Raw genomic sequence first — 115,343 nt, forward strand, 5'->3', positions numbered from 1 at the left:
GTGATGAGTCAGTCTCGGCTGCTGAGGCCATGCGGCAGTTCTCCCGCCTGGTGGCGGCATTGCTTGCCGTAGTGTTTGAGGCTGCCGATACCGCTGTTGACCCGCGTGTCACCCGTGCTCTGGTTGCTTTGTTCAACTTCATGCAGGGCAAGGAGCTGGCTGGGCAGGAGCGCGCGACAGGCGTAGCGGGCTTTATGGCGGGCTACTTCGACCAGGCCCTGCAGGATCGGCTGCACTTTTTGCAGGACGGCCAGAAGCGGTGTTTCGACAGCTTTGTCGCGTCTGCGGATGATGCGGCGCGCACCGAGTGGGAGCAACTGTGCAAGGCTGAACTGGTCGAGCAGATTGAGCGGTTGCGGCAAGTCGCCGTGCGCACCACCTCCACTCAGCGGGTGCAGGGCGAGCTGGGTGACCTGTGGTTCGACCTGACCAGCGAGCGCATGGACACTATGAAGCTGATCGAGGATCACCTGGCCGATAGCCTGCAGCAGCTATGCGCGCATAAAACCTGCAAGGCCCAGGCCGACCTGGACAATCAGCGTCGGCTGTTGCGTCAGCTTGACCAGCTTGATCGTTACGACGAACAGGGCGCACCGCGCCTGTACAACGTGCAGGCGACCGAGCTGCAGGTGCTGCCGGGCGAGGCGCCGGGTGGAGAGGTAAATCGCTCGCTACTGCAGGCATTGCATGAGCAAACGGTGCGTTTGCAGCAATTGCAGGATGAGCTGGAACAGGCACGTGAGACATTGAGCGAGCGCCGGTTGGTGGAGCGTGCCAAAGGGCTGCTGATGAGTCGTCACGGGCTAAGTGAGGAGTCGGCTTATCGTACCTTGCAGAGCGCGGCGATGGAGCGTGGCCAGCGCCTCGGTGAGGTGGCTCAAACCGTGCTCAACTACAGTGACCTGCTCAAGCAATAACCTTGCTTGTGGCCTGCATTGTTTTGGTGCGACGGAGCCTCTACTGCGCCTCATATTGGGCCGCGGGGAACTTGTGGCCAAGACGGTCATCTGACTGTAATGCCAGCGCGCTAGCGTTGGCAGGACAACCCACCGCTGTAACGACAGGAGCGTCGTATGAACGACTACGCAGAAGAACTGATCGAACTGCAATCCCAACAATGGGATGATGCTGATGTAGAAGACGCCGAAGAGATGTGATTGCTCTTCGTGCGTACTGTAAGAAGTATGTGCTATCCCTCTGTTTTAAAATCAATTTCCTTCCCAACTCTTTTCGCCTCCAGCAGCTGTTTGCGGTAGCTGCCGGGCGGTGATCCAGTCCAGCGTCGAAATGCGCGCTGCAGCGCCTCCGGTGATGAAAACCCCAGTAGATAGGCTATTTCACCCAGTGCCAGCTCGGTGTCACGCACATAGCTGACGGCCAGGTCGCGGCGCATATCATCAAGAATTTGCTGATAAGTGGTGTGGGCTTCCTGTTGCAGGCGGCGGCGCAGGGTCCAGGCTGCCAACCCAAGTTGCTGCGCCACCTCCGGCAGGGCGGGTGGCTGGCCGTCGAGCTTGGGGGCAACCAGGCTTTCCACCCGCTCACGCAGGCCACGGTGCCGGGTCAGCTCGCCCAGGCGCTGCTGGCAAAGCTCGCGTAGATGTACGTAGGTCGGGGTGGCGCTCTGCAGTAGTGGCAGGTCGAGGCTGCGCGCCTCCCACAGCAACTGGTTGTGCTGCTGTTCAAAGTAGACCGGGCAACCAAATACCTCCTCGTAGCGGCTAGCGTAGGGCGGTGGCGGAAACTCGATGTGCACCTCGCGCAAGCGTGCTTGCCCGCCTGTCAGCGCACGACCTACATGGGCTCGCGCTGACAATGCTGAATCCACCACAAACAGGTTGAACATGTTGTAAGGGCTGATCGAGTAAAAGCGCAGCGCTGGCGCCTCGAAGCTGGAATGGCCGCGGTAGTTCTGGCTGGACAGCAGTTCAAACTCGATCAGGGTGGCGAAGGCCTCGCGCAGGGTAGGCGCGCATTGGGCGGCCATGCCGGCCAAACCCAGATGGCTGAGCTGGCTGCAACTGCCCATCAACAAGCCGATGCCCGGGTTGCGTGTGTAGCGGATAGCGGCGTTGCCCAGGCGCATAAAGCGGGCAATGCTGATGCGCGCATGGGGTTCGGCCAGCAGCGCGTCGTCAATGCGAAAGCGCGCCAGCAACGGCGTCGGGTCAAGCCCAGAGCGGTGTATCGCCTCGCGCAGGGCCAGCAGATAGCCAACAGAAATATCACCCAGTTTCATGGCAATGCCCGCAACAGTGGTGGCTGAACAAAGCACTGATTAAGTCCGCATTCCCTTTGCCTAACAGTGCCCCATTGGGTGGATAGCGCGCCCTGGACCTGCACGTTTGAGCGTTCGCAGAGGGTGTGCGGAAATGGTTCGCGCGTCCTGTAGTGTAATTTGCTGTTATTAAAGTGTCACCTTGGGTTATTGAGCGCTCTCGCAAGCGGACCTATTGTTTTGCTCACTAACAGGCGCCGGGCACGTATTCGAGCGCCGTTCCTGATGATGACGCCGGAGTAACCGATGAGCGAACAAACCCTCTATCCGCACCTGTTGGCCCCGCTGGACCTGGGCTTCACCACCCTGCGCAACCGTACCCTGATGGGCTCCATGCACACTGGCCTGGAGGAGCGCCCCAATGGTTTCAACCGCCAGGCCGCCTACTTTGCCGAGCGCGCACGCGGCGGCGTGGGCCTGATCGTCACCGGCGGCATTGGCCCGAACGAGGAGGGCAGCGTTGCGCACGGTGCGGCCATGATGACCACGCCGGAAGAGGCAGCACAGCATCGCGTCATTACGGACGCGGTACACGCCGAGGGCGGCAAGATCTGCATGCAGATTCTGCATGCGGGTCGTTACGCCTACAGCCCCAAGCAGGTATCCGCCAGCGCGGTACAGGCGCCGATCAACCCGTTCACGCCCAAAGAGCTGGATGAGGACGGCATCGAAAAGCAGATCTCTGACTTCGCCCGTTGCGCCGCGCTGGCCAAGGAAGCGGGTTATGACGGTGTTGAGGTGATGGGCTCGGAAGGTTACTTCATCAACCAGTTCCTGGTTGCTCACGTCAACAAGCGTACTGACCGCTGGGGCGGCAGCTACGAGAATCGCATGCGCCTGCCGGTCGAGATTGTGCGTCGGGTACGCGAGGCGGTAGGCACCGACTTCATCATCATCTATCGCCTGTCGATGCTCGATCTGGTGGAAGGCGGCAGCACCTGGGATGAAGTTGTCATGCTGGCCAAGGCGATCGAAAAAGCGGGTGCCACCATTATCAACACGGGTATCGGTTGGCACGAGGCGCGTATCCCGACCATCGCCACCAAGGTGCCGCGTGGCGCCTTTGCCAAGGTCACTGCCAAGCTCAAGGGCGAAGTGAGCATTCCGCTGGTGACCACGAACCGCATCAATACCCCGGAACTGGCTGACCAGCTGGTAGCTGAAGGCGCCGCCGATATGATTTCGATGGCCCGCCCGTTTCTGGCCGACCCGGACTTCGTCAACAAGGCGGCGGCGGGCCGTGCTGATGAGATCAATACCTGTATTGGTTGCAACCAGGCCTGTCTGGACCACACCTTTGGTGGCAAGCTCACTAGCTGTCTGGTGAACCCGCGTGCCTGCCACGAAACCGAGCTGAACTTTGTGCCGACTACGCAGGTGAAACGCATCGCCGTAGTCGGTGCCGGGCCTGCGGGCCTTGCGGCAGCTACCGCTGCGGCCGAGCGTGGTCACGAGGTCACCCTGTTTGATGCGGCCAGCGAGATTGGTGGTCAGTTCAACGTCGCCAAGCGCGTGCCGGGCAAGGAGGAGTTCTACGAGACCCTGCGTTATTTTGCCAAGCGCATCGAGACAACGGGCGTCACGCTGGAGCTGAATCGCCGCGTAGGCGTGGAGGATCTGACCGGATTTGATGAGGTGATTCTGGCGACCGGTATCGTGCCGCGTACGCCGGAGATCCCGGGTATCGACCATCCCAAGGTGATTGGCTACCTGGACGCCATTCTGGAACGCAAGCCGGTGGGTCAGAAAGTGGCCGTGATCGGTGCCGGCGGTATCGGCTTTGACGTATCCGAGATGATTACGCACCAGGGCACCAGCCCAAGCCAGGATATCGACCTGTTCTGGAAGGAGTGGGGTATCGACCCGAACCTGGAGGCCCGTGGCGGTATTGCCGGCGTCGCGCCGCAACCACACCCGCCGGCCCGCGAGGTCTATCTGCTGCAGCGCAAGACCAGCAAGGTGGGCAACGGCCTGGGCAAGACGACCGGCTGGATTCACCGCGCCGGGCTCAAGACCAAGCAGGTGCAGATGCTCAACTCGGTCAACTACCTCAAGGTGGACGATCAGGGGCTGCACATCAGCATCGGCGAAAACGGCGAACCCAAGGTGTTGCCGGTCGATACCATCATCCTCTGCGCCGGCCAGGAACCGCTGCGCGAGCTGCAAGACGGGTTGCTGGCTGCCGGCAAGAGCGTTCACCTGATCGGCGGCGCCGATGTGGCCGCCGAGCTGGACGCCAAGCGCGCCATCGATCAGGGCTCGCGACTCGCCGCGGTGATCTGATCTGGCGAACGGATGCCCTGCCTGCGGGGCATCCGACGGCAAAAGTGCGACCAATTCGGCCTTTTGCGCGGCATTACGTCCTTGCCCTCCAGTCCCTTGCCAAGTCTGTCACACACAGCGCTTAACCTTTTGCCTACACTGGAAGGCTGATGGGGATAGCGCTCCATGTGGGGCCGCCGCAGGGTGAGGAGACTGAATAATGAGCACGGCAAGCAAGCCGTTACTGACTGAGGCAGTCATGTTCTTTGCGGAACGTGGCATCAGCAAGGAAATGCTGTTCCCCGAATTCGAGGCGCTGCTTGATGGTCTGGTCGCCTCGCCAGACTTTGCCGATGAAACCGTCGAAGCGGTATTTCTGCAAATCAATGTGCGGCTGCAGGTGCGTGCGGCCGTGTTTTTTACCCTGGATTTTGATCTCGATGGCTATGTAAACCGGCTGTGGAACATGCCGCTGCGCCAGATTGCCGAGCGGGGCGAGCGTGGGCCGGACATGGGCGGTGGTCCGATCCGCCTGGTATGCCTGGGTTACAACAAGCAACCGCAGTACCGCCCCATGCTCTGGAAGCCTGGCCAGCGTGCCGGCAGCAACGATCTGGCACTGGTCAAGGAAGCTGTCGCGCGCAACGCGCTGGGTATCCTGGGCGAAGACAAGGAGACCCTGGGGCTACTGGCACCCGAGCGTCTGCATATCGCTGCCGAGGATGCCTGGTACGGCGGTGGCAATACGGTCGGCGGGGCGGCCAGTGAGGCTGCGGCGGCGGAGGAGGCGCAGGCAAAGCAGGAGCAGCACGCTCGTGAAGTGCGCGAGTATCGCCAGCAGATCGAACTGCTCAATAACCGCCTGCGGGCGTTGACCTTGGAAAAGGAACAGGCGCTGGTCGAGTTGCGCGGCACCCATGCCGAGCATCTGGAGATCATTCAGGGCGAGCTGCTGGATATCAAGCAGGAGCTGGCCCAGCAGCAGAAGGTCAATGCCAACCTCAAGCGCGAACTGAGCAAGGCGCAAAGCCGTTCTTCCACCGATATTGACTGACCTGGCCGTTCAGGCTGGCCAGGCGTCATCCATGCAGAGCAGGCGCTCGGCGCTCAGACTGTCACCCCCTGCGGCACAAAACATGCGCGCCCGATGTCGTCCCAGGCGCAGGCAAAGTGCATGCATGTCTGACGGACTCAGTGCCTCGGCAGCGCCCACTGCCGGTGGCATCAACCATTCCTTGTGCGGTAGTTGCAGCCAGCGCGAGTGTTGCGGCAGCGCCTTCAGCGCACGCACCGGGCACCAGTGCAGAGGGCTGGGCGGCGCAAGGCCGCCTGTTGGCAGTGGCATCGGCTGATTCAGCGGGGTAAACAAGCCGCCTTGCAACCAGGCCGCCGAGACCTCCGGTAGCGGCAGGGCGCGATGCGCGGTGACCAGCTCGGGCAGACGCTGGCTAAGGGGTAGCTGGTGCTGGATCAGGCGGCTCAGCTTGTGGGCCAGAGTGTCGCGGGTATCAATGCCCCACCAGTGCTGCGGGTCGCTGCTGGGTTGACGCGGGTCGTGCAGATCGGCGCGGCCCAGGTAAAACTTGACCGCCAGCTCCAGGTGCACGATGGCGCCGTCAGCAGCCTGCATCAGCAGATCAATTTCACCCAACGTGTGCGCGCCACGGCGCAAGGCAATATTGTGCGCCAGAATGCGTGTATCCGGTGCCAGTGTCAGCAGGGCGTGCCAGAGGCGCTCGTAGTGACTGCCAAGGCGTCGGTCGGGCGAATCGCTGAATAGCTCGGCCAGCTGGTGAGGGGCAGCATCCAGGGCGCTTAGTTGATGCCACAGCTGGTCCGGGTCATGGCGCCAGATCGAGTCTTGCAGCGGGTCGCGTATCGGCAGCAACTGGCTGTCGAGCAGTGCCGGGCTGCCGGCTACCCAGGCCAGATCACGGACAATCGGATTGTTAAAACGCGGTGGCATCGCGGCTCCCGTATTTGCCAGCCTTGGCTGGCTGCGGAATAATCGGCGCTTGCCCCAGTCTCGGGCATCTCACAGGCGAACGCAAAGGGGTGGTATGGATCAGTTCCGCAACATCGGTCTCATTGGACGTCTGGGCAGCGGGCGTGTGGTCGATACCCTCAAGCGGCTCAAGCGCTTTCTGCTCGACAGCGGGCATACGGTCATTCTGGAAGATGCAGTGGCTGATCTGCTGCCGGGCCACCAGCAGCAGGTGTGCTCGCGCAAGATGATGGGCGAGATCTGTGATCTGGTGATCGTCGTCGGAGGGGATGGCAGCCTGCTGGGCGCCGCCCGTGCGCTGTGTCGTTACAATATTCCGGTTTTGGGTGTAAACCGCGGAGGTCTGGGCTTTCTGACTGACATTCCGCCGGATGAGCTCGAGGCCCGAGTTGGCGAAGTCCTGGCCGGCAAGTACATGGTTGAAACCCGCTTTCTGCTCGATGCCTTTGTGCGCCGCGGTGAGGAGCAGCTGGGTACCAGCGAGGCGCTCAATGACGTGCTGCTGCACCCGGGCAAATCGGCGCGGATGATCGAGTTTGAGCTGTATGTGGACGGCCAGTTTGTCTACAGCCAGAAGTCCGATGGTCTGATTGTGGCCACGCCAACCGGCTCGACCGCCTATTCACTGTCGGCCGGCGGGCCGATCATGCATCCCAAGCTGGATGCCGTGGTGCTGGTGCCGATGTTCCCGCATACGTTGTCGAGCCGGCCGATCGTGGTGGATGGCAACAGCGAGCTGAAGATCATCATTTCCAAGCAGAGCGGTATCTACCCGCAGGTCAGCTGCGACGGGCAGGTGCACATGTCTTGCGCCCCTGGAGACAGCATTACCATCCGCAAAAAGCCGCAGAAACTGCGACTATTGCACCCGCTTGATCACAACTTCTATGCCATCTGCCGCAGCAAGCTCGGCTGGTCCAGCCGTTTGACGGAGCAGTAAGGTGGACAGCGTCGAGCTTGCCCGCGGCTACGACATCATTGGTGATGTGCACGGTTGTGCGCACACCCTGGAGCGGCTGCTGGAGCAGATGGGCTACCGCCGTTTGAATGGCGTCTGGCAGCACCCACGCCGGCAGGCGCTGTTTCTCGGTGACATTATTGATCGCGGGCCGCGTATTCGTGAGGCTCTGCACTTGGTGCGCGACATGGTCGAGGCGGGGCAGGCCCACTGCATCATGGGTAACCATGAGTTCAACGCCCTGTGCTGGGAAACCCCGGCGCCGGCCGACAGCCAGCGGACTTATCTGCGTGAGCATACCGAGCGGCATCACCGACTGATTGGCGATACCCTGACGCAATTCGACGCCTGGCCGCAGGAGTGGCGCGAGTTTGTCGACTGGTTTGCCGAGCTGCCGTTGTTTCTGGATATGGGGCCGTTTCGGCTGGTGCACGCCTGCTGGGACAGCAGCCTGATTGAGCCGCTGCGGGCGCAGTATCCGGATGGGCGTATCGATCAGGACTTTTTGCTGGCTTCAGCTGATTGGAGCAGTTTTGCCGCTCAGACCTTTGACCGACTGCTGCGTGGCACCGACATGCGCCTGCCGCACGGCATCACCATGACCGGCAAGGACGGCTTCACCCGCGCCTTTTTCCGTACCAAGTTCTGGGAAGAGTCACCCCAAACATACGGTGATGTGGTGTTCCAGCCCGATGCCTTGCCTGAGCCGGTAGCGCAGAAGCCACTGACCGAACAGCAGAAGGAGGCGTTGATGCTCTATCGCCCGCACGACCCGCTGCTGTTCGTTGGACATTATTGGCAGCAGGGACGCCCTCAGCCCATTCGGCCCAATCTGGCCTGTCTGGACTACAGCGCGGTGAAATATGGCAAGTTGGTGGCCTACCGCTGGAGCGGCGAGCGCCAACTGGAACGCGACCATTTTGTCTGGGTCGAAGTCCCGCGAATGAGTTGAATCGAGGAATGTCATGCTGAAGGCCTTGAGTTGCCCGCTGAACGAAGACCTGGCGCCCTTGGCGCAGTTTCTGCGCAGCCGCGGGGTGGTGCACCGGATTGCCGAGGAACGTGGCGAGCAGGTGGTCTGGGTGGTTGATGAGGCCAGCGCGCAGATTGTGCGCAGCCTCTATGAGCAGGGTGTTGATGCCCTGCCACACAGCGCGGGTGCGCCGCGTCCGCCGAGCCCGGCCGCGCAGTTCTGGCGTCAAGCGCACCGCCTGATCCCCGTGACGCTGGCGGTGCTGGCGATCACCGCCGTCGTTGCATTATTGACCGGCTTGGGCAGCGATGTGCGACAGGTGGTGCAGTTTACCTTTACGCCATTGGAGCCCAGTGGCTATCTGGCTGCACAGCCGGATATGAGCCAGTGGTGGCGCCTGATTACCCCGATCTTCCTGCATTTTGGCGTTATGCACCTGGCGTTCAACGCGCTTTGGTACTGGGAGCTGGGGCGGCGTATCGAAATGCGCTCCGGCGGGCTGTGGCTACTCGGCCTGACGCTGCTGATCGGGCTGGTCTCCAATACCGCCCAGTGGTTGTGGAGTGGCAACAGCAGCCTGTTTGGCGGGCTGTCCGGCGTGCTGTATGGCCTGCTTGGTTATTGCTGGCTGTACCAGAAGCTGGCGCCCAACGTGTTTTTTGACCTGCCACGCGGGGTCATCATCATGATGCTGGCCTGGCTGGTGCTGTGCATGACCGGCCTGATTACGCTGCTGGGGTTTGGCGCTATCGCCAATGCCGCGCATGTCAGCGGCTTTGTCACGGGCTGCCTGATCGGCGCTGTGGCAGGTGCGTTGCAGCGTCAGCGGCAGGTACAATAGCCACTTTCACTTATCCAGCGGGAGACCCGATGACTACCTTCGTCGAGATGCTGCGCAACATCAGCCCGGACATTTATCAAAGCCTCAAGCTGGCCGTGGAGATCGGCAAGTGGCCGGACGGGCGTAAGCTGACGCAGGAGCAGAAGGAGCTCTGCCTGCAGGCGATGATTGCCTGGGAGCAGGACAATCTGCCGGAAGAGGAGCGCACCGGGTATATGGGGCCGCAAGGCTGCAAGTCGCAGGAGAAGGACGTCCCCAATATTCTGTTTTCGACCGGCTCGGAGACATTGCATTGAGCCAGCTGCAGTTTCAGGGCGGCGTCAGCAAAATGCGCGGCCAGCTAGAGTCGTCCGAGGCGCCAGTTAGTTACAGCCTGCCCATCGGTGATGAGCACGTGCCACTCAACGCCTTGCTTGGCAAGACGCTGCGTCTGGAAGCACTGGGCGTGATCAACTGTGTACATTGCGGCCGCAAGACCAAGAAGAGCTTCAGCCAAGGCTACTGCTACCCGTGCTTCACCAAGCTGGCGCAGTGCGATGTCTGCATCATGAGCCCGGAGAAGTGCCACTACGATCAGGGCACCTGCCGCGAGCCGGCCTGGGGTGAGCAGTTTTGCATGACCGATCACATTGTCTATCTGGCGAACTCATCAGGGCTGAAGGTGGGGATTACCCGCGCTACCCAGATACCGACCCGCTGGATTGATCAGGGGGCGACTCAGGCGCTGCCCATCCTGCGGGTAGCCACGCGGCAGCAGTCGGGTCTGGTTGAAGATCTGCTGCGCCAGCAGGTAGCCGACAAGACCAACTGGCGCGCACTGCTCAAGGGCGACCCTGAGCCGCTGGACCTGTGCGCTGAGCGTGATCGCCTGCTGGATAACGCCGAGGCGGGCCTTACCGAGCTGCAGGCGCGTTTCGGCTTGCAGGCGGTGCAACTGCTACCGCAGGCCGAGGCGCTGGAGATCCGTTATCCGGTCGAGCAGTACGTCGCCAAGCCGCAATCGGCCAATCTGGACAAGGAGCCGGTGCTCGAAGGCACACTGCTTGGCATCAAGGGGCAGTATCTGTTGCTCGACACCGCAGTTATCAATATTCGCAAATACACCGCCTACCAACTGGCTTTCAGCGCCGGTTGAGCCATAACGGCAGGGCCGCCCTGCAGCGGGGCGGCCGAACACGATTTCACCGGCCGACCCCGGCCGCAGCGGAGCTCTGACATGCGTACCGAACAACCCAAGACGATTTACCTCAAGGACTACAAAGCGCCGGATTACTGGATCGACGAGACCCAGCTGACCTTTGAGCTGTTCGAAGACCACGCGCTGGTGCACAGCCGCCTGGCCCTGCGCCTGAACAGCGACCTGCACGGCGAGGGTGCGCTGCCTGCGCTGACGCTGCACGGCCAGGAGCTGGCGCTGCTCAAGGTGGTGCTGGACGAGCGAGAGCTGGGCGAGGGTGAGTATCAGGTCGATGACGACAGCCTTAGCCTGCAGCCAGCGGCGGCGACTTTCGCGCTGGCCTTGACCACCCGCATCGAGCCGCAGAACAACACCGCACTGGAAGGACTGTACAAGTCCGGCAGCATGTTCTGCACCCAGTGCGAGGCCGAGGGCTTCCGCAAGATTACCTATTACCTCGACCGCCCGGATGTGATGAGCCGCTTCACCACCACCGTGATTGCCGAGCGCGAGCGCTACCCGGTGCTGCTGTCCAATGGCAACCCGATTGCCTCCGGCGAGCATGAGGGTGGTCGCCACTGGGTCAGCTGGGAAGACCCGTTCCCCAAGCCGGCCTACCTGTTCGCCTTGGTCGCTGGTGACCTGTGCCTGCTGCAGGACAGCTTCACCACCATGAGCGGCCGCGAGATTGACCTGCGTATCTACGTCGAGCCGGAGAACCGCACCCAGTGCGATCACGCCATGGACAGCCTCAAGCGCTCCATGCGCTGGGATGAAGAGGTCTATGGCCGCGAGTACGACCTGGATATCTTCATGATCGTTGCGGTTAACGATTTCAACATGGGGGCAATGGAGAACAAGGGCCTCAATATCTTCAACTCCAGCTGCGTACTGGCGCACCAGGACACCGCGACCGACATGGCGTTCCAGCGGGTGGAAGCTGTGGTGGCGCATGAGTACTTCCACAACTGGTCCGGTAACCGGGTTACCTGCCGTGACTGGTTCCAGCTGTCGCTGAAAGAAGGCTTTACCGTGTTCCGCGACGCCGAGTTCTCCGCCGATATGAACTCGCGAACGGTTAAGCGCATCGAGGATGTTACCTTCCTGCGCGCCAATCAGTTTGCCGAAGACGCTGGCCCCATGGCGCACCCGGTACGTCCGGATTCCTTTATCGAAATCTCCAACTTCTACACCCTGACCGTCTATGAGAAGGGGGCAGAAGTGGTGCGCATGCTGCACACGCTGCTGGGCGAGGAGGGCTTTCGCAAGGGCACCGACTTGTACTTCGAGCGTCACGATGGCCAGGCTGTCACCTGCGACGACTTTATCAAGGCGCTGGAAGATGCCAATGGTGCGGACTTTACCCAGTTCAAGCGCTGGTACAGCCAGGCCGGCACGCCGCGTTTGAGCGTCACCAGCGAGTATGACGCCGCGCGCCGCGAATACCGCTTGCACTTCAATCAGGTTTGCCCGCCAACACCGGGCCAGCCCGACAAGCTGCCGCAGGTGATTCCGGTGCGTATGGCGCTGCTGGATCGTGAGGGCAAGGAAATGGCGCTGCAGCTCGGCGGCGAGGCGCTCGGCAACGAGGCCGTCGTATCGATCACCGAAGCTGAACAGACGCTGGTGTTTGAGAATGTCCCGACCTGCCCGCTGCCGTCGTTGCTGCGCGGCTTCTCGGCCCCGGTCAAGCTGAGTTACCCCTACAGCCGGGATGATCGGGTCTTTTTGGCCAAGCACGATCCGGATGGTTTCAACCGCTGGGAGGCGGCCCAGGGCCTTGCGGTAGATGTGCTGCAGGGGCTGGTGGATATTCACCGGGCCGGTCGCCCGCTGAACCTGGACCAGCGCCTGGTGGACGTGATGCGCAGTGTGATTACCGACTCCGAGCTGGACGCTGCCATGGTGGCAGAGATCATTCGCCTGCCGTCTGAGGCCTATCTGGTTGAGCTGGCCGAGGTGGCGGACGTTGATGCCATCCACTTTGCCCGTGAGTGGCTGCGTCGTGCGCTGGCGGTGGCCCTGCGTGACGACATGGCTGCCCGCTATCAGGCGCTCGCAGCGGCCGGGGCAGGGGCGTTCAGTGCCAGCGCAGCGGCGATGGCCGATCGCAGCCTGAAGAACAGCCTGTTGGGTTATCTGATGCTGACCGGCGAGCAGGAGGTGCTGAACTGGTGCGTGCGCCAGTTTGTCGAGGCCACTAACATGACTGACCGTCAGGCGGCCCTGGTGGCGCTGGTCAACTCACCCTTTGAGCAGCAGCGCGAAGCGGCGCTGGCTGACTTTGCCGAGCGCTGGGCCGCCTATCCGCTGGTGATGGATCAGTGGTTCAGTGTGCAGGCTCTGGCCACTCAGCCGGGAGCGCTGGAGCGCGTACAGAAGCTGATGGAGCATCCGCTGTTTACCCTGCGCAACCCCAACAAGGTGCGCGCGCTGATTGGCGCCTTCGTCAATCAGAACCTCGCCAACTTCCATGCCATCGACGGCAGCGGCTACGCCTTCCTGGCTGATCGCATCATTGAGCTGGATCGCAGCAATCCGCAGATTGCCTCGCGGCTGGTGACGCCGCTGAGCCGCTGGCGCAAGTTTGATGACGAGCGTCAGGCGCTGATGCGCGAACAACTCTCGCGCATATTGGCCGAAAAGCTGTCGCCGGATGTCTATGAGGTGGTCAGCAAGTCGCTGGCCTGACAGGCAACGGCGAGTTCATGTCCGCCAGCCGTCTGGTACGCGGCTCTTGAACTCGCCGGCGATAAATGAGTTACTCAGTACGCGCAAGCGTGAAATTTTAATAAAAAATTACCGAGAGGTATTTGTGCCCCGCCTCGCAGGTCTCTAATATGCGATGTCCGCTGGCGGAATGACTGCATGGCTGCGCCTGCGCTGCAGCAGGCGCCATGTGGCGACAACATGCTTCCCGTAGCGGAGCAACACCTATAAAAACAAAGAGGGGTGGTGTTTATGCGTAAGCCGTCTACCTGGCGCGCTTCACTCGCAACCTGCGCAGTTTTCTCACTGCAGGGTTCGTATCTCAAGAAAGCGTTTTCTGTCTCTGCGTTGACCTCTGCCGTTATGTTGTCCGGCTTGGGCGCGCTTGGGTCTGCTGCCGTTCAGGCAAGCGAAACGGTCGGCGAAGCCGTACGACCTGCTATTCAATCTCCATTGGCTGCACATACGCTGCTGATCGACGCTGCCGTTGTCGGTGACCGCCTGGTTGCTGTCGGTAGCCGTGGCCATATCGTCTATTCCGATGATCAGGGTAAAAACTGGAGCCAGGCCGAGGTGCCCGTGCGTCAGTTGTTGACCGCCGTGTACTTTGTTGATGACAAGCGCGGCTGGGCCGTGGGCCATGACTCGCTGATTCTCAATACCACCGATGGCGGCGCCACCTGGGCCGTGCAGTATCGCGACCCGGAACTGGATCAGCCGGTTGACCCGGACGGCCCCAGCCTGCTGGAGCGCCCGCTGATGGATGTCTGGTTCCGCAATGCCAACACCGGCTTTGCCATTGGCGCTTACGGTACCTTCCTGCGTACCGATGACGGTGGCAAAAACTGGGAAGAGCGCACCTACGACATCGACAACCCCGACGGCTTCCATTACAACGCCATGGCCGAGGTCAAGGGCGCTGGTCTGTTTATCGCCGGTGAAATGGGGGCGTTGTATCGCTCGGCTGATTTCGGCGACACCTGGGAAACACTCACCGATCTGCCCTATGACGGCTCCTGGTTCGGCGTTTCCGGCACCGCGCAATCTAACGTGGTTCTGGTATGGGGGTTGCGGGGCAACATGTTCCGTTCCACCGACTTTGGTGACAGCTGGCAGCAAGTCGAGCTGAACACGCCCAACAACGGCCCGCTGGAAGCGACACTGCTCGGTGGTGGTGTGTCTGCTGGTGGTGCGTTAGCGGTCGTGGGCGCCGGTGGCGTGGTCGTCACCAGTGACAATGGTGGCCGCAGCTTTGATGTCATGACCCGTCCGGATCGCGTGGCATTGGCTTCGGCCCGCGTTTTGGCCAACGGCGAACTGCTGCTGGTGGGCCAGCATGGTGTTGTCACCATGCCTGCCGACGCACTGCGCGCGCACTGATAATAATTACAAGCCAGGAGAATCTGGATGTCCTTTGACCAGAAAGATGCGCCCTTCATGGAGCGGTTGGTGTTCAACAACCGCTTCGCAGTGGTGATTCTGTTTACCCTTGTTTCGCTGTTTCTTGGTTATCAGGCGCTGCAGGTACGCCCTGATACCAGCTTCGCCAAGATGATCCCGCTTGAGCACCCGTACATCGTCAACATGCTCGAGCACCAGGACGATCTCGCCAACCTCGGCAACTCCATCCGCATCGCGGTGGCCATCGAGGACGGCGATATTTTCAGCACCGAGTACATGGAAACCCTCAAGCAGATCAACGACGAGGTGTTCTTCCTGCCCGGTGTAGACCGCTCTAACCTGCGCTCGCTGTGGACGCCAAACGTCCGTTGGACCGAGGTGACCGAGTACGGCTTTGATGGCGGCCCGGTAACCAATCACCCGGCCTACACCAACGAGCAGGATCTGGAAGAGCTGCGTGCCAACGTACTCAAGTCCGGTGAAATCGGGCGTCTGGTAGCCAACAACTTCAAATCCAGCATCATCGAGGTGCCGCTGCAGGAGTTCTACCCGAACCCGGAAAACCAGAGCGAGCTGCTGCGTCTGGACTACAAGGAGTTCTCGCATCAGCTGGAAGAGAAGATTCGTGATCGCTTCCAGAATGAAAATCCGAACATCAAGATCCACATCGTTGGTTTCGCCAAGAAGGTCGGTGACCTGATCGACGGCCTGATCGGTGTCGTTGGCTTCTTCGCCATCGCCTTCGTGATTACCTTTGTGGCGCTGTACCTGTTCACCTGGTGTATCCGCAGTACCGTATCGGTACTGGTAACCACGCTGATTGCGGTGGTCTGGCAGCTTGGCCTGATCAACCTGGTCGGCTTTGGGATAGACCCGTACTCAATGTTGGTGCCGTTCCTGATTTTCGCTATCGGCATTTCCCACGGGGTACAGAAAATCAACGGTATCGCGTTGCAGTCCGGTGGTGCTGATAACGCCCTGACGGCTGCGCGACTGACCTTCCGTCAGTTGTTCCTGCCGGGCATGATTGCGATCCTCGCGGACGCGGTTGGCTTTATCACGCTGCTCATCATCGATATCGGCGTGATTCACGAGCTGGCGATTGGCGCCTCCATTGGTGTGGCGGTTATCGTCTTTACCAACCTGATCATGCTGCCGGTGACCATTTCCTATCTGGGTATCAGCAAAAAGGCCATTGAGCGCTCCAAGCGTGATGCCGTGCGTGAACACCCGTTCTGGCGTTTGCTATCCAATGTGGCCCACCCCAACGTGGCGCCCTGGCTGGTGATTATTGCGCTGGTGGGTGGTGTTGGCTGCTTTATGTACCAGAAAGCCAATATCAAGGTGGGTGACCTGGATGCCGGCGCTCCGGAGCTGCACCCGGATTCGCGTTACAACCTGGATAACGACTTCATCATCAGCAATTACACAACCAGCTCGGACATTCTGGTGGTGATGGTCAGCACGCCGCCGGAGAAGTGCTCTGCCTATGACACCATGGAAGCCATCGATCAGCTGCAGTGGAAGATGAGCAACCTCGAAGGCGTGCAATCGGCGGTATCGCTGGTGACCGTCGCCAAGCAGGTGATCATGGGTTCCAACGAAGGCAACCTGAAGTGGCAGGGCCTGTCACGCAACCAGGATGTGTTGAACAACGCCATCAGCCGCGCGCCGTCCGGCATGTTCAACTCGGCCTGCTCGCTGGCTCCGGTGATGATCTTCCTGGATGACCACAAGGCCGACACCCTGACGCGCGCAACCGATGCGGTCAAGGAATTCGCTGCCGAGTACAACACCGATGACATGACCTTCAAGCTGGCTGCGGGTAACGCCGGTATCGAAGCGGCTACCAACGAAATCATCTCCAGCTCGGAGCTGACCATCCTGGTACTGGTGTACATCTGGGTAGGTGTCATGTGTATGATCACCTTCCGCTCGGTGCCTGCGACCATCTGTATCGTGCTGCCGCTGATCCTCACTTCGGTGATGGGTAACGCGCTGATGGCCTTCCTCGGCATTGGCATGAAGGTCGCTACCTTGCCGGTGATTGCGCTGGGTGTCGGTATCGGTGTGGACTACGGTATCTATGTCTACAGCCGCCTGGAGACCTTCCTGCGCCAGGGTATGCCGCTGCAGGAGGCCTACTACGAAACGCTGCGTTCGACTGGTAAGGCGGTTCTGTTTACCGGCCTGTGCCTGGCGATCGGCGTTGCGACCTGGATTTTCTCGGCCATCAAGTTCCAGGCCGATATGGGTCTGATGCTGACCTTCATGTTCCTGGTAAACATGATCGGCGCGATGCTGCTGCTGCCGGCACTGGCGCGCTTCCTGATCAACCCGGAAAAGGTTCGCAAGTCCAAGGGCAGCAAACTGTCTCACTGAGGCGACTGACTGACCTGCAAGGCCCGCCGAATTGGCGGGCCTTGTTGTTTCTGGCGCAGTAAGCGGGGTTCTTGTTGTGGAAAGTTGCGGCGAAAAGTGCTGATTCGGCATCAATGTTGTGATTAACAAAAGATAACCGTGAGCCGTTGGCGCTCGCCCCCTTGCCTCGTTACCATGATCCATTCCGCGTACTGGCGCATAAGCGCAAACGAGCGCAGAAGATTGATAACAATAAGGGAGATTGGTGTATGCGTGAGCCCACTCGTCGGCGCACTCAAACGACTCTGCCGGCCGTGACCGGTTACCGGGCGCAGTTCCGCAAGCTGTTCTGTTCCTCTCGCCTGGCGTCTGCCGTCAGCCTCAGCGCCGCGTTGCTTGCCGCGCCGGCTGTGCTGGCCGATACCGTTGCCGAGGCGCCCAAGCCGGCCATTCAGTCCGAGCTGGCCAGCCATACACTGTTGCTGGATGTCGCCGCTGCTGGCGAGCGTCTGGTTGCCGTGGGTAGTCGTGGGCATATCGTCTATTCCGACGATCAGGGTAGCAGCTGGACTCAGGCCGATGTGCCAGCACGACAATTGCTGACAGCTGTGTACTTTGCCGATGCCAACAACGGCTGGGCGGTAGGACATGACTCGGTCATCCTGCATAGCAGCGACGCCGGCGCCAGCTGGGAGCTGCAATACCGCGATCCCGAGCTGGACATGCCCGAAGACCCGAACGGCCCCGGTCTGCTGGAACGCCCGCTGATGGACGTCTGGTTCCGTGATGCCCGCACCGGGTTTGCCTTTGGCGCCTATGGCATCTATCTGCGCACCGATGACGGCGGCAAGACCTGGGAAGACCTGTCTTTCGACATCGACAACCCCGACGGCTTCCACTACAACGCGGTCACGCCGGTGAAAGGCGCCGGCCTGTTCCTGGCTGGTGAAATGGGCACCCTGTATCGCTCTGCCGATTTTGGTGATACCTGGGAAACCCTGCAGAACTCGCCCTACGATGGCACCTGGTTCGGCGCCGCCGGCACCGGCGAGGCTAATCAGGTACTGGTCTGGGGTCTGCGCGGTAACATGTTCCGCTCTGCCGACTTTGGCGACACCTGGGAGCAGGTTGAGCTGAATACGCCGAATAATGGCCCGCTGGAGTCGACCTTGCTGGGCGGCACCTTGTCTGCAGGCGACAGCCTGGCGGTCGTTGGCGCCGGCGGCGTTGTGCTGACCAGCAACGACAGGGGCGAGAGCTTCGAAGTGGCTGTGCGTCCCGATCGTGTCGCGCTGGCAACGGCCAAGTATCTGCCTGACGGTCAGATGCTGCTGGTGGGTCAGCACGGTGTGGTCAAGGCATCCCCCAAGGGTCTGCCCAACAATCAATAAGAAATAGCTGCCAGGAGAGTCTGGATGTCCAAGCATCATCAGGAGACGAGCGCGCCTTTTGTGGAGCGCCTTATCTTCAATAACCGCATCGTCGTATTGCTGCTGTTCTCGCTGCTGACCCTGTTTTTCGGGTACCAGGCGGCGCAGGTCAAGCCCGACACCAGCTTTGAGAAGATGATTCCTCTCAAGCACCCCTATATCGCCAACATGATTGAGCACCAGAATGATCTGCCGAACCTCGGCAACACCATTCGTATTGCGGTGGCGATCAAGGATGGCGACATCTTCTCCACCGAGTACATGGAAACCCTCAAGCGCATCAACGATGAGGTGTTCTTCCTGCCGGGTGTAGACCGTTCCAACCTGCGCTCGCTGTGGACGCCGAACGTGCGTTGGACCGAGGTAACCGAGTACGGCTTTGACGGTGGCCCGGTAGCCAACCGCCCGGCGTACCTGAGCGAGGCTGATCTGGACGAGCTGCGTGAAAACGTACTCAAATCTGGTGAAATCGGCCGTTTGGTGGCGAACAACTTCAAGTCCACCATCATCGATATCCCGCTGCAGGAAGCCTATCCCAACCCGGAAAACCAGGGTGAGCTGATTCAGCTCGATTACGGTGATTTCTCTCGCCAGCTGGAAGAGAAGATCCGTACCGAGTTTCAGGGTGAAAATCCGAACATCCAGATCCACATTGTTGGTTTTGCCAAAAAGGTCGGTGACCTGATCGACGGCATCATCAAGGTGGTCATGTTCTTCGGCGCTGCGCTGGCGATCACCTTTGTGCTGCTGATGATCTTCACTCGCTGCTTCAAGAGCTCGATCACCACCCTGATCTGTTCGGTGATTGCGGTCGTCTGGCAGCTGGGTCTGCTGCGCACACTGGGCTTTGGTCTGGACCCGTACTCGATTCTGGTGCCGTTCCTGGTGTTCGCCATCGGTATCTCCCATGGTGTACAGATCATCAACGGCATGGCCATTGAGTACACCGGCGCAGACGATGCGCAAACGGCTGCCCGCCGCGCTTTCCGTGCGCTGTACATTCCGGGCATCGTGGCGCTGATCTCCGACGCCGTTGGCTTTGTAACCCTGCTGCTGATCGAGATTGAAGTTATTCGCGAGCTGGGTATCGCTGCGTCTGTTGGTGTCGGTGTGATCATTCTGACCAACCTGATGCTGCTGCCGATCCTGATGTCCTACATCGGTATCAGCCGCAAGGCGGTCGAGCGTAACCGCAACCTGGCCAATCGCCCGCAAAAGCTGTGGCTGGGCATTGCCAAGTTCGCCCATCCGGCGGTGGCGCCCATCTCTGTGGTGCTGGCGATCATTGCCTTTGCCTTCGGTATCTACCACGGCAAGAACGTCGCCATTGGCGACCTCGACCCGGGTGCCCCGGAGCTGCGTGCTGATTCGCGCTACAACCTCGATAACCAGTTCATCATCGAGAACTACTCCACCAGCTCCGATATTCTGGTGGTCATGGTCAAGACGCCGGCAGAGCGCTGCTCGGCCTACGAGACCATGGAAGCCATCGATCAGCTGGAATGGCGCATGAACAACCTGGACGGCGTGCAGTCAGCGGTATCGCTGGTGACCGTTGCCAAGCAGGTGATCATGGGTAACAACGAGGGCAACCTGAAGTGGCAGACCCTGTCGCGTAACCAGGACAACCTGAACAACGCCATCAGCCGTGCGCCGTCTGGCATGTTCAACTCGGCCTGTTCGCTGGCGCCGGTGATGGTCTTCCTGGATGACCACAAGGCCGAAACCCTGCAGCGCGCAACCGCCGCAGTGGAGGAGTTCGCTGCCGAGTACAACACCGACGACCTGCAGTTCCTGCTGGCAGCCGGTAATGCTGGTATCGAAGCGGCCACCAACGTGGTGATCGAGGCCTCTCAGACCAAGATGCTGCTGACCGTATACGCGGTGGTCATCCTGATGTGTCTGATCACCTTCCGCTCGATCCGTGCGGTGCTGTGTATCATCATCCCGCTGGCACTGACCTCGGTTCTGGCCAACGCGTTGATGGCCTTCCTTGGCATTGGTGTGAAGGTAGCAACCCTGCCGGTAATCGCGCTGGGTGTGGGGATTGGTGTTGACTACGGTATCTATATCTACAGCCGCCTGGAGACCTACCTGCGTCAGGGCCTGCCGCTGCAGGAAGCCTATTATGAAACCTTGAAGACCACAGGTAAGGCTGTGACCTTCACCGGCTTCACCCTGGCTATCGGCGTTGCCACCTGGATCTTCTCGGCCATCAAGTTCCAGGCTGACATGGGTATCCTGCTGACCTTCATGTTCCTGTGGAACATGTTCGGCGCCCTGTGGCTGCTGCCTGCACTGGCGCGCTTCCTGATCCGTCCGGACAAGCTGCGTAGCTGAGTGGGTTGATGCACAAAAAAACCGCCTTCGGGCGGTTTTTTTGTGGGCGCGTGCCGGGGGCGGGGCGGGTCAGTCCACTAGCGCACCATTGATAATGGCGCGCAGCTCCTGGCGCACGGCATAGCTGGAGGAGGGAATCAGTTGGGTCATGAAGACCATTAACAGATCTTCTACCGGGTCGATGAAGAAGTTGGTGCTGGCCATGCCGCCCCAGCCGTATTCGCCCGTTGAGCCGTTGGTCTGTGACTTGGCGACGTCAATCTTGACCGAAAACCCCAGGCCAAAGCCGCTGCCGTCGTAGGGCGTTTCGCTGAAGGAGCCGACGGAGACACCCGGCAGGTCCTGATTGTTGGGCAGGTGGTTCATGCGCATGAATTCCAGCGTCTTGCGACCGATGATGCGTGCGCCGTCCAGCTCGCCACCGTTGGCCAGGGCTTGGGCGAAGCGGTAATAGTCGTCGATGGTGGAGACCAGTCCGCCGCCGCCCGACAAAAAGCCGTGCGCTTTGCTGAAATTGGAGTCCTGCGGATCATCCTGCAGGCTGAAACTGCCGCCGGGCTGGAACTGGTAGCAGGCGGCAAAGCGCGCCAGCTTGTCGGCGGGTACGGTGAAGAAGGTGTCAAGCATGCCCAGTGGCGCGAAGATGTGGCGCTGGAAATACTCATCCAGAGTCAGGCCGGATAGTAACTGCACCAGATAGCCGCACACGTCGGTTGCGACAGAGTAGTTCCAGGCGGTGCCGGGTGAAAACTCCAGTGGCAGGCGGCCCAGTTCCTCGATCAGCCGATCCAGCGTCAAGCCGGGGCCGCCGTCGAGCTTGAGGCTGCGGTAGGCGGCGTCGACGTTGGTGCGGTTCATAAAGCCGTAGGTCAGGCCCGACTGATGGGTAAGCAGGTCGCGGATGGTCATCGGCCGTTCGCAGGCGGTGGTCAGTACCTGCGGGTAGACACCGGTCTTGTAGACACGCAGGTTGTTCCAGCTGGGGATGTACTTGTGCACCGGGTCATCGAGCAGAAAGCGGCCCTGCTCGTACAGCTGCATCAGGGCGATGGAGGTAACCGGTTTGGTCATCGAGTAGATGCGAAAGAGAGTGTCGCGCTCAACCGGCAGGCCGCGTTCGACATCCCGCAGGCCCTGCGCATGGCAATACACCAGTTCACCGCGGCGGGCGACCAGCGTCAGGGCGCCGGGCAGCTTGCCCGCGTCGATGTAGGCTGATTGCAGATGGGAGCGGATACGCGAAATCCGTTCCAGATCGACGCCGGCGATGCAGTTTCTGTGTGCCATTTTTAGAGGTATCCGTGCTGTGCGTGAACCCAGAATAGTAGCCTGCCAGGTGTGCTGACAGAAGGCGCTGGCGATGGCAAATGCCAGGTCATGCGGGGAGGTGATAGCCGTTACAAAATAAAGTCGCTTTTACCCCTTGGCAGCTCTTGTGCGGCGGCGCGGCACGGAGTAAAAAGCGCGCACCGTAGCGGCCTGAGGATTGCGATGAAATGAGCGACCATTCGCCCTGTCTGAACTGCGGCGCCTGTTGCGCCACATTCAGGGTGTCTTTTTACTGGGGAGAAACCGACAGTGCCCCAGGGGGTGACGTACCCACCCACCTTACCGAACAGTTAACGCCTTACCGTGCCTGCATGCAGGGCACCAATCAGCCCAAGCCGCGCTGCGTCGGCCTGTTGGGCACGGTTGGGGAGGGCGTGCGTTGCAATATTTATGAGCAGCGCCCCAGTCCGTGCAGGGAGTTTCCCTTCCACGGCGAAAACGGCCAGGACAGTCCGGAATGTCAGCGCGCCAGAGCCGCCCACGGCTTGCCCCCGCTGCCATCCAACCCGACGCGTCCGCGGCTGATTCCGACGATCGCAGCTTGAGCTGTGTGCACGCACGCCGGCTTCGGCGCGCGTGACGTCAGTCGGCGCTAGTGCGAGTGCTGCTATCGGCAATCAGGGCATGCACCAGATACAGCTTGCGCAGGCTGTCGACGTTGAGCACAAAGGGGTAGATGTCGGTTTGCCCCATGCTGCGCGCCAGCACGTTCAGCACGCTGCTGAGCTGCACCCAGCGGTTGCAGAAATCCAGAAAGGCGGCGCGCTCGTCCTGACCAAGTGGCAAGGACGGTAGCTGGCTGCTGTCGAAGGGTTCGACCTGCATGGCCAGGCTGCCGGGTTGGATGCCAAAGTCCAGCGCGGCGTTCAGGGTGTCGGTCATGTGCAGATAGTGCGCCCAGGTTTCGGCCCAGTCCTCCCATGGGTGGGCGCTGGCGTACTGGCTGATGAAATGCTGCTGCCAGTTGCTGACGGGCTGTTGGTAGTGCGTTTTGAGGGCGGCCTGGTAGTCAGCGCGCTCATCGCCGAACAGCTCGCGGTAGGGCGTCAGCCAGTCGCTGTTCTGCACCAGCCGATCCCAGTAGTAGTGGCCGCTCTCATGGCGGAAGTGGCCAAGCAGGGTGCGATAGTGTTCGTGCAGTTGCTGGCGGCGCTGCTCGCGGTTGGCCGGATCGGCTTCGGCCAGATCCAGGGTGATTTCACCGGCCATGTGTCCGGTAGTTACCGGTGGCCCTCCAGGCAACTGGCGCAGCAGGTGAAAGCCCAGGCCATGCTCCGGGTCCAGCCTGCGCGGTACCACAGGCAGCCCAAGCAGCACCAGTTGGGCTACCAGCCGGCGTTTGGCTTGCTCCACCTCCAGCCACAGAGCGCCGCTATCCGGCTGGCTGAGGTCGGGGATGGTCAGGTTGAGGTCACATGCCAGGCATAGGCTGGCGTCGCTTTCAGCCGGAATCATCCAGTTGCATTGGGCGGGGCCTTTGCGGTTGGCGCAGCAGCGCACAGCTCGCGGGTTGTCCCCTTGGGTCTGCCAGTGCTCTGCGTCGGGCTGCAGGGCCAGCAACTGGCCTGTGGCTGGCAGATAGCCCAGCTCGGCACCGCAGCGCAGGCAGTGGGTATTGTCGAAGAATATTGGCTGGCCGCAGCTGCAGCGCTGCAGCAAGCCGTTGGGGTGGTAATCGAACAGCTGTTGTCCGCGACTGCGTTGCAGCAGTTGCTCGAAATAGCTCACTGGGCCTCCTGTGCGCGCTTAACTGCTGCTCTGCAGCTGCTCCTGGCCGGCGAAATAGGTTTGGCTGATCGCTGCGTGCAGCTCGTCAAAGTCGATCTGAATCTCATCGACAAAGGCGTGCAGCTCATCGGGCTCGGCGGCCAGCAGGGTTACATCCGGTTTGCTCAGATTTTGCCGGCAGGTTTCCACCTCCTGCAGTGCCAGTTCGTGCCTGGGCAGGGTCTGCAGGGCGTTGGCCAAGCGTTCCATGCAGCAGGCTACGCTGCGCGGGAACAGCCGATCCTGCAGCAGGAAGCTAAGCACATCCGGGCCACGAATGCGCAACCGAACATGCTGACGGTACATCTGATAGCCGGTCAGTGACTTGAGTACGCTCATCCACTGCAATGTTTCAAAGGGCTTCAGGTCTTCGGCGCTGCGTGGCAACAGGTTGGCCGAGCGCACGTCGATGATGCGCGTGGTCATGTCGGCGCGTTCCAGCTGGCGTCCGAGCATCAGGAAGGAGCGCACCTGGGTGTAACTCAGGGTGCCCTCGATAAGCCCATTGACGGTTTGGCAGCTGCGGATCACCCGGCCGAGAAAGGCGTCTCGCCGGCGCGGTGTGATACCAGAGCCCACCTGGTCCTTGACGCTCAGGTACAGCTGGTTGACCTCTTCCCAGATCTCACGCGGGATTACGTCGCGGGTGGTGCGCAGGTTTTCGCGGGCGGCGGCCAGGGAGCTGAGAATCGAGCCGGAATAGCGGCGGTCACCGCACATGAAAGACAGCACGCTGGCTTCATCGCGGGTGGGGTAGAGCTCATCGAACAGGGCGTCGTTACCGGTGATGGCGATGATCTCGGCCCAGCCAAGCTTGGTCGAGCGGGGCAGGTCGAGCAGCAGATGGCTGTTGACGCTCAGCAGGCGAGCGGTGTCTTCGGCGCGCTCCAGGTAGCGGGCCATCCAGTAAATGTTTTCGGCTACACGTGAAAGCATGAGTCAGTTCCCCGCCAGGTCAACGATCCAGGTGTCCTTGCTGCCGCCGCCCTGCGAGGAGTTGACGACCAGCGAGCCTTTGGTGAGTGCAACCCGGGTCAGGCCGCCGGTCGTAACCCAGGTGGCTTCTCCAGACAGGATGAAGGGCCGCAGGTCCACGTGGCGCGGCTCCATACTGTTGCCGCACAGCGTTGGCGAGGTGGACAGGCTGAGTGTCGGCTGCGCCATGTAGTTGCGTGGGTCGGCTTTGATTAACTCGGCAAAGGTGTCACGTTCCTTTTTGGTCGCATGCGGGCCGATCAACATGCCGTAGCCGCCCGATTCGTTAGCCGGCTTGACCACCAGTTTGTCGAGGTTGTCGAGCACGTACTTGCGGTCATCGTCGAACATGCACAGGTAACTGGGCACATTCGGCAGCAGCGGCTGCTGGCCCAGATAGTATTCGATGATCTTGGGCACAAAGGCGTAGATCACCTTGTCGTCTGCCACGCCGGCACCGGGCGCGTTGGCCAGTGCCACGTTGCCCTTGCGCCAGGCGCGCATCAGGCCGTGTACGCCGAGCATGGAGTCGGGGTTGAATACCTCGGGGTCGATGAACATGTCATCGACGCGGCGGTAAATCACGTCCACCCGCGCCAGCCCGTCGATCTTGCGCATGTAGACGCAGTCGTCGTCACCGACTACCAGGTCCGTGCCCTCGACCAGTTGCACGCCCATCTGCTGGGCCAGATAGGAGTGCTCGTAGTAGGCCGAGTTGTAGATGCCGGGGGTGAGGATAACGATGCTCGGGTCGTCGCCGGGGCGCGGCGACAGCGAGGCGAGCATGTCATACAGCTGGGCGGTGTAGTCATCGACCGGCTGGATCAGCCCGGTGGCAAACAGGTCGGGCATCACGCGCTTGGTGACGTTGCGGTTCTCCAGCATGTAGGACACACCGGAGGGGACGCGCAGATTGTCTTCCAAAACGTAGAGCGTACCGTCCTTGTCACGCACCAGGTCCGAGCCGCAGATGTGGGCCCATACGTTGTGCGGGGTAGAGATGCCGACGCACTGGGGGCGGAAGTTAACCGACTGGGCCAGCACTTCCCTGGGCACCACGCCATCCTTGACGATTTTCTGGTCGTGGTAGAGGTCGTCGATAAACATGTTCAGCGCCTGTACGCGCTGCTTGAGCCCGGCGTCGGTCTTCTGCCACTCGGCCAGCGGGATGATGCGTGGCACGATGTCGAAGGGCCAGGCCCGGTCGATCATGCTGCCTTCGGTGTACACGGTAAAGGTGATACCCATCAGCTGGATGGCCACCTCGGCTGCGGTCTTGTGCTCGTTCAGCTCGCGGGCGTCGAGATCGGCGAGATACTGGCACAACAGCTCGGCCTCCGCGCGGGGCTGTCCCGGTGCCTTGATGAGTTCGTCGTAAAAGCCCTTCGAAGTGTAATCGTCCCAGTTTACTTTACTCATTCAGCTACTCTATTCGCCAGGGAAAGGTCGGTGTGCAACCTGCAATTGCCATACCAGACGCACTGGATCGGGGCACGGTCCTGTTCAGCGCGTTATTACAGGCGGCAGCGAAGATTGTCACCCACCTGTGTTAAGGGTTGAGTATCGCTGTGCCTTGGCACAGCCATTGCTTCTACTGTCGCGGGCACGGCCGCACACTTGATCGGGATCATCTGTCATGACAATCCGCGTAGCACTAAGGCACCAGACCTCCTACGATTTCGACAAGCCGGTTGCGCTGTCGCCGCACCTGGTACGCCTGCGTCCGGCGCCGCATTGCCGCACGCCGGTTGATGCCTATAGCCTCAAGATTAGCGGAGGTGAGTACTTCATCAACTGGCAGCAGGATCCTTTTGGCAACCATGTGGCCCGCCTGGTGTTTCCAGAGAAGATGCGCCACCTGTCTATCGAAGTAGAGCTGGTTGCCCCGATGACGGTAATTAACCCCTTTGATTTCTTTGTCGAGGAGTACGCCGAACAGTTCCCCTTTGATTATCAGGACGGCCTGCGCAAGGAGTTGGCGCCTTACCTTGAAAGCCCCAAGCCAGGGCCCTTGTTGAGCAAATGGCTTACCTCTGTCAGCCGCGAAGAGTGCTCAATCACTGATTTTCTGGTCAGCCTCAATCAGCGGCTGGCCAACGATATTACCTACGGTATTCGCATGGAGCCGGGGGTGCAGACGCCCGAGCAGACCCTGGAATTGGCCAGCGGATCCTGCCGTGACTCAGCTTGGTTGTTGGTACATATCTGCCGACAGCTGGGGCTGGCGGCGCGCTTTGTCTCTGGCTATCTGGTGCAGCTGACCGCCGACGTCAAAGCGCTGGATGGTCCTTCAGGGACCGAAACCGACTTTACCGATCTACACGCCTGGACCGAGGTGTTCGTGCCCGGTGCCGGCTGGATCGGCCTGGACCCGACGTCAGGCCTGTTGGCGGGCGAGGGGCATCTGCCGCTGGCGGCCACCGCTGAGCCGGCTAGTGCCGCGCCCATCACTGGCGCCAGCGACCCCTGTGAAGTGGAGTTTGGCTTTGCCATGAGCGTTACGCGGGTGCACGAAGATCCGCGCGTGACTAAACCCTACAGTGACCGTCAGTGGCAGGACATTCTGGCGCTGGGCGAGGCAGTTGATGTGCGCCTGGATGAGCTGGATGTGCGTCTAACCATGGGCGGCGAGCCGACCTTCGTGTCTATCGACGACATGGATGCACCAGAATGGACCATTGCGGCGCAAGGTCCGACCAAAAGGGGGCTGTCCGAACGCTTGCTACGCCGACTGCGACCCCATTTTGCGCCCCATTCGCTGATCCATTATCAGCAGGGTAAATGGTATCCGGGCGAGCCGCTGCCACGCTGGGCGCTGGCCTGTTACTGGCGTCGTGACGGCAAGCCGATGTGGCAGGACGATCGCTGGCTGGCTGACGTGGACCGCGATTACGGCGTGGACGAACACAGTGCCAAGCGCTTTGCCGAGGCGCTGATGCGCCGCCTCGGTGTGTCGGGCAAGCATTTGCTGCCTTGCTTTGAAGATGCCTATTACTACCTCTGGCTGGAGCGTACCCAGCCGATTGATGTTGACCTGCGCGGTGAGGACCTCAAGGACGACGAAAATCGACTGCGCCTGGCGCGCTTGCTGGAGCGCGGGCTCGACCGCACCGTGGGCTATACCTTGCCGCTGACACGGGCAGAGCAGGGCGCCTGGCTCAGTGGCGATTGGCCGTTGCGGCGCGAGCAGCTCTATCTGGTGCCGGGTGATTCGCCCATGGGGCTGCGCCTGCCGCTTTCGTCTCTGCCCATTGCCCGGCGTGAAGAAGCGCAGCCGCTGTCGCTGTTTGACGACGCAGCACCGCTGCCCGACCTGCACGGTGAGGTGGCCAGCCGCTACAGCGCCCTGCAGAGCTATCGGCTGGACGGCATGCACCATATGGCCGAAGGGCAGGATTGGCAGGAACAGCTGCCCGAGCTGCTGGATAGCGGGGTTATCGGCACCGCGCTGTGCATCGAGCCGCGTGACGGCAAGTTGTTTATCTTCATGCCGCCGCTGACCGACCTTGAGTCCTATCTGGAGCTGCTGGCGTGCATTGAGCACACGGCCGCCGAGCTGGATATGCCGGTGTGCATTGAGGGCTATGCGCCGCCTTCGGATAACCGCATCGAAAAATTCATGATCACCCCGGACCCGGGTGTCATCGAGGTGAACATAATGCCGGCGGCCAGCTGGCCGGAGCTGGTGCGCAACACCGAAATTCTCTACGAAGAGGCGCGCCAGACCCGTCTGGGCACCGAGAAGTTTATGCTCGACGGCCGCCATACCGGCACCGGCGGTGGCAACCACGTCACCCTGGGCGGCCGCACGCCGGCCCAGTCGCCGTTTCTGCGCCGGCCTGATCTGCTGGCCAGCATGCTGACCTACTGGCAGCACCATCCGAGTCTGTCGTATCTGTTTTCCGGCATGTTTATCGGCCCGACCAGTCAGGCGCCGCGGGTGGATGAGGCGCGTTACGAGGCGCTGTATGAGCTGGAAATCGCACTGTCGCAGATGCCGGAAGGTGAAGTGCCGCAACCCTGGCTGGTTGACCGCCTGGTGCGCAACCTGCTGACGGATATCACCGGCAATACCCACCGCGCCGAGTTTTGCGTCGACAAGATGTACTCGCCCGACAGTGCCACCGGGCGCCTTGGGCTGCTGGAGCTGCGGGGTTTTGAAATGCCGCCGCATGCGCGCATGAGCCTGATGCAGCAGCTGCTGATTCGCGCTTTGGTGGCGCGGTTCTTTGCCAACCCGTATCGCCAGCCGCTGGCGCGCTGGGGCACCGCACTGCACGACAAGTGGATGATGCCGCATTACCTCTGGCGTGACCTGTGCGAGGTGCTGGCGGATCTGCGCGAGCACGGCTTTGACTTTGCAGAAGACTGGTTCGCGCCTTTTCTGGAGTTTCGCTTCCCCCACGCCGGCGAGGTGCAATACGGCGACACGCGTATCACCCTGCGTCAGGCCATCGAGCCTTGGCATGTGCTGGGCGAGGAGGTCAGTGGTGGTGGCACGGCGCGTTACGTGGACTCTTCGGTCGAACGGCTTGAGGTCAAGCTGCAGGACTACAACCCGGCGCGTCACGTATTGACCTGCAACGGCTTCCGGGTGCCGCTGCAGGCGACCGGTGTGGCGGGCGAGGCGGTGGCGGCGGTGCGCTACCGCGCCTGGCAGCCGCCGTCAGCGTTGCACCCGACCATCGCCGTGCAGGCGCCGCTGGTGTTTGATCTGGTGGATGCCTGGAATGCGCGCTCGCTGGGCGGCTGCACCTATCATGTGGTGCACCCGGCCGGACGCAACTTCGAGCGCTTTCCGATCAACGCCAATGAAGCCGAGGCACGGCGCATGGCGCGGTTCTGGGACTACGGTCACACCCAGGGGGCGATGGCAGAGATCCAGCAGGCGCCCGGACAAGAGTACCCGCATACCCTCGATCTGCGGCGCGCCGGGGTGCGCACTCCTGGTTTATAATCGACGGCCTCACACATCAGGCTGCTGATTCTCAGCCGTCACCGGGAAGCGTTGCATGCAACAAGCTGTCAATCTGGGGTCTGCCGTCAAGGCCATTCTCGGCGAGTACGCAGGACACGCCGGGCACGACGAGCTGCTGGGCGAAGATCTGCAGCCGCGTGCGCCTTGGCAGGCCTTGCTGGAAGACGTCGCGCGCCTTGGCCCGGACGTGCTGGCCGGGCGCTGGGAAGAAATCCAGAACCTGCTGCACGAGAACGGCGTTACCTTCAACCCCTACGAAGACGATCCGGGCCAGCTGCGCTCCTGGCAGCTGGACTGTCTGCCCTGGGTGGTCGGTACCCAGGAGTGGGATGAACTGGAGGCGGGGCTGCGCCAGCGCAGCCGCCTGCTTGAGCACATTCTGGATGACCTCTACGGCGCGCGGCGCATTATCAGCGAAGGGCTGCTGCCACCCGAGCTGATCTTTACCCACCCCGGGTTTCTGTTTTCCGCAGCGGATGACCCGCCGCAAGTCGAGCGGCCTCTGTTGATCTTCCACGGCACTGACCTGGTGCGCGACAGCCAGGGCGGTTGGCAGGTGCTGGCCGACTGGACCCAGTCTCCCGCCGGCGCCGGCTACGCGTTGGAGAACCGCATTACCCTGGCGCGCGCCTTGCCAAGTATCTACCGCGAGGCGCCAATCAAGCGGCTGGCGGGCTTTCTGCAGGCGCAGCACCGCTGTCTGGCCAGTCTCGCCAATGGGCAGCGCGAGCAACCCAATATCGTGCTGTTGTCGCCGGGCCCGGGTAGCCCCGGCTATTTCGAGCATGCCTGGCTGGCCAACTACATGAACTTCTCGCTGGTTGAGGGCGACGATCTGGTGGTGCGTGACGGTCAGGTTGCCATGCGCACCCTGGGCGGACTCAAGCAGGTGGATGTGATCTTGCGCCAGATCAACGACCCCTGGTGTGACCCGCTGGAGCTGCGCCCGGACTCGTTGCTTGGGGTGCCGGGGCTGCTGCAGGCTGCGCGCTGTGGCAATGTGCACATCGCCAATGCGCTGGGTGCGGGCATCTTGGAGCATCCGGGGCTGTCGGCTTTTTTGCCAGGCTTGTGCCAGGCACTGCTGGGCGAGGAGCTGTTGTTGCCTTGCCGAGAAACCCTCTGGTGTGGCGATCCTCGCTCACTGGAGCAGGTTAAGACAGAGATCGACGGCTGGATTCTGCGTGATATCAGCAAGCCTGGGCGCGTCTACCATGCCGATCAAATGGGCCTTGAGGCGCTGCGCGACCTGCGTATCAGCATGGAGCGGCATCCTTATTTGTTCACCGCCCAACGGCCTGTTGAAGCGGCGGTGACCCCAGGCTTTAACCCGCAAACGGGTACGCTGGAGCGGCAAAATGCGACGCTGCGGTTTTTCAGCCTGGTTGAGCCTGATGATCTGACCAAACCGGTCAATGAGCGAAATTATCGCGTCATGCCGGGTGGTCTGGCCTGGGTCGGTGAGCCAGGTGCGCCGCTGATGAAGAGTCGGCTGGTGAAGGATATCTGGGTGATGGCGCCGGTGCCGCAGCCGCATATCAGCTTGTTGCGGCAGGCGCTGGGGCCGATCGTTGTCACCCGTGACGGCAAAGACCTGCCGTGCCGCGTGGCAGAAAGCCTGTTCTGGATGGGGCGTTATGGCGAGCGCCTGGATACCCGAGGGCGGCTGCTGCGCGAGGCGCTGGCGCGGCTGCTGCAGGATGATCGGCAGGAGGGCGGTTCGCAGTTGATGCCTGACCTGTTGCGTGCCCTGGAGATTCCGCTGGACCTGGCTGAGCGGGAAGGGGAAGCACCTGCCAGCAGCCGGTTCTCGCGTGAGTACATCGCCACCCGTGATCGCCTGCTGCAGCTGTTCGCGGATGATCTGCCCGATGGCCTGCCGGTGCTGTTCGGCCACTTTGTGCGCAATAGTCGCGCTGTGCGCGATCATTTGGGTGACGACACCTGGCGCGCCATCAACAGCCTGCGGCAACACTTCAACAGCATGTCGCGCACGCGGGGCGTGGTGGTTGGGCAGCGTCATCTGGAAGCCATGGTGCTGGATCTGGCTGCCTTCTTCGGTCTGTGCAACGAAACCATGCCGCATCACTATGGCTGGCGCTTTCTCGACATCGGGCGTTTTCTCGAGCGTGCTCTAGGTTCGCTTGAGCTGCTCAAACTGGCTCTGCTGACCGCCGACGAGCCCGGCATTCCGTTGTGGGAAGTGGTGCTGGCGACCACCGACAACCTGACCGTGTACCGCCGTCGCTACCGCTCACAGCTGCACCCGCTGGCGATTCTCGACCTGCTGTTGTTCGATGAGGCCAACCCGCGCTCTATCGGCTATATGCTCAAGCGCCTGGGCTCGCAAATCGCCAAACTGCCCTCGCCAGGCAGCTCACCGTACCGCAATCAGGAGCAACGGCTGATCATTCAGGCCACCAGCGCCTTGCATCTGGTCGATATCGAGACCCTGGCGGACCTGGAGGGCTCGGCATCGGCGCGCGAAGCGCTGAACAACCTGCTTGACCAGTTGATCCAGCCAATGGCCGAGCTGTCCAACGCCATTACCCACAGTCACTTCAGTCATGTTGAGGCGCCACGCCAGTTGGTCAGCATGCACTACAGCGGCCAGGCCTGAGAGGTTTCCGGTGAAGTACCTGTTACGCCACAGTACCCGTTATCAATACAGCGGTCCGGCCAGCCTGAGCCAGAACGAGGCGCGCATCTTGCCTCGGCTGCTGCCCTGGCAGGAGTGCAGCAACAGTCAGCTGACGATCAGCCCACGTCCTGACCGCCAGCGCGAGCGCACTGATTTTTTCGGCAACCGGGTGGTGTATTTTTCCATCGAATCCTTGCATGACAGCCTGGACGTCAGCGTCAGCAGTGAAATTATCACCCATCCCAGACCCTTGGCTGACATCTTCTCGGGCATCGCCTGGGAGCAGGCGGTGCTGGAGCTGCGTCAGGACCCGCGTCGCACCAACCGTGATTGTCTGGATGCGCGGCTGTATGTGCTCAGCTCGCCCTTTGTCTATCAGAGCGCCGAGCTGGCCGAGTTTGCCCGCAGCAGCTTCTCGCCGGGCCGCAACCTGATTGATGCCGTGCTGGAGCTGAACACCCGGATCTTTACCGAGTTCACCTACGACCCTGAGTTCACCACCGTCGCCACTCCGCTGCAGGACGTACTGGCCAGCAAGCGAGGTGTCTGTCAGGACTTCGCCCACCTGGCCATCGGCTGCCTGCGCTCGCTGGGCCTTGCAGCCCGTTATGTCAGCGGCTACATGGAAACCCTGCCGCCGCCGGGCCAGGAGAAGCTCCTCGGCGCAGACGCCACCCACGCCTGGCTGGCGGTCTACGTTCCCGGTTGGGGCTGGCTGGAGATCGACCCGACTAATGGTTGCGTGCCGGATGAGCGCTACATCGTACTCGGCTGGGGGCGCGACTTTGCCGACGTCACCCCGCTCAAGGGCGTGATGACGGGCGGCGGCGAGCATGTGCTTAGTGTGGCGGTGGATGTGTTGCCGCAAAGCGATACTGCGGCGGGGAGGTTGGTTTAGGTGCCCGAGGGACGGCTGAAGGCTGAAGGCTTGAAGCTGCAAGCTTGAAGCAGTCCGTGTTGGTGCGGGTGTTGGCTTTTTGCTTACAGTCCGCAAACCCTGCTTGACTCGCTTTGCGGGGAGCCCACCCTGATTTAGCTTCCAGCCACAAAAAAACCGGCCAATGGCCGGTTTTTTTGCTGTAAGGCGCGAGCGCGTTACATGTTCGGGTAGTTCGGGCCACCCATGCCCTCGGGTGCGATCCAGTTGATGTTCTGGGCCGGGTCCTTGATGTCGCAGGTTTTGCAGTGTACGCAGTTCTGCGCGTTGATCTGGAAGCGCTTCTCGCCGTCGTCCTGAGTCACAACCTCGTATACGCCGGCCGGGCAGTAGCGTTGTGCTGGCTCGTCGTACAGCGGCAGGTTCTTCTCCAGCGGGATGCTCGGATCTTTCAGCGTCAGGTGAATGGGCTGCTCTTCTTCATGGTTGGTGTTGGACATGAAGACAGAAGACAGCTTGTCGAAGCTCAGTACGCCGTCGGGCTTGGGGTAGTCGATCTTGGTCGCTTCAGAGGCCTTTTTCAGGCAGGCGTAATCCGGCTTGGTGTCGTGCAGGGTCACCGGAATCTTGCCGCCAAACCAGTTCTGATCGACGTAGTTGAATGCACCGCCAAGCAGCGGGCCAAACTTGTGGATCGCCGGGCCGAAGTTACGCGCTGCAAACAGCTCGTCGTACAGCCAGCTGGATTTGAAGTTGTCGACGTAACCGGTCAGCTCATCGCCGCCTTCACGGCCGGCCTTGAGGGCTTCAACCACAGCCTGGCCAGCCAGCATGCCGGATTTCATGGCAGTGTGGCTGCCTTTGATCTTGGCGAAGTTCAGGGTGCCCAGATCGCAACCGATCAGTGCGCCGCCCGGGAAAACCATCTTCGGCAGGGAGTTCAGGCCGCCTTTGCAGATCGCGCGAGCGCCGTAGGCAACACGCTTGCCGCCTTCCAGGTACTGCTTGATCACCGGGTGGTGCTTGTAGCGCTGGAACTCATCGAACGGCGACAGGTGCGGGTTGGCGTAGGACAGGTCGATGATCAGACCAACCACAACCTGGTTGTTCTCGATGTGGTACAGGAAGGAGCCACCGGTGTTCTCGGTGCCGACGATATCCAGCGGCCAGCCAGCGGTGTGAACCACCAGGCCCTGGTCGTGCTTGGCCGGGTCGATGTCCCAGATTTCTTTGATGCCGATACCGTAGTGCTGGGCGTCTGCTTCGGAGTCCAGGTTGTAACGCTTGATCAACTGCTTGCCAATGTGGCCACGGCAGCCTTCGGCGAACAGGGTGTACTTGGCGCGCAGCTCCATACCCGGGGTATAAACGCCTTCCTTGGGGTTGCCTTCACGGTCAACGCCCAGGTCGCCAGTGAGAATGCCGCGGACAACGCCTTCTTCGTCGATCAGTGCTTCCTGAGCAGCAAAGCCCGGATACACCTCGACGCCCAGTGCTTCGGCCTGTTCGGCCAGCCAGCGGCACAGGTTGCCCAGAGAGATAATGTAGTTGCCATGGTTGTGCATGGTCTTGGGCACGAAGAGGTCAGGCAGCTTGGTGGCTTTTTCTGCGCTGGTGAGCATATAGATGTCATCGCGCTTGACCTCGGTGTTCAGCGGGGCGCCCATCTCTTTCCAGTCAGGGAAGAGTTCGTCCAGGGCGCGCGGCTCGAATACCGCACCGGAGAGAATGTGGGCGCCGACTTCGGAGCCTTTTTCTACGACACAGACGCTGATTTCCTGTTCGGCTTCAGCGGCCTGCTTTTTGATTTGGCATGCAGCTGCCAGGCCAGAGGGGCCGGCACCTACGATGACAACGTCAAACTCCATGAATTCGCGTTCCACAACTTATCTCCTAACTCTAGGCCCGTCACATGTAATTGGATTCTTTGATGATCTTCCGTGATCCATTAAGCGGCGCAGTATAACAGCCCGTTTTTTGTGCTCCAACGCAAAGATGGCGTTTTGGCCCTTAATTGGACCTTTTGTCGAATTGCTCCTATTGACCGCCTGTGCTTGGAAAGTCATGATAAAGAGCTTTTGAACGACGGGCTCTATTTGGTCTTATTGTGAACGTTTTTTTCTTTCTGGTCACTATTTGTTCGAGCCCTGTTTTGGCTACACATTGAATGAGGCAACCATGAAGGTACTTGTAGCGGTTAAGCGAGTCGTTGATTACAACGTCAAGGTTCGCGTCAAGGCGGACAACTCCGGTGTTGATCTGGCCAACGTCAAAATGTCCATGAACCCCTTCTGCGAGATTGCCGTAGAAGAAGCTGTTCGCCTGAAAGAGAAGGGCGTAGCCACCGAAATCGTCGCTGTCACTGTCGGCCCGACCGCCGCCCAGGAACAACTGCGCACCGCCCTGGCACTGGGCGCCGATCGCGCGGTTCTGGTTGAGTCCGCAGACGATCTGAGCTCCCTGGCCATCGCCAAGGCGCTGAAAGCAGTTGTTGATAAAGAGCAGCCGCAACTGGTTATCCTCGGCAAGCAAGCCATCGACTCCGACAACAACCAGACTGGCCAGATGCTGGCTGCACTGTCTGGCTACGCTCAGGGCACCTTTGCCTCTGAAGTCGCCGTTGAAGGCGACAGCGTCAAGGTCACCCGTGAAATCGACGGCGGTCTGCAGACCGTTGCTCTGAAGCTACCGGCCATTGTTACCACTGACCTGCGTCTGAACGAGCCGCGCTACGCCTCCTTGCCGAACATCATGAAGGCCAAGAAGAAGCCGCTGGAAACCCTCAAGCCGGAAGATCTGGGCGTGAGCACTGCCTCCACCGTCTCCACCCTGAAGGTTGAAGCCCCGGCTGCCCGCAGTGCTGGCATCAAGGTCAAGAGCGTTGACGAGCTGGTCGACAAACTGAAGAACGAAGCCAAGGTGATCTGAACATGAGCATTCTGGTTATTGCTGAACACAACAACGCCGAGCTGAACGCAGCTACCCTGAACACCGTTGCGGCCGCTCAGGCTATCGGTGGCGACATCGACGTACTGGTTGCCGGTGCTGGCTGCGCAGCTGTTGCTGACGCCGCCGCCAAGGTGGCTGGCGTAAGCAAGGTCCTGCTGGCTGATAACGCTGCCTACGCAAACCTGCTGCCGGAAAACGTTTCCCTGCTGATCGCTGAACTGGGCAAGGGTTACAGCCACATCCTGGCTCCGGCCAGCACCAACGGCAAAAACTACCTACCGCGCGTTGCTGCGCTGCTGGACGTTGATCAGATCTCCGAGATCACTGCTGTTGAGAGCGCTGACACCTTCAAGCGCCCGATCTACGCCGGTAACGCGATTGCCACCGTGCAGTCCAGCGCCGCCATCAAGGTTATCACCGTACGTACCACCGGCTTTGACGCTGTTGCAGCCGAAGGCGGCAGCGCTGCCGTTGAAGCCGTTGCCTCTGCCCACGACGCTGGCACCTCCAGCTTTGTTGGTGAAGAGCTGGCCAAGTCTGACCGTCCGGAACTGGCTGGTGCCAAGATCGTCATCTCTGGTGGTCGCGGCATGCAGAACGGCGACAACTTCGAAATGCTGTACAAGGTCGCCGACAAGCTGGGCGCTGCTGTAGGTGCCTCGCGCGCCGCGGTTGACGCAGGCTTTGTACCGAACGACATGCAGGTTGGTCAGACCGGTAAGATCGTTGCGCCGCAGCTGTACGTTGCGGTCGGCATCTCCGGCGCCATCCAGCACTTGGCCGGTATGAAAGACTCCAAGGTGATCGTTGCGATCAACAAGGACGAAGAAGCGCCGATCTTCCAGGTAGCCGATTACGGCCTGGTAGCCGATCTGTTCGAGGCTATCCCTGAGCTGGAAGGTAAGCTCTAAACCACAAGCCGGCCTTCGGCCGGCGGCTGGACGCTAGAAGCTGAAAGCTGGAAGACCGCCGCCGCGTGAGTGGCTGGTTTTTTCGGTTTAAACAACCCCCTGGCGCGCAAGCGTTGGGGGGGGGTGTTTTTGGGGAAAGGGTTGAGGGTTGGCTGGAAGCTGGAAGCCATAATTCTCAGTGAGTGGCTGGGTAAATGGGAAGGACCTCTGCCGTGCACACCCCGTCAAGCGGGAGCTGGGCTAAACCTCGCTACCTGAAACACGTCAGACTGCCTCAAGCTTCAAGCCTTCAGCCTCTGGCCTCCAGCCAAACCCATCTATCGAGGGCGCGCCAAAAAGCTACGCCAGGGCGCGAATCCCCGTCACTCCGCCGATCTAAACCTTCCAGCTTCCAGCCGTAGGTCGGCTCTAGAGCGTGAAAGCTTCGAGGCGCTTGCCGTTTTCGTCGACTTCCAGCGCCCAGCCGGCCTGGTCCCAGTCTCCTAGCACGATACGCTGTGCAGGCTCGCCATCGATCATCAGGTCGTGGGTGGCGGGGCGGTGGGTGTGGCCGTGGATCAGTGTTCTTACGCCTTTCTCACGCATGATGTGGGCGACCGCGCCGAGGTTGACGTCGGTAATGTCGGCGGCTTTCATGCGGGTGCGGTTCTGGCTTTCATCGCGCAGCTTGCGGCCCAGTTTGTAGCGGGTACGTTTGGGCAGGTTGCGCAGCAACAGGCGGCTGGCAGGGTTGCGTAGCCAGCGGCGCATGCGCATATATTCCAGGTCGTCAGTGCAGAGGCTGTCGCCGTGCATCAACAGCACGGGCTCACCGTTTAACTTGACCACTGCTGGGTCGTTCAGCAGCGTGCAGCCGGCGGTGCGGCAGAAGCGTCGGCCGAGCAGAAAGTCCCGATTGCCGTGCATCAGGTAGACGCGAGTGCCTAGCGAGCTCAGATGGGCGAGGGCGCCAACAACCTCGCGGCCCAGGTCGTCGATGGTGTCATCGCCCAGCCACACCTCAAAGAAGTCGCCAAGGATATACAGTTCGTCAAAGTCAGGGGCGCGGGTTTTCAGTAGACGCAAAAACGCCCGGGTGATATCCGGGCGTTTGGTTTCCAGATGCAGATCCGAGATGAACAGATAGCGCATCGGGTAAGAGGCTCAGTCGACCAGTTCGGCGCGCTCGATGATCACGTCCTCGGCCGGCACGTCCTGATGGCCGGAGCGGGAGGTGGTGCGTACCGCCTTGATCTTCTCAACCACGTCCATGCCATCAGTTACCTGGCCGAACACAGCGTAACCCCAGCCGTGCATGGTGGGAGCAGAGAAGTTCAGGAAGTCGTTGTCAGCCACGTTGATGAAGAACTGCGCGCTGGCCGAGTGCGGATCAGGCGTACGGGCCATGGCGACGGTGCCGACCTTGTTGCTGACGCCGTTGTCGGCTTCGTTCTTGATCGGGTCGCGAGTGTCTTTCTGCTGCATGCCGGGTGCAAAGCCGCCGCCCTGAATCATGAAGTTGCTGATAACGCGGTGGAAGATGGTGCCGTCGTAGTGGCCGTCACGCACATACTGTTTGAAGTTCTCGACGGTCACCGGGGCCTTGTCGGCAAAGAGTTCCAGGGTGATGACGCCGTAGTTGGTATGCAGTTTGACCATGGGGTAATCCTCAGACAGTCGGGCAATTGGGGTGAGATGCCCGCTGCATTGCTGCATTCAGGCACCTGCAAGTTTCGGGTATGATACGGGTTTTGGCCATGATGGCCTAGGGATGCGCCGACTATTGCAATGGCGGCGCGGTCCCGAGTGATCCCTGATGCGAAAAACATCACCTGAGCGAGTTTTGCCGACCTTATGAACAAGCCCGACGCTACCCCTCCGAGTCACTTTCTGCGCCAGATCGTTCAAGCCGATCTGGACGGTGGCAAGCACAACAGCATTGTCACGCGTTTTCCGCCGGAGCCCAACGGCTACCTGCACATCGGGCACGCCAAGTCGATCTGTCTGAACTTTGGCCTGGCCAAGGAATTTGGTGGTGTCTGCAACCTGCGTTTTGATGACACCAACCCTGCCAAGGAAGAGCAGGAGTACATCGACGCCATCAAGGCTGACGTGGAGTGGCTGGGCTTTGAGTGGGGTGGTGAGGTGCGCTATGCCTCTGATTACTTCGACCAGCTGCACGCCTGGGCTATCGAGCTGATCAAGGCCGGTAAGGCCTATGTGTGCGATCTGACCCCCGAGCAAGCGCGTGAATACCGCGGCAGCCTGACTGAAGCCGGCAAAAACAGCCCCTTCCGTGAGCGCAGCGTTGACGAGAACCTGGATCAGTTCCAGCGCATGACCGCTGGTGAGTTCGCCGATGGCGCCAAGGTGCTGCGCGCCAAGATCGATATGGCCGCGCCGAACATGAACCTGCGCGACCCAATCATCTACCGCATCCGCCATGCCCATCACCATCAAACCGGTGACAAGTGGTGCGTGTATCCGAGCTATGACTTCACCCACGGTCAGTCCGATGCGCTTGAAGGCATTACCCACTCGATCTGCACGCTGGAGTTTGAAGACCACCGCCCGCTGTACGAGTGGTTCCTGGCTAATCTGCCGGTGCCTGCGCAGCCGCGTCAGTATGAGTTTGCCCGCCTGAACCTGAACTACACCGTCACCAGCAAGCGCAAGCTCAAGCAACTGGTCGATGAAAAGCACGTTGACGGTTGGGACGATCCGCGCATGTCCACCCTTAGTGCCTTCCGTCGTCGCGGTTACACCCCGGCGGCGATTCGCGAATTCTGCGAGCGCATCGGTGTGACCCGTTCCGACGGTGTGGTCGATATGGGCGTGCTTGAGTTCTGTATCCGTGACGATCTGGACGCTAACGCGCCACGCGCCATGTGTGTGCTCAAGCCGCTGAAAGTGACCATCACCAACTACCCGGAAGGTCAGACCGAAGAGCTGCGCCTGCCGCGTCACCCCAAGCAGGACATGGGCGAGCGTGTGCTGCCGTTTGAGCGTGAGATTTACATCGACCGTGAGGACTACATGGTCGACCCGCCGAAGGGCTACAAGCGCCTGGTGCCGGGCGGTGAGGTGCGGTTGCGCGGCAGCTACGTGATTCGCGCGGATGAAGCGATCACCGACGCCGACGGCAACATCGTCGAGCTGCTGTGCAGCTATGATCCGGACACCCTGGGCAAGAGCCCCGAGGGTCGCAAGGTCAAGGGCGTGATTCACTGGGTGCCGGCGAGCAGCAGCGTTGAGTGTGAGGTGCGACTGTACGATCGCCTGTTCAATACCGCCAACCCGGATAAGGGCGAAGAGGGCACCACCTTCCTCGACAATATCAACCCTGATTCTCTGCAGGTACTGAGCGGCTGCCGCGCCGAGCCGTCGCTGGCTGAGGCAACGCTGGATGACCGCTTCCAGTTCGAGCGCGAGGGCTACTTCTGCGTCGACTCGCGCGATTCCAAGGCGGATAAGATGGTCTTCAACCGCACCGTCACTCTGCGCGATTCCTGGGGGGGCTGATGGCGCTCGCACTCTACAACACCCTGAGCAAGACCAAGGAAACCTTCAAGCCGCTGGTCGGTAACCAGGTTCGCATGTACGTCTGCGGCATGACGGTCTATGACTTCTGCCACATCGGTCACGCGCGGGTGATGGTTGCGTTCGACGTGGTGGCGCGCTGGTTCCGTCACCGCGGCTATGACCTGACCTACGTGCGCAACATCACCGACATTGACGACAAGATCATCAAGCGCGCCAACGAAAACGGTGAAACCTTCGAGCAACTGACCGAGCGCATGATCGCAGCCATGCACGAAGACGAGGCGCGCCTGAATGTGCTGCGTCCGGATCAGGAGCCGCGTGCCAGTCAGCATATCGAGGGTATGTTCTCGATGATTCAGACGCTGATCGACAAGGGCTACGCCTACGCGCCGGGTAACGGCGACGTGTATTACCGCGTCGGCAAGTTCGAAGGCTACGGCAAGCTCTCGCGCCGCAAGATCGAAGATCTGAAAATCGGCGCGCGCATCGAAGTGGACGAAGCCAAGCAAGACCCGCTGGACTTTGTGCTGTGGAAAGCCGCTAAGCCGGGTGAGCCGAGCTGGACATCGCCCTGGGGTGACGGCCGCCCCGGTTGGCATATCGAGTGCTCGGTGATGTCCACCTGCTGCCTGGGTAACACCTTTGATATCCACGGCGGCGGCCCGGATCTGGTGTTCCCGCATCACGAGAACGAGATCGCCCAGAGCGAAGCGGCCACCGGTGAGCAGTACGCGGCAGCCTGGATGCACGCCGGTGCGGTGCGCGTTGACGGCGAGAAGATGTCCAAGAGCCTGGGCAACTTTTTCACCATTCGTGAAGTGCTGGAAAAGTACCATCCGGAGGTCGTTCGCTACCTGCTGGTCTCCAGCCACTACCGCAGCGCCATCAACTACTCCGAAGACAACCTCAAGGAAGCCAAGGGCGCGCTGGAGCGCTTTTATATAGCGCTAAAGGGCTTGCCTGATGCAGCGCCGGCCGGCGGCGAGGCCTTTGCTGCGCGCTTTGCGGCGGCGATGGATGATGACTTCAATAGCCCAGAGGCCTGCGCCGTGCTGTTTGAAATGGTGCGCGAAGTCAATCGCCTGAAAGAGTCCGACCTTGCTGCAGCGGCTGGCTTGGCAGCACATCTGCGCCAGCTTGCCGAGGTGTTGGGCGTATTGCAGCTGGACGCGGACGCCTTCTTGCAGGCAGGGGCTGCCGGTAAGGTCGACGCCGCTGAGGTGGAAGCGCTGATCGCAGCACGCTTGCAGGCCCGTGCCGATAAGAATTGGGCCGAATCCGACCGTATTCGTGATCAGCTGACCGCCATGGGCGTGGTGCTGGAAGACGGCAAGGGCGGCACCACCTGGCGGTTGGCGGAATAATGCCGCATAACATGACCGACCTCCGGGGCCGCGTGGCCCTGGTGACCGGTGCCGGCAGTGCTGATGGTATCGGCTTTGCTATCGCGAAGATGTTCCACGCAGTGGGCGCTACCGTGGTGTTGACCTCGACCACCAATCGCATCTTTCAGCGTCAGAACGAGCTGGACCCGGAGCGCAGTCGGAGCCTCGCTGTGGTGGCAGACCTGACTCACCCCGAGCAGGCTGCTCAGCTTGTTGAGCAGATCATGGGGCAGTTTGGGCGTATCGATATTCTGGTCAATAACGCCGGGATGTCCCAGTCGGGCGTTGAAGAACCGCTGGGTGATCTGTTTCACCGTATGGCCTTTGATCACTGGCAGCGCGAAATCGACCTGAACCTCAACACTTGTGTGCACGTGAGTCAGCCGGTGCTTCAGCACATGTTGACTGCCGGATTTGGGCGGGTGATCAACATTGCCTCGGTCACTGGGCCGTTGGTGACCTTTCCGGGTACGGCCGGTTACAGCGCTGCCAAGTCGGCCATGGTTGGTTTGACGCGCTCCATCGCCCATGAAGTGGCGGGGCAGGGGATTACGGTTAACGCCATCGCGCCGGGCTGGATTCACACCCCCTCCAGCTTGCCCGCCGAGCTGGAAGCAGGAAGGCACACCCCGGTTGGCCGCCCCGGTCGCCCGGACGAAGTGGCACGGGTTGCGTTGTTTTTAGCTAGCGAAGGCTGCAGCTACATGACGGGCCAGATGCTGGTAGTCGACGGCGGTAACTCGCTGCAGGAAATAAAAGGTTAGGGGCGCACTGATTAACGTGTGGAGTTGCTCAGCGCGCCCCTGGCCCGCCGCAGGATGGCGGGCTCATGCTGTACCAAGTCAATCAATACCAGATATCGGAATTGATCTTGTCTTTCAGTTCTGGGTAGTGGTCGGCGCGAAAGACGGGTTCTACCCCGGTTTTACGCTGGGCCAGATAGTCTTTGGTCAACTTGGCGACCGTGCCTGACAGCAACAGGATACCGATAAGGTTGATCGTGGCCATTAACCCCATGGAGGCATCGGCAGCGTTGAAGACCGTGCCTACCGCCTGATACGCCCCCCAGACCACCATTGCCAATGCGGCGCAGCGCAGGCACAGCATGCCAACCTTGCCACCCAGGCCGAGAAAGATCATGGCGTTTTCGGCGTAGGAGTAGTTGGCCACAATGGATGTAAAGGCAAAAAACAGGATGGCGAAGGCGATAAAGTAGCGTCCGGCGTCGCCAATATGCGCTTCCATAGCCAGCTGTGTAAGCTGGGTGCCGGTCACGCCGTTGCCGGGCTCCAGCACGCCCGAGAGCAGAATCATCACTGCGGTAGCGGTACAGATCACCAGAGTGTCAATGAATACCCCGGCGGCCTGTACAAACCCCTGGGATGCAGGGTGGTGCGGATTGGGGGTGGCGGTGGCGGCGACGTTGGGCGCTGAGCCCATGCCGGCCTCGTTGGAAAACAGGCCGCGCTTGATGCCATTGAGCATGGCCGCCGTTACCGAGCCGGCGACACCGCCTGCGGCTTCCTCAAGGCCAAAGGCGCTCCTGACGATGGTTGCCAGCACGCCAGGCACCTCGCTGTAGTTCATGGCCAGTACTACCAGTGCCATCAACACGTAGGCGGCGGCCATGAAGGGCACAACAAGTTCGGCAAAGCGTGCAATGGAGCGCAGGCCGCCGAAGATGACGATGCCGGCGAGCACCGCCAGGGCAGCGCCGACAATCAACTTGTTGAAACCGAATGCACCTTCCATGGCGTCAGCAATCGAGTTGGCCTGTACGGCATTGAACACCAACCCGAAGGAAATGATCAGGCAGACCGAAAAGATGCTGCCGGCCCAGGGTGCCTTGAGGCCCTTGGAGAGGTAGAAGGCTGGACCGCCGCGGTACTGGCCCGCACCGTCGCGGACCTTGTATAGCTGAGCGAGGGTGCTTTCAGCATACGCCGTTGCCATGCCAACCAGCGCCACCATCCACATCCAGAAAATGGCGCCGGCGCCGCCCAGATACAACGCCACAGCTACACCCGCCAGGTTACCCGTGCCGACCCGGGACGCCAGGCTGGTACATAAGGCCTGGAAGGGTGAAATGCCGGACTTGTCGCTTTGGCGTGCCCCGACTACTGAGCGAATCATTTCACCAAAGTGCAAGAACTGTAGCGCACCAAGACGGATGGTAAAGAATATGCCAACGGCGAGCAGGCCGTAGATCAGCACATAACCCCAGAAAATTGTGTTCAGAGCGTCTATCACCGCATTCATGGCGTCCCCCATGGGTCAAAGTCACAGCGTTGAAACAGATTGTTACCTCTCACTGTAGCGGTCCAGCGCTGAGTCGCCAGTAGCGCCGATCTGAGAATGGGTATTGTCAAATTTCAGAAAAGGGCAGAGGATAGATCGGTCACAGCGATGCACGATGCAATACCGATAACAACAGCGCACAGCAAGCGAGGTGAGTCATGACTGCAGTAACGCCCCCGACACTTAGGATTCAGCCGCGTCGTATCGACTTTGATCTGCCCGATCCGCTGCCTCGCCACTGGCATGGCGGTGACCCGTTTAAAACCCATTTCTTTAACGCCATGTCGCTGCTGTTTCCGGATGGTGAGCGCTTTTTCATCGACTCTGTAAGGCATTTTCGTGATCAGGTCAGCGATCCCGAGCAGCAAGCCCTGATTCGCGGTTTCATCGGGCAGGAAGGGCACCACAGTCGGGAGCACATCGAATACAACAATCGTTTGCAGGCGCTTGGCTACGACGTCGAGGCGCTGACCGCACCGGTACGGCGGCGCATCGCCTACGCCAACAAGCACTTGTCGCCTCAGCGACGGCTCGCCGGCACGGTGGCGATGGAGCATTTCACTGCCATCATGGCTGACGCTGTGTTGCGCGAGCTGCGCTGGTTTGAGGGTGCCAGTGACCCCATGCGACGTATCTGGCGCTGGCATGCCCTTGAGGAAACCGAGCACAAGGCGGTCGCCTTTGACCTTTATATGCAGGTATGTGGTGACCGCAAGCAGCTGCGCCAGGCCATGCGTTACTCGACCTGGTTTTTCTTGCGCGATGTCACCCGCGGTATGTGGCATATGTTGCGTAAGGATGGCCGCTTGATGGACTTGCGTCTCTGGTATCAGGGTATGCGCTGGTTGTGGGGCCGGGGCGGATTTTTCTCCAGTCTGATGGCTTCCTATCGGGACTTTTACCGTGAAGATTTTCACCCCTGGCAGCACAACAACGAAAACTTGATGCGTGAGTGTCAGCGTGAGTTTGATGCCGCAAACACGCTTGTTCAGCGGTGAGACATTGCCCGTATCCTCTGGCGCTCAGGCCTGAAGTTGCGGCATTGCGCTGCACCCGTGAGTGCCAGTAGCGGGCATCTGGGGTTGGTTAATATTACCCTAACAAAACCCTGAATCGTCTCGTTACGAGGCGACGGCGGCAGGCCTGTCGTGTATCCTTGCGCGCAATCTCTTGTGAGGAGTCACCATGCCAATACAATTACACATCGCAAAAGAAACCCGACCCCACGAAAAACGTGTGGCGTTGGTGCCGGCGGTCGTTGCCAAGCTGCAGAAGCTCGGCATCGAGGCGCATCTGGAGGCCGGAGCCGGTGACGCGGCCCGTATTCCCGATGCGGATTTCACTGCCGCAGGCGCTTCGGTCGGTGCTGCGCCGGCGGATACCCGTCTGTTCTTCCGGGTGCAGCCACCGAGCGTTGCCGATATTCAAGCCATGCCGGAAGGGTCGATCCTGTGCAGCTTTATCTACGCACAGCGCGAGCCTGAGGTAGTCAAGGCGCTGCGTGATCGCCGCATCACCTGTTTCGCCATGGAGCTGATTCCGCGTATCACCCGTGCCCAGGCCATGGACGCGCTGTCCTCGCAAGCGGCTCTGGCGGGCTACTACGCCGCGCTGCTGGCTGCTACCCACCTCAACCGTATTCTGCCGATGATGACCACAGCGGTTGGTTCGCTGCGTCCGGCCAAGATTCTGGTCATGGGTGCGGGTGTTGCTGGCTTGCAGGCGCTGGCTACCGGTAAGCGCCTGGGCGCCATGATCGAAGGCTACGATGTCCGCCCGGAAGTACGCGAGCAGGTGCAGTCGGTTGGCGGCAAGTTTGTTGATACCGGCGTGTCTGCCGTCGGCGAGGGCGGGTACGCCCGCGAGCTGACCGAAGAAGAGCAGCAGCAGGTCCAGGCAGTCCTGACCCGCCACGTGCAGCAGGCTGACGCTATCATCACCACTGCTTCCATTCCCGGTAAGCCGAGCCCCAAGATTCTGACCGAAGAGCAGATTATGGGCATGAAGAGCGGCTCGGTGATCATCGACCTGGCAGCCGAGGGCGGCGGTAACACACCTCTGACCCAGCCTGGCGAAACCGTTGAAGTTGGTCCGGCAAGCATCGTTGCGCCGCTGAATATTGCCAGCCACCTGGCTGAGCACGCGTCCGAGCTATATGCCCGCAACCTGCTGGCTCTGGTCGGCCTGATGGTGCACGAAGGCGAGCTGACACTGGACTGGCAAGATGAAGTGCTGGCCCGTTCAGTACTGACCCACGACGGCGAGATCCGCAACGATGCAGCACGCGCTGCTGTTGAAGAGCAGGCTTGAGGATTTAAAAAATGGATATGAGTGTCACTATCACAGGCTTTGTTGCCCTGTATATCTTCCTGCTGGCAGCCTTTGCCGGCTATGAAATCATCGGCCGTGTACCGGCCATTCTGCACACGCCGCTGATGTCGGGTTCCAACTTCATCCACGGTATCGTGGTTGTCGGTGCGATGTGGGCGCTGCTGAACGCCGGCTCCACCCTGGAGCAGATCATTGGTTTCGTCGGCGTACTGCTGGGTGCGGGTAACGCAGCTGGCGGCTATGTGGTCACTGAACGCATGCTGGAAATGTTCAAGCCCACCAATAAAGCGCCTGGCGCAGACAAGGAGTAAGTAGACCATGTTCAGTGCTTTTCTGATTGACGCGGCCTACTTTGTCGCAGCGTTCTTGTTTCTGTACGGCCTCAAGCGCATGGCCAGCCCGGTTACCGCGCGCTCAGGTATCATCGTTGCCGGCGGTGGTATGCTGGTGGCAGTGGTTGCCGCTTTCTTGTACGGCTTTGACGTGGCCCCCCGCGCCGAGGCGCATCTGGGCACTAACCTGTTCCTGCTGATCCTCGCTCTGGGTCTGGGTACTGGTTGGGCCTGGTTCAGCGGCAAGCGCGTTGCCATGACCGATATGCCGCAGATGGTTGCTCTGTACAACGGTATGGGTGGCGGCGCCGCTGCGGCCATCGCTGCCACCGAGCTGCTGTCCGGTAATGCCCTGGCACACGGTGTTGTAGTGACCGTGCTGGCCATTCTCGGTGGTTTGATTGGTGCGGTTGCCCTGTCTGGCTCGCTGATTGCGTGGGCCAAGCTGGACGGTCGCATGAACAAGACCTGGCGCGTGACCAAGCACCAGTACGTAAACGCGGCGCTGTTGTGCGGTGCGCTGTTTATTGGCGCCATCATCAGCGTCATGGCTGTGGCCGGCGCTGCAGAAACGCCGGTGTTCCTGATTCTGGTGTTCTTTGCTGTTGCTCTGGCGCTGGGTGTGCTGCTCACGACTCCGATTGGCGGCGCCGATATGCCGGTAGTGATCTCCTTGTACAACGCGTTCACCGGTCTGGCTGTTGCCTTTGAGGGTTTTGTGCTGCAAAACCCGGCGATGATCATTGCTGGTACCGTAGTAGGTTCGGCGGGCACGCTGCTGACCCTGATGATGGCCAAGGCGATGAACCGTCAGGTCAGCAACATTATCTTCAGCGACTTTGGCGGTGAAGATGACGGCGCTGACGGCGAGATCCAGGGCACCATGAAGTCTGCCGATGCCTCTGACGCTGCTATTGCCATGTATTACGCCAGCAAGGTCATCATTGTTCCGGGCTACGGTCTGGCGGTGGCCCAGGCGCAACACAAGCTGTACGAGTTTGTGAAGTTGCTGCAGAAGCAGGGTGTCGAGGTGAGCTTTGCCATTCACCCGGTTGCCGGCCGTATGCCTGGCCACATGAACGTACTGCTGGCCGAGGCTGGTGTGCCGTACGACATCATCTTCGATCTCGAAGACATCAACGAAGACTTCGCACAGGCCGATGTTGCCATCGTGCTGGGCGCCAACGACGTGGTTAACCCCGCTGCGCGCACCCGCAAGTCCAGCCCGATCTATGGCATGCCGATCCTTAACGTGGACCAGGCGCGCCAGGCCTATGTGGTCAAGCGTGGCCAGGGCAAGGGCTACTCCGGCGTCGAGAACGAGCTGTTCTTCCTCGACAACACCTCCATGGTCTACGGCGATGCCCAGAAGGTCATGGTTCAGATGATCGAAGCGGTCAAGTCGCTGGGTTAACCCCGCGTTGACCGATAAGGCCTCTGCCCGCAAGGGCAGGGGCCTTTTTGCATTCTGCAGGAACAAAAAACGGGTGCACCGAGTCTGCTTGAGCGTAGATCGCCGGCAGAAGGAGCTCGTCAGGTGGACGCAACACCGCAAAATCTCGAGCAGTTGCTCAAACATGTGGATGGTCTGGCCGCAGAGCAGGATGACGTATCGATGCGCGCGGTGGTGGACTCGGTAGGGCGGCGCTCGTTTGGGCCGCTGTTGCTGATCATGGGTGTGGTGCTGTTTTCACCGCTGAGCGGCATTCCGGGTATGGCGGTGTTCGCAGGCATCTTTGTAATGCTGATTGCCGTACAGATGTTGTGCGGTCGCAGCAACTTCTGGTTGCCCGCATTCATCCTTGACCGATCGGTGCCACAAACTCGTCTGCGCAAAGCCATCAGCTGGGTCACGCCGACCGCGCGACGCATCGATAAGCTAATCAAGCCGCGCTTGGGCTTTATGTTGCATCGCACCTCGACACTGCTGATCGCTGGTTTGTGCGTAGCAGTGGCAGCGGCCTTGCCAATGCTTGAGCTGGTGCCATTTTCGTCATCGATTGTCGGTTTGGCGCTGGCCATTCTGGGCTTGGCGCTGGTGGCCCGGGACGGGTTGCTGGTATTGGTCGCGGTGGTGTTAATCGTGGCGGCAGCGACACTGCTGGCGAGCAAGTTGCTCTAGGTCTGGGGGTAAGCGGGAAACCTGCCCGGCCGTTGCAGCCGGGCAGGCGCAGGCTTAGGCCTTGGCGGCGTAGCCGTAGATGGACTTCACTTCCAGGAAGTCGTCAAACCCGTAATGGCCCCACTCGCGACCGATACCGGATTCCTTGTAGCCGCCGAACGGCGCTTTCGGGTCCAGCGGCGCGCCGTTCAGATGCACCATGCCGGTACGAATGCGGCGGGCAACATTGCGCGCACGGTCCAGGTCACCGGAAGAGACGTAGCCGGACAGGCCGTAGCGGGTGTCATTGGCGATGCGTACCGCATCTTCTTCATCTTCATAGCCGATGATTGACAGCACCGGGCCGAAGATTTCTTCGCGGGCGATGGTCATCTCATTGTTGACGTGGGTGAACACGGTGGGCTTGACGTAGTAACCCTTGTCCAGTCCTTCCGGACGACCCGGGCCGCCGGCAGCGACCTTGGCACCTTCGTCGATGCCGGCGCTGATCAGGTCCTGAATCTTGGTCCATTGCGCTTTGGACACAACCGGGCCCATCACGGTGTCGGCGGCTTTCGGGTCGCCTGCCTTCACCTGGGCAGCAACAGCCTGGGCGATGGCAGCGACCTCGTCCATGCGACTGTTGGGCACCAGCATGCGTGTGGGCGCGTTGCAGGACTGGCCGCTGTTGTTCATGCACGACATCACACCATGGGCGACCATTTTCTCGAAATTGACGTCATCAAGCAGAATATTGGCCGACTTGCCGCCCAGCTCCAGGGCCACGCGCTTGATCGTCTGGGCGCCGTTGCTCATGACCTGGCGGCCTGCTGCGGTAGAGCCAGTGAAAGACATCATGTCGATGTCGGGGTGAGCAGACATGGCTGCGCCGACAGTCGGGCCGTCACCATTGACCAGATTGAAGACACCAGCGGGTACGCCGGCCTCATCAAGAATTTCGGCCAGAATCAAGGCCGACAGCGGGGCAACCTCGGAGGGCTTGAGCACCATGGCGCAGCCGGTGGCCAGTGCCGGTGCGATCTTGCAGGTCAGCTGGTTCATCGGCCAGTTCCAGGGCGTAATCAGGCCGCAGACACCAATGGGCTCTTTAACTACCAGAGTGGTACCGATCTCTTCTTCAAATTCGAAGTGCTTGAGTGCTTCCAGTGCGGTCATGAAGTGCGACAGGCCAGACGGCGCCTGTGCCGTTTGCGCCAGCTTGGTCGGTGCGCCCATTTCCTGGGAGATGGCCTCGGCCACGTCGCCCATGCGCTTTTTGAACACCTCGATCACGCGCTCCAGCAGCGCGATGCGCTCTTCACGGCTGGTGGCAGCATAGCTGGGGAAGGCGGCGCGTGCGGCAGCAACAGCGACGTCAACGTCTTCCTTGTTGCCCAGCGCGATGCTGGCGACCGCTTCTTCGGTTGCCGGATTGATGACATCAAGCTGTTGGTCGCCTTTGGGGGCTACCCACTGGCCATTGATGTAGAACTGCTGATGGTGGCTCATTGCGCATGGCTCCTTCTTATTTATTGGGGTCTCTCAGGTGGCCAACCATAGCACTGCCGTCGGCGGGAATTCACGCAATTTGGCGACATTTGTTGTGTATCTGTGTAAGTGTCTCGCGGCTGAGGCGCTTCACCTTCCGGAGTGGGGCTGCAGCCTCTATAATGCGCCGGCCGCAGAGAGTGTAATACTTGACTGAATTGCTTGGATATTGCATAGTGTCGCGGTGAAATCAACCGCTTGAGAGCGTCTATGCGACTGACTACCAAGGGTCGTTACGCCGTTACAGCCATGCTGGATCTGGCGTTGCATGAAGACCAGGGCCCCATCACGCTGGCCGATATATCGATGCGCCAGGGTGTTTCCATTTCTTATCTGGAACAGCTTTTTGCCAAGTTGCGGCGCAGCAAACTGGTGGAGAGTGTGCGCGGTCCTGGCGGCGGCTACCGGCTGGCGGGCGGTGCTGCCGCCATCAGCGTGGCGCAGATAGTCGAGGCGGTGAATGACTCAATGGATGCGACCCGTTGCCTGGGCAAGGGTGACTGCCAGGAAGGCGAGGTGTGTTTGACGCACCATCTGTGGTCTGACCTGAGTGCACGGCTGCGCCAGTTCCTCAATGACATCACCCTGGCAGAGCTGGTGTCGCGCGAGGACATCCGCCGGGTGAGTTCGCGGCAGGACCGCATCTCCAGAGCGCGCCACACGGTCAGCGAGCTGGAGCGCATTATCTGAAAGAGCCGCAGAGCTCTCCACTTGTGTGCCGGCCGCGTGTCGGCGCAGGCCTGAATCAAGAACTGGCAATCCGGCTCGGCTGCGATTGCAGAATCTGAGGTGATACCGTGACTGAAGAAGTCGAAAGCCTTATCAGAAAGGACTACGCGGCGGGGTTCCACTCTGCCATTGAGTCCGAGACCCTGCCACCGGGGCTGAATGAGGACGTGATCCGTTTCATTTCCGCCAAGAAGGAAGAGCCTGAGTGGCTGCTGGAGTGGCGCTTGAAGGCGTTTCGCGCCTGGCAGGAAATGGATGAGCCCACGTGGGCCCACGTGCACTACCCGGAAATCGACTTCCAGGCGGTATCCTACTATTCGGCTCCCAAGAGCATGGACAGCAAGCCCAAGAGCCTCGATGAGGTGGATCCTGAGCTGCTGGCCACCTATGAGAAGCTGGGTATCCCGCTGCACGAGCAGGAAATGCTCGCCGGTGTGGCGGTTGATGCGGTGTTTGACTCGGTTTCTGTTGTTACTACCTTCCGCGAAAAACTGTATGAAGCCGGTGTGATTTTCTGCCCGATCAGTGAGGCAGTGCACAAGTACCCCGAGCTGGTGCAGAAGTACCTCGGTAGCGTGGTACCGCAGAAGGATAACTACTACGCCGCGCTGAACTCGGCGGTCTTCTCCGATGGCTCCTTTGTGTACATTCCCAAGGGCGTCCGTTGCCCGATGGAGTTGTCCACCTACTTCCGCATCAACGAGATGAACACCGGGCAGTTCGAACGCACGCTGATCGTCGCTGATGAGGGCTCTTACGTGAGCTACCTCGAAGGCTGTACAGCGCCGATGCGCGACGAGAACCAGCTGCACGCGGCTGTGGTAGAGCTGGTCGCGCTGGACGATGCGCAGATCAAGTACTCCACCGTGCAGAACTGGTATCCGGGTGATGCCAATGGCAAGGGCGGCATCTACAACTTTGTGACCAAGCGCGGCATCGCCCACACCAATGCCAAGATTTCCTGGACACAGGTTGAGACCGGCTCTGCCGTTACCTGGAAGTACCCAAGCTGTGTGCTCAAGGGCGACAACAGTGTGGGTGAGTTCTACTCGGTTGCCCTGACCAATAACTTCCAGCAGGCCGACACTGGCACCAAAATGATCCATCTGGGTAAGAACACACGTTCTACCATCGTTGCCAAGGGGATTTCAGCGGGGCGCAGTGACAGCGCTTACCGTGGCCTGGTGCGCATCAACCCGGGTGCCGACGGTGCTCGCAACTATACCCAATGTGATTCGCTGCTGATCGGTGATCGCTGCGGTGCGCACACCTTCCCCTATATCGAGAGCAAGAATCCGAGCGCCGTTGTGGAGCACGAGGCTACCACCTCCAAGGTCAGTGATGACCAGATGTTCCTCTGCCAGCAGCGCGGACTGGATGCCGAGAAGGCGGTCTCGATGATCGTCAACGGCTTCTGCCGCGAGGTGTTCAAGGAGCTGCCGATGGAGTTTGCAGTGGAAGCTGGCAAGCTGCTTGAGGTGAGCCTCGAAGGATCAGTGGGCTGAGCGCAGCGCGCTGCCCGACAACGGTTAAAGTAATTTATTAGGCATAAATGATGCTAAATATCAAAGAATTGTACGCGAAAGTTGAAGAGAAAGATATCCTCAAAGGGCTGTCTATCGAGATCAAGCCGGGCGAAGTACACGCCATCATGGGCCCCAATGGTTCGGGCAAAAGCACCATGGGTAACGTGCTCTCCGGCCGCCCTGGCTACGAGGCGACGGCAGGCACGGTGACCTTCAAAGGGCAGGATCTGCTGGAGCTGGAAACCGAGGAGCGCGCGCGTGAAGGTCTGTTTCTGGCGTTCCAGTACCCGGTTGAGATTCCGGGTGTCAGCAATATGGAGTTTCTCAAGGCGGCCGTCGATGCCAAGCGCAAGCACCAGGGGCTGGATGAAATCTCCTCTGTGGACTTTCTGAAGCTGGCCCGTGAGACCTGCAAGCGCGTCAACCTGGATGCCAGCTTCCTCAAGCGCGGCGTCAACGAAGGTTTTTCCGGTGGCGAGAAGAAGCGTAACGAGATCATGCAGATGATGCTGCTTGAGCCTGAGCTGTGCATTCTCGACGAGACCGACTCCGGTCTGGACATCGATGCCCTGCAGGTGGTTGCCGATGGCGTTAACGCCATGCGCGACGGCAAGCGCAGCTTCCTGGTCGTCACCCATTATCAGCGCCTGCTCGACTACATCGTGCCTGATTATGTGCACGTGCTGGCCGGTGGCCGCATCGTCAAGTCCGGCGATAAGAGCCTGGCGCTGGAGCTGGAAGCCAAGGGTTACGGCTGGCTGGAAAACGAGGTGGTGTGATCCGATGAGTGATTTTCAACAGACGGCCTTGCAGCTGGCGGCACAGCAGCAGTCACCCGAGTGGCTGGCGGGCCTGCGTGAGCAGGGCGCCAGCACCTGGGGTGAGGCAAACTGGCCGACGCGCAAGACCGAAAACTGGAAGTATCTGTCGCTGGCGCCATTACAGCAGTATCAGCAGCTGGGTTGGAGCAACGCGCCTGATAGCCACGCACTGGATGAGGTTGAACAGCTGCAGCTGGACGCGACCCGTCTGGTGTTCATCAACGGACGCTTCAGCACCGAGCACTCCAGTAGTCTGCCGGCAGAAGTCGTGCGTTTCGGCACCGCCGACGCAGAACAGCGCGCATTGATCAGTCAACATCTGGGTAAGGTGGTCGACAGTGAGCGCCACCTGTTTGCTGCGCTGAGCAACGCCTGGGCCGCTGATGGCGTGCTGGTGCACGTGCCGCGCGGAGTGCGTCTGGAGAAACCGCTGTACGTGGTCAACATCAGTACTCCGCAGCGCACACCGGTAGCCGCCAGCCAGCGCTTGCTGGTGGTGCTGGAAGACAATGCCCAGGCCGAGCTGATTGAGCATTTTGCCTCTGACGCTCACGCCCAGAACGGCTTCGTTAACAGCCTCACCGAAGTGGTTGTAGGCCAGAATGCGCAGGTGCAGCACTACCGTATCAATCTGGAACAGGAAGACCTGCTGCACGTCGGTGGCGTGCACGTAAACCTGCAGCGTGATGCGCGTTTCCATGGTTTTACCCTGGCTCAGGGTAGTCGCCTCAAGCGGATCGACTATCAGGTCAACATGCTGGGTGAGGGCGCCCACCTGGATTTGAACGGCATCTACCTGCCGCGCAATCGCCAGGTGATCGACTATCACACCAACGTTGAGCATTGCGTGCCCCATTGCACCAGCAACGAGGTGTTCCGCGGCATCATTGGTGACGCCGCCAAGGCAGTCTTCAATGGCCGGATTCATATTCATCCGCAGGCGCAGAAGACGCTGGCCGAGCTCAGCAACAAGAACCTGCTGACCTCGCGCACTGCCGAGATCAACACCAAGCCGGAGCTGGAAATCTACGCCGATGACGTGCGGTGCGCCCACGGCGCGACCATCAGTCAGCTGGATGAAACCTCGCTGTACTACCTGCAAAGCCGTGGTGTGTCGCATGCCGATGCCATCACCATGTTGAGCTTCGGCTTTATCAACGAGCTGCTCAACCAGGTGCCGGAGCAGGCGGTGCAGGACTATCTGCGCCCGCGTCTGGTGTCGTTGTTTGGCCAGGCGAGCGAGATGGTGGGGCAGATCGGTTATGAATGAGCAGGTAAGGCCACTGGCCTTTGATGCCGAGCGAGTGCGCGCCGACTTCCCGATTTTGCATCAGGAGGTCAACGGCCACCCGTTGGTGTACCTGGACAACGCTGCTACCACGCAGAAGCCGCGGGCAGTGATTCAGGCGCTGGTGGACTACTACGAGCAGGACAACAGCAATGTTCATCGCGGCGCCCACGCGCTGGCTGATCGGGCGACGCAGAAGTTTGAAGCGGCCCGTGTGAAGGTGGCCGAGTTTATCAATGCCGCTGAGGCGCGTCAGGTCATCTGGACCCGTGGCACTACCGAAGGCATCAATCTGGTGGCCGCCAGCTGGGGCCGAACCAACCTTAAGGCTGGCGATCGGGTGCTGGTGTCGGCCATGGAGCACCATTCCAATATCGTGCCTTGGCAGCTGGTGGCGGCCGAGAAGGGCGCCAGCGTAGAGCCAATCCCGGTCGATGCCGAGGGCACACTGGACCTGGCGGCGCTTGAAGACATGCTGGATGAGCGCGTGAAAATGGTCGCCTGTGGCCATGTCTCCAACGCCCTTGGTACAGTCAATCCGGTCGAGCAGATTGTGCAGCTGGCCCACGCCGCAGGTGCGCTGGTGCTGATTGATGGTGCTCAGGCAGTCAGTCATTGGCCCGTGGATGTGCAGGCGCTGGATTGCGACTTTTACGTATTTTCCGCCCACAAGCTGTTTGGCCCCACCGGGTTGGGCGCGCTATACGGCAAGACGGCGCTGCTCGAGGCGATGCCGCCCTACCAGGGGGGCGGTGAGATGATCGAGACGGTGAGCTTTGCCGGCACGACCTTCAACCAACTGCCTTACAAGTTTGAGGCGGGCACACCCGATATCGCCGGTGTGATTGCCTTTGGCGCGGCCATTGATTACCTGAACCAGCTCGATCGAGCCGGCGCCGCCGCTCACGAGCAGGCGTTGCTGGCCTACGCCGAAGAGCGCGCCAACGCCACGTCAGGCGTGCGCCTGGTCGGCACCTCGGCCAACAAGACCAGCGTCATGAGCTTTTTGCTGGAGGGCGCGCACCCGAACGATGTGGGCATGTTGCTTGATCAGCAGGGTGTTGCGGTGCGCACGGGTAATCACTGTGCGCAACCGATCATGGAGCAATACGGTATTCCAGGTACGGTGCGGGCAAGTCTGGCTTTCTATAACACCCGTGCCGATATTGACCGACTGTTCGTGGCCTTGGAAAAAGTACGGCAGTTTCTTTAGGAGTCATCAGATGAGCGTTGAATCCTTCGATCCCAGTCAACCAGTAGTCACCGTTACCCCTGCCGCGTTGGCGCATTTTCGCCACCAGCTTGGTGGGCAACAGGGTAAGGCTGTGCGCTTAAGCGTCAAGAAAAGCGGCTGCACCGGGTTCAAGTATGTGATCGACCTGGTAGAGCAGGCGGGCGCCAGTGACCTGCACTATCAGCTGGATGAGCAGGTTGAGCTGCTGGTTGATGGCGACAGCCTGCAAATGCTGTCCGGCACCGAGATTGATCTGGTGCGAGAAGGCATCAACAAGCAGATCAAATTCGTGAACCCCAACGTCAAGGACGAGTGCGGCTGCGGCGAAAGCTTCAGCGTTGACTGATTCGTCGCTGTTAAGGGCGCGGCCACTGATGCCGCGCCTTCATGTCTTGCTGTGAGGAACTCTGATGGAACGTCGCATGGTGGTAGCGCGGGCCGACTGCCCGGCTCGCCGAGTCCCCGACGGAACCCCCCTGACCATCCCCAAGGATACCTTTGTCACCATCACCCAGGCGCTTGGGGGTAACTACACCGTTACCTACAACGGCCAGATGGTGCGGGTAGACGGTACCGACGCTGAAGCCCTGGGGCTTGAGCCGGAGCTGCTGTCTTTCCCGGAGGCGGAGGACGACCAAATCCGTGAGGAGCAGGTCTGGGAGGCGCTTAAAACCGTTTATGACCCGGAAATTCCGGTTGATCTGGTGAATCTGGGGCTTGTTTATGCGGTCGAGGTTGACCAGTCAGCGCGCAAGGTCACCATAGAAATGACCCTGACAGCCCCCGGGTGCGGTATGGGGCCGGTGCTGGTCGGAGACGTTGAATACCGCGTTAAGCTGGTGCCCAACGTGGATGAGGTCAAGGTCGATCTGGTATTCGATCCGCCATGGCAGCGCCACATGATGAGTGAAGAAGCGCAGCTTGAAACCGGCATGTTTTTTTGAGGACAGCTACACATGAGTCGATTTGGTACGGAGATAACCAGCGAGGATATCGTTGATACCCTGTCGTTTTTCGACAGCTGGGAAGACCGTTACAAGTACATCATTGATCTTGGGCGCGAGTTGCCCGAGCTTGATGCTGCCCAGCGCACCGAAGATAACCTGGTGCGCGGCTGCCAGAGTCAGGTATGGCTGGTTAGCCGCCGCGACGGCGACCGGTTCTATTTTGATGCAGACAGCGATGCTTTTATCGTCAAAGGACTGCTTGCCGTGGTGCTTGCTGCCTACAATGGAAAAGACGCAGCCAGTATTCGCGAGTTTGATATCGAGGGGTATTTCAGCGATCTGAATTTGCTCAAGCACTTGAGTGTTACCCGTGGCAATGGACTACGCGCCATGGTTCAACGTATTCAGACCAGCGCCGCAGCCTGAGCGCCCCGCAGGGCGAGTGGAATTGATCAGTGCTTCTGTGGCGCAACGCAATCAGCTGTTGTGCCTGACTGCGACAGCGGTTATGGTCGCATTGCGACCGGGTGCCACAAAGGAGCTTCCGGCGTAGTCGGTCGTGGCGGCTGACTGACAATAACAACAACTGCAGAGTTCACTGCATGCGGACACTCTGGTCCAAGCTGAAAGACGATTTTCAGCTGTCCATGATCACGCTGGTTGGTCTTCTGGCTATCGTCGGCATCACGCCCTATGCTGTCTATCGCCTGGGTGAAGGCAGCTGGCTGGTGGGAGCGACGGATACCTTTCTGGTGGTCAGCAGCCTGCTGGCAGTGCTGTACGCCTGGCGTAGTGGCGATACCATTCGGCCTGGCCAGTTTCTGGCACTCATCTACTCGGTTGGCGCATTTCTGGTAGCGGCCAAGCTGGGTGTCAACGGCCTGTTCTGGATGTACGTCCTTATCCTGTTTAACTTCTTTGTGGTGCCGCCGCTGCAAAGCCTGGTTGCAACCATGAGCACGCTGATCGCGATCTGCGCTTATGGCTGGTTGCACCCCGAACAGGTATTTGCAAGCCGCTATCAAATGGCCTCCTTCGTGGTGACCTGTCTGCTTTGCGGCTTATTTGCCTTCGTCTTTGCTTTTCGTGGCCGCGTGCAGCGTCGCCAGCTATCGCGCCTGGCCACTCTTGATCCGCTAACCGGGGTGGGCAATCGTCGCACCATGGATAGCGAGTTGGATATCGCCATCGCCGACAGCAGGCGATACGACCTCAATTTTGGCTTGCTGGTGCTCGACCTTGACCATTTCAAGCAAGTTAACGACCAGTTCGGCCATGCCGCCGGTGATCAAGTGCTGGTACGCTTTGTGGCGGCAGTGCGAGATGTGTGTCGACCCTCCGACCGGCTGTTCCGCTTGGGCGGGGAGGAGTTTGTACTCCTGGTGCCGAAGGCAGACGATGCCAGTTTGCAGACAATAGCCCGGCATATTCAGCAGCGCGTACGCGAGCAGCTGCGTCGCCCGGACGGCGCGCCGGTGACTGTGTCCATTGGCGGCAGCTTGCTTATGGGGCGGCAGAATAGGGACAACTGGTTGAAGGTCGCGGATGAGAACATGTACGAAGCCAAGCGTGCAGGTCGTGATCAGACGGTGATCAGGAGCTACTGAGGGTGGCAGCCCAATCGGGCGGTTGCAGCGTTCTGGTGAGCTGATTACCATCATTGCTATGCCATTGTTGGCAGCAAACTGGAGTCAGCTGTTATGAAACCGACGTTTACTGATCGAGAGTTCTGGCAAAAACTGGCCAACCATGCCCGGCTTGCCGGTCGCGAAGTGGTAGAGAAAGCGCTCTGCCTCTATTACGCGGCCCGACGCCCGGAAACCCCCAGTTGGGCCAAAGCCGTTATCTTCAGCGTGCTGGCCTATTTTATCGCGCCGCTGGATGCGGTACCGGACTTTACGCCGTTGGTCGGGTTCACCGATGACCTTGGCGTGTTCGCATCGGCCTTGGCGCTGGTTGCGATGTACATAGACCGCGATGTGCAGCGCCAGGCCCGTGAGCGGACTGAAAGCTGGTTCGGCCCGCATATCGAAGAAGTTTTTGAGTGACGCTAGAAAGGCCCTGAATTATCAGGGCTTGCCTGGTCAGTGACGGTTGAATACCTGCCGCTGGCCATCGGCATCAATCGCGATGACCTCATAGGGGTCTTGTCTGTCCCCCATCTCCATGCCGGGCGAGCCAATCGGCATGCCTGGTACCGCGAGGCCGCGCAGTCCGCTATCTGCCTCTATCGCCAGCATGTCGCTGGCTGGCACGTGCCCTTCGATGAACATGCCCTTGTAAACTGCCGTGTGACAGGAGCGCAGGTCTGGCGTAATACCCAGTTGTTGCTTAAGCGCTACCACATGGGGGGTGACATGATCTGTCACCTCAAAGCCATTTTCTTCCAGGTGCTCAATCCATGCGTGGCAGCAACCACAGTTCGGGTCACGGTACACATCGATACTGGCGGCCTGAACCAGGCCGGAGCAGAGCAGCAAAGCGCTGGCAAGCAGGTTTCTTTTCATTGGTCTCTCCACGAGCTATTGGGCGCTGCGGCGGGTCGCCCTTGCTTCTGTTACCATGTAAAGGTTCAGTAGTAGGCAGGCTACCTGCTTCGGCTGAATGCTGTCATCCTGATTACTCATCCAGCGGCCTTGTTGTCATTGCACGATGTTTCTATTGCCATTGATCTTCGCTACATTCGACCGCGGGCTACGCCGGCGCCTTTGCCTGCTTTTGGGCCTGACATCGTGCGGCTTGTATTCCGCGCCTTTGCTGGCGATGAGCGTGGTTTTTGTGAACCCGGGCAAGCAGGACGAGCCTTTCTGGGCGGATGCAGCCGAGGGCTTGCAGCATGCCGCCGCCAGTCTCGGGGTGGAGCTGGAGATACTCTACGCTGAGCGTGATCATCTGGCGCAGTTGAGCCTGGTGCGCGAGGTCGTCGAGCGCCCCGCCACGCAGCGGCCCGATTACCTGCTGGTTGTTGCCGACAAACAGGCGCTTAGCGGACAGCTGGCTCTGGCGGCGCGCGCGGGCCAGCGGGTGTTCGCTGCCTACAATGGTGTTCAGCGCAAGGAACGCGATCTGTTGGGTTACCCTCGCCAGCGGTGGCCGCACTGGTTGGGTAGCCTGGTGCCGGATGCTGAGGAGGCCGGGTACATCAGTGCACGGGCGCTAATCTTGCGTGCTCAGCGCAAGTGGCCGGGCGGGCAAAACAATGTGCTCGAGATGGTCGCAATCTCGGGCGACCGCACGACGGATACCTCGCGTCGTCGTACCGCCGGGATGCTGCGGGCGACCAGCGAGTTTCCGCGGGTGCATTTGCGTCAGACGGTGTATGGCGACTGGCAGCAAGAGCATGCCCGCTACCAGACGCCGATTCTACTCAACCGTTACCCCGATATTCGCTTGATCTGGACGGGCAGCGACCTGATGGCGTTTGGAGCCAGTGATGGTTTGCGCGGCAGTGGTCGGGCGCCGGGCGAGGATGTACTGCTGTCGACCATTAATATGACAGAGCGCGCGACGCGGGCGCTGTTGAATGGGGAGCTGCAAACGATGGTGGGTGGCCACCACCTGTCGGCTGCGTGGGCCTTGGTGCTGCTCTACGACTATGACCAGGGTATTGATTTTGCCGAGACCGAAGGGCTGGAGATGGAAAAGAGCATGTTTACGCTCTTTAACCAGCCAATGGCAAAAACCTATCTGCGCTATCTCGCGGCGGGCCGTCCCCAGGTGGACTATTGCTCCTTCAGTAAGGTGTGTAACCCCGCTCGCACAGCTTATGACTTCACGATTGCTGGCTGGCTCAAGGCCGCCAGTGAGGCGGTTGAGCTAGGCAATCGTTGATCCAGAGACTGCCGCTGGACAGAGTGCTTGGGCATCGCCTTGCACGGCGCGGTCTGGCTAGACCATCCGGCAAGGCGAGCGGCAGGCGCTAGCGCTTGGCGATGATCCACACCGCGTGCACGATGCCGGGAATGTAGCCCAGCAGTGTCAGCAGGATGTTCAGCCAGAAAGCGCCACCAAAACCAACCTGCAGAAACACGCCCAGCGGCGGCAGCAAGATGGCGATCAGAATGCGAAGCAGGTCCATATGGTTGTTTCCTTTTGTGGTTCAAGACTCCCTGTGTGACCAGCCAAGCGTCCAATTGTTCAGCTGCCGATAACGCCACCGTCTTCTCGGGTGATTAGTACCGTTGTCGAGCGCGGGCGTGTCTTGCCGTCGCTGGCCGGGTAACTGATGCCCGGATGCTGGACGTTAACCCACATCGCCCGTGCGTCCGGTGTCCAGGTTATACCGGTGATCTCGGCGCCGCGTGGGCCGACCAGAAAACGACGTACTTCACGGCTGACCGGGTCGGCGCACAGCATCTGATTGCAGCCAATGTCGGCGGTGTAGGGCGCCTCTTCGTCGGCGTCGGTCAAAATCCACAGTCGCCCGTCCGGGTCGAAGGCCATGCCATCGGGTGATGAGAACAGGTCGCCGTTGATAGTGCCAAGACGATGGGGCGGAATGCTGCCATCAACCTTCTGTCGTTCACCGGCCAGGGCAAACAAATCCCACTCAAATTCAGTGGCCCACGGGTCGGCGCCGTCCTCGCGCCAGCGCAGAATCTGACCGTGCACGTTTTCCTCGCGCGGGTTGGCAGCATCGACCGGGTCTGCCTTACCGCGCTCGGTGTTGTTGGTCAGGCTGACGTACATCTCGCGGGTGGTCGGGTGCGATGCCACCCACTCGGGGCGATCCATCGGCGTCGCGCCAACAGCATCAGCCGCGCCGCGGGCATTGAGCAACACGGCGTATTGATCAGCAAAGCCGTTATCTGGCGTCAGGCCAGGCTCACCCCAGCGCAGGGGTAGCCAGCGGCCCCGGCCGTCGGTGTCAAACTGGGCGGCATAGAGTGTGCCTGCATCCAGCAGGTCGCGGTTGTGGCTGTTGTTGCCGGCTTGGTAGGGCTGCTGCGGAACGAACTTGTATACGTACTCACCGCGCGCATCATCGCCGGAATACACCGCCATGTGACCGTTGTCGTCGATCACGCAGGTGGCGCACTCGCGGCCAAGGCGGCCCATGGCCGTGCGCTTGCGCGGTTTATGCGTCGGGTCAAAGGGATTTACTTCGACGACCCAGCCAAAGCGATTGGGTTCGTTGACGTGCCCCTGATACAGGCGGTTGGCGTCGGGCGTTGCGTTGAAGCGCGGCTCCACAGCCTCCCAGGCGTAGTATCGGCTGCTGCCGCCAAGGCCGATACCGTAGCGTTTGTGGGTGGGGCGAGCGTGGTAATCGGCGGCGTCGCGGTTGACGAAGTAATTGTGGAAGTTCTCTTCGCAGGCCAGATAGGTTTGCCAGGGTGTCGCGCCCATCGAACAGTTGTTGAGGGTGCCTAGAATCTCCAATCCGTTCGGGTCGCTTTCTGTGCGCATGGCCGGGTGGCCGGCGAGCGGGCCGCTGACCGCCATTGGGGTTGCCGCAGTGATGCGGCGGTTGAACGGTGAGTCAGTGACCCGCTGCCATTGGCCGCTGGCAGCGCGGCGGATTTCGATGATGCTCAACCCGTGTGCAGCTATTTCCTTGTACACCTGTTCTGGTGGGCGGCTACGGCTGTTGTCGGGCCCGGCAGTAAACTGCATGCCGTCAGGGTGCAGCGTCGGGTTCACGTATTCGTGATTGACCACCAACAGGCCGCGGTCATTGGGCTGCTCGGCAAACGGGAAATAATGCATGCCGTCGTTGTTGTCGCCAGCCTGCATCAGCTGATCTTCCCAGCTGTTGCTGGCATCGGCGCGCCAGCTTGGCGCACCCGGTAGAACGGCATCACCCCAACTGAAAAAGGGCGTTGCCCGGTAACCGGCAGGCACGACTACAGAGTCGAATGTGCTGGAGGTTTGTGCTGCAACTGATTGAAAGCCAATAAGCTTATTTTTGAGTGAGGCTTTTTCTGCGCTGCAGGCGCTGAGCAGCGACGGCAGCAGGGTGGCCAGCGACGCTGCACCCAGCCCCTTGAGAAGCGTACGCCGGCTGAGTGCGATATTGCCCAGCTGCGGGTTGCCGGTCGGATTGATGGAGCGGTCGTCGACGACTTCCAGCTGACGGTGAAATTCCGGGTTTTGCCAACTCATGTGTGACTCACTGTGACAGGCGGTAGCGGAAGGTATTACGCACTCCGGCTACGGTAACCGGCTGGCCATCGACCAGGCGGGGTTGATAAATAAAGTCCTTGGCTGCCGCCAGCGAGGGACGAGCAAACAGCGGGTTATCGCAGGCGCCGGCTACCAATCGTGGATTGTCGACGTGGCCGCTGGCGGTGACGTCGTACTCGACCGTGCAATCGCCCTCAAGCTTCTGCGCCAGGGCGCGTCTGGGGTAGTCAGGCTCGGGCTTGCTGATCGGGCGATACTGCCTCTCAGCTGCGGCGCGAGCGGCTTCTGCGGCGGCGTGTGCCTGGGCTTGCTCTCTCGCCAGTGCATCGCGGCGCTGTTGTTCGGCAGCCGCCGCTTCAGCCAGTCGCTGCTGCTCGGCCAACTTTCGCGCTTGCTCCTGGGCTTGGCGCTGTTGCTGCAGCTCGCGTTGGCGTTGCTGCTCCTCAGCGACCCGTCGGCGGGCAATGGCGGCCTCGTCTACCACCGGTTTGGGTGGCGGCGCTTCTACCACCGGTGGCGGCGGAGCGGGCTCAGGCGGTGGCGGTGTGGCAGGCGGCTCGGCTATCGGCTCAGGCTGCGGGGTGGGCAGAGTAATGAGCTGGGTACGCAGGCTGGGCGTTTCCGCTGGGGGCAGCGCGCTGACCGGCGCCCAACCCTGCCACAGCAGGACGGCAACTCCCGCATGCAGCAACGCCGTGGCGAGCAGCGAGAGGGTAACCGCGCCGCGCTCTTCGGCGGGCTCGCTGCAGCGGTATTCCGAATCGGTCAGGATAGGCTTTACTGGGGTCATGGCGCTTCCGTGATCAGGCCAAGTTGGCTGATGCCGGCCTGTTGCAGTGCAGCCATCGCGGCGACGACCAAACCGTAGCCGGCGGCCGCGTCGGCACGGATGAAAACCTGGGTGTCAGGTTGCGTGCTGGTGACAGCGGCAAGCTCACGGGTCAGGTCGTCCAGCGTGGCGGTGCTGTGCTGATAGCTGTCGGTCTCAACGTTTTCGCCAAGATTCCAGTGGTAGCCGCCGCTCGCTTCAACCGACACCGTCACGATGGATGCAGGGTTGTCTGGCTCAAGCGCTTCGGCGGCCACTTTGGGCAGCTCAATCTGCACGCCCTGGGTCATCATCGGTGCGGTGACCATGAAGATCACCAGCAGTACCAGCATGACGTCGATATAGGGCACTACGTTCATTTCAGCCTTTGGCTTGCGTTTGGTTCTGGTCGCTCGCATGTCCATGGTGGCTTACCCCGCGTGTTGGCTGTGCAGGCGGCGATGCAGGATGGCGCTGAATTCGTCAGCGAAGTTGTAGTAGTGCCCAAGCAGGTTCTCGCTGCGGGTGCTGAAACGGTTGTAGGCGATAACCGCTGGAATCGCGGCGAACAGACCAATTGCCGTTGCGATCAGCGCCTCGGCGATACCGGGTGCGACAGTAGCCAGGGTCGCCTGCTGCACCTGCGACAGGCCGATAAAGGAATTCATGATGCCCCAGACGGTGCCAAACAGACCGATATAGGGGCTCACCGAGCCGACGGTAGCGAGGAAGGGCAGGTGGCGATCCAGCCGCTCCTCTTCTCGCGAGATGGCCACGCGCATGGCGCGCTGCACGCCTTGCATCACGGCTTCGGGTTCACCGCTGCCGCGTTGGTTCAACTGGGTGTATTCCTTGAAGCCGGCGCGAAAGATCTGCTCTACGCCGGGGCCGCCGGCTTCGGTGCTGTACAGCTTGGTCAGCTCGGTGCCTGACCAGAACTGATTTTCAAACTGTTTGAGCGCGTTTTGTGCCTGGGTGAACAGTCGGCCGCGCTGGGCGATCAGGAACCAGGTGGCGATAGAGGCGAGCAGCAGCGTCAGCATCACGCCCTTGACCAGCAGGCTGGCCTCGAGCACCAAACTCCAGATGCTGTGATCGGTGGTAGTCATATTTACCTCTCTGCCGGCCCGGGGGCCGGTCTTGTTATTACGGTTAAGTGGAAGGTTTAGGGCAGTTGCAGCAGCTCGGCAATGGGTTGCCAGGGCACCAGCTTGAAGTTCTGATTGCCCTCTGGCAGGCGCTTGCGGCCGTCCTGCACCACCAGCAGGCCGCCGGGCCAGGCGGCGCCAAAGTCGGCTGAGCTGACTTCAAGTCCATCTGTTTCGGACACCCCGTCGATACCCTGGCCCGCGTTCAGGCCGATGCGGAAGGCGCCGTGGGCGGCGTAGGGCGGCAGGGCATCGAATACCACGTAGCTGTCATTGCCCTGGCTGGACACGATCAGGTAAGGCCGTTCCTGGTGCTGGTAGACGGCCATACCTTCAACGTCGTCGTGCAGCAACTCGCTGACACGCGCAACCTCGGCCAGCTCGGTGGGCTGATCTTCTGCGCTGGATAGGGTCCAGATGCCGACGCCTTCTTCACCGATGAACAGCGTCTGGCGCGCATCGTCAGCTACGCAGCCTTCCGGCTGGGTGTCAGTCTTGAACTGGCGGACAGCCTTGGCAGTAATCTGCCCGCTGCTGCCATCGAGGCGGTATTGAATAAAGCGCCCGTCCTTGTCGTTGGGGATGGCGTAGACAACGCCCTGCGGGCTTTGCGCCATGCATAGTCCATAGATATCTGTCAGCTCGGTAGGCAGGTCGCCAAGGCCGGTGACCCGACCGCTGGCCGGATCAATGGCGAACAGCTCCAGGCTGTTGCGATCTCGGTTGGAGGCCACGGCCAGGTCTATTGTCTGATCACCCAAGGTGAAGCCCTTACGCAGGTCGACGTTGTTGATGCGGCCAACCGGCAGATATTGCAGCTCATGCCCCTGCAGGTCGTACACGCCCAGACCGCCTCGCTTGTCGGTGCCCAACACCCGGGCCAGCTCCGGGATGCTTGGATGCGGCCAGATAGCAGGGTCGTCGGCGGCGTCGCCGCCATGGGGCACGGGCTGGGTTTGCGACAGGGCAAGAACCTCTGGCAGTGAGTCTGTGTTGGCAGGGCGGGTTACGCCCGTCAGCTCGGTAAGCAGCTGGACGCCGTTGTCGTCGGTTATCAGCACCTGCAGTGTGTCGTCCACCGCACGTGCCGACAGCTGTTCGGGCTTGCTGCCCTCGGTCAGTTGCCAGCTGTCGTGTTGCCATTGCTGGTTCTGCCAGCGATAGCGGTGCAGGCTGTTGCTGCCGGTGTCGAGTGCAAGCAGGCCGTCGTCGGTGGCAGCCAGGCCTTCTGGACCTTCGGGGAGTGTGCCCCAGGGCTGTACCAGGTCTACGATGCTGCGGGTGCTGTCGGTTTCGGGGTGGGCGGCGTACTGCCAGATGCCGATGCCTTCTTCACTGATAAACAACGCCCCAAGTGCGGTATTTACGGCGCAGCCCTTGGCACCCACCGGCAAGTGCAGATTGCGCACCAGGCGTGAGGTAGCCCCTTGTTCGCCGATTAGCCACTGCTGCCCAAGACCTTCCTCGCCAATCAGGAACAGGTAGTCATGATTACTCTGGTCCTGGTAGAAGCACAGATCCTCCAGCGGGTAGCCGGTGCTGGGCAGGTATTCTGGCGCTGCTGCCACGCCAGCGGCATTCCAGCGCAGCACTACCGGTTGATCCCGTTGCAGGTCATGGCTGGCTGCAATCAGGCCTGCGGCGTCCTGATGCACGGCGAGGGCGTCGTAGTAGCCAGGCAGCGCGGTGGCGGCGGGCTTGTCGTCACTGTCGAGCAGTTGAATGCCCTCACTGCTGATAACCAGGCTGCCTGCCTGCTCGCCAGCGATCAAACGCTGGGCGCTGATACCGTTGGCGCTGCGGACTTGCAGAGTCAGTTCGCCGGGCGTGGCAGAGGTGGCCGGCAGGGTCTCGGGCCGCGTGTCTGCACCTTGCTCGGTGCAGGCGACCAGCAGCGTTGCGCTGCCGACCACTGCGATGATGGATGTTACTGGATGCATGTTGATTCTCGCTGAAAGGGCTGGTGGCGGCGGGCGTAAGGCCCGCCGCAGTTGCTCAGAAGTGGGTGAGGGTCAGGCCAACCTTGTAGGTCGGGCCGTACTCCTCGTACTGCGCGTTGTAGTCACGCTCACCGGTGTAGACGTAGTAGCCTTCATCGGTGATGTTCTGAGCGGCCATGAACACCTGCAGGTTGTCGGTCAGGAAGTAACTGGCTGACAGGTCGATGAACAGTTGATCGTCCACGCGGTAGTCGTAGCGCTTGTCGAGCACGTCGCCTACTTCGTCCAGGTAGTCGGATTTGTAGTTGGCCGACACTCGCAGGCTCAGTCGGTCGTTTTCCCAGCCCAGGGTGAGGTTGCCGGTCAGGTCGGACTGGCCGGGCAGGTCGATACTGCGGCTCTGCATGGCACCGGTGTCGGCGTTGTACTGCTCGATGTCCGCATCGGACCGGCTAATGGTGGTGTTGGCGTTTACCAGCAGGCCATTCCAGGGCGCCGGCAGCCAGCTGAACTTCTGGGCGTAGGCCAGCTCCAGGCCGTAGACAGTAGCGCTGTCACCGTTGACGTAGCTCATGGCCTCGTCAAAGGCAGCGTACTCACCGGTGCCTGCCAGGTCGGCGGCGTAGGCGAAGTTCTCGATGTCCTTGTAGAAGACGAACGCCGATACCGCGCCAGCCCGGCCCATGTAATGTTCGATACCCAGGTCGAGGTTGCTGGACTCAAGTGGCTTGAGGTTCGGGTTGCCGAACTCGGCCTCGTCGCCATCCAGCACAAAGCCGGGGAACAGTTGGCCGAAGGTTGGCCGCACCACGCTATTGGTCCAGCTGGCGCGCAGCTGGCTGTTGGCACCCAGCTGATAGATGGCGTGCAGGCCGGGCAGCCAGTGGTGGTAATCGTTGCGTGTATTAACGTCTTCAAACACGCCTTGATTGAGGCCCGTGCCCTTGGCCTTGAGCTTGGTGCCTTCATAGCGCAGGCCGGCGATCAGGCGCAGATCGTCGATATCCACGGTGTTCATCAGGTAGGCGGCGTTGATGTTCTCCTGAATCTCGAAGTCATTGATGCGCGACTGTTCCTCATCGTAAAAGTCGGCCGGATTCAGGCCTGCAATCAGCCGTTCCAGCGCGCTGGCGGAAATCGCCGGTCCGAGGTTGGTGTGTCCGTCGACAAATTGGTCAAGGCTCAGCTCGGCGTCGCTGAAGCCGTAGGTATCCAGGTCTTCATAGACCCAGACCTCCAGGTCGTTGTCCTTGGTGCGGGTGCTGAACTTGGCGCCAAACTGCAATTGCGAGGGCAGGTCGGCCATGAACCAGTCTCGGGTGAGGTCAACCCGGATGTTTTGCTCGGTGTCGGTGGTCAGCCCCTGTTCACGTTCGATTTCTTTCAGGCTGAAGTTGGCCGGGTCGTAGAAGGCGTCGTCAATGCGCAGGTCTGGCTGTTTGCTGTCATCAAAGCCGGCATTGATGAAGTCGTCGTTGCCCTCGAACGCGGCGCCAGGGGTGTGCAGCGGGCTGTCTTCCTCTGCCTCGCTGTAGCCGTACTGGGCGGCGACGGTCCAGTCGCCCAGACGGCGTTCGCCGCCAAGCACCAGGCTCTTGATCTCCTGGGTTTCTTCTCGGTCTTTCAACTCGCGTACGGCTTCGGCATCGCCACGTTCGCCCGGCAGCTGCGGGTCGGCAAATTCGACCACGTTGGCCTGGCGGGTTTCGCTGTCCTTGAAGCGGCTGTAGAGCGTTCGCAGGTACAGCTCGGTGTCTTCGTCAGGGCGATAATCCAGGTTGAATCCGGCGCCGGCGCGCTCGCGGCTGATGTCGTAACGGCGCTCCTCCAGTTCTTCCAGGCGGGCACCGGCCGGGTCGTCAAAGTCCCAGGCGCCACCGGTTTCGACGTTGTCGGATCCGAAACTGCGGTCCTCCCAGCTGAGTGCGGCGGCAACAGCCAGGTTGTCTACTCCGTCACCGACACTGAAACGGTTACTGGCCGCGCCAGATACCTTGGGGCTGGTGTCGCCGGTGTTTTCGTCGTAACTGGCCTCGGTCGACAGGCTGTAGAACAGACCCTCGTGGTCAAAACCTGACAGGCTTTCTACTTCGATGGTGCCACCCAGCGAGTTGGCGTCCATATCGGGCGTCAGTGTCTTGACCACCGCAAGTGATTGAATCAGCTCGCTGGGCAGCACATCCATCGCCACTGCACGGCGGTCGCTTTCGGGTGCCGGCACCAGAGTGCCGTTGATGGTCACGCTGTTGAGGTCGGCGCCCAAGCCGCGCACCCGCACAAATCGGCCTTCACCCTGATCGCGCTCGACTGAGATGCCCGGTACGCGTTGCAGCGCCTCGGCGGCGTTCTCGTCTGGCAACTGACCGATGGCATCGGCGTGCACGACGCTTTCGGTGTTATTGGAAAAACGCTGCTGTTCCAGCGCCTGCTCCATCTGGGCAGCCTGGCCGATGATAGTGATGACCTCTGGCGCAGTCTCGGCGTTGGCCTGTCCTGCGCCAGCGATGGCGAGGGTCAGCGCGCTGATGGCAAAGCGGGTGTGACGACGGGGGTGACGGACAGACATGGCTTCCTCTCCTGGCAATGGGTTCTCGTGTCCCGATGTGGAGGGCAACTTAGGCAGTGCAGATGGCGTTTCTGTGACAGTGATCGGGCCAACCCCCGCAATTGGCGGCGTTGGCGGCATGTTGGCTGCAAAGTTGAGCTGATTTGACCTGCGCTGCGCCCTGCAAACCGCTCTGCTACGGGCGATACAGCGAAACGGGCTGAGTTATTGGGCCTGCGGGGAGTAGTGATCTGAGCCAATTTGACCCCGCGCACTGCAACACAAGTGTCATCTTGTTTTGGTCAGCTGGCGCCACTGTGCTGATGCGAGGCGCGCATGAACTCAATGTTTTATCTGCACCGGCTTAAATGGGCCGGACTGTTGCTGGTGGCTAACGCCGGGCTGCTGCTGTATCTCAGCCTGGGCGACCTCAAGACCACGCCTAGCTGGTCATGGACAGACATTGCCGGGGAGGGCGGCTCGGCGGCGCTGGTGCTGGTATGGCTGGGCCTGCTGCTCAAGGGGCGGCCAGCCGGGCGGGTTACCAACCTGCTGTTTATCGGGCTGGCGTGCCTGTTTCTGTCGCTCTGGATGGACACGCTGGATGAGTTTGTCGCCTTGCCTGAGGCTTGGGTCTGGGACCACTGGCTGGAGTCGGCGCCGATGCCGGTGGGCTTTGTGCTGCTGACGATCGGCATCTATCACTGGCACCGCGAGCAACTGGCGATCAACGCCCAGATGGTCAACCGCGAGCGTCATTTTCGCGAACACCGCCAGTTTGACAAGGTAACGCCGCTGGCCGATGCCGGCTATTTGCGCAGTCAGCTTGCGGCGGCATTGCCTGAGGCCCAGGAAAACCAGCAGCCCCTGTCATTGCTGGTGCTTGATCTGGACGAGTTTCATCTGATCAACGCCCGCTACGGTCATGCAGAAGGGGACCGGGTGCTGCAGCTGGTGTGTCAGCAGATGATGATGAATTTACGACGCCATGACTTGCTCTGCCGGCTGGCGGGTGACCGCTTTGCGGTGTTGCTGCCCAATACGTTAGAGGCGCAGGCGCAAACCCTGGCCCTGGAGCTGACCCAGTCGATTGCCCATCTGGCGTGTAAAAGCAGCCTGCAGGGCGAGCGGATTCCGTTGCGTGCCACCACGGTGGCGGTGATGGCCCGGCAGGACGATGCCGAGTCGCTGCTGGCGCGCAGCAACCTGGCGATGGCCCACGCCAAGCAGGCGCTTGAGCTCAAGCGGGCCTGACAGCGTGCGTAAAGCCATAGCAGACAACTGGCTAGATCTGGACTGCCGCTACCTTAGTGCAGGCAACCAGCCGGCTTGCGTGGTGGATCTGGCGCTGGCACGCGGCATAGACAGCCACCGCCTGCTACGCGGCAGCGGCTTGTTCTACGACGATCTGCTGGCGCTGGATGCTCGCGTGAGTACGGCGCAATATCTGCGTTTGCTGGACAATGCGCGGACGCTGCTAGACGCCCGTGATGCCAGCTTTTTGCTCGGACAGCGTTTGCTACCCGGTCATTTCGGGGCTGCCAGCAACCTGCTGTTGCAGGCTGACACGCTGCTGCACGCTTTGCAGCATCTGGTTCGGTTCCGAGCCTTGCTTAGCCCCGCACTGGCGCCACGCCTGCATCTGGATACGCATCATCTTTACTTGTACTGGGTTGAAGCCTTTGATTTGGGGCGCAGCCGACGCTTTGTGCATGAGGCGGCTATGACCGCAGTGACTGCGCTCAGTCGGGCGCTGCTGGCTGAGCGATTGCCCTGGGAGTATCAACTGAACTGGTCTCAGCCTGACTATATCGAGCAGTACTGGGTCCATTTAGGCGAGAACTTACGCTTTGAGGCGCCGCTGACCTGCATGCGCCTGCCTCGCGCTTATCTGGCACATCGGCCGGCGGCGGCATCACCAACCCTTGGCCGCATAGCCGAGCAGCAGGCCGCTCTAGCGCTGGCTGAGCTGCCGGCTGCTGGCAGTCTGGGCGAGGCGGTATTTGACTACCTCTACGGGCTGGGTGGCCGGCGTGCGGGCCTGGAGCAGATTGCCGAGTCATTCAGTATGAGCGCGGCGACCTTCAAGCGCCGCTTGCAACGCGACGGCTGCGGCTTTCAGACGCTGCTGGACCGCGTTCACGCGCAGCTTGCGATGGAGCTGTATCAGAGTCGGGGATATAGCCACGATCAGGTGGCAGCCTGCCTACATGTAAGCGATCGGACCAACTTCAGGCGATTGCTGAAGCGACTGACCGGCAAATCACCGGACAGTCTGCGTATTTGGCTTGAAAGTTGATGCTAATCAAGGCGTTATAACGCTTACTTGAGGCGTCGCTCGATACCCATTTGCATCAGGATCTTGGCGGAAATTTCCTCCACCGAGAAGTGCGTGGAGTTGATGAAGGGGATATTTTCCTTGCGGAACAGGTTTTCCACTTCACGTACTTCAAACTCGCACTGCGCAAAGCTGGAGTAGCGGCTATTGGGGCGACGTTCGTTGCGGATGCCCTGCAGGCGATCCGGGTCAATGGTCAGGCCGAACAGCTTGTGTTTGTGCTGTTTGAGCGCCTTGGGTAGCTGCAGACGCTCCATATCATCTTCGGTCAACGGGTAGTTGGCGGCGCGAATACCGTATTGCAGCGCCATGTACAGGCAGCTCGGTGTCTTGCCGCAACGTGAAACACCCACGAGGATGATGTCCGCCTGGGCGTAGTGATGAGTGCGTGCGCCATCGTCGTTATCCATGGCGTAATGCACCGCATCAATGCGGTCCTTGTAGTGCGTATTGTGCTGGATAGAGTGGGTCTTGCCCACAGAGTAGGACGACCCGTCGCCCAGTTCCTGCTCCAGCGGCGCCAGAAAGGTCGAGAAGATGTCGATCATGTAGCCCTGGGATTTCGCCAGTTCCTGTCTGATCTCGCTATTGACCACGGTATCAAAAATGATCGGCCGGGCCGCATCTTTCTCGGCAGCGGCATTGATTTGTTGTACCATGTCACGCGCTTTTTCCACGGTGTCCACGTAGGGACGCAGCAGCTTGGTGAACTGGATGTTCTCGAACTGTGCCAACAGACTTTGGCCAAGCGTCTCGGCGGTGATGCCTGTACCATCAGAAATGAAAAAAGCGGTGCGTTTCATTCACGAAGCCTTAATATGTCGTCTCTCAAAGACAGGGCAACCCGGACCAACGGCCTGCGTGTCCCCCGGTGAACGGCATTGTGGCGCATTTGCAGCAGGCAGGCCAGTATGCCGCTGCCGCCAGAATTATTAATTGATTGACGGAGAGATCACCTTGTTAGAGTACGTAGTGTCCTTCGAGCAGCTGGGTGTTGACGACGTGGAGCGAGTAGGCGGCAAGAACGCGTCGCTCGGCGAAATGATCAGCAACCTGGCCAACGCCGGCGTATCGGTTCCCGGTGGCTTTGCAACCACTGCACAGGCCTATCGGGAATTTCTCGAGCAAAGTGGTCTGAACGACCGCATCAACGCTGCGCTGGATGCACTCGACGTCGACGACGTCAACGCGCTGGCCCAGACCGGTGCCCAGATTCGCCAATGGGTCATGGAGGCGGAGTTCCCGCCGGCGCTGGACAAGGCCATTCGCGAGGCCTTTGACACCCTCTCCGAAGGCAACCCCAATCTGGCCGTTGCCGTGCGTTCCTCTGCTACCGCCGAAGACCTGCCCGATGCATCCTTCGCCGGCCAGCAGGAAACTTTCCTGAACATTCGCGGCGTTGACAACGTCATCTATGCCGCCAAGGAAGTGTTCGCCTCTCTGTTCAACGACCGCGCCATTGCCTACCGCGTGCACCAGGGTTTTGACCACAAGCTGGTTGCCCTGTCTGCCGGCGTCCAGCGCATGGTCCGCTCTGAAACCGGTACTGCGGGGGTTATGTTTACCCTGGATACCGAATCCGGCTTCCGCGACGTTGTGTTCATCACCGGCGCCTACGGCCTGGGCGAGACCGTTGTACAGGGTGCGGTTAACCCTGACGAGTTCTATGTACACAAGCCCACGCTGGCTGCTGGCCGTCCGTCGGTACTGCGCCGCAACCTGGGCAGCAAGGCCATCAAGATGGTCTATGGCGATGAAGCCAAGGCGGGTCGCTCGGTCAAGACCGTGGACGTTGATCTGGCTGAGCGCAGCCGCTTCTGCCTGAGCGAGGAGGAAGTGGTCAACCTGGCCAAGCAGGCGGTGATCATCGAGCAGCACTACGGTCGCCCGATGGACATCGAGTGGGCCAAAGATGGTGACGATGGCAAGCTGTACATCGTTCAGGCCCGTCCGGAAACCGTGAAGAGCCGCAGCAGCGCCAATGTCATGGAGCGCTACCTGCTGAAAGAGAAGGGCACTGTGCTGGTAGAAGGCCGTGCCATCGGTCAGCGCATCGGTGCTGGTCCAGTACGCATCGTCAACGACGTTAGCGAGATGGACAAGGTTCAGCCGGGCGACGTGCTGGTCTCTGATATGACCGACCCGGACTGGGAGCCGGTCATGAAGCGCGCGAGCGCCATTGTGACCAACCGCGGCGGCCGTACCTGCCACGCAGCCATTATCGCCCGCGAGCTGGGCATTCCGGCCGTTGTAGGTTGCGGCAACGCCACCAGCGAGCTGAAAGACGGTCAGGAAGTGACTGTGTCCTGCGCCGAAGGGGATACCGGCCTGATCTACTCCGGTCAGCTGTCCTTTGACGTCAAGACCAACAGCGTCGACGCCATGCCGGACCTGCCGTTCAAAATCATGATGAATGTCGGCAACCCCGATCGCGCCTTCGACTTTGCCAACCTGCCCAACGAGGGCGTAGGTCTGGCCCGTCTGGAGTTCATCATCAATCGCATGATCGGCGTGCATCCCAAGGCGCTGCTGAACTTCGACAGCCTGCCGCCAGACGTTAAGGACAGCGTGCAGAAGCGCATTGCCGGCTACAGCGCGCCGGTCGACTTCTATGTCGACAAGCTGGTTGAAGGCATCAGCACTCTGGCCGCTGCGTTCTGGCCGAAGAAGGTCATCGTGCGCATGTCGGACTTCAAGTCCAACGAGTACGCCAACCTGATCGGCGGCAAACTGTATGAGCCCGAAGAAGAGAACCCGATGCTGGGCTTCCGCGGCGCCTCGCGTTACATCAGCGATTCGTTCCGCGACTGCTTCGAGCTGGAATGCCGCGCCATGAAGCGCGTGCGCGACGAAATGGGCCTGACCAACGTCGAAATCATGATTCCCTTCGTGCGCACCGTTGGTGAGGCCAAGCAGGTTGTTGAGCTGCTGGGTGAAAACGGTCTGAAGCGTGGCGAAAACGGCCTGCGTCTGATCATGATGTGCGAGTTGCCGGCCAATGCCCTGCTGGCTGAAGAGTTCCTGGAACACTTCGATGGCTTCTCCATCGGCTCCAACGACCTGACTCAGCTGACCCTGGGCCTGGACCGCGACTCCGGCATCATTGCCCACCTGTTCGATGAGCGTAACGCTGCCGTCAAGAAGCTGCTGAGCAACGCGATTTCAGCGTGCCGCGCGGCCGACAAGTACATTGGTATCTGCGGCCAAGGCCCATCTGACCACCCGGACCTGGCGCGCTGGCTGATGGAGCAGGGCATTGAAAGCGTATCGCTCAACCCCGACTCGGTGATGGACACCTGGTTCTTCCTTGCCGAGAATGGCAAGTAAACCGGTTTACCCTCACATTCAAGGAGAATGCCATGCACTATGTAACGCCGGATCTGTGTGACGCCTACCCGGATGTCGCTGTGGTCGAGCCGATGTTCAGCAATTTCGGTGGTCACGATTCCTTTGGTGGTCAGATTGTCACCGTGAAGTGCCACGAGGACAATTCCATCGTCAAGGAGCAGGTCGATCAGGATGGCACTGGCAAAGTCATGGTTGTTGACGGCGGTGGTTCACTGCGCCGTGCGCTGCTGGGTGACATGCTGGCCGAGAAAGCTGCCAAGAACGGCTGGGAAGGCATTATCGTCTACGGCTGTGTGCGTGACGTGGACGTGCTGGCCCAGACCGCGCTGGGCATTCAGGCGCTGGCCAGTCATCCGATGAAAACCGACAAGCGCGGTATCGGTGATCTCAACGTTGTGGTGACCTTTGGTGGCGTGACCTTCCGCCCGGGTGAGTACGTCTATGCCGATAACAACGGCATTATTGTTTCACCCGCAGCGCTCAGCATGCCCGAGTAAGAGCATGTGACACCAGCTGGCGAGGGGGAGAGTAGCAATACCTCCCCCTCGCTGCGTTATAGCTGGCATGCAAGTGCTGCCAACCTACCCGGAGAGAGCCATGTCAGACGACGATTCCCTGGAGCGCGCGCTGCGCGCGATGTTGCAGGACGAGCCTGTCAATCACGCAGCACGCAGCGATGATCAACGCTTGGACAGTGTCTTGCACCGGGCGCACTTGCACGGCGCTGCCGCGGATTTGCTCGGTCTGTTCAGTCGCTGGGGGTGGGTTTTGTCTGAAGGCGGTGCGCGCGGCTTAAAGCACCTGCGTCCAGTGCGACGTGACGCCGATGCAGTCTCACCTCAACCTTCCGAGCGCTAACGAGCGGTCTATCTGTCTAATTTGGAGATTTCTGCCATGGAGTTCGACGTCTGGAGCCAAAGCTTCGTTGCCGCCATGACCACGCTGTGGAGCAAGGTTGCCTCCTTTATTCCTGATCTGATTGCTGCCCTGTTCATCATTGTGCTGGGTCTGATCGTTGCCAAGATTGCCGACGCGGTTCTCGGCAAGGGGCTGGCGAAGCTGGGGTTGGATCGCCTGATGAGTGGTACGGGCGTCAACAAGATGCTGGCCCGAATCGGCATCAATATGCCGGTGTCCGCCATCACCGGGAAGGTGGCGTACTGGTTCATCCTGCTGACCTTTGTGGTCTCTGCCTCCGAGTCACTCGGGTTGGCCCGCGTGTCCTCTACGCTGGATGCCATTACGCTGTATCTGCCCAAGGTAGTTGGCGCTGCGCTCATTCTGTTGGGCGGCCTGCTGCTGTCGCATTTGGCAAATGGGGTCGTACGCGGCACTGCAGAGAGCGTTGGCGTTGAGTACGCCAGCGGTATCGGTCGTTTTGTGCAAGGTCTGCTGGTGATCATCACAGTATCACTGGCGATCGGACAGCTGCAGATCGAGACTGCGCTGCTAAACATGGTGATTGCCATCGTGCTTATCACTTTCGGTATGGCGGCAGCGTTGGCACTTGGCCTTGGCAGCCGTGACCTTGTGTCTCAAATCATCGCCGGAATATATGTACGAGAGTTATACCAGCCCGGTGATGACATAGCGGTGGGTGACGTTGAGGGAGTGATAGAGGAAATTGGTACTGTCAAAACCCAGATTCTGAGCGCTGACGGACAGCTTATTTCGGTCGCGAACCGTGAGCTGATCGAGCAGCAGGTGCGGCGCTGAGCGCCGGTGTCAGCCGATAGCCGAAGATGTTGGTACCTTGACCAGTCCGAGCAGAACGCCCCGTCGCTATAATCCAGCCGATCTTGATGATGACGCGCTGGTCCTTAAGGCAAAAAGTGAACTAATTCACACTACTACTGCCTATGAGGAGCTGATGCGGCGATACCAGCGAACTTTGTTCAATGTCTGCGTTCGTTACTTAGGCAACGAGCGCGACGCGGACGATGTCTGCCAGGAAGTAATGCTCAAAGTGTTGCACGGCCTCAAACAGTTCGAGGGCAAAGCCAAGTTCAAAACATGGCTTTACAGCATCACTTACAACGAGTGCATTACCCAGTACCGCAAGGACAAGCGGAAGCGTCGACTGATGGATGCGCTCAGTCTCGACCCCCAGGACGAGGGCGAGGAACAGGAAGTGCGAACATCCGATGGATCGGAAGGCTTGAGCCAGCTACTGGCGCACGTCAATCCGATCGACCGGGAAATTCTGGTGCTGCGATTTGTCGCAGAGCTGGAATTCCAGGAGATCGCCGACATCATGCACATGGGCTTGAGCGCTACCAAAATGCGTTACAAGCGTGCGTTGGAAAAGTTACGAAACCAGATTGACAGTCCTTTCATATAAGGCTTGTATAGTTATCAGCGTAATTCGGCTATACTGCGTCGGAGTTTTGCGAAAGCTTAACGTCTTAATGGATTTGATGGGGATTCAAAGATGAAATTGAAAAACACTGTGGGTCTCGTTGTTGGTGCCGCCGTTGCTGCGTCCAGCATGTCTGTGCTGGCCCAGGGTAAAGCCGGCTCTGTCGAGGTGGAAGCCTTTGCAGACCGCTACTTCACCGATAGCATGTACGACGCCAACGATGGCACTCTGGTAGGTGGCAGCATCGGTTACTTCGTCAATGACGATGTCCTGCTGAACATCGGTCTGGGCAAGTACAAAAACCTGGAGCACGAGCCGACCGACACTGACGTTGACGGCACACTGCTGCAGCTCGAAGCGGTTCGCCACTTCGGCGCAGGTAATGTACGTCCGTACATCTCCGCCGGTCTGGCACACCAGGAACTTGAGCCCGATGGAACCAACATCGAGGACCGCACCACCATGGCAATGGCCGGTGTTGGTATCAAAAACTACCTGAACGAGAACTTCTTCGTTAAGGCCGGTGTTGATGCGCTGTATGGCTTTGACCACGGTAATACTGAATGGCAGGCAGGTGTAGGCCTGGGTATCAACTTCGGCTCCAAGTCTGAGCCGGTTGCTGAGCCCGCTCCGGCACCTGCTCCGGTTCCGGTACCTCCTCCGGCCCCGGAAATGCAGTCGGTTCGCGTTGAGTTGGACGTGCTGTTCGACTTCGACAAGGACACTATCCGTCCGGAGTTCCGTCAGGACATTCAGAGCCTGGCTGAGTTCATGAAGACCTACCCGTCGGTAACTACTACCGTTGAAGGTCACACTGACTCCGTCGGTAGCGACTCCTACAACCAGAACCTGTCCGAGCGTCGTGCCAACGCGGTACGTGAAGCTCTGATCAGCGAAGGTGTAGACGGCTCCCGCGTCAGCTCTGCTGGCTACGGCGAAGCTCGTCCGATTGCTGATAACGCTACAGGCGAAGGTCGCGCGATGAACCGTCGCGTTGAAGCTGAAGTCGAAGCGCAGGTTGAAGTGAAGTAAGCTTCACTTTTCAGAAAAAACCCGGCCAATGGCCGGGTTTTTTTGTGCCTGAAACACGCTGGCTCAGGCTGGGGTGTTTTCAGCTTCCACGCTGTTGACGCCAGGAAAGCGAACGCGGAAATCTTCCGGCATGGGGCGCACTTTGCTGCTGGCAAAGTGATAGAAAACAAAGCCGGATTTTGCCAGTGCAACCAGTTCGCCATTACTTGCCTTGCTGATACGGAAGATGATGTCGCCGCCATATCTGTTCAAGTCCATCAGGCCAACTTCAAAGATCAGAGCATCGCGCGCAAAAGCTTCGCGCAGGTAGGTCGTGGCCAGGTCGGTAACAATGATTCCGACGCCTTTCTCGCTGACTTCCTCAATACCGAACTGGTACAGAAAACGGGCTCGCGCCTCAGAAATCATCGAGATCATGGAGTCGTTCGCCAAGTGATTGGCACCGTTGATATCGGTGATGCGAACGGTTAGTTGGGTGGTGAAGTAAAACTGGTTCTCGGGAAAGTCCAGATGCAGACGCGCCATACGGATAGAGCCTTGCTACTTGCGGTGAATTCATGGGGGAGGGCGGTGGCGCGTATTTTACCTGAGCGCCGCGGTACTGGACAGAAAAAAGGGTTCTTCGTGGAATTCCGACAGCGTACAAACAAGAACGCCGGCTTGGCAGAGAGTTATCTTGGGTTTATTCGGGTGCGTGAGAACCTTGAAGTCGCGGCGTTACTCGACTAATGATTGTCGTTATATGCCAAGTTTTTCTGCTCTGGTTTATGCCACGATGTAAAGATACAAAAATGATAAAGAAACCGAGGTGACCGCTGTGACGCACAGGTGCTGCCGTCAGGATGTCCAATCGGGGCTGCCTGCGAACGGCGTACTACACGTCGCTGTGCCAACGCGCCTCTATCGTTTCTGCTGCTCTTATCCCAGTCCGTGCAGCGCTGTTGGCGCCACTTCCCAGAGAGGTTGATATGAACGCCCAAGTTGAAATCCCTGCCGAGTTTGTCCGTTGCCTTGAGACCCAGCGAGCCCACTTCGAGGCCAATCGCTATCCCGACTACGCCCAGCGGGTTGCCGACCTGAAAGCGCTGGTGCGCATGGTGGCCGACAACCGCGACGCGCTGGTTGAGGCGGTCAATCAGGACTACGGCTGCCGCGCGCGGTTTGAAACCTCCTTCGCTGAAATTGCAGTCACGCTAGACGGTCTGCAGGACAACATCAAGAAGTTGAAGAAGTGGATGAAGCCGCAGAAGCGGCACACCGATCCGATGCAGATGCCGTTGGCCAAGGCTCGACTGATTCCACAGCCGATTGGCGTGGTTGGGGTGGTGGTGCCGTGGAACTTCCCGATTGCGATGGCTATGCATCCGCTGACCTGCATTTTCGCCGCCGGCAACACCGCGATGATCAAGATGTCGGAAAACTCCAACAATCTTGCTCGCCTGCTGCGTGAACTGGCGCCACGCTACTTCCCCGAGGGCAAGCTGGCGTTCTTCGAAGATGGTGGTGGACGTGGCCCGATGTTTACCGCGCTGCCCTTTGACCATATTTTCTTCACCGGCTCGCCGGCCACCGGCAAGGCCGTCATGGCTAACGCCGCGCGCAACCTGACCCCGGTTACCCTGGAGCTGGGCGGTAAATCACCGGCGGTGGTCGCACCGGACTTCCCTATTGAAACCGCAGCCCAGCGCATCATCTGGGCCAAAATGTTCAACGCCGGTCAGATCTGCACCAATGTTGACTACCTGTTCCTGCCGGAAAACGAGGTCGCGGGCTTTGTCGAGGCGGCCAAGGCCTACGCTGCCAAGCACTATCCTGACATCAACAGTGGCGACTACACCGCGGTGATCGATCAGCGCTCCTACGACCGTTTGCAGGCGACGTTGGCCGATGCCGAGAGCAAGGGCGCGACCATCGTCAATCTGATGCCTGACCAGCAGCCCGACGCCAGCCGCCGGATCATGGCGCCGCACATCGTGCTGAATCCGACCGACGACATGGATGTGATGCAGCGCGAGATCTTCGGCCCGATCATGCCGATCAAGACCTACAGCAGCCGTGAGGAAGTCACCGGCTACATTAATGACCATCCGCGTCCGCTGGCGTTCTACGCTTACACCAACGACCGCAAGCTGGCCGACTGGTACATCTATAACACCCTGTCCGGCGGCGTAACCATCAACGACAGCCTGCTGCACGTGAGCGTGCACAGTCTGCCGTTTGGCGGTGTCGGCAACAGCGGCATGGGTCATTACCATGGCTACGAAGGCTTCCTGACCTTCTCGAAGATGCGCCCTGTTCTGTATCAGGGCCCAGTGCGCGGCATCAATATGCTGCTGCCGCCCTACGGCCCACGCGCAATGCGCATGCTCAACATGATGATCAAAATGAAGAGCTAAGCCGCTCGGTAAGACAAAACGGCGATGGTTGCTCAGGCAGCCATCGCCGTTTTTGTTTGTCTTGCCTGCGGCCTAGTTGCGCGCGCGCTGGCGAAACTCCCGCGGACTGAGCCCGGTCCAGCGGCGGAACGCGCGGCTGAAGGCACTGGCTTCCGAGTAGCCGAGCGACAGTGCGATATCGGTAAAGCTTTGTCCCGAGTGGGCAACATAGTTCTCTGCCAGTGGCCGCCGGACATCCTCGACCAGTTGGCTGTAGCCCAGCTCGTACTCGGCTAATCGGCGCTGCAGGGTGCGCACGCCGATGTTCATGCTGTCGGCAATGCGTTCGATGCTGAAGTCGTGGGTGCTCAGGTGGCTGGCGATCTGAAAACGCAACTGGCTGAGCAGATCGGTGTCGGCTTCGCGGGCCGCGAGCTGCTCTTCCAGCAGCGGGCTGAGCAGCTGAAACAGGCGGCTGTCGGCGGTTTTCATCGGGACGTCGAGCAGTGCGCGCGGATAGTAGAGCCGGTTGTCGGGCTGGTCGAAGTGGATTGGGCAGCCGAGGATGCGCTGGTACGCGGTAAGGTCCTCGGGGGCGGCATGCTCGAAGTCGGCGCGGGCCGGACATAGCGCGGGTTGCTGGACAAATTCGCGTATCAGGCTGAGACCTGAGGCAGCGGTAAACTCGGCGTCCTGGCGGCGGTTGATGATCAGCGGGTCGGTAACCTGATAGCTGATCGACAGCCACTCGTCGTTGATGTCGAGCTCCACCCGGGTACCCTGCATCAACACGGCAATGAAGTGACTCAATACCTGCAGCGCCTGGGTCATGGTCGGCGCGCTGCGCGCGGCGTGTCCGTAGAGTCCGTAGTCGCTGCTGCACGCCTGAATGCCCATTTCCAGACCGATGCTCGGCGACTCGTGCAGGCCGAGCTGCTCCCATAGCGCCACGTACTGGTGCAATGGGATTTCCAGTTCGGGCGAGCTGAGAATGGCTTCGTTCAGGCCTACTTTCGGTAAGTGTGGCGCGAACACCGCAGCATTGCGACGGAAGAAATTCTCCGCGTAGATCGTATGCAAGCGTTGTGACGTCATCAGCCTGACCTCTTGACGGGCTATGGGCTTGGCAGCAGTCAGCGGCGCTGCTGGCTTTGGTTGACCGGGCTATCTTAGAGACCGCGCGCGGCTTTGCAAAGCCGCGGTATGGGCTGGTCGCTAGTGCTTTGGTCATGCTGGCGGGCTGTCGCCTACTGTTCGAAATGCTGTCATCGCTGGTCAAGCGCCCCCGTCGTTCGCCTCTTATTCTCATCTTCGAAGCCCGGAATATGTCTGGTGCAAAGGGTATGGAATTCTGTTTATGCGAACACTGATACGACCGCTGGGGTACTTGCTGTGCTGCGGCTTGTGTCTGGGGAATGTGGCGGCACAGGCCGAGACAGGCTTTGTGCCCGAGCAGTCCTATGTCGAAGTGCTGGATGATTATCAAGGACAGGGCTGGTTCTGGGTCTGGGGTAACAACGCGCCGACCATGCTGGATGGTCGTGCGTACCTGTTTGCTGACGATGGTCGCCATCTTGGGCAGTTGAACACCGGCACCTGGCCGGGTGATCTGGTCATGTCGCACCGTCGGGCCGAGCTGTACGCCGCCGAAATCTACTTCAGTCGTGGCTCGCGCGGTACCCGCGAGGACGTGGTGACGGTCTACGACGCACGCACCCTGAGCCCCAAAGCCGAGATTGCGATCCCGCCCAAGCGTATGACCGGGATGCTGTCGGCTGGCCTGAGTGTGCTGTCTGATGATGAGCGCTTTCTGCTGGTGCTGAACTTTACGCCGGCGGCGTCGGTGTCCATCGTCGACGTTGAGCAGCAGCGCTTTGTTGGCGAGGTGGCCATTCCCGGTTGCGCCTCACTCTACCCGGCTGGGCCGCGCGATTTTTACGCGATTTGCGGCAACGGCGGCTTCTTTCACTTGCGGCTGGATGAACAGGGCAGCGTCGCCGTGCAGCAGCGTACCGAGCCGCTGTTCGATCCACTGGAAGACCTGCTGCTGACGCCGGCGTCACGCCTGGGTGATACCTGGTACTTCGTCTCTCAACAGAACTACGCCTGGGGGCTGCAGATGACCGCGGCCGGGGCCGAACGACGTCAGCGCTGGTCGCTGGTCAGCGACGCCGAGCGGGCAGACGGCTGGGGCGTGGCGGGCAATCATGGCACCGCGATCCATGAAGCGAGTGGCCGGCTGTTTGTGCTGATGCACAAGGATGTGCCAGAGAACTATCAGAAGCCGGGCACCGAAGTCTGGGTGTACGACGTGCGCAGTGAACAGCGGGTTGCGCGCATTGAGCTGGAGGCGCACAGCACCGCGATCGGTGTCAGTCAGGGGGCGCAGCCGCGGCTCTACAGCCTGGACTGGATTGTGCCGATGCCAGCGCTGTTTACCACCTGGATCTATCTGACCCGAGGCGAGGCGGGTCTGATGCCGCTGATGCGTCAGGGCATCAACCTGTACGACGCCGACAGCGGCGAGCACCTGCGCGGTATCGGGGATTTGCCGGTCGGCTATCTGAACAAGGTGACCGCATGGTGATCTTCGGCTGGCTGCACGATCCGCTGATGCATCTGACCATCATGCTGGGCATGGCGCTGCTGTTCGCCCTTGCGGCGCTGCACAAACTGGCCAATCAGGCGCGCTTTGCTTTGGCGCTGGAGGGTTACGCCCGGGCGTTTGGACTGCCGCTGCCTGCGGGGTTGCAAGGTGCTTTTTCTCGCCTGTTGCCGGTGCTGGAGCTGCTGGCCGCGATGGGTCTGCTGTGCAGTCTGCAGCAGCCGTTGGCGGCATTGCCGGCGCTGTTGTTGCTGATTATCTACGCCTTGGTGCTGGCGCTCACGTTGCGTTCAGGGACGGCGTTGCCTGACTGCGGCTGCCAGCTGGGCGAGCGGCCTCAGCCGCCGAGTGCCGCGCTGGTGCTGCGCAACCTGCTGCTTGTGGGCATGACGGCGGTGCTGCTGTGGCCAGTGGTGCCACGCGCACTTGGCTGGTTTGACCTGGCGTCGTTGCTGGGTGCCGGGTTGAGCGGTGTGCTGCTGTACGCGCTGGCCCATCAGCTGATCTCCAATCACTCACTTCTGCGGAGGCTGTAATGGCTCTGACTCATGCATTGATTACCTCGGCGCTGCTGTTCTGGCTGCTGACCATTGGCCTGGCCGTTGCGGTGTGGGCGCTGGCGCGGCAGGTCGGGCTGCTGCATCAACGGTTGCAGCCGGTCGGTGCGCTGTCGCTTGGCAAGGCCATCAAGGCTGGCGAGCAGGCGCCGGTGTTTGAGCTGCCCAGCCTGAACGGCGGCAGTGTGCAGCTGGGTAGTGGTGATCGTAATGGGCGTTCGACGCTGCTGTTCTTTCTTTCCGACAACTGCCCGGTCTGCAAGCAGTTGCTGCCGGCGCTGCGCTCGATCCGCGATCAGCAGCGTGCGCAGGTGCGCGTAGTGCTTGCCAGCGACGGCGATGAAGCGACCCATCAGGCGTTTATCAGCGCGCAGCGGCTGCACGACTTCCCCTATCTGCTGTCGCGGGAGGTGGGTATGGCCTACCAGATCAGCAAGCTGCCCTACGCAGTGCTGATCGATGCGCACGGCACCGTCGTGGCGCACGGGCTGGTTAACTCGCGCGAGCATCTCGATAGCCTGTTCGAAGCGCAGATTCATGGCCATGCCTCGATGCAGGCGCTCCGATCAGCCGAGCAGGCCGACGCCGCTCTTTTTCAGCAGGTGCACTGACTATGGCAATTCGATGGTTCGATGAGGCGGCAGAGCTGCTGTCGCGCCGGGTGGCGCAAAGCAGTTCGCGGCGCGGGTTTCTGGGCGGCCTTGGCACCCTGCTGATTGGCGCAGGAGCCACAACGCTGCTGCCGGTGTTTCGCGGTAACGCCTTTGCGCAAACACCCGGCGGGCTGGTCGAGAGCGGCGATCCCAACAGCTGCGACTACTGGCGTCACTGCGCGATTGACGGCTTCCTGTGTGGCTGCTGCGGTGGTTCGGTGAGCACTTGTCCTCCCGGCACGGTGCGCTCGGATATCACCTGGATTGGTACCTGCCGCAACCCGACTGATGGCAAGGATTACGTGATCTCCTACAACGACTGTTGCGGCAAGAGCAGCTGCGGGCGCTGCGGCTGTCAGCGTGACGAGGGCGACACGCCGCTGTATCGGCCACAGAGTTCGAACGACATCAACTGGTGTTCGGGCAGCCTGGCCGACATGCCGTATCACTGCTCGCTGTCGGTTGTGATCGGCGTCCGGGAGTAAGCAATGAAACGTCTGCTGCCATTGTGTGCGCTGCTGCTGGCTGCCCCGTTTGGCCATGCCACCGAGCCTGCCGAGTTCGACTACATGCTCAATTGCCAAGGTTGCCATCTGCCGGATGGCATGGGTAACCCGCAGCGCCAGGTGCCGGCTTTTCCGGGGCAGCTGGGGTTGTTTCTCGGCGTGGAGGGTGGCCGTGAGTTTCTGGTTCAGGTGCCGGGCTCTTCGCTCTCGGGCTTGACCGACGAAGGCTTGGCGCGGGTGTTGAACTGGATGCTGGAGCGCTACGCGACGGCCGAGTTGCCGCAGGGCTTTGAGCCTTACAGCGCAGCTGAGGTGCAGCGCTGGCGGCAGGATGTACCCAATGATGTGGACGCGCTGCGGGCGCAGTTGATTGACCGCATCAACCAGCAGCAAATGCTGCCCGCCAAGGAGTCGGTTGGCCGATGAGAATACGTGTTTCAGTGATTGTGCTGGGGCTGGTCTGTGGCCTGAGCGGTTGGGCGAAGGCCGCGCCGGATAGCGCCGAGCTGGCAACCTGCGCGGCCTGCCACGGTGCCCAGGGGCAAGGTAATCCGGCGCTCGGCGCGCCGCGGCTGGCGGGTCAGCATTACAGCTACCTGTTGCAGCAACTGCTCAGTTTCAAGGCTGGCGCGCGTGGTTACGACGCGCAGGACAGTCAGGGCGTGCTGATGCGTTCAGCGCTGGCTGCGGTGCCTGAGTCCGCGCTGGAGGGGCTGGCGCGTCACTATGCGGGTCTGGCGACGGCTGAATCGCCTACGCTGGCGCAGCAGGGCAGTGGGGCAAGGCTGTATCAGGGCACCTGCGCCTACTGTCACGGGCCGGATGCCCGGGGGAATGCACATCTGCAGGCGCCCAATCTGCGGCTGCTGGATGCTGCCTATCTGGATCGTCAGCTGCGTAATTACGCCAGCGGCTGGCGTGGCAACGCTGAGCAGGACGCAATTCATGGCCCGTGGATGCGCAGTATCGCCATGCAGCTGGGCGACACGGATCGCCAGGCAGTAGTCGAGTATGTGAGCGGTCAACAAGCCGCCGAAGAGTGAGTTCCGTTAACCGATTCAGCGGCCACTCGCGGTGGCTTAACGCATAGAAACGCAGGGTGTTTTCATGGATGCAAGAAGTCTGATTCTGTCACTCAGTTGCCTGGTGCTGGCGCTGACCATGCTGGTCTACGGGATATTGTTCATCCGTCGCCACAGGAACTATCTGCTGGGCGTCGAATGGCTGATTGTTGCCGTATCGGCGACCAACATGCTGCTGTTTCAGGCGGTGGGCTACCCGCTGGGTTATGAAATCTCGATGTTTCTCGATGCCTTTTCCCGCGGCTTCGGCATCCCGATCATTACCATTCTCGGCCTGATGGTCGTGACCCGCGGGTTCAAGCCGAGCGCACTGGTCGATGTGCTGGTCTTTGCCATCAGCATCCCGGCGACCTTCCTGCTGCGCCTGGATGTCTTTGCCGGTGTGCTGCCGTATTTCTACGTGCTGATGGCGTTGCTGTTCGCCGCTTACCTGATCCATTTCGCCCGCCTGTTGCTGGCGCATGGCGAACGTACACAGGCGGTATCGGTGCTGCTGGCGATGACCGGCATGCTGGCGATTGCGCTGATTTACGACTTCTACGAAATCCCGGGTGAGGCAACTAACGTGGTGCTGAATTTCTTCAATCTCGCGTTGCTGACCTGGTCTTACCTGTTCGCCTCGCTCTACCACGCTTACAGCGCGCTGGCCTGCGCCAAGGCACGGGCTGCTCCCGTGAGCTGATCACGGTTTACCGGCGCCAGCCCCGGTCTGACTGGCAATTACCTTTACAAGAAATGCGCGTTGTCGGGCACCGCGTGCGGGTGTCTTTGCGCCAAAAAAGAGGAGTATCTGATGAAACGGTTAGCTGCAGAGCGGTCGATGAGGGTTGCGGTGATGCAGGCCGCAAGAGGGTGCATTGCGCTTGGGCTGGGCATGTACGTGATGGGCGCCGCATGGGCGAGTGAACAGGGCGCCGATGCGCTGGGCAGCAGCCTGACGCCGATCGGAGCCAACCCGGCTGCGTCGGCCGATGGGGTAATCCCGGCGTGGACGCCACCCGGCGCGCAGGGCGGCGATTGGGCCTACGGTGAGTTGCGGGCAAAGCACTGGGTACACCGAGGCGACCAGCCGCTGTACTCGGTAAGCGCAGAGAACCAGGCCGAGCACACTGCGCGGCTGCTGCCGGGCCACGTCGAGATGCTCAAGCAGTTGCCGGGCTACCGCATGGACGTCTACCCGACCCGGCGCAGCTGCGATGTGCCCACGTTCGTGGCGCAGAACACGCGGCAGAACGTCGGCTTCGCGCAGCTCGATGACAGTGGTCTGGCGTTGCAGGAGGCCCATGTGCCGGGCATCCCTTTCCCCATGCCGAGCAATGGCGTCGAAGCTATGTGGAACATGAAAATGCGCTACCGCGGGCTGGCCTTCGATATGCCGCGCAATCAGGCCGCACTGTCGCCACGCCGTGGCAGCGACGACTGGCTGAAGATGCTGACCGATCAGATCGGTTTCTTCCCCTGGGCGCAGCAGCCCAGCGCGCGGTTCTCCGACTACGACCGGCTGGAAGTGGCGGGTTACTTCTCCTACTTCGCGCCCGCGGCGCTGGCTGGTCAGGCGGCGGTGTTGTCGATCCGCGCCGGTGCCGACTCGGAAACCTTCTACTATTTCCCAGGCCAGCGCAGGGTGCGCCGGATGCCGTCTTACTCCTACGACGCGCCGCAGATCGGACTGGATAACCAGTACAACGTCGATGAGATTTCGATGTTTACCGGCCAGCTCGACCGCTTCGACTGGACGCTGGTCGGCAAGCAGGAACTGCTGGTGCCGTACAACTCGTTCGGTCTGTACGACTTCAAGGCGCGCTTCGAGGATGTGGCGCAGCGCGACTTTATCGCGCCGAGTCATCGCCGCTACGAACTGCACCGGGTTTGGGTAGTCGAGGCGCGCGTGCGTGACGGCATGCGTCACTCCGCGCCGAAACGCCTGTTCTACCTCGATGAAGACAGCTGGGCACCGCTCGCAGCGGTGGACTACGACGCTCAGGATCGGGTCGCCAAGGTACGCGAGGGCCATCTGATTCCGGTCTACGAGACTGGCGGCTGTGACGTGCAGGCCTTTGCCCAGCACAACCTGATTGATGGTCGCTACCTGTTCGACAACAGCCCGCTGGGCTCCGGTACCGACCACCGCTGGCTGACCGAGCAGGGTAATAACCCGCGCTTGAAGCGCTCGTTCTACACCTCCGACAACCTGCGCGTCATCAGCGAACGCTGAGCCGAATCGAGGACCTGAACATGCATAAATCCATCTTCACTCTCTCCGGTGTTGCGCTGCTTGGCGCGTCTGTGCACAGCGCGGCGTTCACCTTCGAACTTGGCGAGGTGAGCGGCGCCTTTGACTCGGTGATTTCCGCCGGCGCCGGCATGCGCACCGATTCCCCGTCCTGCGGTCTGGTGACCCAGGGCGCCCACGGCCACTCGGTGCCGAATGCCTGCCTCTCGCCGGTTGCCGGCATCGGCGATCAGGGCAATCTCAACTACGCCAAGGGCGATCTCTACACCGGCTACCTGAAGGGCGTTCACGAGCTGTTGCTGCGCCTGCCCGATGACTACACGGTGATGGCGCGCGGCAGCTGGAAGCGCGACTTCGCCGCCACCCGCACCAGCGGCACGCTGGGCTGGGATCGGCCACCCGGGGTAGACAGTGATGGCCTGTCCGATTCCGCCCGCGATGAGCTGGAGTTCAAGGCGCGCATGCTCGATCTGTGGGTCAGCAAGAGTTTCTATGTGGGTGACCGACGCCTGCGCGCACGCCTTGGCAACCAGGCGATCAACTGGGGGGAAAGCCTGTTCGCGTCCGGCGGCATCAACGAAACCAACGGCTACGATGTGATGGCGCTGTCCACGCCGGGCACCCAGCTGAAGGAGGCTCTGCTGCCGGCACCGATCTTCAGTCTGGCTGGCGGGCTGGGTGCGGGTCTGACCTTCGAGGCGTACTACCAGTTCGGCTGGGAGAAGACCGAACTGCCACCGGTAGGAAGCTACTGGTCTACTACCAACGCGCTGGGCGAGGGCATGAAAGCCTACGGCTACCGTGAGCGTGATGCGCGGGACAGTGGTCAGTGGGGGCTGTCGCTCAACTGGCAGCCGGCCAATACCGACCTCAATCTCGGCTTCTACGTGTTGCGCTACCACGACAAGCTGCCGTCGCTGTTCTTCGACCAGACCACCTTCGCACCGACCTGGGTCTACCCCGAAGACCGCATGCTTTATGGCGTCAGCGCCAACTTCCCGGTCGGCGACTGGGCGGTGGGCACCGAGTTGTCGTATCGCCCTGAAGATGCCGTGGCGCTCAACCCTACCTTCGGCTGTACGGGTAAGCAGGGTGAGTGCTGGCAGGACGAGAAGAAGTTCCAGTGGCACCTGACGGGCCTCTACAGCATGGTGCCGTCGAACAGCGGCTGGCTGCTGGATCTGACCGGTGCCAGTACCGGTACCGTGCTGACCGAACTGGTCGTAGTGGAGTACCCGGACCTTGAGGATGAGTACAACGGCGAGCTGATCTCCGCTGGCGTCAACACATGGATGCTGGACCCGGCCGTGCTACCCACGGCGCAGGGCAACGGCACCACCTCCGGCATCAGCGCTGACCTCAGCCTGACCTACGACGGCACGCTGATTCCGGGTTGGCAGGTCACGCCGGGCGTGTTTTATTCGCGCTCGCTCAAGGGCCGTACCCCGACGTTGGCTGCGCCCTATATGGACGGCGCCAGCAGCATGAACCTGTACCTGAACTTTGTGCGCAACCCAGGCACCTGGCAGGTGACGCTCAACTACGCGACCTTCATGGGCGGCGATACGCCCTATGACCAGTTGCTGGGAGATCGTGACTATGTCGGGCTCGTGCTCTCGCGCAACCTGTGAAGCAGGGTCAGATGATGCCGACTGAAGCGCAATCCAAGACGCCGCGCGGCCTGCTGTCGCGCCTGGAGTGCCGGCTGTTCGAGTACCGCAAGGCGGTACTCTGGCTGCTGGCGCTGTTCACCCTGGTGATGGGCTGGTTTGCCCTGCAGCTGCGGATGGACGCCGGGTTTGAGAAGCAGTTGCCGATCGGCCACGAGTACATCGACACCTTCTCGACCTACCGCGACGATCTGCTCGGCGCCAATCGCCTGATTGTGGTGGTGCGCGCCCGTGATGGCGAGATCTGGAGCAGCGACGGGTTGCGGCGGCTGTATGACGTGACCCAGACAGTGACCTATCTGCCGTTCGTGCAGCGTGCCAGCGTGCTGTCGCTGTGGACGCCCAACGCCTTCGTCAACGAGATCACCGAAGAGGGTTTTCGCGCCGATCCGCTGGTACCGGGCACGGTCACGCCGGAGCACCTCGGAGCCGAGGAGATCGCTGCAATTGCCCACTCCACGGCGCAGGGCGGTTTTGTCGGCACGCTGGTCTCGCGTGATCAGCGCAGCGCGATGGTCAGTGCCGAGCTCAAGGAGTTTGACGCCGACGGCAAGCGGCTGGATTACATGGCCTTCAACCGGCTGCTGGAGTCCGAGTTGCGGCAGCGCTTCGAGGATGCGGCGTTCGAGATCCAGATCATCGGCTTCGCCAAGCAGGTTGGCGACATTGCCGAAGGCGCGGTCAGCGTGCTGGAGTTCTGTCTGCTGGCATTGTTGCTGACCGGTCTGGCGGTCTACTGGTACTGCCACTCGATTCGCCTGACGTTGCTGGCGCTGGGTTGCTCGCTGGCGTCGTTGATCTGGCAGTTTGGCTCGCTGCGCTTGCTGGGTTTCGGCCTTGATCCGCTGGCCGTGCTGGTGCCGTTTCTGGTGTTTGCGATCGGCGTCTCCCACGGCGTTCAGCAGATCAACTTCATCGTGCGCGAGATTGCGTTGGGCAAGAGCACCCACGACGCCGCCCGGGCGAGTTTCAGCGGGTTGCTGATACCGGGCGTGTTGGCACTGGTTACCGCCTTTGTTTCGTTCATCACCCTGTGGCTGATCCCGATTCCGATGGTGCGTGAGCTGGCGATCACCGCGTCGCTGGGGGTTGGCTACAAGATCATCACCAATCTGCTGATGCTGCCGCTGGTGGCGTCCATGCTGACCCTGGGCGCGGACTACGCGCAGATTGCCGAGCGGTCACGCCAGCAGCGCGCCAACTGGCTGCGCGGCGTTGCCGGGTTGGCGCAATGGTCGCGTGCACGCTGGGTGCTGACTGCCGCCGCGCTGCTGCTGGGGGTGGCGGTCTGGCAGAGCCACGGCCGGGTGGTTGGCTCGCTGCAGGCGGGTGCGCCGGAGCTGCGCAGCGAGGCGCGCTTCAATCAGGACGCGCTCGCCATCGCCAGCGGCTACGACATCGGACTCGATTGGTTGAGCGTGGTATTTGAGCAGGAAGCAGGCGGCTGTGAACAGGTCGCGCTGGGGCAATATCAGGATCGCTTTGTCTGGGCCATGCAGGGCGTGCCGGGCGTGCTCTCGGTGCAGTCGTTCTCGACCGCCATGCGGCAGTACAACGAGGGCTACAACGAAGGCAACCCGAAGATGAGCGTGGTGCCGGTGGACCCGCTCAACTATTCGGCGCTGGCCACTGAAGTGGCGCGCACGCCGGGTCTGATGCGCGCCGATTGCAGCATGACAGCCACGCACCTGTTCCTCGCTGACCACAAGGCAGCGACCATCAGTACGGTGATCGAGGCGGTCAAGGCGTTCCGCGCCGAGCACGCGGCAGCGGGCATTCGGCTGCGTCTGGCCTCGGGTAACGCCGGGGTGCTGGCGGCGGTCAATGAGGAGGTCGAGAAGAGCGAGTTGCCGATGCTGCTGTATGTCTACGCGGCCATCGCGCTGCTGGTGTTTTTGGTTTATCGCGACTGGCGGGCGGTACTGATCTGCTGCCTGCCGCTGACCATCGGTACCTTCATCGGTTACTGGTTCATGAAGGAGCTGCAGATCGGTCTGACCATCGCCACCCTGCCGGTGATGGTGCTGGCGGTGGGGATTGGCGTGGATTACGCGTTCTACATCTACAACCGTCTGCAGCTGCACCTGAGTCACGGCCAGCCGATCGTCAAGGCGGCGGAGCACGCTCTGCTGGAGGTGGGTGTGGCAACCATCTTTACCGCCATCACGCTGGCCATCGGCGTCGCCACCTGGGCGTTTTCCGAACTGCAATTTCAGGCGGACATGGGGCTGCTGCTGGCCTTCATGTTCATCGTCAACATGGTCATGGCGATGACGGTGCTGCCCGCGTTTGCCGTGCTGCTGGAGCGCATTGCGCCGCGGCGCACGCCGCTGCGGGTCAGTGATGCGCTGCTGCACTAAGGAGCTTTGGATGAATCCGATACCTCTGTTGCTGGCGGCGGCGCTGGCACTCACGCCGTTCGCTGCCGGCGCGCTGGAGCCGGTCCCGGCGGTGCCCAGCAAGATCGCCAGCGAGGCAACCATGCTGGCAGCCACCCGCGCCGGTGAGCGCATTGTGGCGGTGGGGGATCACGGCGTCGTGCTGCTGTCCGATGACAATGGCGCGGGCTTCCGGCAGGCAGGGGCGGTGCCGCTGTCCAGCCCGCTGACCGCGGTCAGCTTCATCAACGCCCAGACCGGCTGGGCGGTCGGCCACTGGGGCAGCATTCTGCTCAGTGAAGACGGCGGTGAGAACTGGCGGATCCAGCGGCTCACGCCGCATGACGATCGCCCGCTGTTTGCCGTGCACTTCTTCGATCAGCGCGACGGCGTAGCCGTGGGCCTCTGGTCGCAGGTGCTGATTACCCGCGATGGCGGCCGCAGCTGGCAGGAACAGAGCCTGCCGCCGCCACCGGGTGCCAGACGTGCCGACCTCAACTTGATGAGCCTGTTTACCGACGCGCAGGGGCGTCTCTACGCCGCTGCCGAGAGCGGCAAGGTGTTGCGTTCAGCTGACCGCGGGTTGACCTGGCGCTATCTCGATACCGGCTACAGCGGCAGTTTCTGGACCGGTGCGGTGTTGGCAGACGGTCGCCTGCTGGTTGGTGGCCAGCGCGGCACCCTGATGCGTGGCAGTGCCGATGGGCAGGCGTGGCAAACCGTTGAGCTGGGCAGCAAAAGCTCAATCACCGGGATTGCGGTGCGCGGCAACCGGGTGGACGTCATCGGGCTTGATGGCCTGCTGGCACGCAGTCTGGATGGCGGGCGCAGCTTCCAGCTCGATACGCGCGCCGATGGCATCGGCTTGACAGCGCTGCAGGCCGACGGGGCTGGTCTGTTGCTGTTCTCTCGTCGCGGTGTGCTGCCGCGCAGTGAGATCAGCACGGCGGCCAGCGTGCCATGACCGGACGTGGTCACTTTGGCGGTTATCTGCGCCTGCGTCTGCGCTCGCGCCCCGGGCGCTGCGCCGAAACGGCGCCTGATCAGCAATCACCCAACGCTCCAGGAGCAATCATGAGTTTGCGTTATTTGCCTAACACTGCGTCGATTGACGAGATCGTGGAGGTCATCCGTGAGGATGGTGGCGTCATCATTCGCGGGTTTCTGAAACCACGCATCCTGCGCGGCCTGCGTCAGGATCTGCTGCCGCGGCTGGAAGGCACACCCGGTGGCGAAGACGCCTACTTTGCGGGCGCCCAGACCGGGCGGCTGTCGCGCTTGTTTGCACGCAGCAAATACATGGTGGATCTGGCGCTGAACCCGCTGTTTCTGCAGAGTGCCAGAGCCCTTCTGCAGACGCCGATCAACGGCTGGAGTGGCGAGGTGCGACACGAGATCGCGCCGGATATTCAGGTTGGCGTCACCCAGGCGATTCAGATCCGCCCGGGTCAGGGAAAGCAGCCGTTGCACCGGGATGATAGCGTCTGGCTCTGGCGGCACCCTCACTATGGCCGCGAGGCGCGCCTGCAGATCATGGTGGCGTTGTCGGCGTTCAGCCGCGAGAACGGGGCTACCCATGTGATTCCCGGCAGCCATCGCTGGGATGACGAGCGCATGCCCACTGAGGCGGAGTCGGTGCAGGCCGAGATGGAGCCGGGTGACGCGTTGCTGTGGGTCGGCTCGACCTATCACGGCGGTGGCGAGAACCGTACCAGTACGCCGCGCACTGGCCTGACCATGGCCTATGATCTGGCCATTCTGCGGCAGGAAGAAAACCACTTTCTGTCTCTGCCGCTGGAGCGGGTGCGACAGTTTCCGGAGGAGCTGCAGCGCCTGCTTGGCTGGTCCTGCAGCGCGACGTTCATGGGTTGGGTGGAGCTCAATGGCCAGTTTGTAGACCCGCACACGCTGCTGCAGCGCGCCGATTTTCGCGAGCCGGGGCAGCTTGGCTGAGAGGCTGACGCCACTGGCTAGTCTGTTCGACAGGTGTCCCCGCAGGCGCGCCGCACCCGTTCTGTTCAGGCTTACAGAGGGGGAGGGGATGCGGGTTTGCGTTGGCACAGGCACATGGCCAACTGGGAGGGTTCAACAACCGGATCAAGGCAATAAAACGCATGGCCTACGGTTACCGGAATAACGAGTTCCTCTGTATGAGAATCAAGCGCAGCTATCCCGGAGTTTTATGAAGAATAAAAAAAGGGGCTGCCGGTTGGCAGCCCCTTCTCTACACCTGAGCCCGGAGGCTCGGAATCAGCAGGCTATTAGCCGAACTGGTTCATGGTGTTGTCTTTACCGCTTGCCTTCAGAGCAGCTTCGCCAGCGAAGTACTCTTTATGGTTGTCGCCGATGTCGGAGCCAGCCATGTTCTGGTGCTTGACGCAGGCGATACCCTGGCGCAGTTCCTGGCGCTGAACGCCTTTCACGTAAGCCAGCATGCCTTGCTCTGCGAAGTAGCCTTTTGCCAGGTTGTCGGTAGACAGTGCGGCAGTGTGGTAAGTCGGCAGAGTGATCAGGTGGTGGAAGATGCCAGCGTGTGCCGAACCATCGCGTTGGAAGGTGCGGATACGCTCGTCAGCTTCGGCAGCCAGTTCGGACTCGTCGTAGTCAACGCTCATCAGGTTGGCACGATCGTAGGCAGAAACGTCTTTGCCAGCTTCAGTCCAGGCATCGAATACCTGCTGACGGAAGTTCAGAGTCCAGTTGAAGGACGGGCTGTTGTTGTAAACCAGCTTGGCGTTCGGGATGACTTCGCGTACGCGGTCAACCATGCCTTTGATCTGGCCAACGTGCGGCTTCTCGGTTTCGATCCACAGCATGTCTGCGCCGTTCTGCAGGGAAGTGATGCAGTCCAGTACGCAGCGGTCTTCACCAGTGCCCTTGCGGAACTGGAACAGGTTGGACGGCAGACGCTTGGGACGCAGCAGCTTGCCGTCGCGCTTGATAACAACGTCGCCGTTGCCCAGTTCAGCATCGGAGATTTCGTCGCAATCCAGGAAGCTGTTGTACAGGTCGCCCAGGTCACCCGGCTCAGCGGTAACAGCGATCTGCTTGGTCAGGCCAGCGCCCAGGGAGTCGGTACGAGCAACGATCACGCCGTTGTCGATGCCCAGTTCCAGGAATGCGTAGCGAACAGCGTTGATCTTGGCCAGGAAGTCAGCGTGCGGAACGGTAACTTTACCGTCTTGGTGGCCGCACTGCTTCTCGTCGGAAACCTGGTTTTCGATCTGGATGCAGCAAGCACCCGCTTCGATCATTTTCTTGGCCAGCAGGTAGGTCGCTTCAGCGTTACCGAAACCAGCGTCGATGTCAGCGATGATCGGCACAACGTGAGTTTCGTAGTTGTCGATCTGGTTCTGGATGTCAGCGGCCTTGGCTTCGTCGCCAGCTTCGCGAGCAGCGTCCAGAGCAGTGAACAGCAGGTCCAGTTCGCGAGCGTCAGCCTGGCGCAGGAAGGTGTACAGCTCTTCGATCAGAGCGGCAACAGAAGTCTTCTCGTGCATGGATTGGTCAGGCAGCGGACCGAAGTCGGAACGCAGCGCAGCAACCATCCAGCCGGACAGGTACAGGTAGCGCTTGTTGGTGGTTTTCAGGTGCTTCTTGATGGAGATCAGCTTCTGCTGACCGATGAAGCCGTGCCAGCAACCCAGAGACTGAGTGTACACAGAGGAGTCGGCGTCGTACTCAGCCATGTCCTTGCGCATGATGTCTGCGGTGTACTGAGCGACTTCCAGACCGGTCTTGAAGCGGTTCTGAACACGCATACGAGCTACGTATTCCGGGTTGATGGCACTCCAGGAGCTGCCCATTTTCTCTTTCAGAGCGGCAACGGCCTTGATCTCATTTTGGTAAGCTGACATGGTCAATCCTTCACAGTTGGCGTTAGGTTCAGCACGATTTGTCGACCCATTGCTCCGCTGCTGCGGTTACTGCTCGGAAGGATATGAAAAGGGGAGACTGGCGATGCGTCAAAAGGAGAGGAGGAGACAGTCGTGCGAGCGCTAAGCCATCGGTAATGGCGTTTGCTTGCCGGCGTTAACTGTGCAGCTTAAATCGCTTCCCCGTCCCTCAGGACAACTTTCGTTCCAGTCGCCACCTCGTCAATCTGCCTTATGAGCGGTATAGACACATAACGAGCCGTTGGTATTGGCACCGTTACGGAGACCTCAGGGCCTCTGGCTAGCGGGAGCGTGGGCAATAATGGGACTTCGCCTGGGATAAGTCAATGCCGTATGTAGTGTTTTTTGGCTGGCACTACAACGTGCGGAACGTGACGCATCAGTCAACGCGGTCAACTTTCAGGCGAATTGCGCCGCTGCTGCTGCGCTGGGTGCTGATGCGACGTCCTACGTCGCTATCGCGCCCCGAGCTTGCATCGTCCAGCCCGCCAACGGTCACCCATTGGCCCAGCGGGGCGGTGACCACGGTGTCGGCCTGCTGTACGTCAATCACGCCCTGGCGGCGGTTGTCCAGACGGTTGTTGTTGGCACTGAGGGTGATGGTTGCCATGTCGCCGCTTAGCTGGACGGTGGCGTAAAAGCCCTGGGTTACGTCCTGGTACTGGGTTTGCTCAATGACCTGGCCGTAGACGTTGGTGGTTCTGGTGGTGATGGGTACGCTTTGCCCGCCCTGGATTAGCACCGGGTAGCCCTCGCTGGCCATGATCTGGCGAACACCGTCATTGCTGCCGTAAGTGCGCCGATTGATGATGCGCGCGCTGTTACCGCGGTTGTCGGGATTGCCGATGATGATGTCGGCTGGCCCGGTGTCGATACTGCCATCAACCCGGTAACCACCGCTGCTGCCGCTGCTACTGCCGGAGTTGGCAACACTGATCATCAGACGGGAAGGCTGGGTGTCCAGTTGGCTGACCAGCGCCTTGATCTCCTCAATGCGCTGCGGTTCGGCGCGTATCAGCAGCTGGTTGCCGTAGGCTGAGACGCGCTCGTTGGATTGCAGCATCGGCTGGATGGCGGGGATGATGTTGTCGGCCATGTTGTAGCCCAGCGGCACAATCTCGGTAGTCGGCGCAGCATTGGCCATCAGGGTGACGATGGAGAGTGTCATCCAGCACAGCAGTTTGAGCATGCCTGACTTCACAGTAGAAACCTCCTTAGTGCCGGGTCGGTTTGGCTGCTTGCCCAGAGTTCGTTAAAGCGATCGCTCCAGCGTTTAGCCTGATCGGGGCTATCGCGCCGCACGAAGCCGTCGCGCTGACGTGCTTTGGGTAGCATGAGAAATCCGTGGTCGTCGCTGATGACCTGTACATGGGGCTGGATCGGTAGATCAGGGTGTTGACGTCTCACCTGGCACAGGCTGGGAAAGCGATGGGCCAGCGCCAGCGGTGTGTGCCCGGAGAGAAACTCAGGCTCAATGCTCTGCAGCAGAATGCGTATCTGCGCCTTGGGGTTGCGAGCAATCAGCGCTTCGCAGGCGCCGATGAAGTCACGACGCTTAAACAGCCAGGCGGCCTGCTCTGGGGCGAAGACCAGCAGTTGTTGGTGGCAGTCTGCTATCAGCTCGCTGAGCAGCGTCTGGGCGTTATTCTCGTTGAGCGGGGTCAGTGCCGGGTCGTCTTCGGGGTAGTGGGCCGGCTGCTCGGGCGCCGTGTCCGGATTGAGGATGCTGAAGCGCCCGGGCGAGACAAACTCGATGTCTGCCAGCGGCGGCTGCGCCTGATCGCTGGCTTGCCAGCACATGTCTTGATGATCTATCCCGGCGTCTAGGTAGACTTCAGAGCAAACGCTGAAGCCCAGGCGCTGATAAAAGGGGATTGCGTGGGTCTGGGCGCTGAGCAACAGCTCATCGATCCCCTGGGCTTGGGCGTGATTGATGATGGCACGCATCAGCTGATCGCCCAGCCCGGCGCCGCGATGCTCTGGCAGGATGGCGATACGACCTATGTGGCCGTCGCCGAGCAGGCGACCGGTGCCGACCGGCTGCTCCGCTCGATACAGGAGAAAGTGGGTGGCTGTTTCGTCCAGCGCGTCCCACTCCAGGTCCTCGGGAACCTGCTGTTCGTCAATGAATACCCGCTGACGTATGTCGCGCAGGGCTTTGCCTGTGCGCCAGTCGGCAGTGGTAACAAAGACATCATTCATCCTGTCTCTCCATCAACAAAAAGCCTTTGGCCACCAGTTGTTCCAGCAGTTGGTGGGCGTCTTCTTCCTGCATCCAGCCAAGCAGCAGCTCGGCTGGCAGATAGCGCTGGTTGCAGATTAGCTGAACCAGCGGCAGCAGAGCCGGACCCACGGCGCAGTGCTCGCCATTGGCAAACAGGCGCAAGCTGCCGTCCGCCGCCTCCCAGTAGGCCAGTCGCACCGCCGGGTTGGTTTCAAGACCAATGCCCGCTTCGAGCAAGTCTGCCACCGGCTCTGGCTCGCCGGCGTAGGCTTGCGCCAGCTCCGGATACTTGGCTTCGGTCATGTGACGGCCAAACCAGATGGCCAGTGCCTCTTTGTCTGAGACCAGGCGCAGGACGCTTTGTTGCAGGCGTTCTATTGCGACAGGATCAATGGCGGCAGGGTCCGACGGACGGTTGAGGCCGGCGTCGCCGTAACGCTGATCGTCACCCAGGTGGTGAGCCAGATAGTCGGTGAAATGCACCAGGATCTCGGCGTGGCTGGGAGCGCGAAAACCGATGGAGTAGGTCATGCAGTCGGTCTCGGCAACGCCGTCGTGGGCGATGCCCGGCGGGATGTACAGCATGTCGCCGGGCTCCAGTACCCACTCATCCTGGCAGTCGAAGTCAGCCAGGATACGCAGATCAGGGTTGTCCAGCAGCGGGCTGTCTTCGCTGCACTGCTGGCCGATGCGCCAGCGGCGCTTACCGTGGCCCTGCAGCAGAAACACGTCGTAGTTGTCATAGTGCGGGCCTACGCCGCCGCCGGGCGTGGCGTAGCTGATCATGATGTCGTCAACGCGCCAGCTGGGCAGAAATCGGAACTGCGCCAGCAGATCGGCGACTTCGGGCACAAACTGGTCGACCGCCTGCACTAGCAACGTCCAGTCACGCTCGGGAAGCTGTTGGTAGGTGTCGTCCGGGAACGGCCCCTGGCGCAGCTCCCACGGGTGTGAACCCTGTTTTAGGATGATGCGCGACTCGACTTCTTCTTCCAGCGACAGGCCCGCCAGCTCGTTGGGCTCAATCGGGCTTTCGAATCCGGGAATGGCCTGACGAATCAGCAGCGGCTTGCGCTGCCAGTACTCGGCGAGGAAGCGGTCGACACCGATATCACCAAACAGTGAGTCGAATTCAATGGTCATCTTTCTGGCTCCAGAATGGACAGCGCCCGGTAAATCCGGGCGCTGTAGGGCAGGGGGCGGCGTTGGCCGGCGCGGATCAGATACGCTCGGCCTGGGCTACTGCGTTACCAATATAGCTGGCCGGGGTCAGGGCCTTGAGTTCGGCCTTGGCGTCATCCGGAATCTCCAGGCTGTCAACAAAGGCCAGCAGTGCGTCAGGGGTGATGCCCTTGCCGCGCGTCAGCTCCTTGAGCTTTTCGTAGGGGTTGGCCACACCAAAGCGACGCATCACGGTCTGAATCGGCTCTGCCAGTACTTCCCAGCAGTTGTTCAGGTCTTCGGCCAGGCGCGCGGCGTTCAGCTCCAGCTTGCCAATGCCTTTGAGTGAGGCCTCGTAGGCGATGACGCTGTGGGCAAAACCAACGCCCAGATTGCGCAGCACGGTGGAGTCGGTCAGGTCACGCTGCCAGCGGGAGATCGGCAGCTTGCTGGCCAGGTGCTGCATGATCGCGTTGGCGATGCCCAGGTTGCCTTCGGAGTTTTCGAAGTCGATCGGGTTGACCTTGTGCGGCATGGTCGAGGAGCCGATCTCGCCGGCAACGGTCTTCTGCTTGAAGTAGCCGAGGGAGATATAGGCCCAGATGTCGCGATCAAAGTCGATCAGGATGGTGTTGAAGCGCGCGACCGCATCGAACAGCTCTGCGATGTAGTCGTGCGGCTCGATTTGGGTGGTGTACGGGTTGAACTGCAGGCCCAGGGTCTGCTCGATGAACTGTTTGGCGTTGGCTTCCCAGTCGACCGCCGGGTAAGCGGATAGGTGGGCGTTGTAGTTGCCGACTGCGCCGTTGATCTTGCCCAGCAGCGGAATGCTCTCGACCTGCGCAATCTGACGCTCCAGGCGATAAACCACGTTGGCCAGTTCCTTGCCGAGGGTGGTCGGGGAGGCCGGTTGGCCGTGGGTGCGCGAGAGCATGGGCACGTTGGCGTACTGCTTGGCGAGCGCGCGGATGGCGTCGGCCACCTGGCGCATCAGCGGCAGAATCACCTCATCGCGGCCGCTGCGCAGCATCAGCGCGTGGGACAGATTGTTGATGTCCTCGGAGGTGCAGGCAAAGTGGATGAACTCGCTGACCTGCTTGAGCTCGTCGAGCTGTTCGGCCTGCTCCTTGAGCAGATACTCGACGGCCTTGACGTCGTGGTTGGTGGTGCGCTCGATTTCCTTGATGCGCTCGGCGTGTGCCAGGTCAAAGTCCTCGGCCAGGCGGTCGAGAATGGCATTGGCGGCGTCGGAGAACGGAGCAACTTCGCTGATGCCCGGGTGCGCGGCCAAACACTGCAGCCAGCGGACCTCTACCTGAACGCGGAAGCGGATCAGGCCATATTCACTGAAAATAGGGCGCAGGGCGGCGGTTTTGCTGCCATAGCGGCCATCAACCGGGGATACGGCGGTCAGGGAAGTCAGTTGCATAGTTCTCTCGTCAAGGGCTGGCGGAAAAGGGCCAAATCATACACCAGCGCGCGGCGTTTTGCCCGGCTTTGCCGGCAGATACAGGCTGAGCAGACTGGCGGCAAAAATCAGTCCGGCGCCCAGCCAGGAGGACCAGCCCGGCAGCTCGTCCCACAAGACCCAGGCGAAGGCGCCGGAGAAGACAATCGCCAAATAGCTCAACGGGCCGATTTTGCCTGGCGGCGCCAGTGCGTAGGCGCGCGACATAACCAGCTGGCTGGTGGTCGCCACGATGCCGATCGCGGTCAGCAGGCCGAGTTGTTGCAGGGTCAGCGGCTGATAGGCCCACAGCAGCGGAATGGCCGATAGCAGCGTGGAGAAACTCGCAAAGTAGAAGACGATGCGGGTCGCCGGCTCACTGTCGCTCATGGCGCGAATCGATACGAAGGCGCAGGCTGCCAGCAGGCTGGCGGCGACACCGGCAAGTGCTTTCGGGTCAAACAGCGCGCCAGTGGGCTTGGCGACCAGAATGACGCCAACAAAGCCGATGGCGACCGATAGCATCATGCGCCCGGTCAGGCTCTCTTTCAGCCACCACCAGGCCAGTACCGGGGTGAATACCGGTGCGGCGTAGGTAAACACCATGGCATCAGCCAGTGGCAGATGGGCAATGGCGTAGAAAAAGCAGTACATCGCGCCCAGGCCGTAGAAGGTGCGCAGAAAATGACTGCCCAGGCGCTGGGTGCGGAACGGGGCAAAGCCACGAATCAGCATCAGCGGCAGAAAGTAGAAAACGCCAATCAGGTTGCGGGCAAACACGACGGTCTCGTTGTTGACGCCGGTCGAGACCTCGCGAATGAGTACGCCCATGATGGCGAACAGCAGCCCGGACAGGGCCAGCAGCAGGGCGCCGCGGCGCGGTTGGTCGAGGCGGACGCTCTCAACCACGCAGCACCGCGCGGGTGGCGTCCAGCAGCTTGCGACGCTGCAGCAGCAGCTGCCAGCGGTGGCCACCCAGCTGTCGCCACAGGGTGGCGGAACGGATGCCGGCCAGCAGTAGCGTGCGTACCCGATTGGCCACCTCTGGCTGCTGCAGGTAGCGCATGTCGCCATGGACCTGGATACGCAGGCGCAGGGTGCTGATGGTGTCCTGATAGGTGCTGCCAAGTGAGGCCATGACGTTGTCGTGCAGCAGGCCAAAATGCTCGACCTGGTGTTCTGCCTGGGCGATGCGTTGGCCCAGCACCTGCAGCATGTCGTCGCGCTTGGCCAGTTGGCGCTGCAGAGTCAGCAGGTTCATGACGTAGCGCAGAGCATCGCGTTGCAACGCGGCGGTATCACGCTCCAGCATGGCCTCAAGGGCCTGCAGGCCGCGGCGGATCTGATGGTGGCTGCCGCCGTAGACGTCCAGTACGCGGTCGGGTGAGCGGTTGAGGATGCTCGCAACCAGGCAGCTGGTCGGCCCTTCGCTGAGCTTGCCGCTGCGTGCCAGTTGGTCCACCTGTATGCCCGCTTCAAAGGTGGCGCCCAGGGCGATGACCTGATCGGTAAGCTGGCTCACGCGGTAGCCTCGCTGGCAATGGCGGTTTCAATCACGCCGCCGCCCAGGCACACGTCGCCTTGATACAGCACCAGAGACTGCCCCGGCGTTACCGCGCGCTGTGGCTCGTCAAAACGAACCAGGTAACCGCTGGTGGTCTTTTCCAGCGTGCAGGCTTGATCCGCCTGACGGTAGCGGACCTTGGCGGTTAGGCGTACGGGCTCGGTGACGTCGAGTTCATTGACCCAGTAAATCGACGAGCAGGTGAGGGCATCGGAGAACAACCACGGGTGGTTGTTGCCCTGACCGACGACCAGCACGTTGCGCGTCAGATCCTTTTTAAGCACATACCAAGGGTCGTCACTGGCGCCTTGCAGGCCGCCGATACCCAAGCCCTGGCGTTGACCGATGGTGTGATACATCAGGCCAACGTGGCGGCCGATGACGGTGCCATCGGTGGTTTCTATATCGCCGGGCTGGGCTGGCAGGTACTGTTTGAGAAAGTCGCTGAAGCGGCGCTCACCGATAAAGCAGATACCGGTGGAGTCTTTCTTGCGGGCAGTGGCCAACTCATAGCGCTCGGCAATGCGGCGTACCTCCGGCTTTTCCAGTTCGCCGACCGGGAACAGCGTCCGCGCGATCTGCTCGGCGCCAACGGCGTGCAGGAAGTAGCTCTGGTCCTTGTTGTTGTCGATACCACGCAACAACAGGGTCTGGCCGTCGCGCTCGCCGCGGCGCACGTAGTGCCCGGTGGCAATCAGGTCTGCGCCCAGACTCAGGGCATAGTCGAGAAACGCCTTGAACTTGATCTCGCGGTTACAGAGGATGTCCGGGTTGGGTGTGCGGCCAGCTTTGTACTCTTCGAGGAAGTGCTCAAACACGTTATCCCAATACTCAGCGGCAAAGTTGGCCGTGTGCAGCTTGATACCCAGCCGGTCGCTAACGGCCTGAGCGTCCGCTAGATCTTCCTTCGCGGTGCAGTACTCGGTGCCGTCGTCCTCGTCCCAGTTCTTCATGAACAGGCCTTCTACCTGATAGCCCTGTTCCAGCAGCAGGGCCGCAGAGACAGAGGAGTCGACGCCGCCGGACATACCGACGATGACGCGGATTTCGGAGTTGGGCGTATTGGCCTGAATAGACATGTCAGCGAATAAGATCCAGTGAATAATGCGGTTTGTTCAAGTAATCCCGAATGCAATCGGCGACCAGGTAGCTGCGCAGGTGTGATTGATTGTCGACAATCTCGTCCAGTGTCATCCAGCGGGCCCGGATAATACCTTCGTCCAGCGGCCGCTCGCCGTCGTGGCTGATAGGCTTGGCGCTAAAGCACACGCGCTGATAAGTTTCACCGTTGGCGGCCTGGAAAAGATAGATGCCGATTACCGCCTGGAGCTCGACGTGCCAACCCGTCTCCTCAAGCGTTTCTCGGGTGGCTGCCTGCAACAGGGTTTCATTGGCTTCGAGATGGCCGGCCGGTTGATTTAGCACAATACGTCCGTCACGTTTTTCTTCGACCATCAGAAAGCGTGACTGATGCTCGACGATGGTGGCGACGGTGACGTGGGGTAAAAAGCGCATCGCGGCTCCTCGGCAGGTGCAATAGGGTAGCGTAAAGCGTCCGAGCGGTGAAGCTGGCTTTGGTAAAGCCGAGGAAAGCGGCTAGGATGCTGAATGGCTGCAGGTGTAGTGCAGGTTGTAGTGTTACTACATATTTTTTATGAATCTCCCGTGATATGCCCCGGCATATAGGGGGTTCTGCAGTGGTGCGGCGAGGTTGTAGACAAAAGTGCGTGACAATCTGTAGGAAAACTACAACAATAACGCCGCTGAAAATCCGTATTCAATGGCGCGCCGAGGGTTATCCGCCCGCGTCGCTGTCAGTGCAACGACAACACAAACGGAGTCAAAGATGGGATACCAAAAGATCCAGGTGCCGGCCAGCGGCGACAAAATTACCGTTAATGCCGACCTTTCCCTGAACGTACCCGATAACCCGATCATTCCCTTCATCGAGGGCGACGGAATCGGTTACGACATTTCCCCGGTCATGATCAAAGTCGTCGACGCGGCGATTGAGAAGGCCTACGCCGGTAAGCGCAAGATTTCCTGGATGGAAGTCTATGCCGGTGAGAAAGCCACCCAGGTTTACGATCAGGACACTTGGCTGCCGGCTGAAACGCTGGATGCCGTTAAGGAATATGTTGTTTCCATCAAGGGCCCGCTGACCACCCCGGTAGGCGGTGGTATTCGCTCGCTCAACGTTGCGCTGCGTCAGGAGCTGGACCTGTATGTTTGTCAGCGTCCGGTTCGCTGGTTTGAAGGCGTGCCGAGCCCGGTCAAGAAGCCGGGTGACGTCGACATGGTTATCTTCCGCGAGAACTCCGAAGACATCTACGCCGGTGTTGAATGGAAAGCCGGCACCCCGGAAGCCGAGAAGGTCATCAAGTTCCTGACCGAAGAGATGGGCGTCAAGAAGATCCGTTTCACCGACATGTGCGGTATCGGTATCAAGCCGGTTTCTGAAGCAGGCACCAAGCGTCTGGTACGCCAAGCGCTGCAATACACTGTCGACAACGACCGTGACTCCCTGACCCTGGTGCACAAGGGCAACATCATGAAGTTCACCGAAGGTGCCTTCAAGGATTGGGGTTACGAAGTCGCGCGTGACGAATTTGGCGCTGAGCTGCTGGACGGTGGTCCGTGGATGCAGTTCAAGAACCCGAACACCGGCAAGAACGTTGTAGTCAAGGACGTCATTGCTGACGCCATGCTGCAACAAATCCTGCTGCGTCCGGCAGAGTACGACGTAATCGCTACCCTGAACCTGAACGGTGACTACCTGTCTGACGCGCTGGCTGCTGAAGTGGGTGGTATCGGTATTGCTCCGGGCGCCAACCTGTCTGACTCGGTTGCCATGTTCGAAGCGACCCACGGTACTGCGCCGAAGTACGCTGGCCAGGACAAGGTCAACCCGGGTTCTGTGATCCTGTCTGCTGAAATGATGCTCCGCCACATGGGCTGGGTTGAAGCGGCTGACCTGATCATCAAGGGTGTTAACGGCGCTATCGCGAACAAGACGGTCACTTATGACTTTGAGCGTCTGATGGACGGTGCGACCCTGCGTAAGTGCTCCGAGTTTGGCGACGACGTCATCGGCGCGATGTAAGGTGAAGCGGGCTGCCAGGCAGCCCGCTTCGGCACTGCATACAACAAAGCCGGCAATCGCCGGCTTTGTTGTATCTGATGACGCTGTTACGCGCTCTGGCTATTGGTGTGCATAGCTGGCAGCGGTGCCTTCAATTTCGTCTTCTTTCTTGCTAGCGTGTTCGCTGGCAGACTGGATATTGATGGCGTGCAGGCCCTTGGGGCCTTGGATGATGTCGAATTGAACCGGCTGCCCGGCCTTGAGCGTTTTATAACCGTCCATCTGGATGGCCGAATAATGCGCAAAGAGGTCCTCGTCCCGGCCGTTGGCTACGATGAATCCATAACCTTTGGCATTGTTGAACCATTTGACCTTACCGTTCTCCATACTGCATCCCTCTGATAGCCTGTCACTTCATGTGAGTGTCCGCGCTGATAGCTGACCGGAATATCACCGGGCATGTAAATGGTGACTGGTCAGTCGCGCACCTCTACACTTTCAACAACGATTCAGAGCAAGTCAAGCCAGGCCCGGGAATCCTGTGTACCAGTGCGCAGTTTTGCGATAAGCGGTGCAGATGAACGGCCCCCAACCAGTGAAACAGCAGATGTTTTCAATGACGGATTTTCAACTAACCTTACAGCAGGGACCAGTGGAGCCCGAGCACGATGATGATCACGGCCTGGCGGTCGAGACCAGCAAGCCCCAGCTCAAGCCGCCGTCTCGCTATAAGGTCATTATGCTCAATGACGACTACACCCCAATGGACTTTGTTGTGGAGGTACTTGAGCGTTTTTTTTCCCACAACCGGGAAAGCGCCACACAGATTATGCTGAAGGTGCATACTGAGGGCAGGGCGGTTTGCGGTATCTATACCCGTGACATTGCCGAGAGCAAGGCAGCAGAAGTGAATGACTACGCGAGGGAATGCCAGCACCCGTTGATGTGTCAGATTGAACGGGAAGCGTAACAAGGCGATTTGCATCGCATACGAGGTGGCAACATGCTCAACAGAGATCTCGAAATCACCCTGAATCTGGCATTCAAGGAAGCGCGCAACAAGCGGCATGAGTTCATGACCGTCGAACACCTGTTGCTGGCACTGCTGGATAACCAGGCGGCGGTGGATGTGCTCAACGCCTGTGGGGCAGATCTGGAGCGTCTGCGTCGCGAGCTGACTGAATTTATCGACTCCACCACGCCGCTGATTCCCAAGCAGGATCAGGAGCGCGAGACTCAACCGACGTTGGGGTTTCAACGGGTATTGCAGCGCGCAGTATTCCATGTCCAAAGTTCGGGCAAGGGCGAGGTCAGCGGCGCCAATGTGCTGGTCGCGATTTTTAGTGAGCAGGAGAGCCAGGCGGTTTTCTTTCTCAAGCAACAGCAGATTGCGCGTATCGATATCGTCAATTTCATCTCCCACGGTATTTCCAAGGTCCAGGGCGATGCCGAGCAGCTCAGCGATGAGCAAGACAGTGTTGAAGAAGAGGGTGCCGAAGGCGCGACCGCCAGCAACCCCTTGGAGTCCTACGCCAGTAATTTGAACGAGCAGGCGCGCAAGGGGCGGATTGACCCGCTCGTCGGGCGCGCATCTGAAGTCGAGCGCGTGGCGCAGATTCTTATGCGCCGGCGTAAGAACAACCCGCTGTTGGTCGGTGAGGCTGGCGTGGGTAAAACCGCCATTGCCGAAGGGCTGGCCAAGCGCATTGTTGACGGTGAGGTGCCGGACACCCTGTCCGAGGCAGTGGTGTATTCGCTCGATCTGGGGGCGCTGCTGGCCGGCACCAAGTACCGCGGTGACTTCGAGAAGCGCTTCAAGGCGCTACTCAAGGCGCTGAAGAAACGTCCGCACGCCATCCTATTTATCGATGAAATTCACACCATCATTGGTGCGGGTGCGGCTTCTGGCGGGGTGATGGATGCCTCCAACCTGCTAAAGCCGCTGCTGTCTTCCGGCGAGATCCGTTGCATTGGCTCCACTACCTTCCAGGAGTTTCGCGGTATTTTCGAGAAGGACCGCGCGCTGGCCCGCCGCTTCCAGAAGGTCGACGTGGTCGAGCCGTCAGTCAGCGATACCATTCAGATTCTCAAGGGGTTGAAGAGCCGCTTTGAGGATCACCATGGTATCCGTTACACCGACGAAGCGCTCAAGGTGGCGGCAGAGCTGGCCAGCCGGTATATCAATGACCGCCACATGCCCGACAAGGCGATTGATGTGATTGATGAGGCGGGCGCTTATCAGCGGTTGCAGTTGCCGGAGAATCGCCCGGAATTCATTGATGTTGCTGAGGTGGAAGCCATTGTCGCCAAGATTGCGCGCATCCCGCCAAAGCACGTCTCGTCCAGCGACAAGGAACTGCTGAAGAACCTGGAGCGTGACCTCAAGCTGGTGGTCTTCGGTCAGGACGGTGCCATCGAGGCGCTGTCAACGGCGATCAAACTGTCGCGCGCTGGGCTCAAGTCGGCCGACAAGCCTGTTGGTTCCTTCCTGTTCGCCGGCCCCACCGGTGTGGGCAAGACCGAGGTCACGCGGCAGTTGGCCAAGAGCCTGGGTGTTGAGCTGCTGCGCTTTGACATGTCCGAGTACATGGAGCGGCATACGGTGTCTCGTCTGATTGGCGCACCTCCGGGCTATGTTGGTTTCGATCAGGGCGGCTTGCTGACCGAGGCGGTGACCAAGAGCCCGCACTGCGTGCTGCTGCTGGATGAAATCGAGAAGGCGCACCCGGAAGTCTTCAACCTGCTGCTGCAGGTGATGGATCACGGTACGCTGACTGACAACAACGGCCGTAAGGCGGACTTCCGTAATGTGATCATCGTAATGACCACTAACGCGGGGGCCGAGACCATGTCGCGTGCGTCCATCGGCTTTACTCAGCAGGACCACAGCACTGATGGGATGGAGATCATCAAGAAGGCCTTTACGCCTGAGTTCCGTAACCGGCTGGATGCCATCATTCAGTTTGGCCGTCTGACCCATGAGAGCATCAAGTTTGTGGTCGACAAATTCCTCACCGAGTTGCAGGCCCAGCTGGAAGACAAGCACGTGCTGCTGGATGTGGACGAGGAAGCGCGCAACTGGTTGGCCGAGCACGGCTACGACCCAATGATGGGTGCCCGCCCGATGGCGCGGCTGATTCAGGACAAGATCAAGCGGCCGCTGGCCGAGCAGATTCTGTTTGGGGAGTTGGCGGAGCAGGGCGGAACCGTGCATGTAACGCTGCGCGACGGAGAGCTGGAAATCGAGGTGCCGGAAGCGGAAATGGCTTGATTGCACCTGTCGCTAAACTGAGCGGCGCGCCCTTGATGGGGCGCGCCGTTTTTTGTGTCTAAAGATCGAAGCGGGTCCAGATGGGTGCGTGGTCTGAGGGCTTTTCCATGCTACGGATGTCATAGTCGACATCACTTTCCAGGCAGCGCTCGGCCAGTCCTCGGCTTGCCAAAATCAGGTCGATACGCAGGCCGCGCTTGGGGTCGTCCTCAAAGCCGCGGCTGCGGTAATCAAACCAGCTGAAGCGGTCATCTGTATCGGGGTGAAGATGGCGGAAGCTGTCGATCAGCCCCCAGTCTTTCAGACGTTGTAGCCAGGCGCGCTCCTCCGGCAGGAAACTGCATTTGCCAGTGCGCAGCCAGCGTTTGGCGTTAGCCGCCCCAATGCCGATATCGGCGTCGGTATCGGAGATGTTCATGTCGCCGATGATCGCAATGCGCTGATCAGGGGTGAAGTCAGCCTCCAGGTGCGCTTGCAGGTCAGCGTAGAACTTCTCCTTGGCAGGGAACTTCACCGGGTGGTCGCGGCTTTCGCCCTGGGGAAAGTAACCATTGAAGACAATCAGCGGTTCGCCGTCGGCGCAGGGCACGGCAGCACTGATCATCCGGCGTTGCGCGTCCTCGGTATCGCCGGGGAAGCCCTTGCGTACCCAAAGCGGTTGCTCCCGGGTTAGCAGGGCTACGCCGTAGTGTCCCTTTTGACCGTGGAACGCAACGTGATAACCAAGCGCTTCGACCTCAGCCAGCGGAAACTGCGGATCATCTACCTTGGTTTCCTGCAGGCCAATAACCTCGGGGGCGTGGCGCTCGACAAGCTCTTTCAGTTGGTGAGGTCTGGCCCGCAAGCCGTTGATGTTGAAGGATACAATCTTCATTTATGTGTCCGTGTCAGGGAATGAAACGCCTCCGTACAGGGGCGGCGCAGCGGATCGGCCTATTCGCAGTTTTCGAGTGCTAGGGTAGCCCAAAAGCGGGCGTTTGAGCACGGCGGTTAAGGCCTTATCGTGCTAGCATCTGTCTGCTGATGTTGCCGGGAAGGAGCTCATGGGGCGCGCGATATTATTGGTTGGTTTATTGTTGGTTGCGTTCGGGGCGCAGGCCAGCCTGAAAGTTACTGTGGTACCGGCAAAAAAAGCAGTCCGCGAGAACATTGAGGCTTATATCGGCACGGTCGATGATGATAGCCGGCAAGCGCTGGAGCGGCAGTTTCGCCATATTGAAGAGCAGGCTACGTTGGCGGCTCAGGCGCTCGGCTATTATCACACGCGCAATTCGCTGAGCATCGGTGGCACCGACGACGCTCCCGTATTGCAGGTGCGCGTTGAGCTGGGCGAACCGGTACGTCTGGGCCAGGTGTCCATCGAGATTATGGGGCCGGGCCAGAACACAGACGCCTTCTTGCTCCCCACTGCCGCGCTGCTGACCCCGGGCGCGGTGCTAAATCATGGCCGCTATGAAGGGGTAAAGTCGCAGATCAACAACCGCGCGCTTCGCTATGGTTACTTTGAGGGGCAATACCTCAAGCACGAGCTGCGCGTTGATCTGGAAAGTAATCGCGCCGACATTGATATCCAGTACGACACCGGCCCACGTTACCGCTTGGGCCAGGTCCATTTCTCCGAAACCATCTTTGACCCGGAGCTGCTGGAGCGCATGGTGCCATTTGAGCCCGGCGTACCCTATGACGCAGATCTGGTTGGTGAACTGAACCAGGACCTGCTGTCCAGCGGCTACTTCAATGGCGTACTAGTGACAGCCCCGGTGGATAAGGCGAGCGGACAAGACGTTCCCGTGCAGGTGGAAATTACCGAGCGTGACCCGCACTCGCTGGGCCTTGGTGGCGGTTTTTCAACCGACGTGGGTGTGCGCGGCAAGCTCAGCTGGGATCAGCACTGGGTCAACCCCAAGGGGCATAGCCGTGGTGCCAATATGGAGCTGTCGGCGCCGCGTCAGGAAATCACCGCCTTTTACCAAGTGCCGCTTGATCCGCCCATCGACAACAATCTGCGCTATTTCGTGGGCTGGCAACACGAAGACATTGATGACGTTGAGACCCGTAGTCTGGCAGTCGGTGCGGAGCTCAATACTCGCCTGGAGAGTGGCTGGCAGCGCACCATTGGCCTTCGCCTGCAGAATGAGATCTTCTCGCTGGGCGACGACTCTGGTACATCCACGCTACTGATTCCGAGCCTGGTATTGCAACGCACCCAAGCGACTGGCGGCGTTGACCCCAGCCGCGGCTACAGCGTGCTGATGGATGTGCAGGGCGCAAAGGAAGGCGTTCTCTCAACCGTCGACTTTGCCCGGGTCATGGGGCAGGTCAAGGGACTGTATACGGCCTTTGATAACCACCGGTTGTTTGGTCGCCTGGCGCTGGGTGCGGTGGCTACCAACGACTTTTCCAGCATCCCGCCGTCGCTGCGCTTTTTCGCCGGCGGCGATCAGAGCATTCGAGGCTACGACTATCAGAGTCTGTCACCGGTCGACAGCACTGACGAAACGGTCGGCGGGCGCTACCTGATCGCCAGTACCGCAGAGTACCAGTACGAATTCATCGACAAGTGGCGAGCTGCGACCTTCGTTGACTACGGTAACGCCATCGACTCGCTGACCGATCCGCTGAAAACCAGTGTCGGCGTGGGTGTCCGCTGGGTCTCGCCGATCGGCCCGATTCGCGTTGACCTGGCTAGGTCGTTATCGGACCCGGACGAAGGCTACAAAATTCACTTTTCCATGGGGCCTGAACTGTGAGCCGTTTTCTGTTCAGGGCGCTGGTACGCGGTCTGTTTATCCTGTTGTTCCTGCCGATACTGCTGGGCTTTCTGCTGGCCAGCGAACAGGTCAATCGCTGGTTGTTCGCCAAGGTTGAGGCGCTGGAGCCGAGGCTGGAGCTGGGCTTTGAACAGGGCGATTTATGGCATGGCTGGGATTTTTCGCTAATTGCCTGGCGCGATGACACGCTCAACCTGCAAATCGACAATGCAACCTTGCGCTGGACGCCCGCCTGTTTGTTCGGCAAAACCCTGTGCCTGGACCGGCTGGTGGTCGAGCGCGTGGTGGTGATCAGTGAAGCCAGCGAGAGCGAAGAAGAGCCGGCCCCCTTTAGTTTGCCAGAGGTGCAACTGCCTCTTGGGCTGGAGATTGGCGAGCTTTACCTTGGCGAGCTATCGCTGGATGGCGAAACTGCGCTGCTCAGCGAACTGGATCTGGTGGTGCGGGCGAGTGGCGATCAGGTGGTAATTGAACGCTTCTCTGGGGTTGGCCCCGATCTGGACTGGCAGCTTTACGGCAGCCTGCAAACGCGCGGTGACTGGCCGCTGCAGCTAACCGCCGATGCCAATCTGCCGCCCGTCGACGGCCGCGATTGGACCGTGCATGCAAGGGCCGCGGGTGACCTGCGGGCACTGTCGCTGAATGTTGGCAGCCGTGGCTACTTGCCAGGCAAGTTAAGTGGCGAGGCCAATCTGTTTGAGCCCGGTTACCCAGTCAGTTTGCGCTGGCAGGGCGAGCCTTTTTTGGCGCTCGCCAGCTTGCCTGAATCGCTGACGCTTAACGACCTGCTGCTGCAAATAAAGGGCAACCTTGAGGACGGTTATCTACTGCAAGCCAGCTCCAGCCTGCCGGGCGAAGGGGGCGCTGTCACTCTGGCCTTGGATGCTGAGGTAAACACCCGAGGAGCGCCGTTGTTGGCCCTGCAGATGAAGGTGGCAGACGAACCTGCCAGACGACTGTCGCTGCAGGCAGACGCCAGCTGGTCTGATGGTCTGCAAGCTAGCGCCGATCTGGCCATGGATGCCTTCCCCTGGCAATGGTTGTACCCGGTGGGCACCGGCGAGGTGGTGCTGCAGCAGCTCGCCGTGAGCGCGCAGCTGCAGGGTGAGGAGGTCAATGCGAGCCTGCAGGGGCGGCTGACCGGCGTTGCGGGTGAACAGGTCAATGTCAAAGCCGAGGTTGCAGGCAATCAGCATCAGCTGAAGATCAGTCCGCTGCAGTTACTGACTGACGCGGGCGAAGCGAGTGGTGAGGTCGATCTCACCTTGCAGCCCGCGCTGGCCTGGGATGGTCGCTTTCGTCTGCAAGGTATCGACCCTGCGGTATTTGTTGCGGCCTTGCCTGGTGCTCTGAACGGGCAGCTTAACAGCAGCGGTCGCTTGGGCGGCGAGCAACTGCAACTGCAACTGCAGGCGGATTGGGATATCAGCGGCACACTGCGGCGCCAGCCGCTGTCCATCACGGGTCGTCTGGACAAGCCGGCCAATGACTGGCTGCTGCCTGAACTACGGGTGCGGCAGGGCGAGAACCGTATTGACGGCAGTGCTCGCTGGGGGCAGCAGGTAACCGGCCGCTTCAATTTGCAACTTGACCGCCTGGCAACGCTCTGGCCGGGTCTGCAGGGCAGTGTGGTCGGCGATCTCCAGCTAGCTGGCAGCAGCGCAGCGCCGCAGCTGAGTGCCGCCTTGCGCGGGGAGGGGGTTGGCATGGATGAGCAGGGGCTCGATGCGCTCAGTCTGGATGCCAGCGTTACCCTCAGCGAGCTGCTACCCCTGCGCTTGGCGCTGTCGGCTAATGGGCTGCGCAGTGCGGGTACCCTGATAGGCGACTTGCAGCTGGATGTTACCGGCAACCGTGCTGCACATCAGCTGGCGCTGCAGCTGCACAACGGCGTGGCCGATGCAGACCTGCAACTTGACGGTGCGCTGAGCGACAGTCAATGGCGCGGCACCCTGAATCGAGGCGAGCTAGGCTACCAGCACGTCCAGCTGGTGATGCAGGAGGCGGCCAACATCGACTACCGCCTGAGCGATGGCCGGCTGCAGCTTTCCGGGCATTGCTGGCAGCAGTCTGAAGCCCGGCTGTGCTTTAACGAACAGCAGACGCTGATGCCAGAGCGCAAGCTGGACGTGCGCCTGCAAGCCTTTGATCTGGCCGACCTGCAGCCCTGGCTACCGGAGGACTTTAGCTGGCAGGGCCTGCTCGACGCTCAGGTGGAGCTCAGTCAGACGCCGGGCAAGGCGCCGGTTGGCAAGGTGGTCGTGCGCAGCAACGACGGTGTTATCCAGGTGCGTGATGGCGATGACCTGATGGACTTCCCCTACCAACAGCTGGCGTTGGATACCCAGCTGCAAGCGCGCATTGCCAGCACTCAGCTGCTGCTCAGCAGTGATGTGATCGGTCGGCTGGCGGTTAATGCCGACATTGCCGATCCGGCGGGCGCCCAGAGCCTGTCAGGCGACTATGAACTGAGCGACCTCAAGCTGGACTTTCTGCGCCCGATGCTCCCCGATGTGGACGAGCTGCAGCTGACCCTCAACGGTGCCGGTACATTGGCTGGGGCCTTGAGCGAGCCGGTGGTAACCGGGTTGTTGACGTTACGCGAAGGGCTGGTGTCAGGCCGTAACCTGCCGATCAGTCTAGAGCAGTTGCAGGCCGATATCCGTATTGACGGCACCCAGGCACAGCTGGACGGCCGCTGGCGTAGCGGAGAGCAAGGCCAGGGCAGCCTGACCGGGCAAGTCGGCTGGGCGCCGCTGGATGTAGCTCTGCAGCTCAAAGGCAATGCGTTGCCGGTGCTTGTCGAGCCCTACGCGCAGTTGCAAGTTGCACCAGACCTGCAAATTGCGCTGCACAACGAAAGCCTGCAGATCAGTGGTGAATTGGCGATTCCGGAGGGTGACATCCGCGTGCGGGAGTTGCCTGCCAGCGCAGTCAAGGTGTCCCCCGACGTAGTCATTGTCGGCCAGGAGCCAGAAGAGGAGACGGCGGGTCTGGGGG

Annotated in this window: 99 protein-coding genes (2 of these 99 running past the window's edge); 66 read left to right on the top strand and 33 right to left on the bottom strand. The window is 60.6% G+C overall.

What is annotated here, in order from left to right; translation table 11 throughout:
* Window positions 1-917, top strand: partial view of a nitrate regulatory protein gene (locus tag HV822_RS17000; protein ID WP_238871443.1) — the 3' portion only. The gene continues 343 nt to the left of window position 1, outside the view; only the last 917 of its 1,260 coding nucleotides appear in the window; its start codon lies beyond the left edge, outside the window; it ends in the stop codon at window positions 915-917.
* A 272-nt stretch (window positions 918-1,189) separates the two neighbouring features.
* Here HV822_RS17000 and HV822_RS17005 read toward each other — a convergent pair whose 3' ends face one another.
* Window positions 1,190-2,239, bottom strand: a complete 1,050-nt coding sequence (locus HV822_RS17005) for an AraC family transcriptional regulator (protein ID WP_238871444.1) — start codon at window positions 2,237-2,239, stop codon at window positions 1,190-1,192.
* Between the two features lie 285 nt (window positions 2,240-2,524).
* On the opposite strand from HV822_RS17005, the gene HV822_RS17010 reads away from it, so the two are divergent.
* Complete coding sequence (locus HV822_RS17010) at window positions 2,525-4,561, top strand: NADPH-dependent 2,4-dienoyl-CoA reductase (RefSeq protein WP_238871445.1); 2,037 nt, start codon at window positions 2,525-2,527, stop codon at window positions 4,559-4,561.
* Window positions 4,562-4,760: 199 nt separating this feature from the next.
* Window positions 4,761-5,594 (top strand): hypothetical protein, encoded by an 834-nt coding sequence (locus tag HV822_RS17015; protein ID WP_238871446.1) that lies wholly within the window; start codon window positions 4,761-4,763, stop codon window positions 5,592-5,594.
* Between the two features lie 9 nt (window positions 5,595-5,603).
* On the opposite strand, the gene HV822_RS17020 is transcribed toward HV822_RS17015, so the two are convergent.
* Window positions 5,604-6,506 (bottom strand): DUF1853 family protein, encoded by a 903-nt coding sequence (locus HV822_RS17020; protein ID WP_238871447.1) that lies wholly within the window; start codon window positions 6,504-6,506, stop codon window positions 5,604-5,606.
* A 94-nt stretch (window positions 6,507-6,600) separates the two neighbouring features.
* Here HV822_RS17020 and HV822_RS17025 point away from each other — a divergent pair, with 94 nt between their 5' ends.
* The 10 genes from HV822_RS17025 (at window position 6,601) to HV822_RS17070 (ending at window position 20,735) form a co-directional block, all read left to right on the top strand.
* Entirely contained in the window at window positions 6,601-7,485 is an 885-nt protein-coding gene (locus HV822_RS17025; RefSeq protein WP_238871448.1) for an NAD(+) kinase, read from the top strand.
* A gap of 1 nt (window position 7,486) precedes the next feature.
* Complete coding sequence (locus tag HV822_RS17030; RefSeq protein ID WP_238871449.1) at window positions 7,487-8,455, top strand: metallophosphoesterase; 969 nt, start codon at window positions 7,487-7,489, stop codon at window positions 8,453-8,455.
* A gap of 13 nt (window positions 8,456-8,468) precedes the next feature.
* Entirely contained in the window at window positions 8,469-9,317 is an 849-nt protein-coding gene (locus tag HV822_RS17035; protein WP_238871450.1) for a rhomboid family intramembrane serine protease, read from the top strand.
* Between the two features lie 29 nt (window positions 9,318-9,346).
* On the top strand, window positions 9,347-9,613 hold the full coding sequence (locus HV822_RS17040; protein ID WP_238871451.1) for a YeaC family protein: 267 nt from the start codon (window positions 9,347-9,349) through the stop codon (window positions 9,611-9,613).
* Window positions 9,614-9,645: 32 nt separating this feature from the next.
* Window positions 9,646-10,452 (top strand): DUF2797 domain-containing protein, encoded by an 807-nt coding sequence (locus HV822_RS17045; RefSeq protein ID WP_238873644.1) that lies wholly within the window; start codon window positions 9,646-9,648, stop codon window positions 10,450-10,452.
* 81 nt (window positions 10,453-10,533) lie between these two features.
* Window positions 10,534-13,185 carry an aminopeptidase N gene (gene pepN / locus HV822_RS17050; protein WP_238871452.1) on the top strand — a complete coding sequence of 884 codons (2,652 nt, stop codon included), beginning with the start codon at window positions 10,534-10,536 and terminating at the stop codon, window positions 13,183-13,185.
* A 270-nt stretch (window positions 13,186-13,455) separates the two neighbouring features.
* Complete coding sequence (locus HV822_RS17055; protein ID WP_396264938.1) at window positions 13,456-14,583, top strand: YCF48-related protein; 1,128 nt, start codon at window positions 13,456-13,458, stop codon at window positions 14,581-14,583.
* Between the two features lie 27 nt (window positions 14,584-14,610).
* Window positions 14,611-16,986 (top strand): efflux RND transporter permease subunit, encoded by a 2,376-nt coding sequence (locus HV822_RS17060; protein WP_238871454.1) that lies wholly within the window; start codon window positions 14,611-14,613, stop codon window positions 16,984-16,986.
* Between the two features lie 248 nt (window positions 16,987-17,234).
* A complete protein-coding gene (locus HV822_RS17065; protein ID WP_238871455.1) occupies window positions 17,235-18,356 on the top strand; it encodes a WD40/YVTN/BNR-like repeat-containing protein in 1,122 nt (373 codons plus the stop codon).
* Window positions 18,357-18,380: 24 nt separating this feature from the next.
* Complete coding sequence (locus HV822_RS17070; protein ID WP_238871456.1) at window positions 18,381-20,735, top strand: efflux RND transporter permease subunit; 2,355 nt, start codon at window positions 18,381-18,383, stop codon at window positions 20,733-20,735.
* A gap of 69 nt (window positions 20,736-20,804) precedes the next feature.
* On the opposite strand, the gene HV822_RS17075 is transcribed toward HV822_RS17070, so the two are convergent.
* Entirely contained in the window at window positions 20,805-22,022 is a 1,218-nt protein-coding gene (locus HV822_RS17075) for a serine hydrolase domain-containing protein (RefSeq protein ID WP_238871457.1), read from the bottom strand.
* Window positions 22,023-22,231: 209 nt separating this feature from the next.
* Between HV822_RS17075 and HV822_RS17080 the strand changes: the two genes are divergently transcribed.
* Window positions 22,232-22,609 carry a YkgJ family cysteine cluster protein gene (locus tag HV822_RS17080; RefSeq protein WP_238871458.1) on the top strand — a complete coding sequence of 126 codons (378 nt, stop codon included), beginning with the start codon at window positions 22,232-22,234 and terminating at the stop codon, window positions 22,607-22,609.
* A 37-nt stretch (window positions 22,610-22,646) separates the two neighbouring features.
* On the opposite strand, the gene HV822_RS17085 is transcribed toward HV822_RS17080, so the two are convergent.
* The 3 genes from HV822_RS17085 to HV822_RS17095 are packed head-to-tail and all read right to left on the bottom strand — an operon-like array spanning window position 22,647 to window position 26,225.
* Entirely contained in the window at window positions 22,647-23,792 is a 1,146-nt protein-coding gene (locus HV822_RS17085; RefSeq protein WP_238871459.1) for a zinc-binding metallopeptidase family protein, read from the bottom strand.
* A gap of 18 nt (window positions 23,793-23,810) precedes the next feature.
* The gene (locus HV822_RS17090) at window positions 23,811-24,767 is read right to left on the bottom strand and encodes an alpha-E domain-containing protein (RefSeq protein WP_238871460.1); all 957 of its coding nucleotides are present in this window, start codon (window positions 24,765-24,767) and stop codon (window positions 23,811-23,813) included.
* Between the two features lie 3 nt (window positions 24,768-24,770).
* Window positions 24,771-26,225 carry a circularly permuted type 2 ATP-grasp protein gene (locus HV822_RS17095; RefSeq protein WP_238871461.1) on the bottom strand — a complete coding sequence of 485 codons (1,455 nt, stop codon included), beginning with the start codon at window positions 26,223-26,225 and terminating at the stop codon, window positions 24,771-24,773.
* A 217-nt stretch (window positions 26,226-26,442) separates the two neighbouring features.
* Here HV822_RS17095 and HV822_RS17100 point away from each other — a divergent pair, with 217 nt between their 5' ends.
* Genes HV822_RS17100 through HV822_RS17110 form a run of 3 tightly spaced genes read left to right on the top strand, consistent with a single transcriptional unit; the run spans window position 26,443 to window position 33,323 of the window.
* Window positions 26,443-29,763, top strand: a complete 3,321-nt coding sequence (locus HV822_RS17100) for a transglutaminase family protein (RefSeq protein WP_238871462.1) — start codon at window positions 26,443-26,445, stop codon at window positions 29,761-29,763.
* A 55-nt stretch (window positions 29,764-29,818) separates the two neighbouring features.
* Window positions 29,819-32,404 carry a circularly permuted type 2 ATP-grasp protein gene (locus HV822_RS17105; RefSeq protein WP_238871463.1) on the top strand — a complete coding sequence of 862 codons (2,586 nt, stop codon included), beginning with the start codon at window positions 29,819-29,821 and terminating at the stop codon, window positions 32,402-32,404.
* A 10-nt stretch (window positions 32,405-32,414) separates the two neighbouring features.
* On the top strand, window positions 32,415-33,323 hold the full coding sequence (locus HV822_RS17110; protein ID WP_238871464.1) for a transglutaminase family protein: 909 nt from the start codon (window positions 32,415-32,417) through the stop codon (window positions 33,321-33,323).
* A gap of 197 nt (window positions 33,324-33,520) precedes the next feature.
* Here HV822_RS17110 and HV822_RS17115 read toward each other — a convergent pair whose 3' ends face one another.
* Complete coding sequence (locus HV822_RS17115) at window positions 33,521-35,185, bottom strand: electron transfer flavoprotein-ubiquinone oxidoreductase (RefSeq protein WP_238871465.1); 1,665 nt, start codon at window positions 35,183-35,185, stop codon at window positions 33,521-33,523.
* Between the two features lie 295 nt (window positions 35,186-35,480).
* On the opposite strand from HV822_RS17115, the gene HV822_RS17120 reads away from it, so the two are divergent.
* Together HV822_RS17120 and HV822_RS17125 are read left to right on the top strand one after the other, a co-directional pair.
* On the top strand, window positions 35,481-36,230 hold the full coding sequence (locus HV822_RS17120) for an electron transfer flavoprotein subunit beta/FixA family protein (RefSeq protein ID WP_238871466.1): 750 nt from the start codon (window positions 35,481-35,483) through the stop codon (window positions 36,228-36,230).
* Between the two features lie 2 nt (window positions 36,231-36,232).
* Entirely contained in the window at window positions 36,233-37,162 is a 930-nt protein-coding gene (locus HV822_RS17125) for an electron transfer flavoprotein subunit alpha/FixB family protein (RefSeq protein WP_238869731.1), read from the top strand.
* Between the two features lie 408 nt (window positions 37,163-37,570).
* Here the strand turns inward: HV822_RS17125 and HV822_RS17130 are convergent, their stop codons facing one another.
* Window positions 37,571-38,293: a UDP-2,3-diacylglucosamine diphosphatase gene (locus tag HV822_RS17130; protein WP_238871467.1), complete on the bottom strand. Its 723-nt coding sequence runs from the start codon at window positions 38,291-38,293 to the stop codon at window positions 37,571-37,573.
* A 12-nt stretch (window positions 38,294-38,305) separates the two neighbouring features.
* Window positions 38,306-38,800 carry a peptidylprolyl isomerase gene (locus HV822_RS17135; protein WP_238871468.1) on the bottom strand — a complete coding sequence of 165 codons (495 nt, stop codon included), beginning with the start codon at window positions 38,798-38,800 and terminating at the stop codon, window positions 38,306-38,308.
* A gap of 195 nt (window positions 38,801-38,995) precedes the next feature.
* On the opposite strand from HV822_RS17135, the gene HV822_RS17140 reads away from it, so the two are divergent.
* The 3 genes from HV822_RS17140 to HV822_RS17150 are packed head-to-tail and all read left to right on the top strand — an operon-like array spanning window position 38,996 to window position 42,833.
* Complete coding sequence (locus HV822_RS17140; RefSeq protein ID WP_238871469.1) at window positions 38,996-40,663, top strand: glutamine--tRNA ligase/YqeY domain fusion protein; 1,668 nt, start codon at window positions 38,996-38,998, stop codon at window positions 40,661-40,663.
* A complete protein-coding gene (cysS, locus tag HV822_RS17145) occupies window positions 40,663-42,048 on the top strand; it encodes a cysteine--tRNA ligase (RefSeq protein WP_238871470.1) in 1,386 nt (461 codons plus the stop codon). The genes HV822_RS17140 and cysS overlap by 1 nt, the downstream gene beginning before the upstream one ends.
* Window positions 42,049-42,059: 11 nt before the next feature.
* Complete coding sequence (locus HV822_RS17150; RefSeq protein ID WP_238871471.1) at window positions 42,060-42,833, top strand: SDR family NAD(P)-dependent oxidoreductase; 774 nt, start codon at window positions 42,060-42,062, stop codon at window positions 42,831-42,833.
* A gap of 82 nt (window positions 42,834-42,915) precedes the next feature.
* Here HV822_RS17150 and HV822_RS17155 read toward each other — a convergent pair whose 3' ends face one another.
* Window positions 42,916-44,340 (bottom strand): alanine/glycine:cation symporter family protein, encoded by a 1,425-nt coding sequence (locus HV822_RS17155; RefSeq protein ID WP_396264939.1) that lies wholly within the window; start codon window positions 44,338-44,340, stop codon window positions 42,916-42,918.
* Window positions 44,341-44,525: 185 nt separating this feature from the next.
* Here HV822_RS17155 and HV822_RS17160 point away from each other — a divergent pair, with 185 nt between their 5' ends.
* The 5 genes from HV822_RS17160 to HV822_RS17180 all read left to right on the top strand — a co-directional run bounded on the left by HV822_RS17160 (window position 44,526) and on the right by HV822_RS17180 (window position 49,152).
* On the top strand, window positions 44,526-45,365 hold the full coding sequence (locus HV822_RS17160; protein WP_238871473.1) for a metal-dependent hydrolase: 840 nt from the start codon (window positions 44,526-44,528) through the stop codon (window positions 45,363-45,365).
* 187 nt (window positions 45,366-45,552) lie between these two features.
* A complete protein-coding gene (locus HV822_RS17165) occupies window positions 45,553-46,677 on the top strand; it encodes an NAD(P) transhydrogenase subunit alpha (RefSeq protein ID WP_238871474.1) in 1,125 nt (374 codons plus the stop codon).
* 11 nt (window positions 46,678-46,688) lie between these two features.
* Window positions 46,689-47,009: an NAD(P) transhydrogenase subunit alpha gene (locus tag HV822_RS17170; protein WP_238871475.1), complete on the top strand. Its 321-nt coding sequence runs from the start codon at window positions 46,689-46,691 to the stop codon at window positions 47,007-47,009.
* A 7-nt stretch (window positions 47,010-47,016) separates the two neighbouring features.
* Window positions 47,017-48,444: an NAD(P)(+) transhydrogenase (Re/Si-specific) subunit beta gene (locus tag HV822_RS17175; protein WP_238871476.1), complete on the top strand. Its 1,428-nt coding sequence runs from the start codon at window positions 47,017-47,019 to the stop codon at window positions 48,442-48,444.
* Between the two features lie 123 nt (window positions 48,445-48,567).
* Window positions 48,568-49,152 carry an exopolysaccharide biosynthesis protein gene (locus HV822_RS17180; protein WP_238871477.1) on the top strand — a complete coding sequence of 195 codons (585 nt, stop codon included), beginning with the start codon at window positions 48,568-48,570 and terminating at the stop codon, window positions 49,150-49,152.
* 54 nt (window positions 49,153-49,206) lie between these two features.
* Here the strand turns inward: HV822_RS17180 and HV822_RS17185 are convergent, their stop codons facing one another.
* Window positions 49,207-50,640, bottom strand: a complete 1,434-nt coding sequence (locus tag HV822_RS17185) for an aldehyde dehydrogenase family protein (RefSeq protein ID WP_238871478.1) — start codon at window positions 50,638-50,640, stop codon at window positions 49,207-49,209.
* 249 nt (window positions 50,641-50,889) lie between these two features.
* On the opposite strand from HV822_RS17185, the gene iscR reads away from it, so the two are divergent.
* The 10 genes from iscR to HV822_RS17235 all read left to right on the top strand — a co-directional run bounded on the left by iscR (window position 50,890) and on the right by HV822_RS17235 (window position 59,272).
* Window positions 50,890-51,369, top strand: coding sequence for a Fe-S cluster assembly transcriptional regulator IscR (gene iscR, locus HV822_RS17190; protein ID WP_238871479.1), 480 nt, complete (start codon window positions 50,890-50,892; stop codon window positions 51,367-51,369).
* Window positions 51,370-51,476: 107 nt separating this feature from the next.
* The gene (gene sufB / locus HV822_RS17195; RefSeq protein WP_238871480.1) at window positions 51,477-52,913 is read left to right on the top strand and encodes a Fe-S cluster assembly protein SufB; all 1,437 of its coding nucleotides are present in this window, start codon (window positions 51,477-51,479) and stop codon (window positions 52,911-52,913) included.
* Between the two features lie 50 nt (window positions 52,914-52,963).
* On the top strand, window positions 52,964-53,713 hold the full coding sequence (gene sufC / locus HV822_RS17200) for a Fe-S cluster assembly ATPase SufC (protein WP_238871481.1): 750 nt from the start codon (window positions 52,964-52,966) through the stop codon (window positions 53,711-53,713).
* Between the two features lie 4 nt (window positions 53,714-53,717).
* The gene (sufD, locus tag HV822_RS17205) at window positions 53,718-55,025 is read left to right on the top strand and encodes a Fe-S cluster assembly protein SufD (protein ID WP_238871482.1); all 1,308 of its coding nucleotides are present in this window, start codon (window positions 53,718-53,720) and stop codon (window positions 55,023-55,025) included.
* Window positions 55,018-56,256 carry an aminotransferase class V-fold PLP-dependent enzyme gene (locus HV822_RS17210; protein WP_238871483.1) on the top strand — a complete coding sequence of 413 codons (1,239 nt, stop codon included), beginning with the start codon at window positions 55,018-55,020 and terminating at the stop codon, window positions 56,254-56,256. Before sufD ends, HV822_RS17210 begins: the two co-directional genes overlap by 8 nt.
* Before the next feature lie 10 nt (window positions 56,257-56,266).
* Window positions 56,267-56,623, top strand: coding sequence for a HesB/IscA family protein (locus HV822_RS17215; RefSeq protein ID WP_238871484.1), 357 nt, complete (start codon window positions 56,267-56,269; stop codon window positions 56,621-56,623).
* Window positions 56,624-56,687: 64 nt separating this feature from the next.
* Window positions 56,688-57,221 (top strand): putative Fe-S cluster assembly protein SufT, encoded by a 534-nt coding sequence (sufT, locus tag HV822_RS17220; protein WP_238871485.1) that lies wholly within the window; start codon window positions 56,688-56,690, stop codon window positions 57,219-57,221.
* Window positions 57,222-57,233: 12 nt separating this feature from the next.
* A complete protein-coding gene (locus HV822_RS17225) occupies window positions 57,234-57,650 on the top strand; it encodes a SufE family protein (RefSeq protein ID WP_238871486.1) in 417 nt (138 codons plus the stop codon).
* Window positions 57,651-57,826: 176 nt separating this feature from the next.
* Window positions 57,827-58,831 carry a GGDEF domain-containing protein gene (locus HV822_RS17230; RefSeq protein WP_238871487.1) on the top strand — a complete coding sequence of 335 codons (1,005 nt, stop codon included), beginning with the start codon at window positions 57,827-57,829 and terminating at the stop codon, window positions 58,829-58,831.
* Window positions 58,832-58,924: 93 nt separating this feature from the next.
* Window positions 58,925-59,272, top strand: coding sequence for a YkvA family protein (locus HV822_RS17235; protein WP_238871488.1), 348 nt, complete (start codon window positions 58,925-58,927; stop codon window positions 59,270-59,272).
* Between the two features lie 36 nt (window positions 59,273-59,308).
* Here the strand turns inward: HV822_RS17235 and HV822_RS17240 are convergent, their stop codons facing one another.
* A complete protein-coding gene (locus HV822_RS17240; RefSeq protein WP_238871489.1) occupies window positions 59,309-59,731 on the bottom strand; it encodes a DUF411 domain-containing protein in 423 nt (140 codons plus the stop codon).
* Between the two features lie 262 nt (window positions 59,732-59,993).
* On the opposite strand from HV822_RS17240, the gene HV822_RS17245 reads away from it, so the two are divergent.
* Window positions 59,994-61,055, top strand: a complete 1,062-nt coding sequence (locus HV822_RS17245) for an ABC transporter substrate-binding protein (RefSeq protein ID WP_238871490.1) — start codon at window positions 59,994-59,996, stop codon at window positions 61,053-61,055.
* Window positions 61,056-61,143: 88 nt separating this feature from the next.
* On the opposite strand, the gene HV822_RS17250 is transcribed toward HV822_RS17245, so the two are convergent.
* Genes HV822_RS17250 through HV822_RS17280 form a run of 7 tightly spaced genes read right to left on the bottom strand, consistent with a single transcriptional unit; the run spans window position 61,144 to window position 69,812 of the window.
* On the bottom strand, window positions 61,144-61,302 hold the full coding sequence (locus HV822_RS17250; RefSeq protein WP_238871491.1) for a YqaE/Pmp3 family membrane protein: 159 nt from the start codon (window positions 61,300-61,302) through the stop codon (window positions 61,144-61,146).
* 59 nt (window positions 61,303-61,361) lie between these two features.
* Window positions 61,362-63,329: a PhoX family protein gene (locus tag HV822_RS17255; protein WP_238871492.1), complete on the bottom strand. Its 1,968-nt coding sequence runs from the start codon at window positions 63,327-63,329 to the stop codon at window positions 61,362-61,364.
* A gap of 7 nt (window positions 63,330-63,336) precedes the next feature.
* Entirely contained in the window at window positions 63,337-64,140 is an 804-nt protein-coding gene (locus tag HV822_RS17260; RefSeq protein ID WP_238871493.1) for an energy transducer TonB, read from the bottom strand.
* Window positions 64,137-64,577 (bottom strand): protein TolR, encoded by a 441-nt coding sequence (gene tolR, locus HV822_RS17265; RefSeq protein WP_238871494.1) that lies wholly within the window; start codon window positions 64,575-64,577, stop codon window positions 64,137-64,139. The genes HV822_RS17260 and tolR overlap by 4 nt, the downstream gene beginning before the upstream one ends.
* A gap of 12 nt (window positions 64,578-64,589) precedes the next feature.
* Window positions 64,590-65,267, bottom strand: a complete 678-nt coding sequence (gene tolQ / locus HV822_RS17270; RefSeq protein ID WP_238871495.1) for a protein TolQ — start codon at window positions 65,265-65,267, stop codon at window positions 64,590-64,592.
* A 56-nt stretch (window positions 65,268-65,323) separates the two neighbouring features.
* Window positions 65,324-67,246, bottom strand: a complete 1,923-nt coding sequence (locus tag HV822_RS17275; RefSeq protein ID WP_238871496.1) for a phytase — start codon at window positions 67,244-67,246, stop codon at window positions 65,324-65,326.
* 55 nt (window positions 67,247-67,301) lie between these two features.
* The gene (locus HV822_RS17280) at window positions 67,302-69,812 is read right to left on the bottom strand and encodes a TonB-dependent receptor (RefSeq protein WP_238871497.1); all 2,511 of its coding nucleotides are present in this window, start codon (window positions 69,810-69,812) and stop codon (window positions 67,302-67,304) included.
* 315 nt (window positions 69,813-70,127) lie between these two features.
* Here HV822_RS17280 and HV822_RS17285 point away from each other — a divergent pair, with 315 nt between their 5' ends.
* Both HV822_RS17285 and HV822_RS17290 read left to right on the top strand, forming a co-directional pair.
* Entirely contained in the window at window positions 70,128-71,045 is a 918-nt protein-coding gene (locus HV822_RS17285) for a GGDEF domain-containing protein (protein ID WP_238871498.1), read from the top strand.
* Between the two features lie 4 nt (window positions 71,046-71,049).
* Window positions 71,050-72,090: an AraC family transcriptional regulator ligand-binding domain-containing protein gene (locus HV822_RS17290; protein WP_238871499.1), complete on the top strand. Its 1,041-nt coding sequence runs from the start codon at window positions 71,050-71,052 to the stop codon at window positions 72,088-72,090.
* Between the two features lie 23 nt (window positions 72,091-72,113).
* Here the strand turns inward: HV822_RS17290 and ppsR are convergent, their stop codons facing one another.
* A complete protein-coding gene (gene ppsR, locus HV822_RS17295; RefSeq protein ID WP_238871500.1) occupies window positions 72,114-72,932 on the bottom strand; it encodes a posphoenolpyruvate synthetase regulatory kinase/phosphorylase PpsR in 819 nt (272 codons plus the stop codon).
* 154 nt (window positions 72,933-73,086) lie between these two features.
* On the opposite strand from ppsR, the gene ppsA reads away from it, so the two are divergent.
* From ppsA to HV822_RS17325, 6 genes are all read left to right on the top strand, one after another.
* Window positions 73,087-75,456 carry a phosphoenolpyruvate synthase gene (gene ppsA / locus HV822_RS17300; RefSeq protein ID WP_238871501.1) on the top strand — a complete coding sequence of 790 codons (2,370 nt, stop codon included), beginning with the start codon at window positions 73,087-73,089 and terminating at the stop codon, window positions 75,454-75,456.
* Between the two features lie 32 nt (window positions 75,457-75,488).
* Window positions 75,489-75,974, top strand: coding sequence for a ribonuclease E activity regulator RraA (gene rraA / locus HV822_RS17305; protein ID WP_238871502.1), 486 nt, complete (start codon window positions 75,489-75,491; stop codon window positions 75,972-75,974).
* A gap of 100 nt (window positions 75,975-76,074) precedes the next feature.
* A complete protein-coding gene (locus tag HV822_RS17310) occupies window positions 76,075-76,335 on the top strand; it encodes a hypothetical protein (protein WP_238871503.1) in 261 nt (86 codons plus the stop codon).
* Window positions 76,336-76,371: 36 nt separating this feature from the next.
* Window positions 76,372-77,193: a mechanosensitive ion channel family protein gene (locus HV822_RS17315; protein ID WP_238871504.1), complete on the top strand. Its 822-nt coding sequence runs from the start codon at window positions 76,372-76,374 to the stop codon at window positions 77,191-77,193.
* Window positions 77,194-77,230: 37 nt separating this feature from the next.
* Entirely contained in the window at window positions 77,231-77,818 is a 588-nt protein-coding gene (sigX, locus tag HV822_RS17320) for an RNA polymerase sigma factor SigX (protein WP_238871505.1), read from the top strand.
* 90 nt (window positions 77,819-77,908) lie between these two features.
* Window positions 77,909-78,868, top strand: coding sequence for an OmpA family protein (locus tag HV822_RS17325; protein ID WP_238871506.1), 960 nt, complete (start codon window positions 77,909-77,911; stop codon window positions 78,866-78,868).
* A 63-nt stretch (window positions 78,869-78,931) separates the two neighbouring features.
* On the opposite strand, the gene HV822_RS17330 is transcribed toward HV822_RS17325, so the two are convergent.
* Window positions 78,932-79,393, bottom strand: coding sequence for an acyl-CoA thioesterase (locus HV822_RS17330; RefSeq protein ID WP_238871507.1), 462 nt, complete (start codon window positions 79,391-79,393; stop codon window positions 78,932-78,934).
* Between HV822_RS17330 and HV822_RS17335 the strand changes: the two genes are divergently transcribed.
* Window positions 79,379-79,597, top strand: a complete 219-nt coding sequence (locus tag HV822_RS17335; RefSeq protein ID WP_238871508.1) for a hypothetical protein — start codon at window positions 79,379-79,381, stop codon at window positions 79,595-79,597. The genes HV822_RS17330 and HV822_RS17335 overlap by 15 nt on opposite strands.
* Before the next feature lie 239 nt (window positions 79,598-79,836).
* Window positions 79,837-81,264, top strand: a complete 1,428-nt coding sequence (locus HV822_RS17340; protein ID WP_238871509.1) for a coniferyl aldehyde dehydrogenase — start codon at window positions 79,837-79,839, stop codon at window positions 81,262-81,264.
* A 72-nt stretch (window positions 81,265-81,336) separates the two neighbouring features.
* Here the strand turns inward: HV822_RS17340 and qhpR are convergent, their stop codons facing one another.
* Complete coding sequence (gene qhpR, locus HV822_RS17345) at window positions 81,337-82,338, bottom strand: AraC-like transcriptional regulator QhpR (protein WP_238871510.1); 1,002 nt, start codon at window positions 82,336-82,338, stop codon at window positions 81,337-81,339.
* A gap of 262 nt (window positions 82,339-82,600) precedes the next feature.
* Between qhpR and HV822_RS17350 the strand changes: the two genes are divergently transcribed.
* From HV822_RS17350 to HV822_RS18255, 13 genes are all read left to right on the top strand, one after another.
* Window positions 82,601-83,830 carry an amine dehydrogenase large subunit gene (locus HV822_RS17350; protein WP_238871511.1) on the top strand — a complete coding sequence of 410 codons (1,230 nt, stop codon included), beginning with the start codon at window positions 82,601-82,603 and terminating at the stop codon, window positions 83,828-83,830.
* Window positions 83,824-84,384: a MauE/DoxX family redox-associated membrane protein gene (locus HV822_RS17355; protein ID WP_238871512.1), complete on the top strand. Its 561-nt coding sequence runs from the start codon at window positions 83,824-83,826 to the stop codon at window positions 84,382-84,384. Before HV822_RS17350 ends, HV822_RS17355 begins: the two co-directional genes overlap by 7 nt.
* Window positions 84,384-85,016, top strand: a complete 633-nt coding sequence (gene mauD / locus HV822_RS17360; RefSeq protein ID WP_238871513.1) for a methylamine dehydrogenase accessory protein MauD — start codon at window positions 84,384-84,386, stop codon at window positions 85,014-85,016. Before HV822_RS17355 ends, mauD begins: the two co-directional genes overlap by 1 nt.
* An 8-nt stretch (window positions 85,017-85,024) precedes the next feature.
* Window positions 85,025-85,543: a methylamine dehydrogenase light chain gene (locus HV822_RS17365; RefSeq protein WP_396265174.1), complete on the top strand. Its 519-nt coding sequence runs from the start codon at window positions 85,025-85,027 to the stop codon at window positions 85,541-85,543.
* A gap of 3 nt (window positions 85,544-85,546) precedes the next feature.
* Window positions 85,547-85,990, top strand: coding sequence for a c-type cytochrome (locus tag HV822_RS17370; RefSeq protein ID WP_238871515.1), 444 nt, complete (start codon window positions 85,547-85,549; stop codon window positions 85,988-85,990).
* Window positions 85,987-86,607 (top strand): c-type cytochrome, encoded by a 621-nt coding sequence (locus tag HV822_RS17375; protein ID WP_238871516.1) that lies wholly within the window; start codon window positions 85,987-85,989, stop codon window positions 86,605-86,607. Before HV822_RS17370 ends, HV822_RS17375 begins: the two co-directional genes overlap by 4 nt.
* A 64-nt stretch (window positions 86,608-86,671) precedes the next feature.
* Window positions 86,672-87,328, top strand: coding sequence for a hypothetical protein (locus tag HV822_RS17380; RefSeq protein WP_238871517.1), 657 nt, complete (start codon window positions 86,672-86,674; stop codon window positions 87,326-87,328).
* A 153-nt stretch (window positions 87,329-87,481) separates the two neighbouring features.
* Window positions 87,482-88,861, top strand: coding sequence for a DUF1329 domain-containing protein (locus HV822_RS17385; RefSeq protein WP_396265175.1), 1,380 nt, complete (start codon window positions 87,482-87,484; stop codon window positions 88,859-88,861).
* A 20-nt stretch (window positions 88,862-88,881) separates the two neighbouring features.
* Window positions 88,882-90,510 (top strand): DUF1302 domain-containing protein, encoded by a 1,629-nt coding sequence (locus tag HV822_RS17390; protein WP_238871518.1) that lies wholly within the window; start codon window positions 88,882-88,884, stop codon window positions 90,508-90,510.
* A gap of 14 nt (window positions 90,511-90,524) precedes the next feature.
* Window positions 90,525-92,909 carry an efflux RND transporter permease subunit gene (locus HV822_RS17395; protein ID WP_238873646.1) on the top strand — a complete coding sequence of 795 codons (2,385 nt, stop codon included), beginning with the start codon at window positions 90,525-90,527 and terminating at the stop codon, window positions 92,907-92,909.
* 10 nt (window positions 92,910-92,919) lie between these two features.
* The gene (locus HV822_RS17400; RefSeq protein ID WP_238871519.1) at window positions 92,920-93,891 is read left to right on the top strand and encodes a WD40/YVTN/BNR-like repeat-containing protein; all 972 of its coding nucleotides are present in this window, start codon (window positions 92,920-92,922) and stop codon (window positions 93,889-93,891) included.
* Between the two features lie 110 nt (window positions 93,892-94,001).
* Window positions 94,002-94,880 (top strand): phytanoyl-CoA dioxygenase family protein, encoded by an 879-nt coding sequence (locus HV822_RS17405; RefSeq protein WP_238871520.1) that lies wholly within the window; start codon window positions 94,002-94,004, stop codon window positions 94,878-94,880.
* A 101-nt stretch (window positions 94,881-94,981) separates the two neighbouring features.
* Window positions 94,982-95,113, top strand: coding sequence for a transposase (locus HV822_RS18255; protein ID WP_396264941.1), 132 nt, complete (start codon window positions 94,982-94,984; stop codon window positions 95,111-95,113).
* Window positions 95,114-95,188: 75 nt separating this feature from the next.
* Here the strand turns inward: HV822_RS18255 and HV822_RS17410 are convergent, their stop codons facing one another.
* The 9 genes from HV822_RS17410 to HV822_RS17450 form a co-directional block, all read right to left on the bottom strand.
* Entirely contained in the window at window positions 95,189-96,784 is a 1,596-nt protein-coding gene (locus tag HV822_RS17410; RefSeq protein WP_238871521.1) for an isocitrate lyase, read from the bottom strand.
* Between the two features lie 418 nt (window positions 96,785-97,202).
* Entirely contained in the window at window positions 97,203-98,012 is an 810-nt protein-coding gene (locus tag HV822_RS17415; RefSeq protein WP_238871522.1) for a secretin N-terminal domain-containing protein, read from the bottom strand.
* A gap of 8 nt (window positions 98,013-98,020) precedes the next feature.
* Window positions 98,021-99,025, bottom strand: a complete 1,005-nt coding sequence (locus HV822_RS18260; RefSeq protein ID WP_396264942.1) for a GNAT family N-acetyltransferase — start codon at window positions 99,023-99,025, stop codon at window positions 98,021-98,023.
* Window positions 99,018-100,190: a ribosomal protein uL16 3-hydroxylase gene (locus tag HV822_RS17425; RefSeq protein WP_238871523.1), complete on the bottom strand. Its 1,173-nt coding sequence runs from the start codon at window positions 100,188-100,190 to the stop codon at window positions 99,018-99,020. The genes HV822_RS18260 and HV822_RS17425 overlap by 8 nt, the downstream gene beginning before the upstream one ends.
* 76 nt (window positions 100,191-100,266) lie before the next feature.
* A complete protein-coding gene (gene purB, locus HV822_RS17430) occupies window positions 100,267-101,637 on the bottom strand; it encodes an adenylosuccinate lyase (RefSeq protein WP_238871524.1) in 1,371 nt (456 codons plus the stop codon).
* Window positions 101,638-101,673: 36 nt separating this feature from the next.
* Window positions 101,674-102,564 carry a DMT family transporter gene (locus HV822_RS17435; protein WP_238871525.1) on the bottom strand — a complete coding sequence of 297 codons (891 nt, stop codon included), beginning with the start codon at window positions 102,562-102,564 and terminating at the stop codon, window positions 101,674-101,676.
* Complete coding sequence (gene hflD, locus HV822_RS17440; protein WP_238871526.1) at window positions 102,557-103,177, bottom strand: high frequency lysogenization protein HflD; 621 nt, start codon at window positions 103,175-103,177, stop codon at window positions 102,557-102,559. The genes HV822_RS17435 and hflD overlap by 8 nt, the downstream gene beginning before the upstream one ends.
* The gene (mnmA, locus tag HV822_RS17445) at window positions 103,174-104,298 is read right to left on the bottom strand and encodes a tRNA 2-thiouridine(34) synthase MnmA (protein WP_238871527.1); all 1,125 of its coding nucleotides are present in this window, start codon (window positions 104,296-104,298) and stop codon (window positions 103,174-103,176) included. The genes hflD and mnmA overlap by 4 nt, the downstream gene beginning before the upstream one ends.
* Before the next feature lies 1 nt (window position 104,299).
* Window positions 104,300-104,734: an NUDIX hydrolase gene (locus HV822_RS17450; protein WP_238871528.1), complete on the bottom strand. Its 435-nt coding sequence runs from the start codon at window positions 104,732-104,734 to the stop codon at window positions 104,300-104,302.
* Between the two features lie 331 nt (window positions 104,735-105,065).
* On the opposite strand from HV822_RS17450, the gene icd reads away from it, so the two are divergent.
* Window positions 105,066-106,322: an NADP-dependent isocitrate dehydrogenase gene (gene icd / locus HV822_RS17455; protein ID WP_238871529.1), complete on the top strand. Its 1,257-nt coding sequence runs from the start codon at window positions 105,066-105,068 to the stop codon at window positions 106,320-106,322.
* A 99-nt stretch (window positions 106,323-106,421) separates the two neighbouring features.
* Here the strand turns inward: icd and cspD are convergent, their stop codons facing one another.
* Window positions 106,422-106,688 carry a cold shock domain-containing protein CspD gene (gene cspD / locus HV822_RS17460; RefSeq protein WP_238871530.1) on the bottom strand — a complete coding sequence of 89 codons (267 nt, stop codon included), beginning with the start codon at window positions 106,686-106,688 and terminating at the stop codon, window positions 106,422-106,424.
* A 220-nt stretch (window positions 106,689-106,908) separates the two neighbouring features.
* On the opposite strand from cspD, the gene clpS reads away from it, so the two are divergent.
* Window positions 106,909-107,271 (top strand): ATP-dependent Clp protease adapter ClpS, encoded by a 363-nt coding sequence (clpS, locus tag HV822_RS17465; RefSeq protein WP_238873647.1) that lies wholly within the window; start codon window positions 106,909-106,911, stop codon window positions 107,269-107,271.
* A 33-nt stretch (window positions 107,272-107,304) separates the two neighbouring features.
* Window positions 107,305-109,572, top strand: a complete 2,268-nt coding sequence (clpA, locus tag HV822_RS17470) for an ATP-dependent Clp protease ATP-binding subunit ClpA (protein ID WP_238871531.1) — start codon at window positions 107,305-107,307, stop codon at window positions 109,570-109,572.
* Window positions 109,573-109,630: 58 nt separating this feature from the next.
* On the opposite strand, the gene xthA is transcribed toward clpA, so the two are convergent.
* A complete protein-coding gene (xthA, locus tag HV822_RS17475; RefSeq protein WP_238871532.1) occupies window positions 109,631-110,446 on the bottom strand; it encodes an exodeoxyribonuclease III in 816 nt (271 codons plus the stop codon).
* 169 nt (window positions 110,447-110,615) lie between these two features.
* On the opposite strand from xthA, the gene HV822_RS17480 reads away from it, so the two are divergent.
* Together HV822_RS17480 and HV822_RS17485 are read left to right on the top strand one after the other, a co-directional pair.
* Window positions 110,616-112,322: an autotransporter assembly complex protein TamA gene (locus HV822_RS17480; protein ID WP_238871533.1), complete on the top strand. Its 1,707-nt coding sequence runs from the start codon at window positions 110,616-110,618 to the stop codon at window positions 112,320-112,322.
* Window positions 112,319-115,343 carry the 5' portion of a translocation/assembly module TamB domain-containing protein gene (locus HV822_RS17485; RefSeq protein ID WP_238871534.1) on the top strand. It continues 680 nt past the right edge of the window, so 3,025 of the gene's 3,705 nt are visible here — the first part of the coding sequence; the start codon lies at window positions 112,319-112,321; its stop codon lies beyond the right edge, outside the window. The genes HV822_RS17480 and HV822_RS17485 overlap by 4 nt, the downstream gene beginning before the upstream one ends.

Source organism: Halopseudomonas maritima (assembly GCF_021545785.1).
Classification (GTDB): Bacteria; Pseudomonadota; Gammaproteobacteria; order Pseudomonadales; family Pseudomonadaceae; genus Halopseudomonas; species Halopseudomonas maritima.

Coding starts and splice junctions, on each gene's coding strand:
- HV822_RS17005 (WP_238871444.1), bottom strand. CDS start 2,239: ATGAAACTGGGTGATATTTCTGTTGGCTATCTGCTGGCCCTGCGCGAG.
- HV822_RS17010 (WP_238871445.1), top strand. CDS start 2,525: ATGAGCGAACAAACCCTCTATCCGCACCTGTTGGCCCCGCTGGACCTG.
- HV822_RS17015 (WP_238871446.1), top strand. CDS start 4,761: ATGAGCACGGCAAGCAAGCCGTTACTGACTGAGGCAGTCATGTTCTTT.
- HV822_RS17020 (WP_238871447.1), bottom strand. CDS start 6,506: ATGCCACCGCGTTTTAACAATCCGATTGTCCGTGATCTGGCCTGGGTA.
- HV822_RS17025 (WP_238871448.1), top strand. CDS start 6,601: ATGGATCAGTTCCGCAACATCGGTCTCATTGGACGTCTGGGCAGCGGG.
- HV822_RS17035 (WP_238871450.1), top strand. CDS start 8,469: ATGCTGAAGGCCTTGAGTTGCCCGCTGAACGAAGACCTGGCGCCCTTG.
- HV822_RS17040 (WP_238871451.1), top strand. CDS start 9,347: ATGACTACCTTCGTCGAGATGCTGCGCAACATCAGCCCGGACATTTAT.
- HV822_RS17045 (WP_238873644.1), top strand. CDS start 9,646: ATGCGCGGCCAGCTAGAGTCGTCCGAGGCGCCAGTTAGTTACAGCCTG.
- pepN (WP_238871452.1), top strand. CDS start 10,534: ATGCGTACCGAACAACCCAAGACGATTTACCTCAAGGACTACAAAGCG.
- HV822_RS17055 (WP_396264938.1), top strand. CDS start 13,456: ATGCGTAAGCCGTCTACCTGGCGCGCTTCACTCGCAACCTGCGCAGTT.
- HV822_RS17060 (WP_238871454.1), top strand. CDS start 14,611: ATGTCCTTTGACCAGAAAGATGCGCCCTTCATGGAGCGGTTGGTGTTC.
- HV822_RS17065 (WP_238871455.1), top strand. CDS start 17,235: ATGCGTGAGCCCACTCGTCGGCGCACTCAAACGACTCTGCCGGCCGTG.
- HV822_RS17070 (WP_238871456.1), top strand. CDS start 18,381: ATGTCCAAGCATCATCAGGAGACGAGCGCGCCTTTTGTGGAGCGCCTT.
- HV822_RS17075 (WP_238871457.1), bottom strand. CDS start 22,022: ATGGCACACAGAAACTGCATCGCCGGCGTCGATCTGGAACGGATTTCG.
- HV822_RS17080 (WP_238871458.1), top strand. CDS start 22,232: ATGAGCGACCATTCGCCCTGTCTGAACTGCGGCGCCTGTTGCGCCACA.
- HV822_RS17090 (WP_238871460.1), bottom strand. CDS start 24,767: ATGCTTTCACGTGTAGCCGAAAACATTTACTGGATGGCCCGCTACCTG.
- HV822_RS17095 (WP_238871461.1), bottom strand. CDS start 26,225: ATGAGTAAAGTAAACTGGGACGATTACACTTCGAAGGGCTTTTACGAC.
- HV822_RS17100 (WP_238871462.1), top strand. CDS start 26,443: ATGACAATCCGCGTAGCACTAAGGCACCAGACCTCCTACGATTTCGAC.
- HV822_RS17105 (WP_238871463.1), top strand. CDS start 29,819: ATGCAACAAGCTGTCAATCTGGGGTCTGCCGTCAAGGCCATTCTCGGC.
- HV822_RS17120 (WP_238871466.1), top strand. CDS start 35,481: ATGAAGGTACTTGTAGCGGTTAAGCGAGTCGTTGATTACAACGTCAAG.
- HV822_RS17125 (WP_238869731.1), top strand. CDS start 36,233: ATGAGCATTCTGGTTATTGCTGAACACAACAACGCCGAGCTGAACGCA.
- HV822_RS17130 (WP_238871467.1), bottom strand. CDS start 38,293: ATGCGCTATCTGTTCATCTCGGATCTGCATCTGGAAACCAAACGCCCG.
- HV822_RS17135 (WP_238871468.1), bottom strand. CDS start 38,800: ATGGTCAAACTGCATACCAACTACGGCGTCATCACCCTGGAACTCTTT.
- HV822_RS17140 (WP_238871469.1), top strand. CDS start 38,996: ATGAACAAGCCCGACGCTACCCCTCCGAGTCACTTTCTGCGCCAGATC.
- cysS (WP_238871470.1), top strand. CDS start 40,663: ATGGCGCTCGCACTCTACAACACCCTGAGCAAGACCAAGGAAACCTTC.
- HV822_RS17150 (WP_238871471.1), top strand. CDS start 42,060: ATGACCGACCTCCGGGGCCGCGTGGCCCTGGTGACCGGTGCCGGCAGT.
- HV822_RS17155 (WP_396264939.1), bottom strand. CDS start 44,340: ATGGGGGACGCCATGAATGCGGTGATAGACGCTCTGAACACAATTTTC.
- HV822_RS17160 (WP_238871473.1), top strand. CDS start 44,526: ATGACTGCAGTAACGCCCCCGACACTTAGGATTCAGCCGCGTCGTATC.
- HV822_RS17165 (WP_238871474.1), top strand. CDS start 45,553: ATGCCAATACAATTACACATCGCAAAAGAAACCCGACCCCACGAAAAA.
- HV822_RS17170 (WP_238871475.1), top strand. CDS start 46,689: ATGGATATGAGTGTCACTATCACAGGCTTTGTTGCCCTGTATATCTTC.
- HV822_RS17175 (WP_238871476.1), top strand. CDS start 47,017: ATGTTCAGTGCTTTTCTGATTGACGCGGCCTACTTTGTCGCAGCGTTC.
- HV822_RS17185 (WP_238871478.1), bottom strand. CDS start 50,640: ATGAGCCACCATCAGCAGTTCTACATCAATGGCCAGTGGGTAGCCCCC.
- iscR (WP_238871479.1), top strand. CDS start 50,890: ATGCGACTGACTACCAAGGGTCGTTACGCCGTTACAGCCATGCTGGAT.
- sufC (WP_238871481.1), top strand. CDS start 52,964: ATGCTAAATATCAAAGAATTGTACGCGAAAGTTGAAGAGAAAGATATC.
- sufD (WP_238871482.1), top strand. CDS start 53,718: ATGAGTGATTTTCAACAGACGGCCTTGCAGCTGGCGGCACAGCAGCAG.
- HV822_RS17210 (WP_238871483.1), top strand. CDS start 55,018: ATGAATGAGCAGGTAAGGCCACTGGCCTTTGATGCCGAGCGAGTGCGC.
- HV822_RS17215 (WP_238871484.1), top strand. CDS start 56,267: ATGAGCGTTGAATCCTTCGATCCCAGTCAACCAGTAGTCACCGTTACC.
- sufT (WP_238871485.1), top strand. CDS start 56,688: ATGGAACGTCGCATGGTGGTAGCGCGGGCCGACTGCCCGGCTCGCCGA.
- HV822_RS17225 (WP_238871486.1), top strand. CDS start 57,234: ATGAGTCGATTTGGTACGGAGATAACCAGCGAGGATATCGTTGATACC.
- HV822_RS17230 (WP_238871487.1), top strand. CDS start 57,827: ATGCGGACACTCTGGTCCAAGCTGAAAGACGATTTTCAGCTGTCCATG.
- HV822_RS17235 (WP_238871488.1), top strand. CDS start 58,925: ATGAAACCGACGTTTACTGATCGAGAGTTCTGGCAAAAACTGGCCAAC.
- HV822_RS17240 (WP_238871489.1), bottom strand. CDS start 59,731: ATGAAAAGAAACCTGCTTGCCAGCGCTTTGCTGCTCTGCTCCGGCCTG.
- HV822_RS17250 (WP_238871491.1), bottom strand. CDS start 61,302: ATGGACCTGCTTCGCATTCTGATCGCCATCTTGCTGCCGCCGCTGGGC.
- HV822_RS17255 (WP_238871492.1), bottom strand. CDS start 63,329: ATGAGTTGGCAAAACCCGGAATTTCACCGTCAGCTGGAAGTCGTCGAC.
- HV822_RS17260 (WP_238871493.1), bottom strand. CDS start 64,140: ATGACCCCAGTAAAGCCTATCCTGACCGATTCGGAATACCGCTGCAGC.
- tolR (WP_238871494.1), bottom strand. CDS start 64,577: ATGCGAGCGACCAGAACCAAACGCAAGCCAAAGGCTGAAATGAACGTA.
- tolQ (WP_238871495.1), bottom strand. CDS start 65,267: ATGACTACCACCGATCACAGCATCTGGAGTTTGGTGCTCGAGGCCAGC.
- HV822_RS17275 (WP_238871496.1), bottom strand. CDS start 67,246: ATGCATCCAGTAACATCCATCATCGCAGTGGTCGGCAGCGCAACGCTG.
- HV822_RS17280 (WP_238871497.1), bottom strand. CDS start 69,812: ATGTCTGTCCGTCACCCCCGTCGTCACACCCGCTTTGCCATCAGCGCG.
- HV822_RS17285 (WP_238871498.1), top strand. CDS start 70,128: ATGAACTCAATGTTTTATCTGCACCGGCTTAAATGGGCCGGACTGTTG.
- ppsR (WP_238871500.1), bottom strand. CDS start 72,932: ATGAAACGCACCGCTTTTTTCATTTCTGATGGTACAGGCATCACCGCC.
- rraA (WP_238871502.1), top strand. CDS start 75,489: ATGCACTATGTAACGCCGGATCTGTGTGACGCCTACCCGGATGTCGCT.
- HV822_RS17310 (WP_238871503.1), top strand. CDS start 76,075: ATGTCAGACGACGATTCCCTGGAGCGCGCGCTGCGCGCGATGTTGCAG.
- HV822_RS17315 (WP_238871504.1), top strand. CDS start 76,372: ATGGAGTTCGACGTCTGGAGCCAAAGCTTCGTTGCCGCCATGACCACG.
- HV822_RS17325 (WP_238871506.1), top strand. CDS start 77,909: ATGAAATTGAAAAACACTGTGGGTCTCGTTGTTGGTGCCGCCGTTGCT.
- HV822_RS17335 (WP_238871508.1), top strand. CDS start 79,379: ATGCAGACGCGCCATACGGATAGAGCCTTGCTACTTGCGGTGAATTCA.
- HV822_RS17330 (WP_238871507.1), bottom strand. CDS start 79,393: ATGGCGCGTCTGCATCTGGACTTTCCCGAGAACCAGTTTTACTTCACC.
- HV822_RS17340 (WP_238871509.1), top strand. CDS start 79,837: ATGAACGCCCAAGTTGAAATCCCTGCCGAGTTTGTCCGTTGCCTTGAG.
- qhpR (WP_238871510.1), bottom strand. CDS start 82,338: ATGACGTCACAACGCTTGCATACGATCTACGCGGAGAATTTCTTCCGT.
- HV822_RS17350 (WP_238871511.1), top strand. CDS start 82,601: ATGCGAACACTGATACGACCGCTGGGGTACTTGCTGTGCTGCGGCTTG.
- HV822_RS17355 (WP_238871512.1), top strand. CDS start 83,824: ATGGTGATCTTCGGCTGGCTGCACGATCCGCTGATGCATCTGACCATC.
- mauD (WP_238871513.1), top strand. CDS start 84,384: ATGGCTCTGACTCATGCATTGATTACCTCGGCGCTGCTGTTCTGGCTG.
- HV822_RS17370 (WP_238871515.1), top strand. CDS start 85,547: ATGAAACGTCTGCTGCCATTGTGTGCGCTGCTGCTGGCTGCCCCGTTT.
- HV822_RS17375 (WP_238871516.1), top strand. CDS start 85,987: ATGAGAATACGTGTTTCAGTGATTGTGCTGGGGCTGGTCTGTGGCCTG.
- HV822_RS17380 (WP_238871517.1), top strand. CDS start 86,672: ATGGATGCAAGAAGTCTGATTCTGTCACTCAGTTGCCTGGTGCTGGCG.
- HV822_RS17385 (WP_396265175.1), top strand. CDS start 87,482: ATGCAGGCCGCAAGAGGGTGCATTGCGCTTGGGCTGGGCATGTACGTG.
- HV822_RS17390 (WP_238871518.1), top strand. CDS start 88,882: ATGCATAAATCCATCTTCACTCTCTCCGGTGTTGCGCTGCTTGGCGCG.
- HV822_RS17395 (WP_238873646.1), top strand. CDS start 90,525: ATGCCGACTGAAGCGCAATCCAAGACGCCGCGCGGCCTGCTGTCGCGC.
- HV822_RS17400 (WP_238871519.1), top strand. CDS start 92,920: ATGAATCCGATACCTCTGTTGCTGGCGGCGGCGCTGGCACTCACGCCG.
- HV822_RS17405 (WP_238871520.1), top strand. CDS start 94,002: ATGAGTTTGCGTTATTTGCCTAACACTGCGTCGATTGACGAGATCGTG.
- HV822_RS17410 (WP_238871521.1), bottom strand. CDS start 96,784: ATGTCAGCTTACCAAAATGAGATCAAGGCCGTTGCCGCTCTGAAAGAG.
- HV822_RS17415 (WP_238871522.1), bottom strand. CDS start 98,012: ATGCTCAAACTGCTGTGCTGGATGACACTCTCCATCGTCACCCTGATG.
- HV822_RS18260 (WP_396264942.1), bottom strand. CDS start 99,025: ATGAATGATGTCTTTGTTACCACTGCCGACTGGCGCACAGGCAAAGCC.
- HV822_RS17425 (WP_238871523.1), bottom strand. CDS start 100,190: ATGACCATTGAATTCGACTCACTGTTTGGTGATATCGGTGTCGACCGC.
- purB (WP_238871524.1), bottom strand. CDS start 101,637: ATGCAACTGACTTCCCTGACCGCCGTATCCCCGGTTGATGGCCGCTAT.
- mnmA (WP_238871527.1), bottom strand. CDS start 104,298: ATGTCTATTCAGGCCAATACGCCCAACTCCGAAATCCGCGTCATCGTC.
- HV822_RS17450 (WP_238871528.1), bottom strand. CDS start 104,734: ATGCGCTTTTTACCCCACGTCACCGTCGCCACCATCGTCGAGCATCAG.
- icd (WP_238871529.1), top strand. CDS start 105,066: ATGGGATACCAAAAGATCCAGGTGCCGGCCAGCGGCGACAAAATTACC.
- cspD (WP_238871530.1), bottom strand. CDS start 106,688: ATGGAGAACGGTAAGGTCAAATGGTTCAACAATGCCAAAGGTTATGGA.
- clpS (WP_238873647.1), top strand. CDS start 106,909: ATGTTTTCAATGACGGATTTTCAACTAACCTTACAGCAGGGACCAGTG.
- clpA (WP_238871531.1), top strand. CDS start 107,305: ATGCTCAACAGAGATCTCGAAATCACCCTGAATCTGGCATTCAAGGAA.
- xthA (WP_238871532.1), bottom strand. CDS start 110,446: ATGAAGATTGTATCCTTCAACATCAACGGCTTGCGGGCCAGACCTCAC.
- HV822_RS17480 (WP_238871533.1), top strand. CDS start 110,616: ATGGGGCGCGCGATATTATTGGTTGGTTTATTGTTGGTTGCGTTCGGG.